We start from the raw sequence: 115,343 nt of genomic DNA, 5'->3' as shown, positions 1-115,343 counted from the left end.
AATTCTTTTCTCTTTAATTTTTGTTAATAAAAAAATTCCTTTTTTATAGTATTTCATTTTTATTATCCACATTTTAGTTAATTGGTAGAATTTAAGATGATACAGGGTTATGTTGATTTTAAGATTAACTTATGAATAAAATTGAAAAGTTTATTAAATATCCTCAACGTCGTGATTTGATTTTTGTACTTGGTGCCGGAGCCTCGCATCCAGATGGAGTTCCTCTTCAAAGAGATATACTACCTCAGATTTTATCTGATGAAAATGAAGAAATAAAAAATTCTGCAATTGGGAAAATTGTAATCGAATTTATTAAAGATAACTTCGAATTTAATAAAGAATTAAATCTGTATCCTCGGCTCGAAGCTGTATTTGGTTTTATTGATTATTTTATTCAGCACAATGAAAGCCTAAACTCAAAATATACAAATTCACTTTTAAGAGATATTAAGGAATATTTGATAAAGCTTGTTCATTACATAGTTAATTTGAATACTGATAAAAATAGTCACTATTATCATCTTTTCTGGAAAATACTTGCGGAGAATGTTCCTAATTCATCAATTATTACATTAAATTATGATACATTGCTTGAGCAGTCTTTTGATTTTTTATTTAAACAAAATTATTTCCTTGATTATTGCATTCAATTAATGAATTATGAAAAAATTCCTCAATTAAGAAATTATAATTTCTGGATTAATCCTCGTGAACCAGTTTTAGTTGACGAAAATGTATCTCCAATTCCAATAAAAATTATAAAACTTCACGGCAGTTTGAATTGGAAATATTGCAATTGCTGCAATTTGACTTTGCTTACTCCATGGGATAGAAAAATTGATTTAAACAGAGGAAAATTTCTTGGCTACACTTATCCAGATAAAGAAGAATATGAATTTAAATGTCCAATAGATGAAACAGAGTTTGAAACATTAATAATGCCACCATCTTATTTAAAGACTTTGCATCATCCAGTCATTTCTCAATTGCTTGTTGAAGCATCGCGTGAGATTCGTTCGACAAGAAAGATAATTTTTATTGGGTATTCAATGTCGGAAGCTGATTTACATATAATTGCATTATTTAAAAAGCATATTCAACCAGGGACAGAAGTAATAGTAATTAATCCCAAAAAGAAAGAATCACTCGAGCTCAGTTACAAATCAATATCAAAAGAAGCAAAATTTATAAATGCATCTTTTGAAGAATTGCTAAATAATAATTTATTGAAGGAAATAATTAGTTAAATATTATCTGTTTTTCATCAAATACTCTTTCAAATCATCATACTGTGAACTTAATTCTACTGTTCTTTTTTCTTTATTCAAGCAGACTGCTAATCTTTCCGGGATTTCAACTTCTATTTTTAATTCTTCTTCAATTACATCCTTGAATTTTGCTGGATGAGCTGTCTCTAAAACAACACCATTAAATTGTTGATCAAATTTTATGTAATCTCTCAATGCCAGATATCCAACTGAACCATGCGGGTCGATTATATATTTGTAATTTTCATAAACTTCTTTAATTCCTTTTCGAGTTTGAATATCGTCATAAGATTCTGTATGAATGTCATTTCGCATTTCTTTCAAAATGTTTGAATAAATTTCTATTATTCTAATTAAATTACTCGGATTCCCAACATCCATAGCATTTGAAAGTGTTTGAATTGAAGGACGAGGCTTAAATATTCCTGTTTGTAAATATTCTGCAAATACTTTATTGCTGTTTAATGCACCAATAAATTTTGATATTGGTAATCCAATTTTTTTTGCAATTAATCCAGCAGTAAGATTTCCTAAGTTTCCTGAAGGAACAGAGAAAATTGAATGAAGTTTTTTATTATGAATTTGTTTGTAAGCTTCAAAATAATAGAATGCCTGAGGAAGCAATCGTGCAATGTTAATTGAGTTTGCTGAGGTTAGATTTAACTTTTTGTTTAACTCTTTATCAACAAATGCTGTTTTGACTAATCTTTGACAGTCATCGAATGTTCCATTAATTTCTAAAGCAGTAATATTTTTATCAAGTGTTGTTAATTGTTTTTCTTGAATTAAACTTACTTTTCCTTTTGGATATAAAATAAAAACATTGATGCCCGGTGTATCATAAAAACCATGTGCAACAGCACTGCCAGTATCTCCGGAAGTTGCTACAAGAATATTTAGATTTATATTTCTCTTTGCAACAAAGTATCCCATTGTTTTTGCCATGAATCTTGCACCAAAATCTTTGAATGCAAGTGTAGGACCATGGAACAGTTCCAGCACATATAAGTTCTTTCCAATAGAGACTAATGGAGCAGGGAATGTAATTGAGTTTGATATAATTTCCTGCAGATTGCTATCTGAGATTTCGTTGGCAATAAATTTTTTAGCAATTCTGAATGCGATTTCCTGAAAGGAAAATTTTTCGAGTGAATCGATAAAATCTTTTTCCATTTTAGGAAATTCTGCTGGCATGAAAAGTCCACCATCTTCTGCCAGTCCATGCATAACAGCAGTTTCAAAGTTTACAATTAGATTTTTGTTATTTGTGCTATAATATTTCATTCTAAAACTATAGGTCCTTTTCCATTAATTTTTGAAACATATTTTTTTCCGTTCAATCCAGATTGAATTACAGCTTTAAACATAGCATCTGCAATACGTTCCGCATCTTTAGCAGATGTTGAAAAAGCAAACATAGATGGGCCTGAGCCTGTTATATTGCAATTTAATGCGCCATTATCAAGAGCAGCTTTTCTAACTCTATTGTAACAAGGAATTAATTTTGCGCGTTTTGGTTCTGCTATTAAATCAATAATTGAACGACTGATTAATTCATAATTTTTAGTCATAAGTCCAATAATTAAACCGGAAGCATTTCCAGCTTGAGCAATAGCTGTTTTCAACTTAACAGTTTTGCTCAGAATTTTTCTTGCTTCTTTAGTTTTAATTACAATGTCTGGATAAACAATACTGCAGTATAAATTTTTTGGATAATCAATTTGAATAATGTCGAGTGGGTTATAACTTCTTATCAAAACAAAACCGCCAAATAAGCATGGTGCAACATTGTCAGCATGAATGCTTCCGCTTGCAACAAATTCACCAGCCATTGCGTGAACAAGCAAATCAATTTTTGAAAGTTTTAAGTTGAGCAATTCATTAACCGCAAAAACACCTGCAACTGCACTGGCGGCACTGGAGCCAAGTCCACTTCCGATTCCCATTTTTTTATGTATTGAAACATCAAGTCCTACATTCAAATCATATTTTTCAAGAAGTGATTTTATTGCAACGGTTGTAGTGTTCTTATCTACTTCTTTTGGAAGATTCCCATTATCACCCTCAATATTTACGATTCTTAATTCATTTGAATTGTTTTTTTTAATAATTATTTCATCACCGGGTTCATGAAGAGCAAATCCCATCATATCGAAACCAGGGCCAACATTTGATACAGATGCAGGTGCAAATACTCTTATGCTTTTTGAACTCATTGGATATATCCTTTTGCTTTCATTAATTCTGCAATTAAAATTGTGCCTCCTGCAGCACCACGAATTGTATTGTGAGATAATATCACAAACTTAAAATCAAATAATGGACATTCTCGAAGTCTACCAATAGAAATTGCCATTCCTTTCTCAATATTTCTATGTATTTTAGGCTGAGGATACTTTTCTTCATAAAAATAAACAATTGGATTCTGGGGTGCAGCTGGTAAACCAAGTTCTTGTGGCAGTGACTTAAATTCTTTCCACACTTTTATTATTTCATTAATAGTTGTTTTATTTTTCAATTTTACTTGAACACATTCAGTATGACCATCAATTACAGCAACACGATTGCATTGTGCACTAATTTTAATGTCAGCAAGTTCAATTTTATTTGTATTGAACTTTCCCAGAATTTTTAATGGTTCTGTTTCCATTTTCTTTTCTTCGCCGCCAATAAATGGAATAACATTATCAATAATGTCCATACTTGGAAGTCCAGGATAACCAGCTCCAGATACAGCCTGCATTGTAACCACATTTACAGCTTCAATCCCAAAATTATCCTGAAGCGGCTTTAATGCTAATGCCAAACCAATTGTAGAACAATTTGGATTAGTAACAATTCCACCCTTATATTTTTGTGATTTTAATAACTCAAGATGTTCGGGATTTACTTCTGGAATCATTAAAGGAACATCATCATCAAATCGATGATTTCTTGCATTTGAAATTACATAATAACCTGCCTCGGCAAATGCAGTTTCAATTTCGCCGGCAACAGAAGCATCAAGACCTGAAAATACAACTTTTGCATTTAGATTAGGTTCACATTTTTTTACAGTCATGTTTGCAAATTTTTCTGGTAATGGAGTTTGCATAATCCAGTTTGTAGCCTCAGAATATTTTTTCCCTGCAGATTTTTCTGATGCTGCAAGTTCAACTACTTCGAACCACGGATGATTTGAAAGAAGTTCGAGGAATCTTTGTCCAACACTTCCGGTTGCTCCCAAAATTGCAACTGGTATTTTTTGTGTATTCATAATTTACCTCTTTATTTCAATAATTCTTTGTGTAAAATGTTTAATGCATCTGTAAGATTGTTTTTACTAATTACGAGAGAAATATTTAATTCTGATGAACCCTGTGCAATTGCAATTATGTTAATGTTATTTTTTCCCAGTGAACCAAATACTTTTCCTGCAATTCCTGGGGTATGACGCATATTTTCTCCAACGACGGCAATAATTGATAGGTTTTTTTCTACTTCCACTTTACCAATTTTACCGTCCATTATTTCAATTCGAAATTCTTCTTCGATAATCTTTTTTGCTATATTGCCATGTTTTGGTAAAACGGCAAAACAAATACTGTGTTCTGATGATGCCTGAGATATAAGAATTATATTAATATTGTGCTTTGCAAGAGCTCCAAATAATCTGGCAGCAATTCCGCTTACTCCAATCATTCCACCACCTTGAACCTGAACCAGTGCAATATCATCAATTGAAGAAATTCCTTTAATAGTAAACTTTGGTGATTTTTCTTTTTCAACAATCATTGTTCCCGGGAATTCTGGATTAAATGTGTTCTTAATTACTATTTTAATTTTTTTGTGAAGAGCGGGCAGCAATGTGGGAGGATAAATTACCTTGGCTCCAAAGTGAGATAATTCCATTGCTTCTTCATAAGTAACAGATTCAAGCGGAAATGCATCTTTAACTTTGCGAGGATCGGCAGTTAAAATACCATCTACATCTGTCCATATTTCAATTAAAAAAGCATTTAATGCTGCTCCAAAGATTGATGCAGTATAATCTGAACCGCCTCTTCCCAGTGTTGTAATTTCATTATTGGAAGTTGATGAAATAAATCCAGTTATTACCTGTATCTTTTTATGTCTTTGAAAATAACTTACAATATTTTTATTTGTTTTTTTGAAATCGACGCGAGCTGAACCAAAATTATCGTCTGTTTTAATTAGTTTATCTGCAAATAAAATTTCGCAGTCAATCCCACGATTAATCATAGTTTCGCCAATAATTGTACAGGATAGTTTTTCACCAAAACTTACAATGTAATCGAGTGTTCTTGGTGTTAATTCTTTTACAAGATAGACACCATCAACAACTTCTTTTAATTCGGTAAAAAGCTTATCTACTTTTTTGATTAACTGGTTAATGTTGTTCTTCTGATTTAATTGATTTACAATTTTATTATGATGCTCAATTAATGCGTTCAATTCAGCTGTATATTGAGTATTTCTTTTGTAAGCAAGATTTCCGATTTCAATAAGTTTATCTGTTACTCCCTGAAATGCAGAAAAGACAACAGAAAATTTTAATTTTTTTGAGATGTAATATTTTTGTAGAATTTCAATTACATTGTTAATTCTTTCTGCATTTCCTACACTTGAACCACCAAATTTTAATATTCTCATTTGTTCATTGCACCTTTTTTTAATTTTAGTTAAAGAAGAGATATTTAAGGAAAGTGCGTTCGTATTAACGCGTCGTCGTGAACGTGTATGTTGTGATGGATAACTCTGAATTGAACAGAGCCTTAATGGTTGAAGGCAAATTGCAATATTTTTTATCTAATCTATTCACTTTGGTAAAAATTGAAAATTCAATTGTGATTATAAGAATCATAAATTATAGATTCAATAGGCAGAATAAAATTTTTTAATAATTATGAATAAAAATGAATAATTATAATTCTATATTTTTTAATACTTCATCAAAATTATTTGTAGGTAAACTGCATGAATAATTCTCGCATAAATAAAAAGTTGTATGATTGTTAACTATTTTGTAGTTGATTGTCCATGGAGCAATTTTGGTTAATGTTTCTTTATTTTCTGGTGTAATTAGAATTGTATGTAAATTTTCATACGAAGACAATTTATGAATAATTTCTTTATCTAAACGCTTTTGAGTCATTATTAAAAGTTCTCTGCTTTCTTGTTTAAGCGACAGATATGAATTCAAAAAATATGAATAGCCAAACGATGCACTGTTAACCTGATGTGAAAATGCTTTCAGTTGTTTGTTTATTAATTCTGAAAACTCAGAATCTCCAGTTAAATGATATAGCCTTATTAAATTTGAAAGCTGAACAGAATTTCCTGATGGGATAGCACCATCATAGAGTAATTTTGTGCGTACAATGTTTTCAGTATTTGAAGAAGTAAAAAAGTATCCGCCATTATTTTTATCCCAGAATTCTTCTTTCAAAATGGAATTAAGCTGGATTGATTTAATTAAATATTTTTCGTCGAGTGTAGCTTTGTAAAGGTCTAATGAAGCTCTAATTAAAAATGAATAATCATCAAGAAAACCTTCTGCTAATTTGTTGCCATTTTTATATGCATGTAATAACCTTTTTCCGTCATATAAATTATTTATAATAAACTCATAACAATTTACAGCTGATTTTAGAAAATTTTCATCATTAAATACAATGTATGATTTAACGAGTGATGAAATTAAAAGACTGTTCCAGTCTGTTAAGATTTTGTCATCCTTAAGTACTGGAATTCTTTTATTTCTATGATTTAAGAGAACACTTCTTATTTTCTCATATTCTTCAAAACTAATGTTTAATTTTTCAAGAACATTGTTTAATCTGTCTGATAGATACAAAATATTTTTACCGGTTAATTTTCTTGTTATTTCGTTGTGAAAGTTTCCTTCGTCAGATAGATTGAATAATTTTTTTATGGTTTCATAATTATCAGGAAAAATTTCTTTAATTTCATTTGTTGTCCATAAATAAAATTTTCCTTCTTCTCCTTCGCTATCGGCATCCTGAGCTGAAAAAAATACACCTTCTTTAGAAAGCATTTCTCTTTTCAAGTAAGTGTAAATTTCATAAATAACATTTTTATAAAATTCATCTAAAGTTATTTTATATGCGTTTGAATAAGCTTCAATTAATAATGCCTGATCATAAAGCATTTTTTCAAAATGTGGCACCAGCCAATTTTCGTCGGTTGAATATCGATGAAAACCATAACCAATTTGGTCATAAATTCCACCATTGCGCATTTCGACAAGTGTCTTTAATGCCATTTTTAAGGCATTTTCTTCTCCGTAGTTTAAGTAATAATTAAATAGAAAAATTAGATTATGCGGTGATGGGAATTTGGGTGCTGTTCCAAATCCGCCGTGTATTTCATCAAAATTATTTTTGAGCGAAATAAAAGTTCTTTTCAAAATGTCTTGATGCAAATCTTCTTCTTCAGAGGATTGGAATTGCAATTCTAAATATCTTGTTATTTCATCTGTGCTTCTCAATAATTCATCTTTTCTTGTTTTCCAGAGTTCAATGATATGGTTTAATAAATCTACAAATCCAATTCTTCCAGCATAAGAATATTTTGGGAAATAAGTGCCTGCGTAGAATGGCTTTTTGTCGGCTGTCATAAAAATTGATAATGGCCAACCTCCTCTTCCAGTTATTATTTGACATACTAGCATGTAAATATTGTCTATATCAGGACGTTCTTCTCTGTCTACTTTTATTGAAACAAAATTTTTATTCAGGATTTCTGCAACTTTTTCATCTTCAAAAGATTCATGAGCCATTACATGGCACCAGTGGCATGTCGAATATCCAATTGAAAGAAATATCGGTTTGTCTTCCCTTCTTGCTTTTTCAAATGCTTCATCACACCAGGGGAACCAATCAACTAAGTTATTCGCATGTTGAAGCAAATAAGGTGATTGTTCTTTTGCTAATCTATTTTTCATAAACTTTTTATTAAGTTAACTTTATAAAATGCAATTTAGTTCAATTGTGACCGAAGTGTTTTTACTGGGAAATACTAATTGCTTATAGATATAAATAAAAAATCCATGAGTTTTTCAATAGATTACTCGAAGAAAAAATTATTAGCATAGACTATGATGAAATTAAAAAGGATGGCAAAAGTAAAGAGAATGATGCTCAATATAATGAGGAAATGAGTGTTACAGGGACTTCTCCGGCTATTGCATACCCTTTGTATGAAAAACAATTAATTGATAAACAAGATTTTAGAAAAGTAGATGCAATTACTGGTGCAACTTATTCCCTCTTCAGGTTCCGTTATGCTCTTTCAATTGCACTAATGAAAGCAAGATTGGCAAATCAATAAACAGCTGTAATTTTTTACTTCAGGATTACATTTTAATTCTGCATATTAAACTTGATCCTTATAAGTAACAGGTTTATTAATAACATAATCTTTGTTTTTCATAGTTTTTTTATCAGTCTTAAATACAAAAAAACTGTTAAATTTATGAAGAAATTTTTAAGGAGTAACTCTAAAATTAATACCAGAAATGAAACTGCAATACCAATGCATTATTGTTTTTGTTTGGATTTTCAAGGTTAATTCTATACTGAGGCCGCAATTCAATAAAACTAAATGGAAAGAACTCAAATCCGATTACTAAATGTGCATGTTCATCTTTTTCTTTTGAAGTATTGATATCAAAATTATCATAACGAACAACGGCATCGAGCCCAACCATTAATTGATAAGTTGCTTCTATCATCATTGCTGATGAATTAGTATTTTTCTCGATGTAATCTTTTGCAATGTCAAATTCTCCCATTAACGAAAAATATTTTGTTCCAATCCCTAAAAATCCTCCATAAAGCAGAGTGTTTAATGTTGCACCAAAATTTTTTGTTTTTGTAGAAGCAAAAGAGCCGCCAAAAAGCAAATTAATTTTTTCTAAAGAAGGAGTTATTTCAAATCTTGAAGTAATAGTTGGGTCAGTTGTTAATGTTGTATTAAATTTACTTTTACCAATACTAAAAGTTAGATGAGTAATATCGGTTAAGTTTGCACCTAGTTCAATGCCTGTTTCGATATAAAAGGGATTATAAATTAATCCTTGAATGGAGCCAATAGAAAACAGAAGTCCAAAGTCGCCGCCGCGGGTATAAGAAGTGTGGTCATCTAATCGAATTCCAAAATAAGGAGTGAACGAACCAATCTTTATGTAACTTTCATTTGGTAAAATTCTCGCTATTGCAAAAGCTTCCCAAATTGATTGAACGAAATCATATCTGGCAGCAACATCAATTTTTTTAGATATTCCTGCATTTAAATAAATTGAGCCAGTCATATCCTGGAAATCTGCTCTGTTCTTTTCTTGTGAATAAAGGAATTGAGAACGATAATCGAAACCAAATGAAACATTTTCTGTAAATTTTTGAGAAAGACTAAAGTCTTTTTCTCTTGGTGAAATCATGCTTAAAACATTTTTGCCAAAGAAAAATCCATTTTCATTTCTTATCATTCCACCGGTTGGATTGATATGGCAATCGCTGCATTTATCGCCTAAACGCATCGAAAAGCGCGGAAGTGAATATAATTCTATGATTGCAATAAAAAATAAAAGTGATGTTATTTTTGTCTTCATAACAAGGTTATCTTAAAAGAATCATTCTATTTGCTTTGCTAAAATGTCCTGCATTAAGCTGATAGAGATAAATTCCTGTCGAAACATCTTCCCCCTTTTCATTTTTTCCGTTCCAAACTTTTTCATATCTGCCAGCAGATAAATTTTGACTGACTAAAGTTTTAATTAGCTCACCATTGATATCGAAAATTTTCAATGTAACAAATTCTGTTTGAGGTATTTCAAAAATAATGTTAGTAGATGGATTAAAAGGATTTGGATAATTGTTAAGCAGTTTATATGTGAAAATGTTCTCAGAAAGTTCAACTGAATTTATATTAGGTTTGCTGTTTGGGTCGCCTGGATTTGAAACCAAATTAGAATTGCCAGGATTAGGTTGACCGGGTCTCCACGTTCCATTTGGGTCTTGAAGTTCAACTCCGTTTGAAAAGCCATCGCCGTCTGAATCTAAAGATGCTAATTGTGAATCCCAAAAATCTTGAAATCCATTTGGTGTAACTCTTGCTTCTACTGCTTTGCCAAAACTATTTCGAGCACCACCGCCATCGGGATTTGTATGGCAATTACCACACATAAATTTGTTCCCATTTGGAATTTTATCTACGCGAAAACTTCGGGATATCAAAACTGCTGATGCAAAAAATATAGTTATAATAATGAATGTAGAAATTATTTTCATTGCTCTCCCTCCTCGGGTTTCTCAAGCTTAACTAATATTTAAAGAAAATAGTTCAATTAGAATGTTGTTAAAATGAACTGATTAATATTAACGAAAACACTCTCAGAAAAAATATTATCTCATTAATTAAAATGTTGTCTTCAGGAAAAGAAAGACATTTATATAATTCTTTAGTATTTTAGAATAAGTAGCAAAATAATTTTATCATTAATTTGGGATTATAATTTGATTCCCTTAAAAGATGATATTCCATCAAAAAGTTTTCCAATAGTTAATATTACACTGATAATTATAAACATCATTGCATTCATTTTTGAACTCATGTTGGGTTCAGATTTACAGAGTTTTATTGAGCAATTTGGTGTAATTCCCGCGAAATATTTTTATCAGGGCATGCAACTGTATACAGGCGAGGTAATTTATTTTTCTGATTATAATCGAGTATTACCTTTGTTTACATCAATGTTTTTACATGGTGGCTGGCTTCATCTTATTGGCAATATGCTTTATTTATGGATTTTTGGTGATAATGTTGAAGATAGAATGGGTCACCTTAGATATTTGATTTTTTATTTGCTTTGTGGACTTTCAGCAAGTTTTTCTCATATTATGATGAATCCTGATTCTACTGTTCCAGCAATTGGAGCCAGTGGTGCAATAGCCGGTATTCTTGGGGCATATTTGTTTTTATATCCCTATGCAAAAGTTGTTGTATTACTTCCAATTTTTATTTTCTTTGATATAATTCAATTGCCGGCGTTATTTGTACTTGGTTTCTGGTTTGTAATGCAGTTGTTTCAAGGGACACTGGCACTATCAATTGAAAGTAGTGCAACAGGCGGGGTTGCATGGTGGGCTCATATTGGTGGATTTGTTTTTGGTGCAATTGTTGTCCATATCTTTAAGAAGAAAAGCCGAAAGCCAGTATATCGTGATGAGTGGTGGCTCAGTTATAGAAATTTCTGAATTACTCTAATTTTTTCATTATCATTTTCTCTCGCAATAAGTTGTTCTGTTTTGATGAAGCTTGTTTATTTTTTCATATAAAATCATTCAAATCGAATTCATTAAAAATCTGAAACTGATGAAGAATGAATTTTAATTCTTTGAGCTAAAATTTCAAATTGGTTATTTTTATAAAATAATTTAATGTAGAATAAGAACAAATGGAATTCATAACAATAGGTTCGTGGAAACGAGCAGTTATTAAGGTTGGCAGCGGATTGATAGCACCTGGCGGATTAAAATGCAGTACAAAATACACTCTGCCTATAGCAGGATTTATCACGGAATGCATCAATCGTGGAAAAGAAATAATTCTTGTTTCTTCAGGTGCTGTTGCAGCTGGTTTGTCAACTCAACCACAATTACTAAAAAAGAATCATCGTTCTATACCGGAAAAACAGGCACTCGCAGCAATTGGTCAAACTCTTCTTATGCAAAGCTGGAGCCGATTCTTTGATTTTCCATGCTCTCAAATTTTATTGACATACGACGATATTCACAACAGAAAGAGATTTGTTAATGCAAAAAATACTTTGAAAAAATTGCTCGAACTTGGAACACTCCCAATTGTTAATGAAAATGATACGGTCGCTACTGAAGAATTAAAAGTTGGAGATAATGATAATCTCGCAGCTTATGTAGCAATGTTAGCTGAAGCAGATTTGCTAATTATCTGTACAGATATTGATGGTTTATATGATACTGACCCAAAGAAAAATAAAAATGCTAAATTGATTCGAGTAGTTGAAAAAATTGATTCTTCTATTTTTGAATTAGCAGGCGGTTCTAAAAGTAATATTTCAACTGGTGGAATGAAAACAAAAATTGAAGCAGCACAAAAAGCTACTATTCTTGGAATAGATACTATAATAATTAATGCAACTAAAAGTGAAGTGTTTGATTATTTACTGAATGGGAAACTTATAGGCACAATTTTTAAGAAGAACCCAAATCCAATAGCTGCAAAAAAATTGTGGATGCTATATGCACTTCCAGCAAGCGGAAAAATTTTTATTGACTCAGGAGCAGCAAAAGCAATTCAGAAAAAGGGTGCTTCATTGCTTCCTTCTGGAATTATTGGTATTGAGGGTGATTTTAATCAGGGGGATGCTGTGGAAATTTATGTTAGAGATGAAAGCAATTTGAAATTAATTGCAAAAGGTATAAGTCAATATAATTCAAGTGATTTGAAAAAAATTCAAGGCAAAAAGAGCAATCAAATAAGAAATATACTTGGATATTTAACTACCGAAGAAATTGTTCATAGAGATGAATTAGTTCTAATTGAAGTGGAACAATAATTTTAAGGAGAAAAATGGAAAACAAATTAATTGAATTAGCAAAAAGAAGTAAAGCAGCTGCATATAAACTTTCACTTTTAAGTACAAATCAAAAAAATCAAATTCTTCAGTCAATGGCTGATGAATTATTAGCAAATCAAAATTTTATTCTTGAAGCAAACAGCAAGGATATTCAAGCAGGAAAAGAAAAAGGTTTATCTGATGCAATGTTAGACCGACTTCTTTTAACATCGGAAAGATTAACTTCGATGGCTAATGCAATTCGGGAGATTATACAATTACCCGACCCAGTAGGAGAAATATCAAATATTAGAATTCGTCCGAATGGAATTCAGGTAGGAATGATGAGAATTCCACTTGGAGTAATAGGAATTATTTATGAAGCAAGACCAAATGTAACTTCGGATGCAGCTGCTTTGTGCATTAAAAGCGGAAATGCTGTAATTCTAAGAGGTGGTTCAGAAGCATTTAATTCTAATTTTGCAATTGTTAATGCTCTTCATAAAGGTATTGAAAAATGCGGTGTCGATTCTTCAATTATAACATTTGTACCTACAACCGATAGAGAAGCAATTTTAGAGTTATTAAAGCTGGATGAATATATTGATTTGATTATTCCTCGTGGTGGCGAAGGTTTGATTAGATTTGTTGCTGAAAACAGTCGTATTCCTGTTATCAAGCATTACAAAGGTGTTTGTCATCTTTATGTTGATAAAGATGCTGATTTTGATATGGCAATTAAATTATTAATAGATGGAAAAACTTCCAGACCAGCAGTGTGCAATGCACTGGAGACAATGTTAATTCATAAAGATATTGCAGAAAAGTTTCTGCCATTAGCTGAAGAAGCTCTTAAGAAAAAGAAAGTAGAAATACGCGGCTGTCCATTGACCTGTAAAATTCTTCCTGATTCTAAGCAGGCAACAGAAGAAGATTTTTATACTGAATACCTTGCATTAATTATTTCAGTTAAAGTAGTCGAAAGTTATGAAGAAGCTGTTGAACACATTGAAAAGTATGGTTCAAATCATACTGAGGTGATTGTTACTAACAATTTGCAAACTGCACAAAGATTTTTGAGAGATGTTGATTCGTCATCTGTAATGGTAAATGCATCGTCGCGGTTTGCCGATGGTGGTGAAATGGGATTGGGAGCGGAAATAGGAATTTCAACTTCGAAACTTCATGCTTATGGTCCAATGGGACTTGAAGCATTGACAACAAAAAAATTTATTGTGATTGGTAATGGTCAAACTCGTCATAAAGTAGATTTGAATTAAATGATATTATTGCCAAGATTATTTAGAATTGTAAAACGAAACATAGCTTCGTGAGGACAAGACAAAAATTAAAACAAAAAAATTTTGATAAGGAAATAACATAATATCAGTCATACTGAGTCCGCTGCAGGCAGACGAAGTATCTTAACAAAAAAGAATAATACAGTCATTCTGAATGGAGTGAAGCGGAATGAAGAATCTCATAAAAACAAAAAATGGGATTAGATTCTTCGTCATCCACCTTTCGGTGGGATTCCTCAGAATGACAGGAAGAGAATAACGGCGGATTCCTCAGAATAACAGGGAAAGTGGTATTGTCATTCTGACTCGCCGAAGGCGAGGAAGAATCTTGCAAAAATGTTTTGAGAATGTTAAAAATAATTTTGAAAGTATAAATAAGCATAAGAATTAATTTTGTTTTGTCATGGAACAATATTATGTCTATATAATGACGAATAATAGTAGAACACTTTATACAGGAGTGACTAATAATTTGCGAAGAAGAATTTATGAGCATAAAAATAAATTAATACCTGGATTTACAAATAAGTATAACATTACAAAGTTAGTTTACTACGAAGAGTTTAAGGATATAAAAATAGCGATAGCAAGAGAAAAACAAATAAAAGGATGGTTAAGAAAAAAGAAAATAGATTTAATAGAAAAAGTAAATCCTAATTGGGAAGATTTGAGTAAGGATTGGTTTTAAGATTCTTCGTCGTCCACCTAACGGTGGACTCCTCAGAATGACAAGAGGGAGTAATACGGTCATTCTGAATGGAACGAAGTGGAATGAAGAATCTCTAAAAAATGTAAAATTGATTTTTAGATTCTTCGTCCGCCAAAAATGGCGGACTCAGAATGACAGGGAAGTATATTAATTATAGAGTCATTCTAAATGCTGAAAGAAAATTACAGAAAATATTCATAACGAAAAGATTGTGGTAGACTAAAAGTCCCTCTCTTTTTAAGAGAGGGAATTAGGGCGAGTTTTCTACAGTAAACAAATTAAGGCATAGTCATGAAAGAAAAAATTTCGAAATGTAAATTTGTTTTTAGATTCTTCGTCGACCGCATTTAGCTGTATCCTCAGAATGACAAGAGGGAGTAATACGGTCATTCTGAATGGAACGAAGTGGAATGAAGAATCTCATAAAAACAAAAAATGGGATTAGATTCTTCGTCATCCACCTTTCGGTGGGATTCCTCAGAATGACAGGAAGAATTAAGTAATACAGACACGAATTACAAAAATATTCATGTATAAAAAAATTTAATGGGGTTGTCCAAAAAATAAGGAACAATAAATTTAAAAGTTGATTTTATGTTAATGACGAGAATTTTTTAGTTATTTAATACTGAAAGAGATTCTCGAATTAAATCTTCTATAGAAATATCTGGATATTTATCTGTTACAGTTCGAACAGCTCGTTCTGCAGTTTTTTGGTTATAGCCAAGATTTATTAGTGCTGCAATAGCATCATTTTTAATTGAAGAGATACTCTTCGAAATCTCACTGCTGATTTCTGAAACGACCTCAATTTTATCTTTTAGTTCTACAATCATTCTTTCAGCAGTTTTTCTGCCGATTCCTGGAGCAGAAGTTAAACGATGGATATTTCCCGATTTAATTGCATTTTTCAAATCTTCAATTTGAATTCCTGACAAAATACTTTGTGCAGTTTTTGGGCCAATTCCACTTACACTTATTAATAATTCGAACATTTCTTTTTCTGCTAAAGAATAAAACCCAAATAAATCAAGAGAATCTTCTTTAACGCTCAAATATGTATAAAGTGAAGCTTCTTCTTTGTCAGCAATTTTTTCAAAAGTGTTTACTGAAATATTAATTAAATAACCCACTCCATTAACATCAATTATAATTTTAGTGGGCTTTTTCGATATGATTTTTCCTTTAATGTATCCAATCATGATAATTAATAATGAATAATTCTTTCGGGATTTGATTCAATAAATTCTTTCCAATTCTTACTTCTTTTATGATTGTAGTTTGATTTTATTTTAAAAGCATGACATACAGCAACTGCTATAGCATCACTTTCATCGAACTTCATTTTTGATTTTTTTATCGAGCAAATTTTTTTAATCATATATTGAACCTGCTCTTTTGAAGAAGAACCTTTTCCGACTATTGACTTTTTTATTTCTCTTGGAGAATATTCATTAATATGAAGTTTATTATGAACCGCAGCAAGAAGTGATACACCGCGGGCATAACCAATCTTTAATGCAGATTGAACATTTTTGCCGTAAAACGCTGTTTCAAGAGCAAATTCTGTTGGTTTATACTTTTTAATAATTTTATAAAGTTCGTCATAAATTTTTTCAAGACGTGGGCCAAAATCTTTAGTTATGGGAATTTGGATAGTCCCGGAAGCAATATAAACAATTTCGTTTTTGTCGAAATCGATTATTCCATAACCTGTTGTTATTGTTCCGGGATCTACACCTAATATTCTCATTATAAAGAGTTATTAATTGATAATAAATTTTAGTCAAATGATTTTTGAAATAGAAATTTTACATATCAATAAAATCTGCATTTGAATAAACATTTTGTACATCATCACAGTCTTCGAGGGAGTCAATCAGCTTCATTAATTTTTCAGCATCTTCACCTTTTACCGAAATGTGATTTTTAGCCACCCACTGTAACGAAGCATTTTCGATATTCAAATTTTTTTCTGCAAGTGCTTTTCGAACTTTATCAAATGATTCAAGTGAAGTTGTTACTTCAAAGAATTCTTCTTCTGTTTGTAAATCATCTGCCCCGGCTTCAAGAATAATTTCAAGCATTTCATCTTCTGATTTTCCTTCGCGTTTTACAGTAATTATGCCTTTACGTTCAAACATCCATGCAACAGAATTTGATTCGCCAAGGCTACCGCCATTGCGCGAGAAAATATGTCGAATTTCTGCTACAGTTCTGTTTTTATTGTCAGTTGCAGCTTCGACCATTAAAGCAACACCACCTGGACCATAACCTTCGTAGATAACTTCATAATATGTAGCACCTTCAAGTTCACCTGTAGCTTTTTTAATTGCTCTTTCGATATTTTCAGCAGGCATGTTAGCAGCTTTGGCATTGTCAATTGCAAGTCGAAGTCTTGGGTTGCCTTCTGGGTCACCACCTCCGTGACGAGCAGCGATAGTAATTTCTTTAATTAACTTTGTAAATATTTTCCCTTTTTTTGCATCAAGTGCTGCTTTTTTTCTTTTAATTGTTGCCCATTTTGAATGTCCCGACATAAAATATCTCCTTTATATCTTTTACATTTTCTTTTTATTAATAATGATTATTTACACGAATATCTTTGATTCTTAATTGTGGAAAAATTTTTCCTTCTTTATTAACTGTTTCAATTGTGTATACAATATCTACTAAATCTTTATCTTTATCAATATGGTCGGCGTAATAACCAAGATTAAAACCAATTGCATCAAAAACTTTGTCGTTCCCATTTTGTTTGAAAGTTGTAACAAGATGATTATTACCAACAATTCTTGGAGGATTGGTTAAAGAGACTTTTTCGCTCAAGAAAATTGGTCTCATGTTCCCTGGTCCAAATGGTGCAAATTGGTCAAGTATTCGAATAAACTTAGGTGAAATTTCAGAAAAAGAAATTTTTGCATCAATAAGAATTTCAGGAGAAATATCTTCTTCGTTAATGCATTGTCTTAATATTTCATTAAATCTTTTTCTGAACATTTCGATTTTGTCTAATTCAACTGCAAGACCGGCTGCAGCTTCGTGTCCTCCAAATTGAAGTAATAAATCTTCACAACTTTGAAGTGCTTCATAAATATTGAAGCCGGGAATGCTTCTTGCCGAACCTTTAGCAATTCCATCTATAGTTGTAAGCATTATTGTTGGTCTATGAAATTTTTCCACAAGACGTGATGCAACAATTCCAATTACACCGGGATGCCAGTCATTATCGTGAAGCACAATTCCATATTCATTGTTCAGGTCAATGGAAGATTCAACAAGATTAACGGCATGAGAAAATGTTGCCTCATCAATTGAGCGGCGTTTTTGATTTTCATCTTCAAGAATTTGTGCAAGTTCCATAGCTTTAACAGGGTCGTCAGTTGTAAATAATTCTACTGCTCTATTGGCATCTCCTAATCTTCCAACAGCATTAATACGCGGTGCAATTGTAAATACTATTTGACCAGCAGTTAAATTACCAGGTTCAATTCTTGAGCATTTTATTAATGCAGCAATACCAGGACGAGGATTATTGTTTATAATTTGTAGACCTTCTTTAACAAGGATTCTATTTTCATCTACAAGTGGAACTATATCTGCAGCTCCTGCCAGTGCAACAAGGTCAAGATATTTTAAAGCCATATCTTTTTTCCCAATTTTATAACCAATTGCTGTAGCAAGTTTAAATGCAACCCCTGCACCAGACAGATGCTTGAACGGATATTGGTCCCCAGGTTTTAATGGATCTAAGATTGCAAGAGCATCGGGTAGTTTATCTTTTGGTTGATGATGGTCGCATATAATTGTATCAATGTTTAATGACTTTGCATATTCTACTTCTTCAACAGCAGTAATTCCACAATCGACACTAATTATAAGATTTACTCCTTGTTCATTTAAGTAATCGATGCTTTGAATTGAAATTCCGTAACCCTCTGATAATCTGTTTGGTATATAAGTTTGAACATCTGCTCCAAGTTCTTTAAGAAAAAGATACATTAAAGAAGCTGAACATGTACCATCGACATCATAGTCTCCATAAACACAGATTTTTTGGTTGTTAGTAATAGCTTTAATAACTCTTTTTGATGCTGCCTGCATTCCATCCATAAGAAATGGGTCGTAGAGAGAATCTAAAGATGGACGGAAATATAATTTTGCTTCATGGAAAGAAGTAATTCCTCTTTGAATAAGAAGTAATGCTAGTGAATTTGAAATATTTAGACTGTCGGCTAATGATAGTATTAATTTTTCATCTGGAGAATTTTTTAATTTCCATTTTTTGTTTTGCATATTTTGATATGGAAGAACAGTGATGAACCATGTCTATAAGCCGAATTCTGTAACTCGCCATAGGCGAGCGGCAGTTATTTATCTAGCCACGATATTACTATCGTGGTCTAGCGGTCTACCCGAAGGAACTGAAAGGCGAACAACCTTTTCCCGCCGTAGCGGGAGTCCTTCTGCTTGACCTTGCACCAGGTGGGGTTTGCCGTGTCCTGCATTTCTGCAGGATCTCGTTCATCACGAGACCTCCGATATTACTATCGGAGCGGTGAGCTCTTACCTCGCCTTTTCACCCTTACCCCGCCAGCAGCAGGGCGGTATTTTTTCTGTGGCACTTTCCGTAGCTTGAGACTTTCGTCTTCAAGCCCCCGGGCGTTACCCGGCACCTTGTTCTGTGGTGTTCGGACTTTCCTCCCCCTGAATTTTTAATTTCAGAGAGCAACTGCCCAACATGATTCATCAACTGTTCTTCTACTTCCATTTATTATACATATTTTTTCAACTGCAACAAATATAATAAATTATAAACCAGTCTGCATTAGTAAATTTTATATCCGTTGGTTTATCCTAAACTACCGAACGAGAACCTTCAAAAAATAAATTTCGAACCAACTGTTATTTTTGCTGCCATAAGCATTCTGATGGAAGAAAGCAGAATTCTACTTAATAATTAATGGATTCCTTTTTATACAGGAATGATATGTTGAAATTTTCTGAAGTCTCGAGCAAATTATTAATTAGTCCTTTATCAATTCAATGTATGCAATGAAATATTAAGTGAGAAAATTTTTGCTTTAAATGATAATTTGAATAATCATGTTCCAATAGAAAAATTTTTACACTTGAATTAGTATATCAACTTTTTTATTAATATATCGATTATTAATCAGAACAGATAAATCCTTCTATGGAGGTGATATGGAAAATTTAACAATTGATGTTTTTATTTCATCTGCTGAAGATGCTGAATTATCTGAATACAAAGTTCTTGCAGCATTGAAAAATTATAGAGAACAATTGCATAAAAATAAATTGTATCCAATATTCGGTGAATTGATAGAACTGAGCAATGAGCTTAATAATCTTTTAAATCAGAGAGAAAATTATAGAGGCTTGCTATCTAAAAAAATTGTTGGAATAGATCTGGAAAGCCAATCTCTAATCTATGAATACAATACAGAACAAATTAGCGACGATAAGCTTTCAAAAATATTTGATTTTATTGAATGGGCTCTTCCCAAGATTAAAGAAGTTATTGAAGAAGGAACTGCAATCTACGATTTTGTTGAATCAAACATGGATATAAAAGAAATTGGAATTTTACCTCTTTATAAAGATGAGGGATATTTCTTTGTGCCTTCGCATGCAGAAAGAGCAACTTATATTTATAAATTTTTATTGTCCAATATTGTTACATCAAGTGTTCCTTTTAAGTCATTGAAAACACATTTGCTGGAATTTATTAAAGAAGAAACAACAGTAATTCCTCCAGAAACAATTAAGCTAAATTTGATTAAAAAATATCCCGAACTGCCAAATCCAGCAACTTATAATCTGGAGACCGATATAGATTTTCCTTTTAATGAAACTGTTCTTCCAATTGCAAAAAGAAAATTGATGAGATATTTAGCTGCATAATTTTTTGATTATTCTATATAAACTCTCGGAACACGTGTATTGATATTAGTTAATATCTCGTAAGGAATGGTGCCAGCCCAGTCTGCCATTTCTTCAACGGTGATTTTACTGTTTCCATCTGAACCAATTAGAATTACTTCGTCACCATTATATGCAGTATCATTTTCAATGTTAACAACAATCTGGTCCATTGAGATTGTACCAATAACAGGATATCTCTTTCCTCTAATTATTACCTCTGCTTTATTGCTCATGCTTCTCATATAACCATCACCATAACCAACAGGAATTGTTACAGAACGAATGTTATGGTCTGTTTGCCATGTTGAACCATAACCAACGGGATGATTTGGTTTTATAACTTTGAAATAAACTACAATAGATTTCCATGTTAAAGCTGATTTTACTTCAACTGTTTTTTTTACTTCATTCGAAGGATAAACTCCATATAACATAATTCCAGGACGAACCATATCAAGATTTGCCTCTGGCATCTGAAGAATTGCACCAGAATTTGAAATGTGAAAAATGAGTTTTTCTTGAAAAATTTTTTCTGCGTACCAAATTACTTCTTGAAATCTTTCAAGTTGAAGTTTGGTATAGCTTAAATCCCCCTTTTCAGAATTTGCAAAGTGAGAATAAATTCCTTCTATGATTACATTTTTTGTTTTAACAGCAGCATTCAGAAAATTTTTTGCGTTGTAATAATGCACGCCAATCCTTTCCATTCCTGTATCAATTTTCAAATGTACTTTAGCTTTTATGTTCATTTTGCCAGCAATCTCATCAATCTGATTTAATTTTTCAATTGAAGATGCAGTCATTGTCAAATTGTGTTTCAAGAAAATTGGAATTTGATTTCCCCATATTCCTCCAAGCACAAGTATAGGAAGTTTAATCCCGGTTTCTCTCAATAAAATTCCTTCTTCAAGAACTGCAACTCCAATATAATCAGCATTAAGTTCCTGCATTAATTGCGCAATTCGCACGAGCCCATGTCCATATGCATTTGCTTTTAAGATTGGCATTACCCGTGCAGGTTTTACATGTTGTTTTATTTTGTTGAAATTTTCTTTAAGTACTTTTAAATCAATTATTAATTGAGTCGGTCTTATAATATCATCCAGGCTGATTACTGGATAGTTGTTATAATTGTTCATCTGCAAAATTCATTTTTTTGTATTACTAAAATAAGATTTTATTCAGGAATCGTTAATCATTTTTGTAAATTGAATTTAGTAAAAAATATTTTATAGAATTTTTCTATTATCAAAATACTATTGCTAAAGTCATAGGAACTTAAATATGCAATACAATATTAACTTAGTTGAAATAATTGGTTATTTAGCTTCTGTTCTTGTTGCAATATCATTGATGATGAGCTCAATTGTAAAGCTAAGGATAATTAATCTAATTGGTTCATTAATTTTTACATTTTATGGAATAATTATTTCAGCTTATCCAGTTGCTCTTGTCAATGGATTTATTGTAATTGTTAATATTTATTATCTTATTGAAATTTTTTCTGCCGAAGTATACTTTGATACCCTTGAAGTTGAACCCAATTCCGAATATTTAAAATATTTTCTTTCTTTTCATCAAAAAGAAATAAAAAAATTTGTCCCAAATTTTTTGTTTGATTTAGATGAAAATACCAGAGTAATTTTTGTGCTTAGAAATTCTGTCCCTGCTGGACTTGTCTGTGCAAAAAATATTGATATCAATTCGGTTTTTGTAAATCTTGATTATGTTATACCAGGTTATCGCGATTTCAAAATAGGGAAATATGTTTATCAGAAATTTTTTAAGGAAAATAACATTAGAAAAATTTTTACTTATCCGGGAAATAACACTCATAATAAATATTTAAAAAAAATGGGTTTTGTAAAAACAGTCTTTAATTCACAAGAAGCTTTTTTACTTGAATTAAGTTAAATAAAATATGCGATTAAAAATTTTGTATGAAGATGATAAAATTATTGCAGTAGATAAGCCGGAAGGAATTTCTTCAATTAAAGAAAATGATAAATCAGCAGAAACTGTTCATTCAATTTTGCAAAAAGAATATAATGGAAAATTATTTATTGTTCATCGGCTTGATAAAGATGTGAGCGGTGTTATGTTATTTGCAAAAAATTCATTGATGCATAAATTTTTGAATAAACAGTTTGAAAATCATCTGATAGAAAAAAAATATATTGCTCTTGTTCATGGAATTTTAAGTGAAAATACTGGATTAATAAATAAAAAGATTCGTCAGTTTGGTTCGGGGAGAATGGGAGTAGATGAAGTGAAAGGCAAAAAAAGCAGAACCAAATATGATGTTCTTGAAAGATTTAATTCATTTACACTTTTAAAATTAACTCCCGAGACAGGAAGACGTCATCAATTACGAGTTCATCTTTATAGTATTGGTCATCCTATAGTTGGCGATTTACATTATGGTGAAAAATCTTTGCAAAAAAATTTCTCCCGCTTAATGCTTCATGCAGAAGAAATCGAATTTTTTATTGAAGATGAAAAAAAGATGAAAATAAAATCTCCTCTACCCGAATCTTTTCTGAATGTAATAAACGAGATTGGAAAGCTTTAATTGTTTCAATCAAAAATCACAAAAAGAAAAATAATTTTGATGTATTCGTAATTATTAATTTGTTTCATTTTGCTCAACTGATTATGAAAATTTTCAAGTAAGCTATAAATATTTAGATGCAATTCGATAAAAGAATCTTACTTATATTTTGATTAAGAAATTTTTTAAGCATCGTAAACAGGAATTAAAACATGAACGAAAAAGAGATTGCAGTAAACTGGATTGAAAAGATTAGAAAAGAATTAAAAAGTTTTCCGGAAGATTTTAATTTGTCAACAGAAAATAAAATTGTAGAACTTCCCGGCAAAAATTTGTTTCTTGCTCCCCCACTGTTTGACAGCTATGAAATTGTAGATAATGAAGGGAATATCGTTTTTCACTTCAAAAGTTATTATGTAGCAAAATATATCATTTATGCAAATAGAAATAAGCCGTCAAAGATTCTTATTCCAGAAAATGAAGAAGATATTAGAACAGCTGTTAAATCATATGAAGATTATCTTGATAACATTTTAAGAAGCATCGAAAAAGATTGTAAAGAAAAATTTCCTGAAGTATCATCTCACGTATTCAAATCATTAAATCTGATAAGGCTTTAAAAATGATTTTACTCAGTGATAATATTTCTAATTATATTAAAAAAAATTTTGGCGAAGAATATTTTCAAAAGTATAAAGAGTTTTATGACAGTAATTATAAAAGTTGCATACGATTTTCAAGGAAAGTGAATCCAGATTTACTTATAAAAAATTTGAAAGATTATGGAATTGAATTAAAAAAAATAGAATCTCTTGAAAATTCATATCAGGTAATCGAAGGGGAAGATTTAATAGGAAAGACTATTTATTACATACTTGGTCATTATTACATTCAAAGCTTTTCTTCGATGATTCCAGCCAATGTATTAAATCCTTCTGAAAACGATAAGGTGCTTGATTTGTGTGCAGCTCCCGGCTCCAAAACAACACAGTTATCAGATTTGATGAACAACAAAGGAACATTAATTGCAAATGATATTTCACTTGATAGGTTAAAAGTATTAATGTTTAATCTGGATAAAATGAATATACTCAATACTGGGGTTCTTAATAAAAAAGGAGAACTATTAAGTAAATATTTTGAAAATTACTTTGATAAAATTCTTGTTGATGCACCTTGCAGTGCACTTGGAATTGTTCAGAAACGAGGAGAAGTAAGCAACTGGTGGAACATTAATAAAATTGGCAGTATTGCAGAAGTTCAATACAAATTACTTTTAAGTGCAATTAAGATGTTGAAAACTGGAGGTGCTCTAATATATTCAACATGTACACTAACACTTGAAGAAAATGAGTTGGTGTTAAATAAAATATTAAAAAAGTATCCTGTAGAATTAGAAGAAATAAATTTATCTATAAAAAATCAGCCGGCATTTACCAAGTATGAAAATGAAGAACTTGACAATTCATTATCAAAAGCAAGAAGAATTCTTCCATGGGAAGTTAATTCGGAGGGATTTTTTGTTGCTAAATTGAAAAAGTTGGATGAACTAAAAGATAATTCTGAAAAAGTACTATCGACAGAGAAAATAGAACTCTGCAGTTTTTCTAATAAAAAAGTTAAAGATTTTTTACTTAGAGTTGCTGATTACTATGGAATTGAAAAAAGTATTTTTGAAAATTATAAATATATTGTAAGAAGCAAGGATTTGTATTTTGTTAATGAAGATTGGGATTCAATTAATTCAGGAATGTTTAATAGAATAGGTTCAAAGTTTGGCTCGATTGATAAAAACAAAATTGTCCAAATACATACAATCGCTGCTCAAATACTTGGAAATTATTTTAATCAAAATGTTGCTGAGCTTGAAGATAAGAAAGAACTCGAATTGTATTTGAAAGGCGGAACTATTAAAAGAAATTTTGGGAATGAAGGACAGAAAATTGTGAAATACAATAATCATATACTTGGCACAGCTGTTTTATCCGGTGAAGGATTGAAAAGCCAATTCCCAAGAGCTTTACGAACTCAGGAGATTGTTATTGTATAAATAATGATGACAATTTACCTCTGTTAAAATCTAAGGTTACAGATTAAACTAAGTTGCCAGTTTTGAACAGGTTATTTAATTGGGAAATTGTTTTTAGTTAATCCCAAGCCAATTTGATTTTCTTCCTAATTAAGAAAGGTGAAAAATTATTCTTATGATTCAAGTTAACAAAATATTTATCTTAGCATTTGAAAATAAAAAGTCATTATGAAACGATTTGTTATTATTCTTTTAATTTTTATAAATGCAATATCTGCACAGAATCAAATTGGGTTTAAGATAGCAAGATTAAAATATAACGGCGGTGGTGACTGGTATAACGACCCATCAGCTGAAGTAAATCTTTTGAAATTTATTGCTGAGAATACAAATATTAAAACAAATCCAGTTTATGAATATGTCGACTTAACAAGTGGAAATATTTTTGCCTATCCATTTTTGTTTATGACAGGTCATGGTAATATTGTTTTTTCAGAGTCCGAAGCAAAGAAACTTCGAACTTATCTTGAAAATGGCGGTTTTCTTTATGTTGATGATGATTATGGTCTGGATAAAGCATTTAGAAGAGAAATAAAAAAAGTTTTTCCCGATAAAGATTTGGTAGAACTTCCCTTTAATCACGGAATTTATCATTGTGTTTATGATTTTAGTTATGGTCCACCTAAAATACATGAACATGATAATAAACCTCCGCAAGGATTTGGAATCTTTGTAAATGGAAGATTGTGTGTATACTATACTTATGAAAGTAATCCGAGTGATGGATGGGCAGACCCAGAAGTTCACAAAGACCCGCAGGAAAAACGATTAGAAGCATTAAAGTTTGGAACTAATATTGTTGTATGGGCATTAATGAATTAAAAAATAATTAAGATGAAATCGAGCAGAGACGAAATAAAACAAAGACTGAAAAATTTTTTAATACTCGAAAAGAGAAAAGAAGAATTAAATATTGCTCTTTTGCTAATTTCTTTTTTGTCTTTTCTTTTTTTGTTGATTGTTGTGATTGAAGCTGCCGGTAATTTTAATTCGTCAGTTAGAACAATTTTATTTTATTTTTTTATTGCAGCAGTTCTGTTTTCTTTTTTGATATTCATTAATTCTTTTATAAAAAATTTTATATTAATAAAGAAAATAAATTATTCTGAGATAGCACGAAGAATTGGAAATTATTTTGAGAATATTAAAGATGAACTTGTAAATGCAATTCAACTCACAGAAGAAAAAAGTAATAATTACTCACAACAGTTAATTGATGCAGCATTTGAAAATGTCTATAGAAAAACAAAAGAACTCAATTTTAATTCTGTAGTTGATTTTAAATCTACAAAAAAATTACTTAGAGTAGCCTTTGCAATAATTCTAATCACATTGCTTTCTTCTTATTTTGTTCCTCAGTTTAATTCTGCTGCTTATCGTTTAATAAATCATAATAAAAATTTTTCTTCACCACCAGAATTTTATTTTGAAATATCACCGAAGAACAAAGAAGTTACAAAAGGAGAAAGTCTCACAATAAACATCAAAATTGTTGGTAAACATCCTAAAGAAATCTATTTAGCATTGAAATCAGAAGATGAAACTGAATTTGTTAATAAGAAATTATTTTTAGATTCAGCAAGTAGCAGCAAATATGAAATTTTATCAGTAAAGAATTCTTTTGAATATTATGCTTTTTCAGAAGGAATAAAAAGCGATATATACAGAATTGTAGCAGTCAATAGACCGTTAATTAAGGGCATGGAATTAACCATAATCTCTCCTGCTTATTCAAAAATACCTGCTGCTGTTCAAAAAGATAATGGAAATATATCTGCATTGAAAGGAAGCAAAATTAAATTGGCGGTTAATACATCACAAAATTTATCCAAAGCCGAAATTGTGTTTGATGATTCAACTGTAAAGCAGATGTCAGTAAGTAAAAATAATGCATTTCTCGAATTCAATATTTGGAAAGATTCACAATACAAAATCATGATTTATGATGAAAAAGGTATTTCGAATAACAATCCCATTATTTATTCAATAAAAGTAATTAATGATGAACCACCATCGATTGAAATGATTTCCCCAGAAGATAATCTCAAAATTAATAATGATAAAATTTCTCTCGTTTCAAGAATTAAAGATGATTATGGTCTTACAAAATTGAATCTTAATTATCGAATATCTTTTTCAAAATACAGGCAGCCAGAAGAAAATTATTCATCTATTGCAATTCCAATAAACAAAGACAAAAAGGAAGATGAAATTTATTATACATGGAATTTATCTCCGCTTGTGTTAACAGAAGGAGATGTTGTTTCTTACTATCTGGAAATATTTGATAATGATAATGTGAGCGGACCGAAATCTGCGCGAACAAAAGTATTGACAATTCAAATACCTTCAATAGATGAATTATTTGCCGAAGCAGAACGCTCACAGCAAAATGCAGTTGACGAATTAAACAAAACACTCAAAGAAGCTGAACAACTTAAAGAAGAAATGCAAAAAATTGTTAGTGACTTAAAACAGAACAAAAAAGATATTACATGGGAAGAAAAAGAAAGAATTGAAAAGGCAGCAGAAAAACTTAAAAACTTAATGCAGAAAGCGGAAGATATTTCTCAAAAACTTTCTGAAATGCAGAATAATCTTTTACAGAACAATTTACTTTCAGAAGAAACATTACAAAAGTATAATGAACTTCAAAAAATACTCGATGAGATGACAAGCGAAGAGATGAAAGAAGCATTTAAGAGACTTCAGGAAACTTTACAAAGCATGATGAGAGATAATGTTCAAATGTCTTTTGAAGAACTGAAAGCAAATGAAGAATATTTTAAAAAGAGCATTGAAAGAACTATTAACTTGTTAAAAAGAATTCAAGTTGAACAAAAAATTGATGAACTGGTAAAACGCACAGAAGAATTAACCAAGGAAATTGAAGAACTGAAAAACAAAACAGAGCAAAGCAATTTGTCGAATAACATGACAAGAGATGAATTATCAAAACGACAGGAAAATGTAACTGATAAATTGAATAATCTTGAAGAAGAAATGAAAAAATTAAAAGAAAAAATGGAGGAGCTTAAAGATATTCCACTTGACCAGTTACAGAAAGCAATGGAAAAATTTGATGAACAGAATAATCAGGAATTATCTAAAGATGCAATGAAAGAATTGCAAAAAATGCAAAAGCTGAAAGCAATTGAAAATCAAAATCAGCTTTCTTCGAATATGTCAATTATGAAAAATGAATTCAAGAATTTGCAATCTGCAATGCAGCAGATGAATCAATTAAAAACTTATTATGAAATGATGAAGATACTTGATGATTTGTTAACGCTTTCTGATATGCAAGAAAATTTGAGAAATGAAACTTCGAAACTAAATTATAATTCATCAGAATTTACAAAAAATTCAAGAAGACAGAATGAACTTCAAAATAATTTGAATAAAATACTCAACAAGATGACAGAACTTTCTCAAAAAACATTTGCAATAACGCCTGAAATGGGAAAGGCACTTGGCAAATCATATTCTGAAATGCAAAAATCAATTGGGGCACTACAAAATAGAAATGGTGCAGTTGCCTCACAATATCAGAGCAGAGCAATGGAATTTTTGAATGAAGCAGCAAGTTTATTAAAAGGCGGAATGGAACAGATGATGAATGGAGGACAAGGCGGCGGAATGATGTCACTGTTTCAACAATTACAGCAAATTACTCAACAACAGATGAACATTAATCAATTAACACAAATGCTCAATCAAGGAAAATTAACTCAGGAAATGATGGCGCAATTACAGAGACTTGCAGCTGAACAGGAAATGGTCAGAAAATCGTTAGAACAATTAAATAAAGAAGCACAGGAATCAGGAAAGTCTAAAAGTCTTGCGGCGAATCTTCAAAAAATCCTCGAAGAAATGAGAGAAGTGGTTACAAATTTAGAAACAGAAAAATTAAATGATGAACTAATTAAACAGCAAGAAAGAATTCTATCTCGTTTGCTCGATGCACAGCGTTCAATAAATGAAAGAGATTATGAAAAGGAAAGAAAATCAACAACAGGTAAAAATGTGAATAGAAGTTCGCCGCCAGATTTAATTTTATCCAATGAAGAAAGAAAAAATAAAATTCGTGATGAATTGCAAAAAGCAATGAATGAAGGCTACAAAAAAGATTATGAAGATTTAATTAGAAAATATTTTGAAGCACTTGAAAAAGAAAAATAGGGGCTAACTAAAAAGTAATTTTAAATCTGTGAAAATCCTATAAAATCAGTGTCATCTGTGTTCCATTTTTTTAATAATCTTACTTTTTAGTCAACCACCTATCTTTAAGAAAAAGTTAGTCTTCAATAACCGGCACTCTTCCAAGAATATCTTCTACACTAAGATTTTTTAATTCACCAAGATTAAGCTCTTTAATTCCATTTTCAATTTTAGACTTATCGCCAACAACAACAACAATCATTTCTTCAGGCACAATATATTTTATTGCTGCTGTATTGACTTCGTCGCTTTTTACATTTAAAATATTTTTTACATAGTCATTAAAGAAATTCTCTGGCAGATTATATTCAATTAGTTCTTCAATTTGTAATGCAATCTCTTCAACGGATTGAAAATTTTGTGGATAGCTTAAAGCGACAAGATTTTTTGCTCTATTTAATTCCTCATCAGGAATTGGTTTTCTTATTCCATTTAATTCTTTGAAAAATTCAGTGATTGCTTTGTCAGTAACTTCAGTTTGAACTGATGAATAAGCTAAAAAACTTCCGGCCACGGATCTAAAAATAAATCTTGAACCAGCACCATAAGTGTAACCATGCTCTTCTCTCAAATTATTATTTAACCTTGATGTAAAAGAACCTCCTAAAATTGTGTTCATAACAAGTATTGAGTTATAATCCTCTGTTAATCTTTTTGGTCCAACCCTTCCAATGTAAATTACAGATTGTGCAGAATTAGGTTTGTCGATTAAATAGACAATTCTTTTTTCAACCTGTTTGGGTTCGGATATTTTTGTTTCTTTAATTTCTCCTTTTTTCCAGTTTCCAAAAATCTTTTCAAGTTTATTTTTGAGCTCGTCTTTTTTAATATCGCCAACTGCAATTATAAAAGCATTATTGGCGTTAAAATATTTTGAGTAAAATTTTTTCAAATCATCTGTTGAAAAATTTTTAATTGAATTTTCATTCCCAATTAAGGGTTTTCCGTATGTATGATTATCCCCAAATAATAATTTGTTGAATGCAATATTTGCAATTGCAGTTGGCTGGTCGTGCCATTGAGAAATTGTTGTTAAATATTCTTTCTTCTTTCTCTTAAGTTCGCTTTCCGGAAAATCCGGTTTAAGAATTATGTCTCCCATTATTTTGAGAGCCTCATCAAATTTTGAAACCGGTGTATGAAGATAAATTCCAGAGAAATGCTGACCGGCTCTTGTAGTGATTCTTGCTCCAAGAAAATCAATTGCATCTGCTATTTCAAGAGAAGTTTTGCCTGCATTTCCTTCGTCGAGCATATCTAATGTGATATTAGCTAATCCATCTTTTTGCTGCGGGTCGTCAATTGTTCCGGCTTTAATAATTACATTTAGTTGAATTAATGGAACATTGTGTTTTTCCATTAAAATTACTTTTAAGCCATTTGAAAGTTCAAATCTTTCAAGCTGAGGAAGTTTTAATGATTTTGGCGGAGGTAATGTTGGTGGTTTTGTTCTGTCAACTTCTTGTGAATTAACTATAGACGAGATGAGAATGAAAGAAATTAATAATAAAAGTTTATTAAAAAATTTCATTTTATTTTTCCTCCGCATTTGGTTTTACAGCTAAATCAGTTTTTCCTTTTGGAACAATGCTAAGAACTACTCTCGCATTATCTAATAAATATGTTTGTACAGCCGAGCGAATATCATCTGGACTTATAGCTTTGTAGCGTGCTAAATCTTCATTTGCATAATCAGGATTTTTAGCATAATAGAAATATGAATTTAATAAATCTGCTTTGCCATTAAATCCTCCGACTTTTTCAATGTTATCGAGGAAAGAAGCTTCAATTTGATTTACTGCTCTTTGAAGCTCTCTTTCTTTTGGAGGTTCTTTTTTTAATTTGTTAATCTCTTCCTGAATAACATTTTTAATTTCTGTTAAATTATGTCCAGCTCTTGCTGTAGCAATTATAAAAAATTGAGAAGATAGTTTATTTGAGTTTTGAAAAGCATTTACATCCTGAGCAATTTGTAATTCATAAACTAATCTTTGATATAGTCTTGAATTTTTACCCCCACTTAAAATGTTTGCAAGAATATCCATTTCAGCATCGCCGGGTGCAAATTTAGGTGGAGTTATCCATGTTATATAAATTCTTGGCAGTTGAACTTTATCTTCTAAGACAACAATTTTTTCTTCATATAAATTTGCTGCAGCAGTATTTTGTGGAGGAACAGGTTTGCCAGCAGGAATATTTCCATACCATTTTTCAACAAGTTTAATAGTTTCTTCTAAATTAATATCACCAGCAATAACAAGTGAAGCATTATTTGGTACATAATAAGTTTTATAAAATTCAACAACATCTTCATAAGTTGCAGAATTTAAGTCTTCCATTGAACCGATAACAGGCCAGCTGTAAGGATGACCGGCAGGATATAAATTTTTGTAAATTGTTTCCCATGCTAATCCATATGGACGATTTTCATAACTCTGGCGTCTTTCATTTTTAACAACCTCGCGCTGACCATCTACTTTTTCGGGCGTCATTGCATCAAGCAAAAATCCCATTCTATCAGAATCAAGATATAAGGCAAGTTCAAGTGCATTTGAAGGAACATCTTCAAAATAATTTGTTCTGTCTTCTGTGGTAGAGCCGTTATTTTCTCCGCCTGCAGCTTCAAGTAATCTGTCGAATTCACCTTCAGGTACATGCTTTGAACCTTCAAACATCAAGTGTTCAAAAAGATGTGCAAAGCCAGTTCTGCCGGGTTTTTCATGACCAGAACCAACATGATACCATGTGTTCACAGATACTGTTGGAGTTGTATGGTCTTCATGCAATATTACATTTAAGCCATTTGGTAATACATATCTTTCATATGGAATTTTTATTTGAGCAGAAATCATTATAGAAAAAAAGAAAATTAGTAATACTGTTTTCTTCATAATATCTCCCGAATTATTTTCTATGAAAAATAAAATTTCTTTTTGTTAATGTCTAAGAATTTGATATCGTGTAATAAATTCCTGTTTGAAAATTATTTTTAAAAAATTTAGGATATTAAATTAATTATGCCTATGTTTGTTTTAGAAAGGCAGCAGTTTTAGAAGTAGATGTAGAAGTAAACCTTCCAACAATTTTTAAAGCCCTGTCAATTTACAAATCAATTAAAAAGGAGCATCTGTCATGGCAGAGCGAAGACAAGGATCTGTTAAATGGTTTAACAGTTCAAAAGGTTATGGATTTATTCAACAAGCAAATGGAGAAGATGTATTTGTTCATTTCCAATCAATTATTGGAGATGGATACAGGTCATTATCCGAAAACGACAAAGTTGAATTTACAATTACAAAAGGTCAGAAAGGTTTGCAAGCCTCTGAAGTGAAAGTAATTAAGTAATAAATCATTAACTTTGAACCCCCGCATCGACGGGGGTTTTTTATTTAAAGAATTAGAATAAGAGCATTCACTCTTTGCAATTAATTTATTGATTTGAAATCTTTATCAACATCTTCCGGATATTCAATCCAATCCGCAACAAATACATTTGTATCTCTTGTAAATTTTCTTTCTTTATTCCGATTCGAACAGAAAACTAATTTTTTGCCGTCATAAGAGAACATCGGAAATGCATCAAAATTTCCTGAATTTGTAATTTGTTTTAATCCAGTTCCATCGATATTAATCATGAAGATGTCGAAGCGTCTGCCTCCCTCTTTTAAAGAATGATGATTTGAACAAAATAGAATTTTCTTACCATTGGGATGAAAAAATGGGGCCCAATTTGCTCCAGGCAGATTTGTTACCTTACGGACATTTTTACCATCAATATCGGCAATGAAAATATTTAATTAAACCAACATCATTATAATAAAATAAATCCCTAATGCGGCATAGATCAATCCAAAGATCCAGGGAATCAAAAGTTCAATATGCGAAAAAGGATAATATTTTGATTTATCCTCTCCTCTGCCTAAAATTTCCCATTCATACCTATATAATGCAAGAGGCAAAACTCTTTCAATCTCATGAATAACTTTAAACTTGCCTGTATTAAGCTGCTTATAAGCACGAATGAGAAACCAGAAAACAACACAAATAATTATTCCCACTATTGCAAGTAAAGTTTTTATCCAAATAGCATTTTCAAAAATTTTGAATTGGAATGATAAACCAATAAGAGAAATCAAAGCTGTATTTATTGCCAAGAAGTAATTATTAGATTGTTGTCTTCTATCACTTGTTTTCTCTATGCTTTCTATATAAAGCTTATATTGTTCGAAAAGATGCTCTTTATAACTAGTGCCATAATCTTCTTCCTTTTTCGAAAATAATTCTTCTGTCATAAGTTATCTTTCGCCATTTAATAGCCGCTTTAGATTATCCCAGGTCCATTTATAAATTTTATCACTCTCTTTCGCAGTTCTTGGTTTAACACAGGTTTTATCACTTCTACCCCACAGCAAGAAATAAGGTTTACCCTCCTCTTGCGTAATTTTAACTTCAGCAGCTACACCATTTGCGGTATTTGTATATTCTCCGCATATTACAATAACTTGATCTACCTTTCTAATTCTCTGTCGCACCTTTTCTTTCCAATCACCAACAAGTTCTTCTTTTACTGACATATCAATTATTTCAAAAGGGCTGTCTTCATTTTTTGCTTGACCAACAAGTAAGTTTTTCAGATCCACATCGTGATCATAATCAAAACTAATAAATACCTTTACCTTAGGGTTTGATTTGTAAAAATAGTTATAGTAGCTCATAATAGCATAATTTGAAAGTTATTAACCTTTGCTTCTACTCGCAAAAGTTTTAAAATTTCCTTTTGCGAAGAAGAAAGTTGATTTTCATTAAAATGATTTTCGACCGTTAACTTTAACACGGCTATTGACTTATACTTTTCTCCGTCCGCTTTTACACCCTCAAGATTAGTAAATAGAATCATTTTTAATAAGCCATCTTTTATGTCTTCCAATGACGGCAAGGAATTCGTTTTGCTGTGTTTCCCTTCAATCAAGAAAACGTTATTTCCTCTAATTTCTACCTCATCGGCAGTAAAGTAATAAAATCCACCCAAATAATTCTGTATTGTAATAATAGCTTTTGTTCCAGAGAGATTTTCTTTCGGTTGAACAGTCAATCGTTCTCTTCTTTGCGCTTTTTCTGCTAAAGCTCGTGAGAGATTCATAAATTCTTCTTTGCCTCTCAATAGTTCATTTATTCTTTTTTCTGCACTTTGTCGTGAATGCATCTCCACTTTTAATTTCTTTGAAATTTTATCATACGCCTCTAAAGCTTTTTGCCCAATTTGTCCTGCATTATCTATATGAGCAATATTCCAGTGTAAAGCATCTGATTGATAAGAAAGAATGTTTTTAATCTGCTCTTTAAGATAGTTAGCATCAAAACGTTGGTTTGTAATTTTGTTTTTGTATCTTTTGCTGGGTTCTGCTTCGTTATAATAAGCGATGATTACATAAATTCCTAATAAACTCATCAATGAAACAGTATCCCATTGTAAAAAATCCCTATCTCCTTCTTTGCCCTCATCTTTCATAATCGGAATGATTGTTATCTTTTTTCCAGAAAACCCTAAAGTATCATAAACTCTTGCGTAGGGATAAGAACGAGTGCGTTTAGCTGAAACCCACCAACTTATTGCAACTTTATTTTCTTTATTGATTTGTAAAATAAAAGAGGCAGAAGAAGCAAGTGCTTTTTCCAATTCGCTAAATTCAAAAACCTCTAAATCTCTACAAAGAAGTGGCTTATATTTTATACCTTTTATTTTAGCTGATAGGTCCATATTTACCTGGTTTTCTATAAATAATTTCTAACTTATCATTTTTATCTGAAAGAAAATCGCTTTGTTCTCCGGCGAAACCCAGTTTTTCTTTAATAATCGGGACTAACGATTTTTTAATTTCAATACCGATGCTGTTCCTCCCTAAATCTCTTGCAGCTTTCATAGTTGTTCCGCTACCAACAAAAGGATCTAATACTGTTTCCCCCTTATAAGAAAATAGTTTGATAATACGATAGGGCAACTCATAAGGGAAAGCCGCAATATCCTTTTCCAAAGGAGAGCCGGGTAAAACATTATTCATTTCCCAAAGCGTCATATACCATTTTTTATTGGAAAATTCTTTTGTATCAATTTTTGAAACATCCCGAACTTCTTTTGAGATAGAACGATAATTAAATTTTCCTTTTTGAAAAATGATAATACTTTCTAAAAGATTATCAGGGTAAAAATACATTGGATAAGGATTTTGAAGAATGACACCGCTTCTGCGACTAATTCTTAAATAGCCGTCTGGTTTCTTCCAAATAATTCTATCTCTATATCTAAAACCGGCTTCTTGAAAAATTTTTATTGCATCCGCAACTATCGGAAATTTCTCGCCGTTTATTAACATGTCATCAATATTTAAAACTGCTATTCTGCCTTCTTGCAGAACGCGAAAGGTCTCCGTTGCAAACCGTCGCAATACTCCAAGATATTGATCATAATTTTTAAATAAACCCTTATAATCAAAAGGGGCATTAAAATATGGCGGTGATGTAACCATTAAATGAACAGTCCCATCAGGTATCTCTTCCATAACCATACAATTTCCAATTATAAGTTTGTGAATTGTTGACATAAGTTTTAATCCTTAAATAAATCAGCGACGGAGACGCCAAGAGCCTTGGCGATTTTTTCTAAAGTTTCTACGGTAGGATTTGGATTTTCGCCGGTTTCAATTTTAACAATAGTATTTAAAGCCAAATCTGCTTCCTTGGAAAGGCGATCTTGAGATATACCCTTTTTCTGTCTTAATTTACGAATATTATCACTAATTTTGCTTGCCATATTCTTTCCTTGTCTTTCACAAACTATTTTAATACACTAATTATAGTAAACAAACTTATTATTACCTATTAAAGTATAGGTAATTTTTTAAACAAAGTCAATAAAAATCAAGGGGGTAACGGAAAAGAATTTTTTGACCGCTTGCCGTTTCAAGGATGTAGGTGGGAGAGTGTTACTGATGGCGATGCATAAATCGGTTATTGTTTTGTTCAAAATAGGTTGCACTTCTTTTATTAATTATTAAACATTATGCTTAGAATCCCTCGAAAAAAATGCACCACCGTCGTATCCAAGTGTTTTTGTAAGTTGCAATAATTTGCCTGTCGAAATTTCATACCGCCATAGTTCAAGGTCGCCGGATCTTGTTGAAGTAAATACAATATATTTCCCATCAGGTGAAACTGTAGCTTCTGCATCGTAGCCATCACCTCCAATTAAAATTTTTGGTTCCGAACCATCTGAATTTGCAATATAAATATCATAAGTCTTGTAAAGTGGCCATACATATCTCCCATTTGAAAACATTTTTGATTCAGGACATTTTTCATCTGCAGCATGTGTTGAAGAATAAATTATTCTGCCATCAGGTAAAAAGAAGCTGCAGGTTGTTCTCCCCTTTCCTGTAGAAACTAATTTATATTTGTTTTGATTTTCTAATGGACTTCCGTCAGAATTCATTATAAAAATCTGGTCACAACCCAGAGAATTAATTTTATACCAATCACTTTGAAATATTAACTTTCTGTTATCAAAGCTCCAGTAAGCTTCTGCATTATTTCCACCAAAAGTAAGTTGACGAATATTTCTTAAATGAATCTCCCCTTCGTATCTTAAAGAATCTTTCGTTGGGTCATAATTTCCATTACTATTTATTTTTTGAATACTAAATTCAATTGATAGAATAAAGACTAATGATATTGCTGTAAAAAATAATTTATTATTCATGAGATTTCTTTCTGGTTGTTATTTGATTACAATGGATTTTTTGTCTTTACGAAATAAAAGATAAAAACCTGCAATGATGAATGGAATACTTAAAAGTTGTCCCATATTAAGTGGAAGGTATTGTTCGAAGTAAGTTTGGTCTTCTTTTATGAATTCAACAAAGAATCTAAATGTGAAAACAAGAATAAGGAATATTCCTAATAAAAAGCCATTTTTAAATTTGGCATTCGAACGGTAATAGTAAGTCAGGAGAAAAATAAATATTAATAAATATGCAATTGATTCAAAAAGTTGTGCAGGATAGCGCGGGACATTATCGACGGCTGTAAAAATAAATCCCCACGAAGCATTTGTTGGTTTACCAATAATTTCGGAATTGAAAAGATTTCCAAGTCGAATAAATGAACCTCCGAGTGCTGCTGGGATTGCAATTCTATCAAGCAGCCATAAATATGAATATTGATTTTTCTTTTTTACGAAGTAATAAATTGCGATTAGAATTCCAATTGCACCGCCGTGACTTGCTAATCCACCTTTCCAGACCTGCAGAATTTCTAATGGGTTAGATAAGTAATAAGCTGGATTATAAAATAAACAATGTCCTAATCTTGCACCTATAACAGTTCCTAAAATCATATACCAGAGCAAATCATTTAAATCAGCTTCTTTTCTATTTTCTCTTTTGAAAATGAATGACATAATTTGATAGCCTACAAGAAATCCAAGCGCAAATAGTAAGCCATACCACCTGATTGTAAATGGTCCAAGTTTCAAAATTTCGGGATTAACATCCCAGTAAATCAATCTTATCCTCAATTAGTCTTATCTTGTTACAAACAAATTTAGCAATCATAAGGTTATAAAACAAAAATATGATTCATTATGATTTCTAAAACTAATAATCTCTTTTTATTTGAACAGATACGATTTGAAATTAGATTCTTAATTTTAGATTAGATTAACACCACTTTAATTTTTATTTTTGAACAGAGAATGACTTCAAAAAGGAATTTAATTATGACACTAAAAAAAGCAGCAAAACATTGTGAACTAAAAGTTGATGAATTAAAGTGGACATGCGACCCAAAGATTTTCGAATTTGAAAGCACGGAAAAATTAGAACCAATTGAAGGAATTGTTGGCCAAGAACGAGCATTAAAAGCATTAAAAATTGGCGTTGAGCTGAAAAGTCATGGATATAATATTTTTGTTACAGGATTATCAGGCACAGGTAAATTAACTTCAATAAAAAAAATGCTTGAGTCAATTGCACCAAATTGTGAGAATCAACTTTATGATTATGCATATGTAAATAATTTTAAGGATGAAGATAGACCGCTATTGCTTCAATTTCCTGCTGGAATGGCAAAAAAGTTTAAGAGAGATTTAAATCGAGCAATTAAATTTTTGCAGGAAAGAATTCCTCAAGTTTTATCAACTGAACCTTTTGTAAGCAAGAAAAAACAAATTTTATCTGATTACACCAAACAGCAAAGAGCAATAATGCTCGGTTTTGAGGATAAACTCAGAAAAGATAATTTCACACTCGGCGAAGTTAAAATGGGTGAAATGGTTCGTCCAGAAATTTTAGCTGTGATTGACAATCAACCATTTTTTGTAACTCAACTTCAGGATTTAGTAAATGAAAATAGATTATCGCCTGACCAGGCTCAGGAAATTTTTAATAAGTACACTTCTTATCAGGAAGAACTACAGCAGGTTTTTAAGGACAGCTTAAAACTCACACAAGATTTTCAGGAAAAAATTATTCAGCTTGAAACAGAAGCAGTAAGAGTAATAGTTCAGGTAACAATAGATGATTTAAAGAAAAAATATAAATTCAAAAAAGTAAGATATTATCTTGATCAGGTAAGTGAAAATATAATTTTGAACCTTGATATTTTCAAAGGACAAAAACCCATTCGAGAAGAAACTGAAAGTGGAATTATTGTAGATTACTTAAAAGAATATGAAGTAAACATAATTCTTGATAATTCACATACAAAAGAATGTCCTGTAATAATTGAGACAAGTCCAACTTATACAAATCTTTTTGGAACAATAGAAAGAATTAGCGATGGACATGGCGGATGGTATGCAGATTTTACAAGAATTAAAGCTGGTTCACTTCTTAGAGCAAATGGAGGCTTTCTTGTAATTAATGCTCTCGATGCATTAAGTGAACCAGGAGTGTGGCGGTCTCTCAAACGAGTTCTGCTTTATGGAAAATTAGAAATTCAAGACCTTGCGAATCTTTATCAAATTGCCCCAAGTATTTTAAAACCCGAACCAATTCAAATTGACACAAAAATAATCCTTATTGGAAATAATTATATTTATTCCATCTTATCAGCATACGAAGACGACTTTAATAAAATTTTCAAAATAAAAGCAGATTTTGATTATGAAATGGTTCGAACTGACAAAGCATTAACCGAATATGCAAGAGTAATTAAAAAATTAATTCAAACAGAAAAACTACTAGAGTTCGATAAATCAGCAATCGCAAAAATTATTGAATATGGAGCAAGATACGCTGGTGAAAAAAATAAATTAACCACAAGATTTGCATACATTGCAGATTTAGTTCGAGAAGCAAACTTCTGGGCACGTGATAATGGCGATAAAATGGTAGCAGATTATCATGTTGTTCAGGCTTACGAAGCTTCGAAAGAAAGACACGGACTTTATGAATCTAAACTTTCACAAATGATTCATGAAGGAACAATTTTAATTGATACGGAAGGTGAACGTGTTGGAACAATTAATGCACTGGTAGTTTATCAAAGCGGTTCTTATTCATTTGGCAGACCATCAAGAATTACAGCTGCTGTTTCACTTGGCAGTGGTAATATAATCAATGTTGAACGCGAAGCTGGTTTAAGCGGTAATACACATAACAAAGGAGTGTTAATTATTTCAGGTTACTTCAGAGAAAAATTTGGCAAAAGAATTCCTCTATCGTTTAATGCAAATCTTGTATTCGAACAGGGTTATGGATTTATTGACGGCGATAGCGCATCAATTACAGAAATTTGTGCCCTGCTTTCTGCTTTATCTGGTATCCCAATTAAACAATCAATTGCAATTACGGGCTCTGTAAATCAAAAAGGAGAAATTCAGCCAATTGGTGGGGTTAATGAAAAAATCGAAGGTTTCTTTGATGTATGTAAAAAGAAAGGATTGAATGGAAAACATGGTGTTATAATTCCAGTTCAGAATGTAAAAGACCTTATGTTGAAAGATGAAGTTATAAATGCAGTTAAAGAAGGAAAGTTTCATATTTATCCAGTTTCAACTGTTGATGAAGCAATTGAAATCTTAACCGGCATAAAGGCAGGCAGAATGTTAAAAAATGGCAAGCATGAACCGAATACCGTTTTTGGTCTTGTTGAAAAAGAATTAATTGCTATGAAAAAAAGATTGAAACCAGAACCCGCAAAAAAAACGAATTCAAATCAAAAAGAAAATAATTCCAAATCAAGTGAAGGGAAAAAGAAAAAGTGAAAAATCAATTTGCTAAAACAAAAATTCTTGTTACAATTGGTCCAGCTTCTGATACAAAAGAAAAATTAGAAGCATTAATTGATGCTGGAGCTGATGGATTTCGTCTTAATTTTTCACACGGAAATTATGAATATTTTGAACATGTATTTCATCTTATTAATGAAATTTGTGTTGAAAAATCTTTACCCATCCCGATACTAATAGACCTTCAGGGACCAAAAATTAGAATAGGAGAGTTATCGCAGCCGGAGATAAAAGTTAAATCAGGTGATTTACTTGAAATTACAACTCAAAATATCATTGGTACAAAAGAAAAAATTTCTACAAGTTATGTGCAGTTAATTGAAGATGCTCAAATTGGAGAGACAATTTTAATTGATGATGGTTTAATAAAATTAGTGGTGGAAGAAAAAAATAAAGATTCTTTAATGTGCAGGATAATTGAAGGCGGAATCCTGAAACCTAAAAAAGGGATGAATTTACCTGGCATGAAATTAAGCACACCTTCAGTTACAGAAAAAGATTTTAAAGATTTAGAGTTTGCACTCAAACATCGTGTTGATTTTATTGCATTATCTTTTGTAAGAAAACAGGAAGACATAATAAATTTAAGAACGTGGCTCGAAGAAAAAGGGATTAAAATTCCATTGATTGCAAAAATTGAAAAAGAAGAAGCTGTAAAGGATTTTGAAAAAATTCTTGAAGTCTCGGATGGAATTATGATAGCTCGAGGAGATTTAGGTGTGGAAATTGGAGTTCAACAGGTGCCGGTTATTCAGAAAAAAATTATAAGAAGATGCAATGAAGTTGGTAAACTTGTAATTACCGCAACACAAATGCTTGAATCAATGATTAAAAATCCAGTTCCAACACGAGCAGAAGTTTCTGACATTGCTAATGCTGTCTGGGATGGAACTGATGTGGTTATGTTAAGTGGAGAAACATCAGTAGGAAATTTTCCAGTTGAAGCAGTAAAAGTAATGAATCAAATATTGCTTACAACAGAAGCCGAAGCCGGGCATAGAAGAGATGTTAATTATCATATTCCTGATAATATTTTTGAAAACATGATTGATGCAAGTGGAGCAGCTGTGGTAAAAGCAGCCGAACAAATGAATGCTTCTGCAATTGTAATCTTCACACATCTTGGAATTAAAGCAAGTATTGTATCAAAATTCAGACCCGATGCTTCTTTGTTTGCAATCTCTGATAAATTTGAAACACTAAACACATTGAATCTTCATTGGGGAATTAAACCATTCTTTCTTGATAAAATTTATGATGAAGAAATTGCAATAACAAATTCAACAAAATTGTTGAAAGAAAAAAAATTGATTAAAGATGGCGATGTAATTATTTTTACAGCAGGTCAACCAATGGCAGATAAAGGCAGAAGAACCTGGATGAGATTTATTGTTGTTTGATTTTTATAAATAAAAGATTTGTTAAAATGACAGATAGCATTGATAAGGAAGGGGAAGATATGATTGAAAAATTAGAAAAGAAGAATTTGAAATTAGCAAAGTGGTGGCAATTAACTAAAAATAATAAAATCCTTTGCACATTATGTCCCCGCTACTGCACTATCGGAGAAGGTCAGGCAGGCTTTTGTTTCATAAGACAAAATATTGGTGGGAAATTATATTCAATTGGTTATGGCAGACCAACAGGATTTGCAATTGACCCGATTGAGAAAAAACCCCTTAACCATTTTTATCCGGGTACACAAATCTTAAGTTTTGGAACTGCAGGGTGTAATCTCGGTTGCAAGTTTTGTCAAAATTGGTCTATAAGCAAAGCAAAATTGGATAACACAAATTCACTTGAGGCTTCACCTGAAGATGTTGTTGCACTTGCAAAAAAATATCATGTCCCTTCAATTGCATTTACATACAATGACCCTGTAATTTTTGGTGAATATGTAATTGATATTTCTAAACTCGCAAGACAAGAAGGTATTAAAACTGTTATGGTTACTGCTGGATACATAGATAAAGAAGCAAGAAAAGAAGTTTATCAATTTATTGATGCTGCTAATGTTGACTTAAAAGCATTTACAGAAACATTTTATCACAAATTAACTTTTTCACATCTTGAACCTGTGCTCGATACATTAAAGTGGCTTAAGAATGAAACCGATGTTTGGTTTGAAATTACTACTTTGCTAATTCCACAGGAAAATGATTCTCCAGATGAAATTAAAAGTATGTGTGAATGGATATTGAAGAATCTTGGTGATAGCGTGCCTTTACATTTCACCGCATTTCATCCTGATTTTAAGATGAGAGACAAAGAAAGAACCCCACCTTCTACTTTGAGAATGGCAAGAAATATTGCTCTTAGTGAAGGCATAAAATATTGTTACACAGGAAATATTCACGATATTGATGGACAAACAACTTACTGTTCCAACTGTAAAAAAGAATTAATTGTTCGTGATTGGCATTCAATATTGAAATACAAAATGAAAGACGGCAAGTGCATTTATTGCGGTAATATTATTGAAGGAAGATTTGTTTGAAATGTCAGAAGAGTAATAACATTCACAGAAGGGCAAAAATAATTTTAAAAATTTTAGTGTATTTTTTCTTGATTATAAATATATTAATAAAAACTTTTCCTCTCTTTTGTTACTTATTTATTAACATAATAAAATGGGGGTATGTATGAAAAAAGTAATAGGTTCCTGCCTTTTAGTTTTAATGGTTGCGTTGATTTTTTCATCAACAGCATCAGCACAAAATAAGCAATTAAGAATTGGCAAAATCTTTGCAAAAGAAGAAGCCAATCAATTGTTCGGTAAACCTGTATTTTCAATTGCTGTGAAAAAAGATTTACTTAAAGCAGCTGTGGCAAAAGCTGATAAATACATTCTGCTTTCCATTAAAGGCAAATATCCAGTAATTCTTAGTGGTAAACGATTGCCATTGTTATTGGAAAATAATGTATCATTGCAACCCAATGAAAAAGCTTTTGTGTTCAGTAAAGAAGTAGTTGAAGAATTCCTGAACAGCAGTGACGACCCAGTAATTTATTTTGAACTGAGAGGGCTCTATTACAATTCGAACAACATGAAAACTCCAAGCTTAGAATCAGGTTCTACTTTATTTACTGTAAGTAATTCAAGTAATACTTTAGAAATGGCAACAACCTGTCCACCATTTTGTGATGATTAATGAATATAGTTGAACTATCAAAAATATTATTTTACACAAGTATAATAGTTTGGTTATTTCCACCTATTAGAAATTATAAAAGAAAGTATTTTCTTTACTTTGTCTTTTTGGCAATAAGTGATCCTGTTTCATTGTTATTAAGAAAAGTAGGACTTAACTCAAAGTATATTTCTTTTATTTTTATAATTTTTTGCTTTTGCTATTTATTATCAATTTTAGATAAAAGCGAAGTTAGACGTTATAAAAATCTATTAATATTCATTGTATTATTTACATTATTCTTAAATTATATTGTTAATAGACAGGATGTAATATTACTTACTTTCATAATTATTCATTGGATTATTTTCTTAATATTTTTCAAGCGGTTCTCAATTTTTTTAATAAATGAAAGAATTATTAATGCTTTCTATATAGTTTTATTGTTTTATGAATTAACACTAATAACTAAATTTTTAATTATCTTATTTAATACTGAAGATGCTACAGCTTATTTTATTATTACAACTATCTTCCAAATCACCTTTGGACTCTTCTTTTCAATCTTTAGAGAAGATAAAACCAGTATCGCTCTTAAGCGTGGATAATCCGGTTTTACTTGCTCTAATATTGATAGTTGTAGTCCTTTCGATTTCTTATGTTTTTTGGCGGTATATTATTGTTCCTATGCAGAGGAGACATATTGAAGAACAGGAAAGATTGAAACTTCAGCAGACAGAGCTTATGGCTCTGTTTGCTGAACTTGCACCTGACCCGATTATTCGTTTTGATAACAAAGGTAAGATTGTTTTGGCTAATAATTCTGCACATAAAATTATTCCACATAGAATGCTTCTTGGCGAACAAATTGATACTGTTCTTACTTTTATGAAAGATTATGATATTGAAGATATTATAAAAAATGATAAAACTGTTACATGCACATCTGCAATAGCAGGTAATCAATATCAATTTTTAATTGCTGGAATTTCCAGATTAAATGTTTGCCAGGTTTATGGAAGAGATATTTCGGAACTGAAGAAAACAGAGCATGAATTAAAAATTGCTCTCGAAAGAGCTGATGAATCACGCAAGTTAAAAGAATATTTTCTTTCTCAAATATCGCACGAGATTCGTTCGCCTCTGAATGTTATAATTGGCTATGCAGATTTATTTGTTCATGATAAAGATATTGATGATGAAAAAAAACATGCTTATTTAGCTATGATAAACAACAGCAAAAGATTATATCGAACTTTCGATTTGTTAATAAACATGTCGCAGCTTCAAACTCATCAATATCACCCGCGATATGAGAGAGTAGATTTAAATGCTGTTTTAAAGACAATTAAAAACGAATTTGAAAGTCATGCTGAAGAGAAGAAATTAAAATTTATTATTACGAGCAATGTAAATGATGCAATAATAACTGCTGACCATTATTCAGTAACTCAAGCATTAATAAATCTTGTGGATAATGCTATTAAATACACTGAATATGGAAAGGTTGAAGTTGCTCTGGATAGAAGAGGCCACAATTTAGTAATAGAAGTTTCTGATACAGGCATTGGTATTGAAAAAGATTATTTAGAAAAATTATTTACTCCTTTTACTCAAGCCAGTATGTCATATACAAGGCTATATGAAGGAACAGGTTTGGGACTTGCTTTAGTCAAACATTTTCTTGATATAAATAGAGCTGATATAACAGTAAAGAGCGAGCCCAAAAGAGGTTCGGTTTTTACAATTATTTTTAAGGAGGGGTTAAGATGGAAATCTTAGAAAATGCAAAACCAAAAATTTTAATAACAGAAGGGGATGAAGATAATCGCAAATTCTTAAAAAAATTTTTGGGCAAATTTTTTCTGATTGTAACATGCGATTCGGCTGAATTGGCTTACTCATACTTACAAAAAGAAAAGTTCGATTTAATAATATTAGAAATTGCTTTGCGCGGAAAGAAAAATGGATTGGAATTAGCAAAAGAGCTTAAAAACAATCCAGCTTATGCACATATTCCAATTCTTTGTTACACTGGTTATGCTTACCATCAGGATAGAATAAATGCACTCGAAGCAGGTTGTGATATGTATCTCAGCAAACCGTCTGATATTAGAATTTTGGTTAATTCACTTTTTAAATTATTGAATAAAAAGGATGAATCATTTAACGAAAAAGAAATAGGAAATATTTCATTTTCAGGAGCTTAGGAAAAATAAGGGTTGATTAAAAAGTAATTTTCAATTGCAAAATCTATGTTTTCTGTATGCTGTTCTTAAAAAAGCGTTACTTTTTAGTCAACCCTGGAAAAAATTATGTTCCTGCACTATAATCGTTAATATATTTTATTTGTTCTTTAGTAAGCTTATCTATTTTATATCCCATCGTTTTCAATTTAATCTCTGCAATTTCCTGGTCTTGTTCTTCGGGAATTTCAAGAACTTGAGGTTCTAATTTAATTCCTTTTTGTTGGTATTGAACTAATCTTAATTGAGACATAAATTGATTTGCAAAGGACATATCCATTACTTCAGATGGATGGCCTTCTGCAGCTGCGAGATTTACAAGTCTTCCCTTTGCCAGCAAATAAATTCTTCTTCCATCTTTTAAAATATACTCTTCATTATTTGGTCTAACAGTTCTTTTTGATTTACTTAATTGTTCAAGGTGAGGAATATTTATTTCACAGTCGTAATGGCCTGTATTGCAGACAATTGCACCATCTTTCATAACTTTGAAGTGTTTTGATGTAATAACATCTTTAACGCCTGTTGCAGTAATAAAAATATCACCAATTTTTGCAGCCTCATCCATAGGCATAACACGATGTCCGTCAAGTGCAGCTTTAAGAGCAGCTGTTGGTTTTACTTCTGTTATGATTACATTTGCTCCCATACCGGCAGCCCGCATTGCAACTCCGCGTCCACAATGACCATAACCCGCAACTACAAAATTTTTACCTGCAAGTAAAACAGAAGTAGCTCTTAAAATGCCATCTATTGATGATTGACCTGTTCCATAAACATTATCAAAATCCCATTTGGTTTCTGCATCATTTACAGCAATGACGGCATATAGTAATTTATTTGCTGCTGCCATTGCGCGTAGTCTATGAACACCGGTAGTAGTTTCTTCAGTTCCACCAATTATATTTTTTGCAAGATCAGGATATTTATTATGAACAGTAAAAATTAAATCGGCTCCATCATCTAAGGTTAGGTTTGGTTTTATTCGAAGTGTTTGTTCGATAGACCAATAGAACTCCTTAACATTTTGACCATGCCATGCATAAATTTCAATTCCATTTTTTGCCAGAGCCGCAGCAATTTCATCCTGAGTAGAAAGCGGGTTGCAGCCGCTCCAGCTAACCTGTGCACCAGCAGCTTTTAATGTTTCAATTAAAACAGCAGTTTCTTTTGTAACATGAAGACATCCGGCAATTTTATAGCCTTTAAGAGGTTTAGTTTTAGAATATTTTTCTCTTAATGCCATTAAAACAGGCATGCGTGATTCTGCCCATTCTATTTTCTTTCTTCCTTCTGATGCTAATTTTAAATCTCTTACTTTGTATTTGCCTTCTTTGAAATCCATAATGGTAATACTCCTTTAACGAATTATTTTTTTGAATGTTGAAACGAGGTCTAATTTTTCCCAAGTAAAATCTTTATCATTTCTGCCAAAGTGACCATATGCAGAAGTTTTATGATAAATTGGTCTGCGTAGTTTTAATCTTTCAATAATACCACGTGGAGTTAAATCAATTTCTTTTTTGATAATCTTTGCAAGTTCAATATCAGGAATAACACCTGTTCCTTTTGTATTTATAAAAACAGAAACAGGTTGTGCTACTCCAATTGCATAAGCAAGCTGAACGAGACATTCTTTAGCAAGACCTGCAGCTACAATGTTTTTTGCGATATGACGCGCAGCATAAGTTGCACTTCTATCAACTTTAGAAGGGTCTTTGCCAGAAAATGCACCGCCACCGTGAGGAGCCCAGCCCCCATATGTATCAACTATAATTTTTCTCCCTGTTAAACCGCTATCACCATGTGGACCACCAATTTCAAATCTTCCCGTTGGATTAACAAAAAATTTTGTTTTCTTGTCAAGAAAATTTTCGGGTATTACTTTTTTAATTACATTTTCTATAACATCTTCCTTAATTCTTTTTTGACTTACATTTGGGTCGTGTTGTGTTGAGACCACGATAGCATCAACACGAATTGGATTATTATCGTCATCAAATTCAATTGTTACCTGAGATTTTGCATCAGGTCTAAGATAAGGCATCTCGTCTGGTGAATTTTTTCTGATATCGGCAAGTCTTTTAACAAGTTTATGAGCAAAGATTATTGGCATTGGCATAAACTCTGGAGTCTGGTCGCAAGCATAACCGAACATTAAACCTTGGTCGCCTGCACCACCTTTATCAACACCCATAGCAATATCAGGTGATTGAGCATGAATTGAATTAATTACACCGCAGGATTCCGCGTCAAATTTATATTCTGCTTTTGTATAACCAATATTTCTTATAGTAGTTCTTACAATATGTTCTATATCCAGGTAAGCATTTGTAGAAATTTCTCCACCTACAACAACGAGTCCAGTTGTAACAAATGTTTCGCATGCTACTCTGCCTTCAGGGTCTTGTTTTAATACTGAATCTAAAACAGCATCCGAAATAGCATCACAAATTTTATCTGGATGTCCTTCTGATACAGATTCTGATGTAAATAAGTATGGCATTTATAACCTCAACTATTTTATTAGAAAAATTCTATTTCTGACGAATCACCAGCATTTAATTTTTTGAAATTCCCTTTGATAATTGCATTGCTTCCAATAATTGAATTTTCCAGCATAGCTTTATCAATCTTCGCACCTGAACTTATAATCGAATTTTTAATAATAGAATCAGTAATTATACAATCTTCTGAAATTGTTGTGAATGGACCAATAACAGAATTTTTTATTAATGCACTTTCGGAAATAAATACTGGATGATTTATCACAACATCATTGTAGGTTTTAGTAAAATGATTTTTTGTTAGTAAAAATTGATTTGTTGATAATAATGTTTCTGGTTTACCACAGTCATACCATCCTTCAACATGAAATGTTGTAATTACCTCGCCGCGTTCAATCATTAACTGTAAAGCATCTGTTAATTGATATTCGCCTCGTGTTCTAATATCTTTTTTGATTATTTCATCTAAACATTCTTTCAACAACTTTGAATTAGCAATGTAGTAAAGTCCAACAAGTGCAAGATTGGAAACGGGCGTTTGCGGCTTTTCGATTAACTTAATAATTCTATTATTTTCACAAACAGCAACACCAAATCTGGAAGGGTCGTCAACAACTTTAACACCAAGTGATGTTACTTTTTGCAATAAAACATTTTTTAAGTTAACATCAAAAATTGTATCGCCAAGAATTATAAAAATATCATCATCATCAAAAGTTGGAGATGCCATATAAATTGCATGACCAAGGCCAAGAAGTTCTTCCTGTACGACGAACTTTGCTTCTAATTGTTTATAATTTTTATTTATATACTCAATAATTTTTTCTCCCATGTAACCAATAATAAAAGTGGCTTTGGTAATGTTCTCAGAGATAATCTTATCGACAATATGACCCAGAATTGGTTTACCACCAACATTTAACAAAACTTTTGGGAGTGAATAAGTGTGTGGTTTTAATCTTGTACCAAATCCAGCTGCAGGTATTACCGCTCTCAATAACTACTTCCTTTTTTTTACATTCTCAATTTAATTAATAAGGTATCGTTTATCAAATAAGTGATTGTGCATCATAGAAAATCTAAAATTATTTTATGATATTGAAGAAGTAAAACTCATATTCTTGCCAAAAATTTTTTAAGGTATATAAAAAGGAGATTAAATTTATGAATAACTCTGAAAATACATTAAAATATGTATATACATTTGTCTTTAATGATGGAAGAGAAAAGAAATTTGAGATACTGCTTGACAGAAAAACATTGAACATAATATCAAAGGAACAAAAAGAAATTGTTCAATGGGCAAAGCGCGAGCAATTTAAATGTGCGAATGATTTATGCAATTCTATGCACAATGAATATTGTCCAATTGCAGTAAATATTGACAACATAATTAAATTTTTTAGTGATACTAATTCATACGAAACAGTTAAGATTTATGCAGAAGTTGATGAAAGAACTTATTATAAAGAAACATCAGTTCAAAAAGGAATAAGCAGTTTAATTGGAATTATAATGCCTACAAGTGGATGCCCTGTTCTTGCAAAATTAAAACCACTCACAAGATTTCATCTTCCATTTGCTTCAATCGAAGAGACGGAATTTCGAGTTATTGGAATGTATTTATTTGTGCAGTATATGATTATGCAAAGAGGAGGTGAACCTGATTGGGAAATGAAAAAATTGAAACAGATTTATGAAGATATTCTTAAAATTAATAGAACGCTTTCTGAAAAAGTAGCCAACCTTGAAAACAAGGATGCAAGTATAAATGCCATTGTTGCACTCGATAATTTTGCACAATTCATAACAAGCAGTCTTGAATATAATGACCTAACAGATTTCGAAGATATTTTTAAAGAGTGGCTTGAATAATTTATATCAAAATTTTTTTAAATACCTTTGAATATTAGACTAAAACGGGGAGCAAATGAGTATAGATAGAAAATTATACATTTATGAATTAAATTGTGATAATATCACAGTTCATTAAATAAAATAATTGTATTAATTTTATTGCAGCATTTTATTATTAAAAATATGTATAGTATAGAAGTAATAAATCTTACAAAGAAATTTGATTCGTTTACTGCAGTAGATAATATTTCATTTAATGTTAAAGAGGGAGAGATATTTGGATTTCTTGGTGCTAATGGTGCGGGAAAGTCAACCACAATTAGAATGTTATGTGGAATTCTTGAACCGACATCTGGCGATGCAATTGTTGGAGGCTGCAGTGTAGTTGAAAATCCTGATAGAGTAAAATTAAATATTGGTTATATGTCTCAAAAATTTTCTCTTTATAATGATTTAACAGTTGAAGAAAACATAGAATTTTTTGGCGGCATTTATGGATTGCATGGAAAAATTTTGAGAGAGAAAAAAGATTGGGTATTAAAAATTTCTTATTTGAAAGGAAATGAAAAATTATTAACAGGTTCACTGCCGGCAGGAATTAAACAGCGACTTGCTCTTGGTATTGCGGTAATTCATAATCCGAAAATTGTTTTTCTTGATGAACCAACCAGCGGAGTTGACCCAATTTACAGAAGAAACTTCTGGGACTTAATTAATGAACTTTCGAATGAAGGAACTACTGTCCTTGTTACAACTCATTATCTTGAAGAAGCTGAATATTGCAACGATATTATTTTAATAGACTCAGGAAAAATTATTGCACAGGGCAATCCAAAGCAACTGAAAACTAATTACATTGAAAATCCGATTTTCGAAATAGAAAGTAATAATACAATTGAAGCACTTGAAATTCTTGAGAAGCAAAATTTTGTAAGTGAAGTATCAATATTTGGAAATAATCTTCATGTGATTACAAATAATAAATTTCAAAATGTAAATCAGATTAATTCATTGTTGGTAGAAAAAAATATAATTCCTAAAAGAATTAACTCAATAATTCCTACACTTGAAGATGTATTTATTCATCTTTTAGAAAAAAGAAAGGATAATGAAAAAGTTTCATCTTAAGGAAAGTTTTATCAGAATAAAAGCGATATCGAAAAAAGAAATTCGACAGCTACTTCGAGATGTTCGAATGCTGGGAGTTATTTTTTTGTTTCCAATATTTCTTCTGATAGTTTTTGGTTATGCAATTAATTTTGATGTTAGACATGTTAAAATAGCAGTATATGATTTAGATAAATCAACTCTAAGCAGATCTTACATTCAATCTCTAATAAGCAGCGAATATTTTGATTTAGCAGGTTATATAGAAAAAGATAGTCATATTAAAAGAATACTTGATGAAAACTTAGCACAATGTGTAATAGTAATTCCAGAAAATTTTTCAGAAGAAATTAATTCAAATCGAACTGCAAAAATTCAATATTTGATTGATGGTGTTCAGGGAAATACCGCAACTTTAATAATGAATTATGTTAACATAGCAACAGCGGATTTATCAAAAAAAATTACAGTGGAATTTTTAGAAAGAAAGGGAACAAAATTATTTATCCCAATTCAATTAGAACCAAGATTCTGGTTTAATCCTGAATTAAATTCAACTCGATTTTTATTGCCAGGCTTGATAGGGATGATATTAATTCTGGTTGCAGTAGTTACAATTTCTCTTTCAATTGTCAGAGAAAAAGAAAAAGGAACAATTGAACAGCTGAATGTTTCCTCTCTTTCAGTAAATGAACTTCTTCTTGGTAAAATTATTCCATATGTCATTATTGCATTTATTAATGCAGGGATAGTGCTTTTAGCAGGATATTTATTTTTTGATATTACAATTAAAGGAAGTTTTATCTGGTTAACGATATGCACATTTATTTTTCTAACAGCATCTTTAGGAATGGGTATAATTGTATCTGTGATTGCAGATTCACTGCAGGTTGCTTTTCAAATAGGCACATTAATTTCTTTATTACCTTCGTTGTTGTTGTCTGGATTTATATTCCCGATTGAAAGCATGCCGGTTATTATTCAAATAATTACAAATATTACTCCAACTAAATTTTATATAGCATGTCTTAGAGCAATTTTATTGAAAGGAGCGGGAGTGGAAAATTACTGGCAGCAATTACTTTATATGATTTTATTTTCAATCATAAGTGTATCCATTGCAGCAAAAGCTTATTTAAAAAAAAATTAGTTAAACAATAAATATAGATGCAAACTTTAATTTATTTTATTAAAAAAGAACTTCAGCAATTAAAGCGTGACCCGAAAATGTTTTTAATTGTTTTAATTGCTCCTGTTTTACAAACTTTACTTTTAGGATATGCAGCAACATTCGATGTAAATAACATTGATATTATTGTTTTTAATCAGGATAAATCTTACTTAAGCAAAAAGTACTTAGAAAAACTTATTAACTCCGGCTATTTTACATTAAAACAATCCACAAACGAATACAAAGAAATTGAAGAATATATTCTTAGTGGTAAAGCCAATGTTGGGATTGTAATTCCTGTGAATTTTGAAAAAAATATTTACAGCGGGTTAACTTCAAAAATTCAGCTGTTAATTGATGGTTCTGATGGTACTAAAGGTTCAATTTCAATTGGTTATATTCAAGCAATAACTTCAGAATTTTCTCAGGACATAATTAAAGATTTTGCTGCAAAGAGAGGTATAACTATTGTTACAAGGTCAATTCAGCCAGCTGTAAGAATCTGGTATAATCCGGAATTAAAAACAAGAGTGTTCATGGTTCCTGCAATTACAGCATTGCTTTTAATGATAATGACAATGCTTTTAACATCACTTGCAATAGTAAAAGAAAAAGAGGTGGGAACTTTAGAACAGTTAATTGTAACACCAATTAAACCATGGCAGCTTATACTTGGTAAAATTTTGCCATTTGTTATAATAAGTTTTGTAATCATTTTACTAATAAATTCTGTAATGGTCTTCTGGTTTGGAATTTCAATTAGAGGAAATATTTTTTTATTCTTTTTAGCATCTTTAGTTTTTACACTTACAACACTTGGTCTGGGATTGTTTGTATCAACAATATCAAAAACTCAACAGCAAGCTATGATGGTAACAGTTTTTGGTGTTATGTTACCAATGATTTATTTTTCTGGTTTTGTATTCCCTATTGAAAACATGCCGCAAATAATACAATTTATTACTTACATAATTCCATTAAAATATTTTTTAATTATTATAAGAGGAGTAATTCTAAAGGGAAATGGTCTTTATGAATTATGGAAAGAATTAGTTGTTCTTTTTCTAATGGGATTGGTAATTCTCTTTTTAAGTTCGCGAAGATTTCATAAAAAGCTGGGTTGATTATTATTTTCCTTTTGTAACCCCATTATCAGATTTAAATCACATTTAATGTAAACAAGTTTTTTCTTCATGAATTATTGTATAAATTAACTTGTGAATAATAGAGTATTATTTCTTCTGTTTTCTTAGTTCATTGAAAAATTATATGTAAGCTCAAAATGTAACCCTCCTTACAAATTGCCAAATTTCTAATTCATCAAGAGGTAGCCATGAAAAAATCATTCTTATTATTATTCCTCCTTTTTCTGAACATTAAAATTACTGCTGAGAGTGAACCAAATAATAACTATCAGCAAGCATCTCCGCTTACTCTTAACTCCAGTGATAGTGGAACACTTTTTTACACCGATGCACAAAATCACGATGACGAAGATTGGTGGTATGTTATACTTCCAGAGGATGGAAGTCTTTATGTAGAAGTAAACAGCACGAATAATTTAGATATTGATTTATATATTTATGATGTTGATGGGACAACATCAATCGCTTCTTATGATATATCAACTGGTCAACGAGAATCAACACATCATAATGCCTTAAAGGCTGGGAAATATTATATCAAAGCTGTAAGATACAGCGGCTCCGGAAGTTATACTATATTTAATCGATTTACCCCTGCTCCTTATTCAAATGATTTGGAACCAAATGATTCATTTGAACAGGCATTACTGTTGAATCTTAATTCTGAATCTACAGGTCATATCGGCTATTATCAAGCTAATGTTATAGACAATGTTGATTGGTGGAAGGTTGTTATTCCTTACGACGGCAGCTTAAAAATTAGAACAGAGTCAGATTCCGCAGATATTGATTTATATATTTATGATGTTGATGGAACAACATCAATCGCTTCTTATGATATTTCTACAGGTTTAATTGAAGAGACACATTTTAATAATCTTATGCCTGGAACTTACTATGTTAAGGTATCTCGTTACAACAAGCACGGTGGATACAGAATTATTAGTACTTATGTTCAAACATCTATCGAAGGGATTACTACAAATGATATTGAAAATAATGACACTTATGAAAAATCACAGAATTTAGGTGCATTTTCTTTAAGTGGTAATACAGTTAATTATGGTCATTTAGGTTATTATTCAAATAAGTATATAGATGAAGTTGATTGGTGGAATATTGATGTTCAAACAGATGGAGCATTGATTGTTAAGACATTGTCAAACGAAACTCTTGAAATAGATTTATTCTTATACGATGTAGATGGCAAAACTCAAATTGCAAGTTATGATATCAGCACAGGTATTAATGAACAAACACATTTTAATAATTTGAGACCTGGTAAATATTTTGTTAAAGCTGTCAAATACAGTGGATATGGTTCATATAAAATTACAGCAGAATTTAAGAAAGCAACACTTACTAATGATATTGAACCAAATGATAATCTGGCTTTAGCATTTTTAATTAATCCTGAGGTGGTTTATCCGGGTCATCTTGGTTATTATTCAAATGGAATAAATGATGAAAATGATTATTATAAATTAATCTTGTCATCAAATTGGGATTCACTTTATGTTAGAACTGATTCTGATTCTACACTTGATATTGACCTCGCTTTATATGATGCTAATGGTAATCAAATTTCCTCATCAGGAACTGGAGGAACTAAGGAAATAATGTCATATAAAAATGCACTGGCGGGTACTTATTATATAAAAGTATTTAAATATTCAGGTTACGGAAGTTATGCAATGAAAATTACAAATAAATATCCTGGACAACCATTAACTGATGTTAAAGATGAAGAAGTAAAGTTAATTCCTTTATCTTATGTTTTATATCAAAATTATCCTAACCCATTTAATCCTGCAACAACAATAAAATATGAAATTCCTGAAAATGCACATGTTACGCTGAAAGTTTATGATATTCTTGGCAATGAAGTAGCAGTAATTGTTGATGAATATCAAAATGCAGGAATTTATACAGTGAGCTTTTCTGCTGAAAGTTCATCTAGTTCATCCGGGAGAATTTCTTCTGGTGTTTATTTTTATCGATTAGAAGCAAATAATTTTATTCAAACTAAGAAATTTATTTTGATGAAGTAAACATTAGTTAAATATAATCTCAAATTTTATGAAGAGGCTATTTCAAAAGATTTTAAATATAGAAATGTTATTCATATGAAAGTTGGATTTGAATATTTAAAGATTCTGAATTCCCATTACCATAGAAATGGAAAAAATTAAAATGATGAAACAGCCTCTTCTTTTACTTAACAATTTCATTTTACCTACAGTTTATATTTTAATCTGCACAAATAAAAATCTTATTCTATATATAATTTTTCATCTTCATTAAATATTGAATTCATATTCAAGTATAGATTTAGTTTTTATATTTTTTTTGTAGCCAATTTTATTCAAATCAAGATTATTCAATATCATAAAAGGTTGATGCTTATAATCGACCTATTTTTATTGATGGATTTTATATTGATTTTTTGTATTAAATCTTTATTAATAATGAATATTTAGTTAAAATATTTTTTCCATTAAGAAATGATTTTATTACATTTTTATTGTAAAAAATTGATTTATGTAGTCTCTGCCATTATTAAATAAGCTTCATTATTTCGTAATAAGAAAAAAATTAGTCTTTCTAAAATAAATTGAGGGGAACTATGGCAGATTCAATTCTTAACCATCGTGAATTATATCGATTACCATGGACACTTCCAGACAATGCAATTTCCTGGCTTGAACCAACTGCAATGTGTAATCTTGCATGTGATGGTTGTTATCGAGAGAACGAAAAAAACTCTCATAAACCTCTTGATGTAATCAAACATGAACTGGATGTATTTCAGCAAAAAAGAAATTCTGATTGTATTTCGATAGCAGGTGGAGACCCGCTATTACATCCTCAAATAGTTGAAATTGTTGCTGAGATTAAAAAAAGAGGGTTAAAACCAATAGTAAATACTAATGGAGCTGCATTAACAAAAGATTTATTAAAAGATTTGAAAAAGGCAGGAGTTTTTGGATTTACATTTCATGTTGACAGCAAGCAAGGCCGTGGAGGGAAATGGAGAGGGAAAAATGAAGTCGAATTGAACGAACTCCGTTATCAATATGCGAAGATGCTTGCTGATGTAGGTGGTATTGCCTGCTCATTCAATTCGACAGTTTATGAAGATACATTACAATATACTCCTGAATTAATAAAATGGGCTGCAGAGAATATTGATATTGTTCACACAATGGTATTTATATGTTTTCGTCATGTTGTACCATCATTGCCATTTGATTGGTATGCCGGTGGGCAAAAGATCGACTGGCAGAACATTTCTTATCATTCAGATATTGACAGAAAAGTTGATATACTTTCTATAGATGTTTTGAAAGTTGTTAGAGAATATTATCCTGAATTTACCCCTTGTGCTTATTTGAATGGAACAGAGAAAGTTGAGTCTTTCAAATGGTTATTGACAGAAAGAATCGGAACGAAGAAAAAAATCTATGGCTATACTGGTCCAAAATTTTTAGAACTCGTAATGATAGCACATCATTTATTCAAAGGCACATATCTTTCTTATGCCTCTCCAAAAACAACTCGAAGGGGAAGAACTGCAATGCTTCTTTTATGGCCTTTTGACAAAGGATTGAGAAAAGCGATGGTAAACATGTTAAAGAATCCTTTTAGAATTTTTAAGAAAGCACACATGCAAACTATAATGTTTATTCAGCCAGTTGACTTTATGCAGGATGGCCGACAGAGCATGTGCGATGGTTGTCCCGACATTACAGTATGGAATGACGACCTTGTCTGGTCCTGCCGTCTTGAAGAACAAAAAATGTTTGGGACATTTTTGAGATCAGTTCCCAAATTATAAATAATGACTTGAGAACCACTAAGAATATTTTTAATACTTATATTTTTCTTAGTGGTTCTTAAAACCATCTTAAATTTCATTTTAAAATCATACCAGTTATAATACGAAATGTAATACGCATCACTTAGTTCGTTTTGTTAAGATTATTTTTTTAGATAAACAAATTATAATAAAGTTTATTATATACTCAAGCTGCCATGTATTGAGATAAAGTAATATTGTTATGAACAAAATATAACTTTCAAAAATATATTCTTCTGATGCATTGAATGATTTAACTTATCTTTATATTATTGCACATACCAAACGGTCGGTATTTATATGAATACAAAAGATCATATACTTAGAACAGCTTTTAAATTATTTCTTCAGAAAAATTATAAAGAAGTTACACTGAGAGATATTGTAAGGGAAACTGGCTTATCAAAAGGAGGGTTTTACCACTACTTTTCAAGTAAAGAACAATTGTTTATGGAAGTAATCAACACCTATTATTTCGAAAAAATGCAGATAGATTACTCTAAACTTTCACACGATTCATTGCGGGATTTTTATCACGATTATGTAAAACAAGTAAAAAGAACAATGACAACACTAAGAAAAGAATTATTTAAATCTAATACCCCAGTTAACATAAACTATATTACTATTTTGTTTGATGCTATGAAATTATTCCCTGATTTTCAGAATAAAATTAAAAAAGCATTGCGAGAAGAATTAAATGAATGGACTAACATTGTAAAATCTGCAAGAAGAAAAAAAGAATTTTCATCTCCAATGACTGATGAACAAATTGCCCGTATGTTTATTTATTCAAATGATGGTATTGCATTGCGTCTTTTGCTCGAAGGTAATTTGAAAAACATAGATAAAGAAATGCTGAAATTGTGGAATAATTTTTATAAAGAAGTTAAAGATTGACATATTATTCAACCGGTTTGATATTAAACTTAAACTATGGGGTATTGTAGTATAAAAATTAAAAAGTCACAACTTTTTAAGTAAAAGTTCGTCTATTGTATCAAGTTTTTTAAAAATAATTTTAAATGGAACTATAAGGATATCAATTATGCTTCGAAGTAAATTATTTATAGTGATTTTTCTTTTTTCTTTTATCTTATATGGTCAAACGGATAAAAGAATAATTTATTTATCCTGGAAAAATGTTGTTGATATTTCTTTGAAAGAAAATCTTTCACTTAAAGCAAAATCGCTCGATTATGATGTTCAGAATTTAGAAACATGGAAATCACTTTCATACTTTCTGCCAACTTTATCATATCAGGGGATTGCACAAAAAAATATTGAACTTCCAGTTTTTGTTTTTATGGGTCAAAGATTTGTGGTAGGAACCCCATACAATTTCCAGCACTCATTTAATCTTACACTTCCAATTTTTACAGGTGGAAGCAGATGGTATAATTACAATATTCAAAAAAGCATTAGAAAATCTCTAAAAGAAGAACTCGAGGGAAAAGAAGAAGAAACAGTTTTAGGTTCAATGCAGGCTTATTATGCAATTATCCTTGCAGATGAAATCTGCAAAACTGCAGAAGAAGCAGTCAAAGTTGCAAAACAGAATTTGGAACAGGTTGAAAAATTTTATAATGCAGGAACTGCAACAGAATTAGATTTGCAGCGAGCAAAAGCTCAATATTCATCAACACTTCCAGTTTATGAATCCGCACTTTCAAATAAAAAAATGGCTCTTCAAAGATTGAAAAGCCTGTTAAATATCCCGCTTACTGATTCTTTAATTGTGGTTGATACTCTCGATAAAAAAGATTTTCTGAAAGATTATGAAAATATTTCGCTTGAAGAATTAAAAGTCATCTCAAAGGAAAATAGAAACGACGTCAAATCACTGTTATATCAGAAAGATGCAGCAAAAGAGGGAGAAAAAATTGCACTTGGTAATTTTATGCCTACTGTAGCATTGACAGCAAGTGTAGACCATGCGGCACCAATGGAAAATTCAAAAGTTACATGGAGTGACTACATCAGGTCAAAGTCGTTAACTCTTGCTGTATCATGGAATTTATTTGAAGGAGGGAAAAAAATTCTTGATTATCAAATTGCAAAAATTAAATCAGAGCAGATGAATTTATATTTATCACAAATGCAGTATGCAGTTGATTTAGATGTTGAACAGTGTTATTACAGTTTTAAAGAAGCTTCTAAAAATTTGCAGAGTCTTAAAGATGCACTTGAACAATACAAAGAAAGTCTTCGTATATCAAATTTGCTTTATTCCCAGGGAATGGTCAATCAGCTTGATGTATTAAATGCTCAATTGCTCTATACAAAAAGTAAAAGTGATTATCTTCAGGGAATTTATAATTACAATATAAGTCAACTTAATTTATTAAAATCAATCGGTTTATTAGACAAAATCTGGAAATAATTTGAGGATAAAATGAACAAGAAAATAATTCTATTAATTTTATTAACAATTATAATTGGTTGCTCAAAAAAGGAAGATAATAATGTTGATAAACCTGTTCCTGTAAAAATTTATAAAGTGAGATTAGAATCAATATCGAAATATGTTCATACAACAGGAACTATCTCTGCTGAAGAGGATGTGATTGTTTACAGTAAAGCAGCAGAAAGGGTAGAAAAGATATTTGTTAAACCTGGAATGTCTGTTTCAAAAGATCAAATCATTGCACAATTGAAAAATGATGTTCAAAAGCAGGGATTGGAAATTGCAAATTCTGCATTGAAGACTGCAGAAGTTCAGGCAAAATTGGCAATGCAGGATTTCGAAAGAATGCAAAAATTGTTTTCTGAGAAAGCAATAAGTCAACAGCAGTTTGATCAAATTAAAGCAGCAAAAGAATCCGCAGAAAATTCACTCAATCAGGCAAAAGCAGCTTACGAACAGGCAAAAGAACAATTTGAGAATACTTTTATAAAAGCTCCTTTTGATGGTTATGTTGCAGCACTTTATGTTGAAGAGAATCAAATGATAAATATGGGACAGCCAGTTGCTCAGGTTATTTCTCCTTCAAAAATGAAATCGAAAGTTTATATAACAGGGAAGGATATTCAGTTAATAAAAACAGGTCAAAATGTTCGTATAAAATTTCCGTCAATTATGAATACAGAATTCGATGGTAAAGTAGTGAAGATGAATACTTCCATTGACCAGTTGTCAAAAGCTCTGGAAGTTGAAATTTCTATTTTGTCGAATGATAGCAGATTAAAATCAGGAATGTTTGGTGAATTTTTAATTGAAGTAGAAAGTCATCCGAACACAATTGTAGTTCCAGAATTTGCTTTGTTAACACAAACAGAAGTAAAGATTGACAGAGAAACAGGCTTGCAAACTCCAGTAAAAAAATATTTTTTATTTGTAATTAATAACGGCAAAGCAAAATTAAAAGAAGTAAAAACAGGAATTTTGAATGATGGTCAAATCGAAATAACAGATGGTTTGAATGTTGGAGATACAGTTATAGTTGTTGGTCAAAATATTGTAAAAGAAGATCAAAAAGTTAAAGTAATTGAATAAGGGAACATTTTGCCATGATACTAACAAAATTTTCTTTAAGAAGGCAGATAACTCTTTTAATGATTTATGGAGTTATAATTTTATTCAGCATTTTTTCTTTTTCACAATTGAAGATTGACTTTTTTCCAGATATTACATTTCCAATTGCTGGGGTTGTAACAAACTATCCTGGTGTTGGTCCTGAAGATATTGAAAACTTAATAACAAGACCAGTAGAAGAAGCAGTTTCTTCAGTTAAAAATATTGAAAAAGTTTCATCGCAATCATTTAAAGGTTCCTCAATTGTTACACTTGAATTTAAATATGGAACCGACATGCAGAAGGCTGAAAATGATATTCGTAAGAACCTTGATTACATAAGAGACTATCTTCCAGCAGATGCATCTGAACCAATTGTTTTTGTTTTTGACCCATCAATGATGCCAATAAGCTATATCAGCATAAGTTCACCATATCTTGGTCCCGCTGAACTAAGAAAATTATCTGAAGAAAAAATTGAACCATTGCTCGAAAGAGTTGAAGGAGTAGCTTCTGTTCAAACTATGGGCGGATTACAAAGACAAATTAATGTGAACATAAATCCAGTTTTGCTTGCATCTTATGATTTATCTCCAAACGATATATCACAGGCTATTCAATACGGCAGTGGTTTATTGCCTTCAGGAACAATTGAAACAACAAATAAAAGCTATAATCTAAGAGTCTTCAGTGAATATACTTCTCTTGAACAAATCAAGAAAACGATTATAACTTATAGAAATGGTATTCCTGTTTATGTGAAAGATGTGGCAGATGTTGAAGATGGATATAAAGAAAACGCAAATGAGGTAAGAGCCGATTTTGGTGAAGGTGTAATGATAATGATTATGAAACAGTCAGATGCAAATACTGTAATTACAAGCCGCAGAGTTAAAGAAGCAATTCCTGATATAATTTCAAGATTGCCTCAGGGAACTAAATTTAGTGTTATCTGGGATCAAGCTGATTTTATAATGAGGTCAATTACAAATTTGCGTAACTCTGCTTTGATTGCATTTGTTTTGGCATTTGTTGTTATTTATTTCTTCCTGAGAAATTTACGTGGCAGTATTATTATGGGAATTTCAATTCCCTTGTCTATTATTACCACATTTGCAGTAATGTACTTAGCCAATGTAACATTAAATATTATATCAATGGCTGGGCTTGCACTTGCAGTTGGAATGCTTGTTGACAATTCAATTGTTGTTCTGGAAAATATTTATCGACATAGAGAACTTGGTGAAAACAAATTTGATGCATCTGATATTGGTACAACAGAAGTGGGAATGGCAATTACTGCTTCAACTTTAACTACAATAAGTGTTTTTGTTCCTGTTCTGTTTGTTCCAAATATAACAGGTCAATTATTTAAGGATATGGTTCTTACTATTACTTTCAGTCTTGCCGTATCTTTACTAGTTGCGCTAACAATTGTTCCAATGATGTCAGCTAACTTATTGAAATTTGATTCAACTAAGAAAAACAGCAAATTGTCAAAATTGAAAGATAAATTTGGCAACTGGATTATTAAACTAACAGCAAGATACAGTAAAATTCTGCATTGGTCTTTGTATCATAAAAAAGTTGTGTTATTAACAGTTACTATATTATTTATACTTTCAATAATTTTGGCAGCTTTTCTTGGAGGCGAATTTTTACCAAAAACAGACCAGGCACTTATTAATGTATTATTAGAATCTCCTGCTGGAACTCCAATTGAGAAAACAAGACTTTATGCTTACAAAATTGAAGATATTGTGAAAGAAGTTGTTGAACCAAAAGATTTGGAATCAATCTCAATTTTTTATGGGACACGAGAGGGTATTGGCGCATATGGAACAACTTCAAGCACAATTGAATTGTTTGTAAAATTAACCCCTCGTGAACAAAGAAAAGTTACACAGTTCGAGATTCAGGATAGATTAAGAAAAAAATTTGATGAAATCCCCGGAATAACATATACATTTCAGGAAGGAGGTTCTTTTACTACAGAGAAGGATATAGAAGTTAAAGTTATTGGTTTTGACATTAATGGAGCAAAAGCAATTGCTAATGAATTAAAATCGAAAATGGAAAAAATAAATGGTCTGGTAGATATTTCACTTAATACAAAAGAAACAACTCCAGAAATTCAGGTTCATTTAAATAAAGATATGTTGAACCATTACAATTTATCAACACTTCAGGTAGCAATGAACATTTCAACAGCAATTCAGGGAAGAGTTGCTTCGCAGTATCGTGAAAAAGGTGATGAGTATGATATTTATGTTCAATTTGCAAGAGAATACAGAAAATCTAAAGCTGCACTTGAAGAACTTGATATTGCATTGCCAACCGGAGGAAGAATTAAATTAAAAGATGTTGCAGAAATTAGTGAAGAACAATCGACTCCAACAATTTTTAGAGAAAATCAAAGCAGATTTGTTTCTGTAGGTTGCGGTTTATCAGGGATTGATTTATCAACAGCTGTGAATCAAATCAAAAAAATAATTTCTGAAACTCCAATTCCATCTGATTATCAAGTTATAATTGGCGGAACAGCAGAAGACCAGCAGGAAGCTTTCTTTTATCTTACTTTAGCATTTATAGCTGCTGTTCTTTTAGTTTATATGATAATGGCATCTCAGTTTGAATCTCTAATAGACCCATTGATAATAATGTTTACAGTTCCTCTTTCAATTATTGGAGTATTCTTCTTCCTTGCATTAACTGGAACTCCATTAAGTGTTATGGCATTAGTTGGAGTTGTTATGTTAGTTGGAATAGCGGTTAATAATGGAATTGTGCTGGTAGATTATATCAATCAACAAAGAAGAAAAGGAATGGAATTATATGAAGCAGTAGAATTCAGCTGCAAAGCAAGAATGAGGCCGGTCTTAATGACCGCATTAACAACAATTCTTGGAATGGTTCCTCTTGCAATTGAATTAGGTTCTGGTTCTGAAACATGGTCCCCATTAGCAAAAGCAGTAATTGGCGGCTTGATTGCAACTACACTGCTTACACTTATTGTAATTCCAACTCTTTATGTTGTTTTTGAACATGCAGGCGAAAATGTTAAAAATTATTTCAGGAAAAGAAGATTGGCAAGAGAACAGGTTTTATAAACCAAAAGTATAGAAAATTGTTTTTCCCCTGAAGCAGGAATTTACTATTAAGTCTAAATTCCTGTTTCTCAGGGGAATCATATTTTGAATTGTAAGCAATCTTTTATGAAAATATTTTTTGGCTTAATGATACTTTAATATACTTCCCCCAATAAATTCTCGAAGAACTGAATCACCAGGTATTGGTGAATCATCATCAACGGGTTCAACAGATTCAAGCATTTTTCTTACACGTGAGGCTCGTTCGTATGCATCTTCTCTCAATGGGTCGCCTTCGTATTTCTTTTCCCATTCTCTAAAATGTTCTAATAATTTTGGACGATAAAGCGGAACTTCATAAGGCATTGCTGTATTAATAATGTAATCTGCAGTATTACAGTAAGGTAAAATATTTCTTTTTTCAGAAGAACGGACATAATGCCAGTGTAATAAAGTTTGCTCGGGGTTGTATGCACGATGGACTGAATCTCTTAACATTCTGCGGATTAATCGTAAATCTGTCCACCTGATATATTTTCCATCTGGCATTTTCATCTGAAGAAGTGGTTCGAGATAAAGTTTGAATTTTTGTTCTAATGGGATTTCTTTACTGAATTCAGGAAATAATCCGTGCAAGCTGTCAATTAGTAATACTTCGTCTTTTCCTATTTTCAAGGGAGTTCTGTCTAAATATCTTTTCCCTTCTTTGAAATCATAGTAAGGAATTTTTACTTCTTCTCCGTTAGCTAATTTTTTTAAGTGTTCATTTATCAGTTCAAGGTCTAATGCTTGAGGGGTTTCGAAATCATAATCACCAAATTCATCTTTGGGATGTAGTTCTAAATCGAAGAAGTAATTATCAACAATTAATGGGACAAACTTCATCCCCATTTTATTTAATCTTTGCTCAAGTTTTAATGTTGTAGTAGTTTTACCAGAAGAAGATGGACCGCTTACCATAACCATTTTTAATTCTTTGCTGCGTTCTTTAATTAATTCTGCAGCAGTATCAAGCTGAGTTTCATAAGCAGATTCTGATTCATGAACAATTTGTGGAAATTCTCCTTTTCTGATTCTTTCATTGAGAGCTTCAATTGTGTGAAGATTGTGAGATACAGCCCAGTCAAGTGAATTCCATACTTTAGCCCATGGAATAAATTCAGAAGGTTTTGATAAATGCCGTGATTCTGCTCTTCTTCTTCGAGCTGCTTCTTCTCTATATAATATAAATTCTTTTGCTACCTTGGCATGACCATTTTCAATCAATACTTTTTCAACCATATCCTGAATTTCTTCAACATGTGGTTTATAACCCTCTTCATATTTTTCTTCCATTAAAGCAATAACCTGTTTTGCTAATTCTTCTGCACGTTCTCTGTCGCGTCCACCCACAGCAACTGCTGCTCTGTAAATTACATTTACAATTCTTTCGGGATTGAATGGCACTATTGCTCCACTTCGCTTAATAACATATTTGAACTTCCCCATTTTATAACTCTTTTTTGTTTACAAAAATAATCAACGGAATATGTGTTCTAAAGTAAATGCTTTTTTTATTTTATTGTTTTTTATGATAGCCAACTGTTTGTGCTAAAATTATTTTTTGATTTGAATTCAGTTTCAATGCTTCAGGAAGTTTTTCTTTGTTTACCATTCCTCTTACTACACAAGCTAATCCTTCAGATGCACAATATAAATAAACATTTTGAGCAATGAATCCACAATCTGCTGCTACAAATAATAATTTATCTTCTTCGCTTACACGAGAAACTCTTGAAAAGTCTGCAACATAAACTAAATTGAGTGGAGCAGTTTTAACAAAATCCTGAACTCCACAATATTCTCTTATATCTCCTTTGGTTATAAGTTTTAATTCATTTTCTTTTGCATTGTAAAGATAAGCACCACTTTGAAGCACAACATAAATATCATATTCCTGCCAATTCATTGCAGAGGGAACAGTTCTTTTACCACTTTCAGGACGATTAATACCATAAGCGGCCCACAGCAAATTTGATAAATCTTGAAGTGGTATTTCTTTTGTATCAAAACTTCTTGTAGAGGAACGAAGTTTTAGAGTCTGCATTAATGGTTTACCAATTTCTGTTTGAGGTGTCGGAAGTTTAATTATATCGCTTTCCTGAGCTCTTAAAAATGAAAAACATATAAATAGAATAATTATTGAGATTAAAATTCTTTTCATAATTACCCCCTTAATTTTATTGTTATTCATAAATATTTATAAGTGTTTTTTTAGAGGCAATCATTTTTTTAACTCTGAAGCTTTCAAACCAGTCAATTGCACCTACGATGGATGGAATTGCTGAACTTAAATGAGTCCCGTTTTTGATAGTAATAAGTTCAACATTTGCACCATGTGAGTTAAAATAATTTTGTGCAATTAGTGAATTTTCGTAAGGCACAAATTCATCTGCATCGCCGTGAAATAATTTTGTTGGAGATACAGGAACAAAGTTTATCAAACTATTTTCTTTCAATGCAGCTGTAAAATCTTTTTCACTTCCATTGAGAAATGAATTTAAGAATTTTTGATTGAATAATTTTGATAAATCATTTGTAAGTTCAGCATTAATTTCAGAAGCAGTTTTTGTCCCATCGAATAATAATGGAATTTTTTCTGCATAAGGAGAATTGAATATTGAATCAATTTTATTCCATCCATAAATGTCGTTGTAAGCTACAATTAAGAAGGCAAGAAAAGAAGGTTGTTCGTAAAATTTGTTTTTTAAAATTAGCTGTGAAGTTAAATAGAGGTCATAAGCACCAGCCATTGGAGCAGACGCAGTAATGTTAATTTCATTTCTATAGTTTTTTTCAATTTCTCTTTGAGCAGCAAGAGTTACATATCCACCTTCGGAATAACCAATTAAAAAAACCTGACCATTTAACTTGATACCAAGATTTTGTGCGGTTAGTCTTGATACTCTAATAAAATCAATAACTGCATCTGCAGAAGATTTTGCGTGATGATAAGGATGAATCATATTTGATTCGCCAAGTCCAAGGTAATCAGGAACAATTGTAAAATAACCGGCCGATGCACCTGCAAATCCTTCAATTACATAATACGGATTTACTGAACCCACATTATTTCTTTTTGTTTGAGTTCCATGATGAACACTTAAAAGTGATAAATTATCAATTCCCTTTGGAATAAAAACTGCGCCAGAAGCTTTTACAATTATGCCCTGTGGATTTAATGTGGTATAAACGATTTTATAAACATCAACATCATAAATAAATTTGTTTTTTAATGATTCATCAATATTAAATTCTTTAATGAGTGATTTCAGATGGTCTGCTTTTACACTGCTTAAAAATTCGTAACTGATTAAATCAGCTCGTTGATTGAAAACAGGTTCAACAGGGGAATCATATTCACATGAAATTAAAAAGATAAGAAGCAAAAAGAAGAGAATTAAATTTTTCAAATAATTTATCATGGCTTTACTTTTCATTAAAATGTGACATAAGAAATTCATATAAACCTGATGGCATGCATCCAATCAATCTTGATGAAATTACAGTAGGGAAAGGAAATTGAATAATTCGTTTTTCTTTTTTAATGCCATTTAGAATAATATCAGCAGCTTTTTCTGCAGACATTAAAAATGGCATCTTAAATTCATTCTTGTCTGTCATTGGTGTTTTAACAAAACCGGGCTTGATTGTTATAACCTTTATTCCATAGGGTTTTAATTCTACTCTTAAACCTTCAAGAAAAATTGTAGCAGCTGCTTTGCTTGCGCAGTAAAAACTACTTTTAGAATATCCTCGATTGTCAGCAAGGCTCGAAACCCCTGCAATAACTCCTTTCCCTCTTTTTAAAAAATCTGGGATTAAATTTTCAATCCAATAAACCAAACCAAAGAAATTTACTCCAAAAGTTTCCTTAGCATATTCTGAATTAAAATTTTCAATATTCATTCTATAGCCCACACCGGCATTTAGTATTGCTAAGTCAATATTTCCAATATCATTTTTAATTTTTTTATAAGTGTTTTCAACTTCTTCTTTATTGCTAACATCGCACTTAAATGAAAATATCTCTGCATAATGGTTTTGTTCTTCTTTGAATTTTTCGAGTATGTCCAATCTTCTTGCACATAGAATTAACTTGCATTTTTCTTTTGATAACTTTTCGGTTAATGCTTTTCCTATTCCGGAAGAAGCTCCTGTTAAAAGAATTGTTGAACCTGTAAATTCCATAAGCCGGAAATTTTTAATGTAAATTTATCTTTTAGTTTTGAATTACACTAATAAGTAGTTGCATCGAGAATACGATTTTTTCTATATTTTTTTAAAGAGAGAACAAAAATTCGTATCTTTTGAAAAACTAATAAAGAAATATGGATATAGATTTTATAGAAGTAGAAAATGTTATGGTAAACTCAGAAATCTGGGAAACCAATTTTGAGTGCGATTTATCTAAATGCAAAGGTGCATGCTGCACTATGGAAAGCCGCTATGGTGCACCATTAAAAGAAGAAGAAGTAGAAATAATTAATAAATTACTTCCAATCATTAAAGAATATTTACCCAATGAACATAAAAAAGAAATTGAAAAGAATGGTTTCTGGTTCAAAGTTCATGATGAAATAATGACAAGAAGCGTTAACGACCGTGCCTGTGTGTTTGTAACTTATGAAGGCGATATTGCAAAGTGTGCAATTGAAAAAGCTTATAATGATAGAAAGATTGATTTTATAAAACCTATTTCCTGTCATTTATTTCCTATAAGAGTTTCAAATTTTGGAGGGCATGTTTTAAGGTTTGAAAAGTATTCTGAATGCCAGAGTGCACTTGAAAAAGGAAATAAAACATCAACAACAATTTTTAATTTTTGTAGAAATGCACTTGAACGGGCATTCGGAAAAGATTGGGTTTTGAAAACAAAAAAGGTAATTGGGTAAACTATGTTATCGTTACAACAAAAAATAGCATTACAACAAAAACTTTCACCACAGCAAATTCAATATCAAAAATTACTTCAATTAAATACATTAGCATTAGAACAGAGGATTAAAACTGAACTCGAGTTGAACCCGATACTCGAAGAAACAATGGAAGAAGAAATATCGCTGGAGCAACTCGAAGAAGAAACAGATGAGCAGGATGAAGTTACAATTGATGAAGAAGAGGAAGAAACTTATAGCAGCAAAGAAGATGAATTTGATTTAGAAGATTTTATGAACGATGCTGAATATGAGTATGAATTTGACAGATTGAACAGAAGTCAGGAAGAAGAAAAATTTTATCCAGTAGCACCGCAAAGGAAATCATTAAGGGATAGTTTAATTGACCAGCTTCACATGCTCGATTTAACTGAAGAGGAAATGATACTTGGAGAAAATATTATTGGTGCACTTGATAAAGATGGTTACTTCAAAGAAGATCTTGAGAAATTTGTTAATGATTTAAAATTATTTGAAGGGATTGATGTTGATGTTAAAAAAGCAGAAAAGATCTTAAGCTTAATTCAAACACTTGACCCCCCAGGACTTGGGGCAAGGAACCTTCAGGAATGTCTCTTAGTTCAAATAAGAAATTCATCTTTTGACCCGTATTATTCATATATCGCAGAAAAAATTCTTGAAAAACATTTTGATGATTTTGTAAATAAAAGATTTGATAATATTCAAAAAAATCTTAATCTGTCAAAAGAAACTCTTAAAACTGCAATTAGCATTATTCAAAAATTAAATCCCAAACCAGGCGAAGGAAATATTGATGCAGAAGAAGTAAATCAAATTACTCCTGATTTTATTATTGAAAAAGTTGATGATAATTATATAGTTACACTCAACGATAAAAGTGTGCCTTCAGTTACGATTAGTAAAACTTACCTAGAAATGCTTGAATCTAACAAAAGAAAAAGAAAAATTTCTGAAAGAGAGAAAGAAACTCACAAATTTTTACGCGAGAAATTTGAATCTGCTAAATGGTTTATTGCATCATTGCAGCAGAGAAGGCATACACTCTTGAAAATCATGCAAACAATTCTTGAAAAACAATATGAATTTTTTGAAAATGGTCCCAAGTATTTGAAACCAATGATTTATAAAGATATTGCAGATGAGATTGGAATGGATATTTCTACAATAAGCCGCGTTGTAAATGGAAAGTATGTTCAAAGTCCTCAAGGAATTCATGAGTTAAAATATTTCTTCAGCGAAGGACTTGCTACTGACAGCGGAGATGAAATTTCAAATAAGCATATAAAAGAACTGATTAAAGAAATATGCGAAAATGAACCAAAGGATAATCCATACAGTGATGATAAGATTGCAAGTATACTTCAGGAGAAAGGAATTCATATTGCAAGGAGAACAGTTGCAAAATATCGTGAACAATTGAAAATTCCTATTGCCCGTCTGCGTAGAAAATTATGATTATCGACATTATCTTAATTGTTCTTTTATTTTCAACTTTTGCTTTTTCTCATTCTTTTCTTGCTTCGAGGAAGGTTAAGAATAAGCTAATTAACAACATAGGAGAAAAAATTGCATTCTATCGATTATTCTACAATTTTACTTCTGTAATTTTGTTTCTTGTTTTCTATATCCTTTCTCCTAAACCCGACATATTAATTTATGACTTACATTATCCTTATGATATTGTTACTTTTACAGCTCAGATAATTTCTTTTGGAGGATTAATATGGTCATTAAAAGGAATTGATTTGAAAGAATTTGCGGGAATTTCGCAAATTGTAAGATTTATGAAAGGTCAATATCAAATCGAAGATGCAGATGCAAGAGAAACTTTCAGGATTAGAGGAGCAGGTAAATATGTTCGTCATCCAGTTTATTTTTTTTCAATTTTGTTTTTAGGATTAAGACCATCAATGGATTTATTTTATTTTGTTACTTTCATTTGCATTGTAATTTATTTTTATATTGGTTCAAATTATGAAGAAAAGAAATTAGTGGAAAAATATGGAATAACTTACCTGAAATATCAAAAGCAGGTTCCGAGACTTTTTCCATATAAGATATTTTTCAAAAAATAATGAATGAAAATTAAAAATTTTCGGGAGACATAAATGAAAGTTCGTTCAACAACAATAATTGGAGTAATAAAAGATGGTAAAGCTGCACTAGGAGGAGATGGTCAGGTAACACTTGGCAATACAGTAATGAAACATAATTCTGTAAAGATTAGAAAATTATTGAATGGTAAAGTATTATGCGGTTTTGCCGGTTCTACTGCCGATGCATTTACACTTCTCGAAAGATTCGAAGAAAAACTCGAAGCCTACAGCGGAAATGTTAACAGAGCAGTAGTTGAATTAGCAAAAGATTGGAGAACTGATAAATATTTAAGAAGACTTGAAGCAATGCTTGCAGTTTTATCTCAAGAAAAAGCATTTATTGTTTCAGGCACTGGAGATGTAATTGAACCTGAAGATAATATTGTTGCAATTGGCAGCGGCGGAATGTATGCGCTTGCAGCTGCAAAAATGTTAAAAAAGTATAGCAACTTATCTGCAAAGGAAATTGTAGAAGAGGCACTTAAAACAGCAGCAGAAATTTGTATTTATACAAACGACAGAATTACTATCGAAGTTATTGAATAAAAAGTTCCGGAGAAATTTTATGAACAACAACTTAATGAAACAACTTACACCATCACAAATAGTTAAAGAACTGGATAAATATATTATTGGACAGGATGAAGCTAAAAGAGCTGTTGCAATTGCATTGAGGAACAGATGGCGTCGTCAAAGAGTTGAGGAAAGCATTAAAGAAGAAATAATGCCAAATAATATTATTTTGATTGGACCTACAGGGGTTGGAAAAACAGAAATTGCAAGAAGACTTGCAAAATTAGCAGGTGCACCGTTCGTAAAAGTTGAAGCTTCAAAATATACAGAAGTTGGTTATGTTGGACGGGATGTTGAATCAATGATTCGTGATTTAACAGAAATTGCAGTTAATATGGTTCGTTCGGAAAAAACTCTCGAAGTTAAGGAAAAAGCAGAGAGGATGGCAGAAGAAAAAATTCTCGATTATTTAATTCCACCTGTAAGAAAGTCTGTTAAAGTAGAAGATGAAAATGTAGAAAGCGAAGAAGTACGGAATGAAAGAACAAGAGAGTGGATGAGAGAAAAGTTGCGCAATGGAGAACTTGATGAAAGAATGATAGAATTTGATGTTTCAACTCCAGCTTTTGGAATGCAGGTTCTTGGTCCAATGGGGATGGATGATATTACAATGAATCTTCAGGATATGTTGAGCAGCATGATTCCAAAAAAGAAAAAGAAAAGAAAAACTACAATAAAAGAAGCACGACAAATTCTTGCACAGGAAGAAGCAGAAAAATTAATTGATATGGAAGCAGTTCAGAGAGAAGCAATTCAACGAGTTCAGGAATCCGGAATTGTATTCATTGATGAAATAGATAAAATTGCAGGAAGCAAAAGTACCCAGGGGCCCGATGTTTCCCGCGAAGGTGTTCAAAGAGATTTGCTACCAATTGTTGAAGGTTCCACTGTAAATACTAAATATGGACCTGTAAGAACAGAACACATATTGTTCATTGCATCAGGAGCTTTTCATGTATCCAAACCATCAGATTTAATTCCAGAACTTCAAGGCAGATTTCCAATTCGAGTTGAACTGAAAAGTTTAACAGAAGAAGATTTTGTTAAAATTCTTACATTGCCGGAAAATGCTCTTCTAAAGCAATATGCTGCATTGCTTCAAACAGAAGGAGTTCAAATTGAATTTACAGATGAAGCTATAAAAGAAATTGCAAGAACTGCAGCACTTGTGAACGAACAGGTTGAAAATATCGGGGCAAGAAGACTGCATACAATTTTAACAACATTATTGGAAGATATTTTATTTGATGTGCCAGACAAAATGCCAGAGTCAACTATTAAAATAACTGGAGAAATGGTTAAACAGAAATTAGATAAAATTGTAAAGAACAGAGACCTTAGTAAGTATATCCTTTAATTCTTTTTATAAGAGGATGAATATGCAAATAAATAAATTGGTTCATCTACCACTCATTTTATTTTTATTTATTTCCTGTAATTCATCTGACCCTGCAATAAAAATTGTTAATCTTGATGCCGCCAAAAATGCTGTTCAAAATTATTATGAATCGGGACTTTATGATTATGAATGTTCTAAAATAATTGATAAGGCTATAAATTATATAAATAAAATCAGGATAAATGAAAATTCTGCGGTTGTCTTTGATATTGATGAAACGGCACTTTCTAATTATGAACATACAAAATCACTCGGTTTTGGATTTGTAATGAATTTATGGAACAACTGGATTAAAGAAGCAAAAGCAAAAGCAATTAAAGAAACAAAAAGATTTTATGATTATCTAATTTCAAAAAATGTTCATGTAATTTTTATTTCCGGCAGATACGAAGAAGTAAGAGATGCTACAATAAAAAATCTAATTGAACAGGGTTATACAAAATTTGATACAGTCATAACAAGAACAAAAGAAGAACATAATATTCCAGCTGCAGAATTTAAAGCAAAGAAAAGGGAAGAACTTGTTAAAAAAGGGTATCAAATTATTGCAAATATTGGTGACCAATGGAGTGATTTAGTTGGAGGGAATTCAGGTTACAAAATTAAGCTGCCAAATTATTTGTATTTAATTGATTGACTTCAATTAAATTTTGTTTAATACCATCGACAGAAATTTTAGTTAATAAAACTAAATTTTATCGTGATTGTCACTTCATTGATAATTTATCTAATGATAGTTTTTGTAATAAGTTTTTTGATGAAATAGAAATAAGAGAATGAATCTTGATGCAAATGGTGATTATTTAATTAATTTTTTGAGTTTTTCAATTTCATCTCTTAAATAGGCAGCTCTTTCGAATTCGAGATCGCGTGCGGCTGCATACATTTCTTCTGTCATCTGTTCAATTAGTTCCTGTCGTTGTTCGTTTGACATGTATTTTATTACTGGTTCAACAACTTTCAACATTGTTGCTTCTTCTCTTTCATAATCTTTTCTTCTTACATCTGCAATAGAAGTTGACGAAAGAATTTCTTCAACACTTTTGTAAATTGTTTTTGGGGTAATTCCATGCATTTCGTTGTATTCTTGTTGAAGTTTTCTTCTTCTGTTTGTTTCTTCTATTGTTTTACGCATCGATTCAGTAATTGTATCGGCATACATAATAACTTTGCCATTAACATTTCGAGCAGTTCTTCCTGCTGTTTGCATAAGTGAACGTTCGCTTCTTAAAAATCCTTCTTTATCTGCATCAAGGATTGCAACAAGAGAAACTTCTGGCAAATCCAGACCTTCACGAAGTAAGTTTACTCCAACCAATACATCAAAATCCCCCATTCGTAAATCACGAATTATCTCAACTCTTTCAAGTGCATCAATATCGCTGTGAATATAACGCACTTTTATATTCAATTTATCAAGGTAGTCAGTTAAATCTTCTGCCATTTTTTTTGTTAATGTTGTAACAAGAACTCTTTCATTTTGTGCAACTCTTTTTCTTATTTCACCTATTAAATCATCAATTTGGCCTTTAACGGGACGTACTTCAATTTCCGGATCAATTAATCCAGTTGGACGAATAATTTGCTCAACATAAGAGCCGCCGCTTTTTTCGAGTTCATAATCTCCTGGTGTTGCACTTACATAAATTACCTGATTAATCATTTCTTCAAATTCTTCGAATTTAAGTGGACGATTATCAAGTGCTGAAGGTAAACGAAATCCATATTCAACGAGAGTTTCTTTTCGAGACCTATCTCCGTTGTACATTCCTCTAATTTGTGGAATTGTCACATGAGATTCATCGATAATCAGAAGATAATCTTTTGGGAAATAATCAAACAAGCAGTATGGACGAGAACCCGGTGGTCTGCCATCGAGATGTCGCGAATAATTTTCAATTCCTGAACAGTAACCAATTTCTCTCATCATCTCAATATCAAATTTCGTTCGTTGTTCGAGTCTTTGTGCTTCGACATACTTTTCTTGAGACCAAAAATATTTTAATCTTTCTTTGAGTTCTTCTTCAATTGATTGAATGGCACGGTTAATTTGGTCTTTAGTAGTAACAAAATATTTTGCGGGATAAATTGGTACGGATTCAACTTCTTTAATTACTTTTCCTGTTAACGAATCAATAATTGATAGTCTTTCAATTTCATCTCCCCAGAATTCGACACGCACAGCTTCTTCATATTGATATGCTGGAATAATTTCAATTACATCTCCGCGTGCTCTAAATGAACCTCTCGAAAATTCAGCATCATTTCTTGTGTAGTAAATATCGATTAAGTCCCTCATTAATTTTTTTCGTTCAATAGTTTGCCCTTTTCTAAGGAATAAAATCTGTCGTGCATATTCGTCAGGTGCTCCTATCCCATAAATGCAGGAAACGCTTGCTACAATTATAACATCTCTTCTTCCTTCAATTAGTGCCGTAGTGGCTTTTAGTCTTAATCTATCTATTTCTTCATTTATTGAGAAATCTTTTTCAATATATAAATCTCTTTTAACAACATAGGCTTCTGGCTGATAATAATCATAGTAACTAATAAAAAATTCAACAGCATTGTTTGGGAAGAAAGATTTGAATTCTGAATACAACTGTGCAGCAAGAGTTTTATTGTGAGAAATTACAAGTGTTGGCTTATTAATTTCTTTGATTACATGAGACATAGTGAAAGTTTTTCCACTGCCGGTTACACCAAGCAGAACCTGATGTTTTAACCCTTTTCTCAATCCTTCTACAAGTTCTTTAATTGCTTTAGGCTGATCACCTGCTGGCTGATAGTTGGAGATTAGTTCAAAGTTTTTCATATTATATTTTTTATAAAAGTGTAAATATTAATATAGAAAATCATAACGAAACATTTGAAAAATCGAAAGTGAAAAATTTTGGACATAACATTTAATAAGAAATCTATTTTTTCAAATTAATTGTAGATTTACTTTTTTTCTTCGTTTTTAGAAAGAATATCAATTTCTCTGTCATAATTTTCTTTGTATTTTACAATTGCATTAAATATTGCTTTTGCAATTTCATTTTGACCTGTATGACTTTTCAAGTAAGCTTCATCTTTTGGATTTGAAAGATAACCTGTTTCGATTAATACCGATGGCATTGATGCCCCTACAAGCACATAGAAACCAGCTTGCTTAATTCCATTTGTGGGAATTTTTACGGTGTTTTTCCATTCTCGATTTAATAAATCCGAAAACATTTCTGAATATCTCATGTATTGCGAATGAGCCATTGTAACAAGAATAAAATTTTCATCTGTTAATTGCTGATATCTCTGTGGATTGTCTTCGTATTTTATTACACTGTTTTCAAACTCAGCAATTTCAATTGCTTCTTTTGTTCTGCCTGGTCTCAAAAGATAAACTTCAAAACCTCTGTTCGAAATATTTTTTTGCGGAGTAGAATTGCAATGAATTGAAATAAAAAGTTTTCCCCCGGCTTCATTGGCAATTTTTCCGCGTTTATATAATTCAATAAATTCATCTGACTTTCTTGTGTAAATTACTTTTACAGAGGGCAAATTTTTTTCAAGTAGTTTACCAAGTTTAAGGGCAATTTGAAGATTTATATCTTTTTCTTTTACTCCTGTTATTCCTATCGCTCCAGGGTCTTTTCCGCCGTGTCCCGCATCAATTACGACTGCATCAAACTGCCATTTTGTTTTGTTGTTGTTTTTTATTCTCTCAATGAAATTTTTATTATGAATTGTAAGAATAATATCATTTGATTCATTATCTTGAAGAATTTCTGTTGTAGAGTAGCCTTCGTTTAACAAAAATTCAAACTGACTATTTTGTGCAGAAGTTATTGTTAATTTGCATTCTTTTATAAGTCCAGCTGGAGCTGCATTTTTAATAATCTCTGGGTTTATATTTGCATTTATAAAAAAAACATACAATACATTGTTATGAATGGAATAACGAGGTAAAATAATTTTCTTTTTTGTCTTGAATCGAATTAATGTTCCATTAATTTTTTCTTCAATAAAAATTTCATTGATGTCATAATTCGAATTTTGTTCCGCATTTCTCCTTAAATCTGTTTGAGGTTGATTATTGTTGGTTCCATCATGAATTAACAATGTTCTTGTGCTAAAGTCAAAAATAAAATTTTTGCCGCTTACAACAGTTAAATATTCTGTCATAAAGTTTATTGGAATGAAAACATCATTATTAATTAAGAGAGTAGATAATGGAAGCTGATAAACTGATTGAGAGTTATTTTCTTTTTTGATTAAAACAATAAAATTACTTTTTGCAGTTAATCTGAGTATATAGTCCTGGAATTTTAATTCTATTTTGTGAGTTTCTGAATTGTAATAAAAATTAACTGATAAGATTTCTGCTAATTCCTTAGAAGAAACAAAGATGTTTCCATTTTTTGAAATATATGAAAGAGATGATTTTTCATTATTAATTTCAACAGAAATTTTTAAAAGTCTTTGAGAATAAATTCCGCAATAAGAAATCAACAAAAAAAAGAATATAAACTTGAACAACTTCATAAAATTTTATCCAATAAATGGAATGAAAAAGCCGCTTTGTTTTTTGTAATTAATAAACTCATCTTTAAAATATTTTTCAAGTAATTTTTCTTCGTAACGAGCTCGCAAAACAAAAAGGGGCAGTTCAACTAATACAACAATTGGAACAATTAAGTAATTAAACAATGCTATTCCTGCTCCAAGGTCACTTAATATTTGACAGAGATATTGGGGATGTCTAATAAGTTTATATAAACCACTTTTGATTAGTTTGTGTTCTTTAAGTATAACTATATCCTGAGTATAATAATTTCCGAGAGATTTGAAAGCAGATACTTGAAGCCACGAAAAAATAATGAATACTATTAATCCAGCAATTCGAATCATTTGAAATTTTTCATCATTTTTAATGGATAGATTTCCTATACCAAAAATTCCAAGAATAATAAGAATTAAAATTAAAGCAGAAATATTTGGCGGTAATTTCTGGAGATATGTGTGAGGTCTTTCAATAACTTTTGTTACAGAGGTTTTTAATCCTTTTTTTGCCCCGCTCCAATTTGCACTTATTGAGGCAATAAGATTTACGATTATTAATAAATTAATTGGGTCCATAATGAAATCAGTTTTTAATTTGAGAAATAAATACCAGTTAAAATTACTTATAAATTATAAATTTCTTTTCGTTTTGAAGAAAATCACATTAAATCGTAATAGCATAATATTTGTATAGCAATAATAGTGTATTTTATTTAATTTTTATATGAGTCAATAGGTGTTGTTATGAATACTGGTCAAATGTTATTAACGATTGGAGCAATATTTCTTTTAAGCACAGTCATACTTACTGTAAACAGAGGATTTTTAACTACTAATACAACAATGATTACAAATCGTTATGGAATTATGGCAACTTCATTAGCCACATCAATGATTGAGAGAGCAATAAGTAAAGCCTTTGATGAAAATACAGATACTACTGAAGTATCAAATGTAAGTCAATTAACTCTGCCACAGAATTTAGGTCTTGATACTGGTGAATCCAGAAATGACCCGAATTTATTAGATGACTTTGACGATTATAATTGTTACAGGAATGTTGCTCATATCGATTCAATACAAATTGACCCGTTAGATCCATCGAAAAAACTTTATTTTAATACATACTGTAGAGTCGATTATGTTAGCGATAGCAATCCTAATAATGTTAGTGCGGTTAGAACATGGCATAAAAAATTACAGGTTATTGTAACAAGTTCTGCAATGGAAGATACAATCAGAATGACAACAATTTATAGTTACTGGAATTTTAAATAATGGGATTTAGTACATTATTAGACATACTTGGTTCAACAATTATTGGTGGTTTGCTGCTGATGATTTTGCTCAGAATGAATGATACAGCGGTGGAGAATAATTATTTATTCAGTGGTGAAAGAATTGTTCAGCAAAATCTTGTTGATCTCGTGCAAATTATTGAATATGATTTTAGAAAGATTGGTTATTGTGCTAATTGGACGAGAATACCTGACCCAGCTAAAGCAATATTAAGTGCAACAGATACAAGTATTACATTTTTAACAGATGTTGCTATAAGCCAATCAAATTTAGAAGGTGATGGAAATCCAGATACATTGAAATATTTTTTAGGAAGTAAATCAGAATTAAATTCAACTCCAAATCCAAACGATAGAATTTTATACAGAGTCGTAAATAATCAACCAGTAAAAGGTTCAAATCTTGGGGTGACACAATTTAAGTTGACTTATTATGACGCTATGGGAGACACAATAAAACCAAGTGAAATACCTTCGCAGCCTCCTTTAGGCATTTGCACAATTCAAATAGATGTAGCTGTAGAAAATCCTGCCGCATATGGTAATGATTATTCTGCTGAAAGAAAAGTAATCTGGCGGCAAATTCGATTAGCAGCAAGAAATTTAAAGACAAGGTAAAGGAGAATTTATGGGAGGTAAAGGTGCATTGCTTTTAGTTCTCGGGTTCAGTTTAATTTTTATGGTAGCGGGAAGGAACTTTAATAATATGGCAACTAGTACGATAGAGAATTTTTCTAGCTATTATTACTCGTCTAAAGCGCATAGTTATGCTGCTGCAGGTGTAAATATTGTTGCTAATAAATTATTCTTAAATAATTCAATGGGGGATAACACTTTCAATTACAGGTTATATGATACTCCAAATGATTTTGGTGATATTCAGGTTACACTTACTACATTAGATGCTTTTAGAAAAATTAGGCAAATTGTATCAACTGCAAATTATGGAGGAACTACATACACAATAAAAGTTTTATTTCAACCAAGTTCTTTTGCAAAATATGCATATTTCTCTGATTCTGAAGGCTCTACAATATGGTGGACTACTCGAGATACTGTATGGGGACCTTTCCATACAAATGGACAGCTAAGAGTTGCAGATGAACCTGTTTTTTATGGAAAAGTAACCATAGACGGGAGCGTTGTTAAATACAGCAATTCGGCAAAACCAAAATTTTATGGTGGACTGGAAACAGGAGTTCATCAGGATATTCCGCTAAATGGGGTCTCAAATGTTGCTAATGCAGCTTCCGCAGGAGGAAAAGTAATAACAGGTAAAAATCTTGTTTACATGGAATTTCGAGGGGATAGTATTCGTTATCGATATAGTCCCACAGGTTCTTGGACATATGTTCTTGCTTCTACTTTTGCACCTAATGGTGTAATATATATTGATAATGCAGAAGTTCACATAAAAGGAACGGTCAAGGGACAATATACAATTGCTGCATCAGGTACAGGTGGTAACCGTGGCAAAATATACTTGGATGATAATATTGTATGCTATAACAATCCGCAAATTGACCCCAATTCAACTGATATGATTGGAATTGTTGCAGAAAGAGATGTTGTTGTTACAGATAATACGCCGAATCGTTCAGATATTGTTATTCAAGCAGCAATTTATGCTCAGCGTGGTTCATTTACTGCTGAAAATTATAACACCAGACCACCAAGTGGAAACATTTACTTATACGGCGGTATTACACAATACATGAGAGGTCCAGTAGGTCAATTTCAGGAATCGCATGGTGTAATAACAATTGTAAATGGATTTAGTAAAAGATACCGTTATGATAGCAGGTTTATGCTTGGAAGTCCGCCAGCATTTCCAGGCACAGGTAATCTCGAAATTGTTTCATGGTTTGAATAATTTTTTATGTAATGAAATTATTACTCTTCAACAAATTTATTAATGCTTTCTCAATATCATCATATTTGAATTGATAACCATATTCAATTGTTAATTTAGGATAAACTTTAGCTCCTTCCAGTAATACATTTGCTGCTTCACCTAAGATAATTTTTAATAATATTACTGGTATTCTAAAAAAGCATGGTTTCTTAAGAACTTTTGCAAGAATTTTCGAAAATTCTTTTTGTGTTATCAGATTGGGAGATACTGCATTTAATATTCCATTTATTCTATTATTTAATGCAAATAAGAAAATCCCTGCTGCATCATCAATATGAATCCATGGAAACCATTGGTTTCCATTTCCTAAAGTTCCACCTAAGAATAATTTGAATTGATTAACTAATTTTGGCAGAGCTCCGCCATTCATTGAAAGAACAGTTCCCAATCTTATGTTTACTACTCGGACATTATATTTTTCAAGAACTTTTGATTCGCTTTCCCAGTCATTTACAAGATTTGCTAAAAAACCATTTCCTTTTTCAGAGTATTCATTAACCTCTTCGTTTCTGTTCCCATAATAACCAACAGCAGAAGCTGAAATAAAAGATTCGGGTTTATTGCTAATTTCCTTTACTGCATTTACTAAAGAACGTGTAGTAATTATTCTGCTATTATAAATTCTTTGTTTTGTTTTTTTATTCCAGCGATTTGATATTATTGATTCACCCGCAAGATTTATAATTGCATCGGAACCTTCAAGAAAATTTTTCCATTCAGAAGACTTTTCATAATCCCAGAGAACATATTCAGATGCATTTTTAATTATTTCTTTTGCAATTTCTGGCCTTCTTGAAAAGATAATTACATAATTGTTATTTTCAATCAAAATTTCGGAAATCTTTCTTCCTATTAATCCCGTTGCTCCTGTTATTATAATTTTTCTTTGCATAACTTTATAAAAGAAATAATTAATTTTCTTTTTTTGTAATATACTTACTTTACAACAAAAGCAGAAGGTTTTATGTTAAAAGTGGCTGTAAATTTTTTTGTAATATTTTTTCTTCTGTTTAATGTTATAATCTATTCTCAGTTATTCTCAATTAAAGGAATTGTTAAAGATAAACTAACAAATGAAAAATTAAGTTATGCTAATGTTCGTGTAAGTGGAACTGCAACTGGAACTGCAGCAAATTCAGAAGGTGAGTTCGAGTTAAAATTGAGCCATGGAAATTATACTTTAATTGTTTCTTATATTGGTTATAAATCAGACACAGTTAAAATAAATTTAATAGAACATAAAAATGTTAAAATATTATTGGAGCCTATTTCCATTAAATTATCTGAAATAACTGTGTTACCTAAAATTAATCCTGCCAATAATTTGATAAAGGAAGCAATCAGATTAAAAAGAGAAAGAGAACAAAAATTAAATTCCTGTATTTTCAATGCTTATACAAAGTTTTTGATTAAAACCACAAAAGATATTATTGCGAGCGATAGAAGCGTTGGTGTTTCATTGGGTGAAAAAGACACAGGCAAGCTAAAAATTACAGGTATTATTGAAAACGAAAGTAGAGGGTATTTTAAAAAAACTAATCGTTATAAAGAAGAAATCATTGCCAGAAAACAAGCAGCTAATCTGCCGCCTTCAGTAAATATTTTAACAGGCGGAAGATTACTACAAAATTTTTATTCGAATGATATTAGATTTTACAACAGGCAGCTGTTAAGTCCACTCGCAGATGATGCGCTTGAATTCTATTATTATTTAATTAAAGATACTCTTGCAATTGATAATCATAAAGTCTACAAAATATATTTTGAACCGATTGATAGTACTAATCCCGGATTTTATGGAGATATTTATTTGATTGATAGTTTATATTCTCCCATTAAAATTGATGTATTTTTAAATGATGCTGCCAATGCCACCAAGCTTTTTGATAAAATAAATATCTTACAACAATTTTCCACTTTCGAAAATCAAATTTCTATGCCAATTGATTACAGACTATTTGTAGAAGGAAATCTATTGGGACTTCTTAAATTTGGTTTTGAGATTAATTCTATATTTTATGATTATCAGTTCAATACTGAAATTGATGACAAAATTTTTGACATGGCTATTATAAAAGTTCTTTCAGATGCTGACAAAAAAGATTCCTCTTACTGGAAAACAATTCAAACAATTCCGAACACGGAAGAAGAAATTGCTGCATACAAAAGAATCGATAGTCTTGAACATATTCCTCGAAGTTTCTGGGATAATAATTCTATCTTTAATAACAGATGGTATTTTTCTGATAATTATTCAATAACAGCGCCTCTAGGTGTTTATAGTTTCAATAGGGTTACAGGTCATCAACTAAACTTTGGATTCTATATTGATGAAGAACTTGATAAAAGATTTAATTCATATTTCGAAATTGGTTATGGTTTTTCTGACAAAAATTTTAAAACAGATTTATCAATTAAATATTTATTGGGAGAATATCGGACTGGAGAAATATCATTGAACATTTATAACAAGCTTGCTGATTTATTCGGTGAAAATATTTCTTACAGTAAATTCACCTCCACATTTTTAAGCCTTTTTAATAAATATGATTTTAGAGATTATTATTACACTAAAGGCTGGGAGTTAAAAGTATTTAAAGAGATTTTTCCTGTGCTAGGCCTGGGATTTGGATTTATTAACAGAACAGACAACAACGCATTCAATAATTCTGATTTTTCTTTTTTCTTTAAATCAAGAAGATACAGAGAGAACAAATTAATCTACGAGAACAAAATAAATGCTATTACCGCTCGGATTTTAATAGATATAAGAAGTTATATTGAAAATGGCTATACACGTCAAAGAGTAAACAGAAGAGAAATATTTTCTAAATTTAATGGCAATGTGATAATAAGCAGCAAATCATTATTGAAAAGTCAGAGTGAATTCAAACTTTATCAGATTAATTTGTTTGGGAATATCCGTTCATTTAAATCAACATCTTTTTTATATAACATAGAAAATATTTTTTCAGAAGGAGCAGTACCTTTTCAAATGATGTATGCTCTTTCAGGTAATATCGATAATCTTGGAAAATATTTAACATTTCGAACAATAAGATTGGGAGAGATATTTGGAGATAGCGGATTTATCCTGAACACACAATACAATTTTAATGATGAAATTTTCAGAATGCTGAAAATTCCACTGCTAAAGGATTCTCAATTAACATTGTCCTGCCATTTTAATGCTGCATTAATCAACATTTCAGAAAAAAGTAAAAATATTTTAATGCACTCATACAAAGAATTCAAGCATCCATTTTATGAACTGGGATTTGGAATTGGTCATATTCTTTTCCCCTTATCAATCGAATTTACATGGAAGTTAAATTATAGAGATAATAATAATTTTGTTTTTGGTGTAAATGCTATTTTATTTTAATTGAAAATCATTTTTAATTTTTGTAGGACGTATAATTATTGCTTGCAGAAAAATTTCTATTTAGTTCTCCATCTTTTAATCCTCATATAATAAAAGTAATACAAAGCCTAATTAAATTATTTATCAAAATTAACATTATCGCGCAATCTTGTTTTTTATTTTTATACTTTGCTTTTTTACAGATTATTAAAATTATTTTTAGATTTTATTAAAACATGAACTCGAACACTTATAAAACTGCTCTAAAACCATTAACGTCTGTTGTAATATGGGGCGGGTCTTTTATAGCCACAAAATTTTTGTTAGAATACCTCGAACCGCTTCTAATAGTTTTAGTAAGACAGATTCTTGCAGTTTTATTTTTAACAATAATTGCTCTTAAACAAAAGAAAAGTTTTGCAATTAATCTTCATGACCATACTTATATTTTTATACTCGCACTAATTGCTGCATTTCATCTATGGATTCAGTTAAATGGATTAAAACATACAACCGCATCAAATACAGGCTGGATAATTGGTATTACCCCAGTTTTTATGACAATGCTTGGAATAATTTTCTTCAAAGAGAAAATAACATTTACTCAGTTGATTGGCATCTTTATTTCTTTTGTTGGATTAATTTTGTTGATTAGCAAAGGAGATATATCATCAATCGACTTTATTTCGAACAAGGGAGATTTTCTAATTCTTGCAAGTTCATTTACTTGGAGTATTTATTCTTTTGTTAATAAAAAAATTTCTGTTCATTACTCCGCATTGATGACAATTCTTTATCTATTTTTAATGATGTCTATAATACTTTTGCCTTTTACAATTAATTCGAAAAATATTGATTCACTTTTTCATCTTTCTATGTCGGGCTGGTATGCATTAATCTTTTTAGGGATTTTCTGTTCGGGTTTAGCTTATGTACTTTGGGCACAAGCAATGAGTGAGATGGAATCTTCAAAGGTGGGCGCCTTCCTTTACATTGAACCTTTTGTTACTGTATTTACTGCATGGATTTTTCTAAAAGAAGAAATTACTTTTCTTACAATGTTTAGCGGAATAATTATTATTATAGGAGTAATTCTTGTAAACAGAAAATAACTAAACCATATTTTAGTTACATAAAAAAGCAGGGGGCATGAATTATTTCCTTTATTAAAAATTTATAGAGGGAGTAATTGAAAATGAAAAAGAAAATCTCAAATGAATCACTAATTCCGATTGAAAGTGTAATCAGTAAAATTCTCGTCATCCGAAATCAAAAAGTAATTCTGGATAGAGACCTTGCAGTTTTATACGGAGTAGAGACACGCGCATTAAAGCAGGCTGTTCGAAGAAACATTAAAAGATTTCCAGAAGATTTTATGTTTATACTTACACAAAAAGAAATAGACCTTATGGTATCACATTTTGTGATACCATCTAAAAGATATTTTGGTGGGGCAAAACCTATGGCTTTTACAGAACAAGGAGTAGCAATGCTTTCATCTGTGTTGAAAAGTGAAAGAGCAATTGAAGTAAACATTTTAATAATGCGTGCATTTGTTAAACTAAGAGAAATAATTTCTTCTCATAAAAAAGTTGAAGAGAAGTTAAAAGAACTTGAAAGCAAACTTAAAGAACACGATGAACAGATAATACAGATCATTCAGGTTATTAATCAATTAATTTCCCCTGCTGAGCATTCAAAAAGAAAAATTGGGTTTTAGTTGACTGAATTTTTATAAGAAACTTCTGCAAAATTGTTCATTTTTTTGTGAACTGTATAAAAAATAATTTTTCAATTTTAAACCTGCTCTACGTACAAATTACTTTGGGATGCAGGTCTGTTAAGTCTGTGTTGCCTGCCTGTGCAGGCAGGCCAGTGTTCTATTTTATATGAAGATTTACTTTTAATATAGCTCATATAGAATTTCAAAGTTTTAGTTAAAAGGATAAATTCTTCGTCGCTTCGCTATTCAGAATGACTTTTATTCGGTATTTTAGAAGTTACCAGGTTAATATTTTATTTAACAATATCAAAAAATGATTTAACATGAGATTAAAAATGAAACCAAAAAAATTTATCTTGCTTCTGATAATTATCATTCTACCGTTTTTATTAATTAAATGCATGAAAAAAGATATGAATAATGCTGCAGATTTAGTTTTACTCAATGGCAATGTTGTAACTATGGATGATTCAAATATGTATGCAGAAGCAGTCGCAATTAAAGGAAATAAAATTTTATCTGTCGGTTCCGCAGAAGAAGTTGAAAAGTTAATTGGAGATTCAACGGAAGTAATAGATTTAGATGGAAAGTTTGTAATGCCGGGTTTTATTGAAAGTCATGCTCATTTAATTGGCTTAGGTGAATCATTAGTAAATATTGATTTGAAAAATGCAAGAAATTGGGATGATATAATAAAACTAATTGCAGATGCAGCAAAGAATACTAAGCCCGGCGAATGGATAATTGGCAGAGGCTGGCATCAAGAAAAATTTAATTCTAAACCGCAACCCAATGTAAATGGTTATCCTGTTCATGATAAATTGAGCGAAGTAACACCGAATAATCCAGTAATTTTATTTCATGCAAGTGGTCATGCAATTTTTGCTAATGCGAAAGCAATGCAGATTGCCCATGTTGACAAGAATACAAAAAATCCAAATGGCGGAACCATTGTTCGTGATAAACTTGGTAATCCAGTCGGTGTTTTTGAAGAAAATGCTGAACAGTTAATTACAAAATTTTATGAAGAGTATCTTGAGAAAAGAACTGCAGAACAAATTTATTCTGATTATAAAAGAAAAATTCAATTAGCTGTAGATGAATGCATAAAAAAAGGAGTAACATCTTTTCATGATGCAGGAGAGACTTTTGAAATTATTGAAATTATCAAACAACTCGTTGATTCATCTAAAATTCCAATTCGGCTTTATGTTATGATAAATGAACCTGTTCATAAATTACAAGATTATATATTGAAAGATTATAAATTAACTGGCTATGGAAATAATCATCTGACAGTTCGGTCAATAAAACAATATATTGATGGAGCTCTTGGTTCTCGTGGAGCCTGGCTGCTCGAACCGTATTCAGATTTGCCAAATCATTTTGGTTCTAATGTTACTCCAATTCAAGATTTAGAAAAAATTTGTGAACTTGCAATCAAAAATGATTTTCAAATGTGTATTCATGCTATTGGGGATAAGGGTAATCGAGAAGTTCTAAATCTATACGAAAAGATATTTAAAAAATTTCCTGATAAAAAAGATTTGCGCTGGAGAATTGAACATGCACAGCATTTATCTTCTCAAGATATTAATCGATTTTCTAAATTAGGAATTATTGCTGCAATGCAAGGCATACACTGCACTTCCGATGCTGCTTTTGTTATCGAAAGATTAGGTGAAAAAAGAGCAAGAGAAGGAGCCTATGCATGGAAAAAATTAATTGATAACGGTACAATAATCTGTAATGGAACCGATGCACCTGTAGAAGATGTAGACCCAATAAAAAATTTTTATACAACAGTTACAAGAAAAACTTCAATTGGTTCTTATTTCTATCCAGAGCAAAAAATGACGAGACTCGAAGCACTGAAATCATATACAATCAATGGCGCATATGCTTCATTCCAGGAAAATCTAATTGGTTCTATTTCAATTGGTAAACTTGCAGATATTGTAGTTCTTTCAAACGATTTGTTAAATTGTAGCGATGAAGAAATTCTATCGACTAAAGTTTTATATACAATTGTTGACGGGAAAATTTTATACAGAACAAAATAAACTCTGAAAAATTTCAAGGGGATAAAATCATGAAATTTTTTATCAAATTAATTTTTGTCATTATTATTTATTTTTCTTTAATCCAGTTGAATAATGCTCAAACAATAATTCAAAATCGTGATCAAAAAGTTTATGAAATGATAAATGAAATTTCTTCTCAAAATTTAGAAAAATATGTAAGAACTTTAGTTGGATTTAAAACTCGTCATTCATTAAGCACACAAAGCAGTGATAATGTAGGCATTGGTGCTGCAGCTAAGTGGATTAAATCTCAATTCGATGAATTTGCAAAATATTCTAATGGGAGATTATTAACAGAAATTGACTATTTTACAGTTGAACCAGATGGCAGAAGAATTGATAGAAAAGTTAATTTAATGAATGTAATGGCAATTTTGAAAGGAACTGATACAAATGATAATCGAGTTTTAATTGTTGGTGCTCACTTCGATTCAAGAGCAGAAAATGTTATGGACAGCACTATTGATGCACCAGGAGCCAATGATGATTTATCAGGTGTCGCTGCAGTTATGGAATTAGCAAGAGTTATGTCTAAAAGAGAATTTCCTGTTTCAATTATATTTGTTGCATTTTCTGGAGAAGAACAGGGACTCTTAGGTTCAACACATCTTGCAAAAAAAATAAAAGAAAATAAATTAAGTATGTTGAATAACTGTAATTTAATTGCTATGCTCAATAATGATATGATTGGAAATACTTTTTCTAATGAAACATTTTTAAATGATAATGTAAATGTTCGTGTATTTAGTGAAAATATTCCTGTTAACGAATCAAAAGAAGAAGAAAGTTTAAGAAAATTGACTGGTTCTGAATATGATGGTAAATCAAGACAGCTTGCAAGATACATCAAAGAAATTGGTGAAAGATATGTTGACCAGATAAATGTAAAATTAATTTTTAGAAGCGATAGATTTTTAAGAGGCGGAGACCATACCCCATTTAATCGTCTTGGTTATGCAGCTGTTCGATTTTGTGAAATGAATGAAAATTATGACCATCAACATCAAAATGTGAGAATTGAAAATGGCAAACAATATGGTGATTTACCAGAATTTATCGATTTCGAATATGTTCGTAAAATTACTGCTGTTAATTGTGCAGTGCTTGCTAATTTAGCTTTAGCACCTGCATCACCTGAAAATGTTTTTATTGATGTAAGAGAGTTAACAAATAAAACCAGTCTTCGATGGTCATCTCCTTCAATAGGCAAAAATCCTTCAGGCTATTATGTCTTAGTGAGAGAAACATTTCAACCATACTGGGAGAAAAAAATTTTTGTAAAAAATACAAGTGTTGTTCTGCCATATTCAAAAGATAATTATTTTTTTGCTGTTCAATCTGTTGATGAAGAAGGACACGAAAGTTTGCCTGTATTTCCTATTCCACAAAGATGAGAATATTTTATAAAAATATAACGAGTTTTTATTAGATATTAATTATTATTTTTAAGTGAAAAGTTTTAGAACTAATAATTACTCATAATCGTTTTATTTGTAAGCTCTTATCAACAAGAACAAATAGCAGAAAATTTACGAGGTGTAAAATGAAGAAAAATTTATTGTTTACATTTTTTTTATTGATTACAATGACATTATTTGCCCAGATTGATTTACCGCGGTTGAGTCCTAAAGCTTCTGTTTCACAAATTATTGGATACACAACAATCACCATTGAATATTCACGTCCAGGAGTTAAAGGAAGAAAAATCTGGGGGAGTCTTGTCCCTTATAATAAAGTGTGGCGAACAGGCGCCAATGAATCAACTCGAATTCAATTTACCAGTGATGTAATTATTGAAGGAAATAAAATTCCTGCGGGTATTTATTCTTTATATACGATTCCTGATGAAAATGAATGGACAGTAATAATTAACAAAGCTTTGACATGGGGTTCGAATTATTATCCTGAGGAAGACATTTTACGATTTAAAGTGAAACCACAAAAAGGACCATTTACTGAGAGACTTTTATTTACTATCCCGGAATTAACTGATTCTTCATGTTATATTTTTATGAACTGGGAAAACATTCAGATTTCATTTAAAGTAGAAGTTAATCTTACGGAACAAGTTTATAAAAAAATAAAGGATGCATTAAGTAATGTTAAAGAAGATCAGTGGCAAATTTATGTAGTCGCAGCAAACTATGCCGCTGAAAATGAAGTATTTATGGACGAAGCATTTCAATGGATTGATAAAGCCCTTACAATCTCGAAGAACTATAATTGCTATCTCGTAAAGGCAAAACTATTTTTTAAAAAGAAAAATTATCAGGAAGCATTGAAAACAATAGAAAGATGCAGAGAAGCAGGCAGAAATGATGAAGATTATCAAAATCGAATTTATGAAATTGATTTGTTAGAAAAACAAATTAAAGAGAAGTTGTAATGAGCAGTCGAATCAGTTAAAATATTTTGATATCGTATGAAAAAGTTTGATATTCCTAAATATTACAGAAGTCCTGTAATAACAAGATTAAAAGAAATCAGAAAAAAAGTAGACAGACTAAAAAAAGATTTTTCTCCCGCACATCTAAATTTTGGTCCTGTAGAATTTTTAATTGCACGGCATTTTGGATTTTGCTATGGTGTAGAAAATGCAATTGAAATTGCATATAGAATTGTGGAAGAAAATCCTCACAGAAGAATTTTTCTTTTGAGTGAGATGATACATAATCCTCATGTTAATGAAGATTTGCGCAAGCGTGGTATTCAATTCATAATGGATAATTATGGGAACCATTTCATTGAATGGGATGAAATTAATTCTGATGATATTGTTATAATCCCTGCTTTTGGAACTACAATTGAAATCGAAAATCTTCTTAAAGAAAAAGGTATTGATATAGTAAGCTATAATACAACCTGTCCTTTCGTAGAAAAAGTATGGAATCGTGCTGAGGTTCTTGGTAAACAGAATTATACTATTGTAATTCATGGTAAGGCAAAACATGAAGAAACAAGAGCAACTTTTTCACATACAATACAGAATTCTCCTTCTGTAATAATTAGAGATATCGAAGAAGCAAAATTTTTATCAGATGTAATTTTAGGGTCTATACCCGAACAAGAATTTTATTCTTTCTTCGAAGGGAAATATTCTGCTAATTTTAATGTAGAGAAAGATTTAATTCGGATTGGAGTTGTAAATCAAACTACAATGCTTGCGGGTGAAACTCAAGCTATAGCCGATTTATTAAAAGCAACAATGATAAAAAAATATGGAGAAGAAAATATAAAAGAACATTTTGCTGATACAAGGGATACTTTATGTTATGCAACAAATGACAATCAAACTGCTACAATTGCATTGACAAAAGAAGAAGCTGATTTTGCAATTGTTGTTGGTGGATACAATAGTTCAAACACATCTCATCTTGCAGAACTGCTTGAACAAAAGTTTAAGACATATTTCATTTCTGATGCATCAAAAATATTATCCCACAATAGAATTTATCATTACGATATTCATCTCAAAAAAGAAATTGTAACAGATAATTTTATTCCACAAAAAGAAAAAGTAAAAATTGCGATTACAAGCGGTGCTTCTTGTCCTGATGCTATTGTAGATGAAGTGTTGAATAAGTTGCTGTCTTTTTTTGAAGGAACAGAAAGTTTAGAAAATGTTTTGTCTACTTTATAGTTTTCTGTGAATTTATATTAAAAAAATATCCCTCATGCATCTACTTAAGTCAACATTGTTCGAAAACGATATAATAATTTCAATCATTATGAGCTTTATTGAATACTGAGAGGATAAACTCATTTATGGTGCAATTGTAGTTCATACTAAGCTAAATCAGCAAGAGAACTGTAATCCGGGTCAAATAATCTTCTGTAAATTCTCATTGCATAAGAATCTGTAGCTCCGGAAATATAGTCGCATACAAGTCGTGCGCGAACATTTTTACTTTTTTGCTGACGAATTAATTTATCATTAAAATCTGGCAATAATTTTATCGGATTAACATTATTGATATAATTTTCTTCGAGAAGCTTAAATATCTTTTCAATCATATTATTGCCTTTAAATTCAATTTGATGAAGAGAAGAAGAACGAAAAACTAAATCGACAGAAATTTGTTTGTATAATTTTGCTTTTTGAACAATTTCTTCGGGAATTTTTAGAATATACTTGTAACGATTTGTAAGTGAATCCATAAAAGTTTTTCTTTCTTTTAATTTGCATGAACGAACAAATTCACCAATTTGTGCACCAAAATTTCTTTTGTAATTTCCATCTTTTATCCATTTTATCATTTCTTCAATTATTGAATTTTGGTGGTCGTTGGTATTATTTGTCGATTGCCATTTTGATAATTTTTCAATAGTAATAAATCCTCCTGAAATACTGTCCACAATATCATTAATTGCATAAGCAGTATCATCTGCCCAGTCCATTATCTGACATTCAATGCTTTGAAAATTATTAAGCTTATCAGGCTTGGATAAATCTTTAGGTATTTTATTTCCGTTGAATACAAATTCAATATACTTTTTTTGTTCATCATAAATAAAATGATTTTCAGGATTTTTGAACATAGAAAATAAAGCTTTGTATTTAAGTATTCCATCAATAAAAGCTCTTGTTGGATTCATTCCGCGATATTGTTCATTTTCACGATAGAAAATTTCTGTAACAAGTCTTAAAGTTTGTGCATTGCCTTCAAATCCGCCGTACTTCATCATTAATTGATTTAATACCCGTTCGCCAGCATGACCGAATGGAGGATGACCTAAATCGTGAGCCAGACAAATTGCTTCAACTAAATCAGGGTCGATATAATATTCCTCATTTAAAAATTCTTTTTGAGAAGACAATAAAAAGTTGCATATAGACCTACCAATTTGAGCAACTTCAATTGAGTGAGTCAAACGAGTTCTATAAAAATCATACTCGCCTGGCAGAAAAACCTGAGTCTTTCCTTGCAGTCTTCTAAATTCCGATGAATGAATTATTCTATCTCTATCAATTTGAAAAGGTGTGCGGTAATCATTGGAACGTTCACTCTTTTTTATGCGTTCTATATCGTAGTCAGTATAAAATTTGTTTTTCATTTTCACTATTCTAAATTTTGTAATGACAAATTAAGAAAAAATAAAATTGGCACATAATCATTCACATACTAACGGAGAAATATTTTCTTCTACAAAAGGGAGATTAATATTTACAATTTTTTTAAATCTTGTAATAACAATTGCAGAAATTATAGGTGGAATAATTTCCGGCAGTTTATCACTCATATCCGATGCACTTCACAATTTTTCTGATAGCATTTCAATTGTAATCAGTTATATTGCTCTTAAACTAAAACTTAAAAGTAATTCACTCAAACATACTTTCGGATTAAAAAGAGCAGAAATTTTAGCAGCAGTTATAAATTCATCAGCATTAATAGTGATATGTGTATATCTTTTTTATGAAGCTATAGAAAGATTTTTGAATCCTGAAATTATTGATGCAAAAGTAATGAGTATTGTTGCATTGATTGGTTTAATTGCTAACTTGATAGCAGCTGTTCTTTTAAGACGAGATTCAAAAAAAAGTTTAAATATTCGTTCTGCCTACATGCATCTTATCAGCGATACTATTTCTTCTGTGGCTGTTATTTTAGGTGGAATTGCAATTTATTTTTGGAATATTTACTGGTTAGATTCTGCATTAACTGTTTTAATTGGATTATATATAATTCGTGAAAGTTATTTCATACTGCAGGAAGCAATTCATGTATTAATGGAGGGAGCTCCATTGAATATTTCAATTGAAGAAATTCAAATAGAAGTAGAAAAGTTTAGTGAAGTTCAGAATATTCATCATATTCATATGTGGATGGTGGGAGAAAATGATGTGCATCTTGAAGCTCATGTTAATGTTAATGATATGACAATAAGCCAGTGTGATGTATTAAGAAAAAATATTGAAAAGTCTCTTCAATCAAAATTTGGAATAAATCACATAACACTACAGTTTGAATGTAATCAATGTCCTGAATCTGGTTTAATTGAACAACATATTTAATTATTTATATTGATATTCTTAGCTGCAAGAGTTTTGAAAGCAAGTGCATACATTTGAATTTGCTTCATCATTGCAGCCAACCCATTTTTGCGTGTTGGGGATAGATGTTTATCTATTCCAATTTTTGATAGGAAATCAGGTGGATTTGATAAAATTTCTTCGGGGGTATGGCCAGAATAAACCTCTAGTAAAATTGCAATCAACCCTTTAACAATTGCAGCATCGCTGTCTGCTTCAAAAAATATTTTCCCATCTTCAAATTTTGCTTTTATCCATACCTGAGATTGGCAACCTTCTAACTTGTATTTATCAGTTTTATATTGCTCGTCAATGGGCTTTAATCTTCTGCCGAGTTCAATCACATATTTATATCTGTCTTCCCATTCGGTAAATTGTTCAAAATCTTTTATCAATTTTTCTTGTTTTTCTTTTATAGTCATTTCTAAAAATTACTTATTGATTGTAATTCAATTAAAGCTTCTTTAATAAAATGCTTTTAATTATAATACTAAAAGGAAAAATATTATGAAGCAATATAAATAATTATCTCTAATAATTTTGATAACTTATAAATTTTATGCAGTATTCTATTTAAATAATAATTTGACATTTTACAGGGTTCAATATTTGATTTATTAAAAGTGCAGACAAAAACCATATAGACCATTAAGAAAAATATTAAAGTATCAGTACGCGTTTTAGAATCATTAATAATTAAAATTACTACACATTTATTAGAATAAAAGCAGGGGAAATAGTATTACAAAAAGCGATCAAAAATAAAATGATATTGATTGCAAAATTCTCATTGAAATATGATTGTCTTTTTTCCGTATTTAAGTACTCTATTGCTAACATGTAAATTCAGAGCTCGTGCAAGGACCAATCTTTCCAGGTCTTTACCTTTTCGAATTAAATCATTGAGAGAATCTTTATGGGTAATTCGTATAACATCTTGTTCAATAATAGGGCCTTCGTCGAGTTCTTCTGTTACATAATGACTTGTAGCTCCAATTAATTTAACTCCTCTTTCGTATGCTTTTTTGTATGGATTAGCTCCAACAAAAGCCGGTAAAAAAGAATGGTGTATATTTATAATGTTATTTGGATACTTTTCTATAAAAATTGGAGACAATATTTGCATGTATCTTGCAAGAACAATAGTGTCAATTTTATTTTCTTCAAGTAATTCTATTTCTTTTAATTCCTGTTCTGCTTTGTTCTCTTTTGTAATCGGAAAATAATAAAACGGAATACCATAACTCTTTGCTATATCTTCAAGCACTGTGTGGTTAGAAATAATTAAAATTATTTCCGCATCAAGTTCTTTATTCTTGTAACGCCATAAAATTTCTTGCAGACAATGGTCATACTTAGAAACGAAGATAGCAACTCTATGTTTGTTATAGCTGTATTTTATTTCCCATTTTGCATTTATTTCATCAGCAAGAATATGAAATTCTTTTTCAAATTGTTCACTTGAAATATTTAGTTCACTTAAATCCCATTCTACTCTAATAAAAAACATTTTTTCCTCAGGGTCAACATGTTCATCGAGGTCAACAATATTTCCACCTCTTTGAAAAATAAATTGTGATATACGAGCCACAAGCCCTTTCTGGTCACTGCATGATAAGATTAATGTTGCTGTATTCTTTTCCAATTTGTTCTCCATTTTATAAGTATATTAACTTTTATAAACATCACTTAATTTTTTCTTTAAATATTCAAAATATTCTTTTGTAAAAGTAACCTGCTTGTAAATATCAATTATATCTTCTTTATTAATTTTATTGAAATCTTCTTCTCTTACTGTAATTAAAATGCCTCCAAGGTCAACTGCTGCTGGGCTTATTAATAATTTTTTGCTTCCTTCAAGAAAATATTGTTTGGGTCTGTGATTTAATCTTGGAAAGATAAATAATCTCCACTTTTCATCTTGATAAGAAGAAATTAAATTAATCATGGGTTCTTCTTTTGGTACGGAAATTTTTTTAATTGCATTAAAAAACACTTTAAATGCATAAAGCAGTTCACCTTTATTCTTAGATTCGAACGAAATAAATTTTCTTAAGTAATTTTCGAAGAAAAATATTTTTATCTTTTCATTTTCAAGGCAGATAGAATTTCTTTTAATTAATTCGTTATCTTTTTCCAACGGGATTATGTTTTTTTCGATAGCTTGAAAATGCATATGGTCAGGAGCTGATGCACCACACTTTGGTCCATTATAAATAATAGTAAAATCATGACTCAAATCTTCTGTTAAATCAAGCAAATCATGAAAGTGGCTTATAATTGTTTGAGGTGTATGCTTTTTCTTTGTAATTGTTAAATGTTTGTTGAAAATTGGATAAGGATTAAGCAGAATGACAAAGTGTTTGTTGTAAACAATACCATTTTGTTCTTCTGGCAAATTCTCTATACACAAAAAACATTTTCTCTTTAGAATTGCCTCTGAACTGACATCAGCTGCTGTTGATTTTATTCTTACTGGATTATATTGGACTATGACTTTGAATTTTATTGATGTAATTGAATCATCAAATTCAAATTCTCTTACTTTTATATTTTTTAGATTATCATAATTATTTTTAAGCAATTCCCAGTTTAATTTTTGTTCTTCGAACAATTGTAAAATTCTTGTTGACCAGAATTCCTTTGATTGATTCTTTGGAATTTTTTCTTCAATTATCATTGCTTCTGTTTTGATTTATCCTAATAAGAATTTCTTTCGAACGTAATAAATCTTTATAAAAATTGTTTTCGTTAATTTTTTGAACACCTAAAGAAGAATCAGTATTCCCTTCCCATCTTCTGCAAATATAAATTGGTTCATAAATTCTTGAGATTTTATAATCACGAGATATTGTGATACCAAGATAATAATCTTCGCCGTAGCTTACATTTGGAATTTCAATATTTCTTAAAACAGGTGTAAAAAAAGCTCTTGGTGCACCAAGTCCGTTTATTCTTAATGCATTGTTGGGACCATTTTCATTTGTCCATTCTCTGTGGTCTATAATTCCTGGTGGAATTTCATTAAGGTTGAAGTCAGTTAACAAATATGAACCAATTACCATTGCAGATTTTTCTTCATAAAATTTGTTAACAATTTTCTGTAAAGTTGATTCATCTTTATATAAATCATCGCTGTCAAGTTGAACGGAAAATTTTCCACACCTGGGATGATGAACAGCTAAATTCCAACAACCTCCAATAAGCAAATCTTTTCTTTCCGGAATTATATGAATTAGATTTTCATAATTTGCTGAAAGTTCTTTCAGTATTTCTGTTGTTCCATCAGTTGAGAAATTATCCACAACAATTATATTGAATTTAAAATTGGTTTTTTGATTTAGTGCAGATTCAACAGCCGTTGAAATAGTTTTAGCTCTGTTTTTTACTGGAATAATTACTGAAGCTTCATAATCGAATTTTTCTAAATTCAGTGCAATCTCTTTGAAAGGTGGTTTTATGAATGCTCCAATTGATTTAAGATGTTCCGTAGCTGCATTTTCCATCTCAATTTGAACAGAACGATTTTTGGGGTCAACATAAGTAAATTGTTTTTCATAATTCAATTGAGCAGAATATTTTTCAATTGAGTATAAAAATTCTTTTATGTGATGAATATTTTTAACAGAGTAATCTTGAGAATTAATTTTTTCTTCTTCTGTAATTTTTAATCGTAAGTCATAAAAACCTGCATAGTTATAGTATTCTTTTGCCAATTGAACAGCTCTTTTGAAAGATGGAGTATTTATCATTAAAATGTATCCAAAATCAAAATCATCACGAATGCTACCAATTTGATAATCAATTAATGGATGCTCTAATTTTTTATTGTTTATAATTTCATAATAATCTGAATAAATAATTTTAGAATTTTTTTTAATTGCTGCAGCAAGAAATTTTTCAACTGTGAGTCTTTCAAAAAAAATATTTTGCTCATTAAATAAAAAAAGAATGTATTCAGATTTTATCTTATCACTTAATAATTTTAAAGTTGAGGTTTGGTATACATTGTTCTCATTTATTATTTGAACATTCGGGAAAGAATTATTAGACACATCTTTGCCAAGTAAAAAAATCTCGTCGATTAAATCTGAATTTTGCAATTCAGTTATAAGATTTTTTGTAGTTTCGTTAGTTGATGAAATTACAGCAGTGATTTTATTCATTGAGTTCTCATCAAAATTGAATCAAAAATTATAAAAAACGATTATCACTTTAAATTGGTTACTAAAAATGTAATAACAAACTATTGAAACTCTATTAGACTAAAATAAAAATTGATTAAAGTAGCTTTTATTTAAATTTGTCGCATGCTTTTATCATAGGTTTATTATTTCTATATTTGTGCCGCAAAATGAGTAAGAAAATAGTAACATACAGTATTATTGGTTCTTTACTGATTTTTACGGGTATCAAATCAGCAAGCAATCAATTTAATCAATTCAAAGAGAACCATACATCAAAAATTGAAAAGATTCACACATACAATCACATAATTTTAATTGATGATAAAATAAGTTTCAATTCAATTCTTAATTATAATCAACATAGTGAAACCTTCTTTTTTAATATATTCAATCACAATTACCCAAATTTTCTTTTAGAGCAAATCTCTCAAAAGTCTAATCTGTTGAGAAGATTTACTTATAAAAAGAATTCAAACCGAACCATAACAGGGTTCATATCAAATCTGAAAATATAGCAAATTAAAATTTCCACCTGAATTTTCTCTTTATTCTTGAAGGTATGTTAAACAAAAAGCGAGGTATTTATTGCGTGTAATAAAATTAATTCTAATGGTATTAATAATTGTAATAACAGTTGGAGTTATAAATTTTGGTGATTCAACTGCAAGAGAAACAAGCATTTTAGATAGAGTAAGAATAAGCAAAGATTCAAGTCCAGAAATTGTTCCCGTAAATTTCAATGAGCTTGGAATAATGAAAGCATCCTGGTATGGTCCAGGGTTTCACGGGAAGATGACAGCTAATGGAGAGATTTATAATCAAATGGCTCTTACAGCTGCTCATAAGGAGCTGCCGTTTGGTACATATCTTAGAATAACAAATTTAAAAAACGGTAAAAGTGTAATTGTTAGAATAAATGATAGAGGCCCTTATATAGACGGAAGAGATTTAGATTTATCAAAAGGAACTGCACTTGCACTTGGAATGATGAAAAGCGGAGTAATAAAAGTAAAAGTAGAAGAAATTGTTGTTAATGATATTAGTCCAATAACAATTTTGAATTAATTTGAATAACTATAAGAATAACCACACGAAATAATTTACAGAAGTTGGGATTAAAGCCGACTTTTTTAAATATATTTTGACAGTAATATTATCAAAGTGGAATTTTTATATAATTGGTTAAATAATTTGTTTTTATAAATCTAGTATTCTTAAAAATTCTATTTGCCAAAGATTATTTTTATTTATAAAAAAATCCTTCTTATACTCAGGTATCTAAACGTATTTAAAACTTGTAAAGTGCATAAGAAGACGTATTCTTCAATTTGAAATGTCATAAGTTATGAAATGAGAAAACAGTGAAATGCAAAATCGTTTATTTTGATGTTACAAAGATTTTAAAGTGCTGCTTTAAAATTTATTTCATCTTAGTGGTAATTCTGTAATAAATTCAATATAGTTTGGAAATTTTTCAGCTTTAACTTCGCCCGAATGTAAATTTACAATTGATTTAACAACTGATAATCCAAGACCTACTCCGCCCGTTCTCCTTGTTCGGGATGAATCAACCCTATAGAAACGATCAAAAATTTTTTCTATGGCTTTCTGAGAAATATCATCACACCAATTTTTTACAGTGATATTAAATTTATCATTACCTATTTTTTTTGAAGATATAATTACTGAATATCCATCTGTGCCATATTTAATTGCATTATCAATAAGATTCGTAACAGCTTGTTTAATCAAATCTGGGTCGAAGTATGCAGAAAAGTCTTCATTTATTTCAAGTTTAAGTTCAGTATTTTTTTCATTAGCTAAAACAGATGCATTTTTTATTATGGTGTTTAGAAATTCTTTTACATTTACTTCAATCTTATTAAGCTGTATTAAATTGTTTTCACTCTTCGATATAAAAAACAAATTATCTACAATTTTTATTAAACGCAGAGTTTCTTCATAATTGCTCTTAAGTATTTCTATATACTCAGCTGGAGATTTTTCAGATTTAAGTGCTATTTCAATTTCACCTCTTAAAATTGTAAGCGGGGTTTTTAATTCATGAGCTGCGGAAATAGAAAACTGATTCATGTAATCAATCGAAGTTTTAATCCTTTGAATCATCTCATTCATCTTTTTAACCAATCTTCCAAATTCATCATTATGTTCTTCGCCGGGAATGATTTCGCTGAGATTATGTGCGGTTATTTCTTCTGTTTTTTTAATGATTTTATCAATTCTTGATAAAGATCTTTGGGAAATAAGAGCTCCTCCAAGTAATGAAATTAAAAAGAATGCAGGAGCTATAATTATGTATATGTCAGTCAAGCTGTTTATTGTTTGAAAAATATGTTCTTTTGGATAAGCAACAATTACTTTATAATTGCCATCATTAATTTGAATAGCTCTTATCTCATCTTTTGATATTCTTGGATCAGTAAAATCAAAAGTTTTCGCATAAGACTTAATTTGAGGAAACTCCAACTTGACTTTAACAAGATTTGCAGATTGATAAATTACTTTTGAGCCAGAAGATATTTGGATATAAGTATTTCGTTCATTAAAAACTACTACATCATAAATTATATCCCAAATTAAATCTTCTTCGCTTGCATAAATATCACTTGGTTGAAATGTTTCAAGGTCAATATGTTTTGATTTTAGGATATGTAGAATAGCATTAGCTTGTGCTGAAAGAGAAAGGTCAAGTCTTTTGATTGAATTTGTATAAAGGTAATAATAAATAATTATACCGAGGATAATTTCGAGAATCAAAAAGAGAAGTGCATACCAGATTGTCATCTTAAATCGTGTAGATAAAACATATGCTTTTATTCTGTTCTTCATAAATTTTTTCAATCTTCTTTAATTATATAACCCACACCTCGAATTGTATGAATTAACTTTTTATCGAACCCCTGGTCAATTTTGTTGCGAAGTTTATTGATATAAACATCAATTACATTTGTATTGGTATCGAAGTGATAATCATAAACATGTTCAATTAATTTAGTTCGGGATACAATTTTGTTTTTATTTCTGATAAGATATTCAAGAATAGAAAATTCTTTTGGAGTTAAAATTATCTCTTTTTCATTTCTATAAACAGTATGAGTAATCAAGTCTAATTTAAGGTCTGCTGCAGAAAGAATATTTGATGTTAACTTTTCTCCACGTCTTAATAATGCGCGAACCCTCGCTGTTAATTCTTCAAATGCAAATGGTTTTGTTAAATAATCATCAGCACCTGCATCCAAACCTTCAACTTTATCATTTACAGAATCTTTTACTGTAAGCAATAAAATTGGTGTAATAATTTTTCTTTTTCTTAATTCTTTGGTTAAAGTTATCCCATCTATGAAAGGAATCATTATATCTAAAATTATAAGGTCATATTCTTCTGTTGAGGCAAGATCCAGTCCCTCTTTCCCGTTATATGCAACATCAACAGTAAAGAATTCTTCTTCTAAACCTTTTTTAATAAAAGAAGCTACTTTTCTTTCGTCTTCTACAACTAAGATTCTCATGGCTTAAATTTATTAAAAAGGAGAGTAATAAACTCTCCTTAGATAATTTTCCCTTAAAAAAATTATATAGAAAAGAAAACTATTGCTTCTTTTCTTCTTTAGGTTTAGCTGTCTCTGTTTTCTTATGCATTTTTTTATGAGTCTTTTCAGCTTTTATTGTATCCTTTTTTAATTCTTTTTTGGTTTCGGATACAGGTTTAGGCTTCTCTGCTTTTTGTTCGGCAGGAGTTGTAGTAGATACTTTTGTTTCTACTTTGTGAGTTTTAGCTTTTTCAGCATTCTTTTCTTGTGTTTGTGCAAAAACACTGCTGCTTAAAAATACAACAGCAACCAATACTGCAAGGATTGATGAGAAGATTTTTGATTTCATGATTTTACTCCTTTTGTTGTTAAACAAATTGTTGTGAATATTTTAATTGACAGATGAAACATATTAGATAAGGATTAATTCTACCTTAAAGAAAGATTAAAATTTTTTAATGAACTATAAATAAACAAATGGATAATTATGCATAAGTATTAAAAAAATTAAACTGCCCTCTAAACATTATTTACAATAATACGATAATTAACCAGAATCGTTTATCAATTTACACAGAGGATTGGTAAACGATATTAATTAAATGTTAAATTCACAGAGAGGTGCAACATGAGAAAGCTAGTAATAGCACTAGCAATACTACCATTCTACTTTATAGCTGCAACAAGCTATGCACAAAGTGCAAATGTTCCGGTCACTGCCAATATTCTTGCTGCATTATCAATTCAACATATCAGTGGTGACTTGAACTTTGGGAACATTGTTGTAACAGGCAACCCTCAAACACCACAAAAAACCCCCGAAAATGGAGCCGTATTTGAAGTAACTGGTAATAATAGCACACCAATAACAGTTACATTTACTAATGTTACTCTCAACAATAGTGGTTCCGGTAGTATGACATTTACACCAAGTGTTGAACATACTACTGCAAATACTTATAGCGGTGCTTCAGCAGTTAGCAGTGGTGGGTCGATTACACTTACAAGTGGTGGAAAAGCATGGTTATGGGTTGGTGGTTCTTTAGCAGTAGCTGCTAATCAAGAACCCGGCTCTTATTCGGGTACTTTTACAATTTCCGTGGCCTATTAAATAAGGGGGTTGCCAAAATTTGAAGACACTGCCAGATAAAGGGCGGTGTCTTCAACATTTTGTTCTTTTGTTGCTATTTGCATCTTTATTAATTATAATAAAGATGTATGAATAAAACTATACATATATTTTTATTACTGACATCACTATGCTTTGCACAGTCAGGAAGTGCAAATGCATCAGTTACTGCTAATGTAATGACACCAATTACTATAATTACAACTGGAAGTATAGATTTTGGTGATGTTATAGTTATGCCAAATCCTTATCAGGTGACGAAGTCACCCGACAGTGGGAGTAGACACGAAGTACAAGGAAATCCAAATAGTAGTGTAACAATATCATTTAACTCGGTTACTCTTGATAACTTTAGCTGGGTAGCACAAAATGGAGGAACTACTGGTACAATGACTTTTATTCCGGAAGTTAAACATACAGGAACTAATCCAAATTATGTTAATCCGTCTCCTGTAACAAGTGGCGGAGTTTATCAATTGACAGATGTAAGTGGAATTGGTAAACTTTATTTATGGGTAGGCGGTTCTATAACTGTAAATGCTAATCAACCAGTAGGTTATTACACAGGGGTATTTGTAATTAATGTTTCTTATTAGTAAAGATGAACTTAAAGTTACTGCATAGTAAATATTTATTTTTGATATTTCTTTATCTTTTAATGAATGAAAGATTATCAGCCCAGTTAATAGTCAGTAAACTCAACGATTTATCTTTCGGTACTGTATTTAAAGGTTATTCTTCATCTGTAAATCATATTGATATTAATGCAGCAAAGTTTTATTTCAATACAGGAAATCTGCAGAATGTAAATATACTTGTTCAATTTGTATTACCTCAGTATTTAACAAATAATGTTAATAATCTTCCTATTACATTCAGCACACAACAATCGGCATGGTCTAATAAAGATTTAACTACAGGAAGAACAAATTTTAACCCATACCAGCCATTAACATTTAATAGGCTAAAAAAGAACACCAGTATTTATATATGGATAGGGGCAACAATAAGTATCCCAACATCTATTGCAAGTGGATTATATAATGGGACTATAATTATGAATGTCGAAAGAATATAATGTTAATCTATTTAATAGGAATACAACCATGAAAAATTTTTATTTTCTCTTTTTGCTAATACCAAATTTAATTTTTTCTCAAATTATTATATCTCCTTATGTGGTTTATTTAGATAATAAAAATCAGTTCGCAAATATGATTGTTCAAAATGAGTCCGACGAACCTTATGAAATTAGCATTTCATTTAAGTTTGGATTTCCTGTTTCTGATTCTCTTGGTAATCTGACAATGAAATATATTGACGAGCCAACATCAGAGTATCCTTCTATTTTAAATTATGTTAGAGCTTTTCCCAAAAAATTTGTTTTAAACCCAAGACAAAAACAATTAATAGGATTATCTATTAAGCCACCTCAAAATCTTGAAGACGGAACTTATTGGGTAAGAATTGTAACATCTTCTACTAAACAAAAAACACAACCATTACTTGATACAAATAATCAAAATTTAAATGCACAGATTAACTTTGTGTTGAACCAGATAACAACAATGCTTTACAGAACAGAAAATGCAAGCACAGGTATAGAAATTATTGATGCAAAATATTATAAAAGTCCAGACAAACTTGATATTGTCACATCTTTAAAAAGATTAGGCAACTCACCATTTTTTGGTGATGTAAATGTGATGTTATACGATGCAAATAATAATCTTATTAAAACTGATACCCAGCATGTAAAAGTATTTTATGATTTATTTGTAAAGAATAGTTTTGATCTTTCTGGGCTTCCAAAAGGTAAATACCGTGCAGAAATCAAAGTTAACCATAATGAAAAAGAAGATATTCAAAAAGTTGTACCGATTAAGTTAATTAAAGATAATGTTAAAAATACTGTAGAAATATTAATTGATTAAAAAACATTTAATGTAATTTTGATAATAATCTATGTTATTCTGATATCTATCAGTATTTTCTTTGTTTCACCCGGTTCACTGCTGGGTAACGGAAGTCTTTTTTATAATAAAAATTGTTTTGATCCCATATGCGTAAGTGATGTAATTTATAAAAATAGATTAGCCCATACCTATTTTGAAAATGATACTATAGTTACAAATAAAGAGAGGAATAGTTCTTTTATAATTAATATTTCAGAACCTGATATTGAGGAAGCATATTTCTTTTTTGTTTATAAAGATGTATTGAGAAGTAGAATTATTATAATAAATTACAATAATTCCTTTTACCTCCCGTTAATAGAAATATTCAAATTGCTGGAACTGAACTATAATTTTTCATCAAATCAAAAATTAATTACCGGGTTTTTCGTAGAAGAAGATAACACCTATAGTTTTGATTTTGAAAAATTGGATTACAGAGATAAACAAAAACAAATTTATTTTTCGAATAATGATTTTATTTATACACCACTAGAAATTTATATTAAACCAGAACTGCTTGAAAAATCACTGGGATTATTTTTTGATTTTAATATGAGCGAATTAATAATCAACCTAAAGACCGAAAAAATTTTACCTGTTTATAACAGATTAAAAAGAGAAATAAGTTATAAATACATTAAAAAAGAAATTATAACACCAGATTTTAGTTATCCGATTGAAAAAAAATTTCTTAAAGGATTGTTTCTTGATTATTTTATTTCATCGAACTTTACAAAGGGTTTGCCTGCCTTTTATAATTATAATTTGGGATTGGGTGGCATTTTCTTAGGAGGCGAAATTGAATTCAGCATGAACGGCAGCATAAATCAAAAATTTACTTCAATTAACGATTACATTTACAGATGGAATTATGTTTTTAATCATAAATACTTATCACAGGTATCATTAGGAACTTTTGAATACAGTGGATTGCAGCAAACTACTGTAACTGGAATTTCAATAACCAATGAACCGGTAGAACCAAGAAGAAGTTTTTATACTTATTCTTTTAGTGACCAATGTGGTCCAAACTGGACTGTTGAATTGTATGTCAACAATAAATTAACTGATGTTACTAAGGCAGATGCAAACGGAAATTTTCATTTTGATATTCCATTAAATTATGGAACTTCATTTATTAGTTTGAAATACTATGGTCCTGCTGGAAATTTTTTGAGTGTAAGAAAATTATTTCAGATTCCTGTGAAATTTATTCCACCAAAAGAATTTAACTACACAATTAATTTAGGAAAAGTTAATTACAACAAAGGGTTATTAGCACAGGCTTATGGTACATATGGAATTTCAGAATGGTTGACAAATAGCACAGGAATAGAATTCATTCGGGATGATAATCAAAGAAAAATTTTTATTTACAATGAATTTAATGCAAGAATTAGTTCATCATATATTTTTAATTTGTTATTAGCTCCAAATGCTTACTATAGGATGGGATTTAATGCATTGTATTATTCACAGATGTCAATTAATTTATTTGCAACAAAATTTTTTAGAAATTCTTTTTATAATCCATACAACATAAATGAAGAACTTCAGTTTGATATTTTCTCCCCATTTGATTTTGGGAATTATTCTCTAAACTTTGGTACCAGCATTAAAATTCAAAATTCATCTGAATTAAGAAGTAAATTATTTTCTTTTAATGCCGGGGCAAGAACTGAATATGTAAATCCATCTATTTCATATAAAATTTATTACAATGAATACAACAAATTTTTATTTAAGCAAGCTTATTTAACTTATGGCTTGATATTTCCATTAAGAACTATTGATAAGTGGTCTAAATTGCTTAAAGCAAATTTGTTAAGTGTTCAATTCAATTATGATGTTACAAAAAGAAAACTTGTTCAATATAATATGATTTATTCTGCTGATATATCTTCTGAAAGCAGATTGGAAATTGAATATAATAAAGTTGTTAATTTCTACAGCTCAATTAAATTGGGACTGGTTGTTAATTTACCATTTTTAAAAGCCTGGTCAACTTTAAGTGGCAATAGTGTATTTACTAATGTTTATGGTGCAGTTACCTACGATATGGATGTTAATAATTATTCGTTTTATAATCGTTCGCAAATAAGGAAGTCTGTGGTTCTATGTAGACTTTTTGTAGATAAAAATGGTAATAACAAGTTCGATGAAGGAGAAATAATGGTTGATGATGCAAGTATATCTTTAGAAACTGTATGTTCAATGGAAAAAATTAGCAGCGGATTAATTAAAATTCGTGAACTAAATCCATATACTACTTATGTGTTAAAAGTTAACGAAGATATTAAAAATCCTTTTTTATTTCCCGTGTATAAAACATTAGCTTTTCAAACCGCTCCCAATTCTTCAAGAATTATTGATATACCATTTTACGAAGGAACTGAAGTTTATGGAAGTGTTATATTAATGTTAAAAGATAATTCTAAAAAATTATTAAATGGAATTAATGTTATTTTTGAAAATCTATCTGATAATTCAAAATTAAGAACTACAACTTTTTCTGATGGAACTTTTTACATATTGGGGTTAAAGCCAGCTAAATATAAAATTTACATAGAATCAGAACAATTGAATTTGTTAAATTGCTTATCACAACCAGAATTTTTTATTTATGATTTTAGTAATTATGATAATTCTGAAAAAGATTTTCATTTCGAATTAAAGATTAAAAATTAATTTAACAACAGGATTTATAATATGAATGAATTTCTAAAACAAAAATATTTTGATAACACAATTCAAGAATATCTTTTAGCACTTGGAATTCTTATTGTTACTTTTTTTATTATTAATTTCTTAAAAAAATATTTCTTAAACAGGATTAAAAAGAAAATTGAAGAGAGTGGCTACAATAAATTTCATTATATAGAAAAAATAACAAATCGCTTGTTAGTACCCGTTTTATATCTCGGAGCTGTTTATATAGCATTGGAATATTTGAGTTTTGGAAAAGAAGCAGATAAAATAATTAGCATTATCTACCAAATTATTTTAGCTTATTTCATCATCCGATTTAGTATTGCATTAATTCGATTCCTTTTAGATAGGTACTTTCATAAAAATAGAGGTGAAGAGGAATTAAAAAGAATTCAACCTCTCTACGGAATAATTAATTTATTAATCTGGGTTATAGGTTTAATTTTCCTTTTAGATAATCTTGGCTTCCAGGTTTCAACTATTGTTGCCGGTTTAGGAATTACAGGTATTGCAGTTGCATTAGCAGCACAAGCTTTACTCGGTGATTTATTCAGTTACTTTGTAATTTTTTTAGATAAACCTTTTGAAATTGGAGATTTTATTTCTTTTGATGGTAATTCCGGCAACATCGAAAAAATTGGAATTAAAACAACAAAAATCAGGTCACTTTCTGGTGAACAGTTAATCGTTGCAAATTCAAAATTGACAAATACAATATTACATAATTTTAAACGCTTGGAAAGAAGAAGAGTAGTTTTAAAACTCGGTGTAACTTATCAAACACCATTGCAAAAATTAGAAGCTATTCCCGAAATTGTGAAAAGCATTATCACAAAAAATGAATTAGTCGAATTTGACAGAGGGCATTTTGCTAATTACGGCGACTTCAGTCTGAACTTCGAGTTTGTTTACTTTATTCTTTCTTCTGATTATAAAACATATATGGATATTCAACAAAAAATTAATTTTGATATTTACCGCGAATTTGAAAAAGAAAAAATTGAATTTGCATATCCTACTCAAACTATCTTTATCAACAAAAGTTGATTGATAAAAATTTAGAACCTATTTTTGATTTGAAAAATCCGGTAAATAAGATGACTGTTTTTTTCTCAAAAGCATGCGAACTCGGCTTACAAGCTGTTCTTTTCCTATCTATTAAAAAAGAAAAAGTTATTTTTAATGCTGAAGAAATATCAAAGGAATTAAAAGTACCAAAAGAATTTGTATCGAAAGTTCTACAGAAACTTACATATCACGGCTTAGTAGGTTCTAAAAAAGGAAAAAGCGGGGGGTTTTATTTAGCAAAAAATCCTAGTCTCATTCGATTAATTGATATCATCGAAGCAATTGATGGATTGGATGTGTTTAAAAGCTGCGTTTTAGGTTTTCCAGGTTGTTCAAATGATAATCCATGCCCCGTTCATGATAAGTGGGGCAAACTTCGAGATGAGGCATACAAAATGTTTAGTGAAGAAACTCTCTCGCAATTAAAGGAAAAGACCATACAAAAAATTTTGAACCTGTAAAATGAAAAAGAATAAAGTTAATCAAAAACGATAATTTATTATTATGAGGAGAACACAGATGACACAGATAGTACAGATAACCACAAGTAAAATCAATGGAAATCATGTCTTATTGGTGTCATCTGTGTTCTTAAACAATATTTATTCCTTCTTTTTGTTTAATCTCATCTGATGAGCCAATTCTTTTATTTCCGTTAAATCTCTTTGCATTTCGCTCCATCCATACCATAAAGCATAATCAGGATTATTATGAAAAGTACCTTGGAATGTTCTCATCCTGTGTTCAAGAAACATTACAAATAATTTTTGTTCAATGGCTGTTGGTGCATCATGAAATGTCAATAACATTGGATATGCATAGGGATAATTATCGGGTTTTTTAATTATACCATCTTTGTAAAGATCAGCTACCGTTTTTATTGCTTCAGCCATTAATCTATCTGCATTTTTTATCATATCATCTCCTTTTTGCAATTCTGCTTTCACATAATTTTCAGAATGGCATTGAGTGCAAACCTTAATCATTTTATCTCTTTCTCTTTGCCAATCTTCCTGTGACAACCGAGCTACATCTGCAGCTTTTACAACATCAACTAATTTTGTAGGCTTACCCTCGGGGTCTAAAACACCTAATGCTTTAAGAATTGTAGCCCTGTCTTCTGCCCATTGTTTATCATCTGGCATAGGTAGTCTAACTGCTAAGAATCCCCATGCAGTTCTTACTTCATGATTGCCTTCGGGCATATGACATGTTTGACATGTTGGTGCAGAAGTATCTGATGAAAGAATACCATTTTGTTTTAATAAATATCTTACACCATGTTTTGAACCAGAATACATTTCCCACTGAGGATGGTCAAAACCTTGATGACATGTTTGACATGCTTGTGGCTGCTGTGCTTCTTTTTTGCTGAATGTATGTCTTGTATGACAAACATCGCAAGAAGCATGTCCAAATACTGACCCTTCACTCTTTAATTTTTTTATCTCATCTTCAGTTTTTGATCCTACTTTATGACAACCACCACAACCTTTTAATCCTTCCATTAAAGCCATCGGCTGCATATGTGCCGTTGGCATTGCTTTCATTGCTGCCCATGCAATTGAATGTTTCCCTTTTTTGAATTGTGTAACTTGTGTCTCATGGCATGTTTCACACGTTTCTAATGTTGGCAATTTTACCTTTGATACGTCCATTGCTGAAGTATGTTCATCACCATGACAAACAGAACAATTAACATCATTTTCAGCATGTTTACTAATTTGCCAGTCACTTACAATATTTGGAGTTTTTGAATAGTGGCACTCAACACATTTGTTGGTTTGTGCACTTATACTGTTAATAAATATTAGCAAGATTATTGATAAGTGAATGATAATTTGCCTCATTGTTCCTCCAAATTAAAGGATAAAACGTAATTAGCTTTTTTATATATAAACAAAATTTCTTCTATTATTTCTGTAAAAACTTAGAATCTTTCCCGATATTATTTTTTTTCAGTTATGCAAATTTCCCTCCAGCAGATTTATTTCTCTTAGTATCTTGCCTTCTATACTTATTACAATTGTTTTAATTGGAATTTCTTTGTTTGATAATTGCATTGCCTGATAAGCTAAATTTGCAAGACCACTGCAGCAGGGCACTTCCATAATTAGGACAGTAATTGATTTAATGTTCGATTCATTTATTAGTGTAATTAATTTTTCTAAATAAACTTGTTTGTTTGAATCAAGTTTTGGACAAGCAATAGCTATAGTTTTCCCTTTTAGAAGATCTTTATGAAAATCAGGATAAGCAAAACCGCAGCAATCAGCAGATAGTAATAAATTTGAGTCTCTAAAATATTGTGCAAAAGGTGATATAAGATGTAATTGGATGGGCCATTGTCTAAGATGAGAAATTCTATTGCCATTTTCTTCTATTTCGTGATTATTTAATTCTAGATTTCTTTCAAGAGAACCAGGACAACCACATGGCAAAATTTTTTCTTCAGTCTCTTCACTAAAATTTGGGATTGGAATTTTATTTTCATTTAAGACTTCGATTGCTTCGGTCAATAAATCAAATTCATTATGCTCTTTAAGATGCAACAAATGAGCTTTTATAACATTCTTGCCGCCCTTTATAATATATTCCATTACTTTCTTTTCATTGTAAGGTTCTGCTTCTCTTTGTTCAATGGATAAAGCACCAGTAGGACAAAATCCGATGCAGGCACCAAGTCCATCACAAAATAAATCGCTTATTAATCTTGCTTTTCCATCTATAATTTGTAATGCTCCTTCTTTACATTCAGGAACACAATTGCCGCAGCCATCACAAAGTTCTTCATTAATTTTAATAATTTGTCTAAGCATTAAAACTCCTATAAACAGATTAAATGTTCTGTTTTAAAGATAGAAATATTTTTTTCTAAACTCAACTAAGCATTAAAAATCTTTCTTAGTAAATTTTTTAAGACCGGCAATAAGCGGGATTAAAAACCACAATGTCAATGCGATTAATGAAATAAAAATCCCAAAAGAATTACTAAAGAATTTCTGGAATACTGCCCCAGTGTAACCCATCAAAGCTGAAATATCGAGTTTGAGAATTAGAAGTACTCTTGCAAGATCTATGGGATTTAGAAATGTGAGCAGCAATGAAATTTTTTCGAGCGGGTAATCTTGAAAATTATTAAGTAGCAGCAAAATTATTCCATCATAAATTGCTGCAAAGAAGAGCCAGAAAAAAATTGAAACTCCTAAACCGAGTAATTTATTTTCATTTATTGTTGTTATATAAAAAGCTAAAGATGAAAAAATCAATGATTGTAAAATTCCAGAAGCAATCAATAAAAACAGAATAGAATTGTCAATAGTAAATTTATTTATGAAAATTAAAAATGGAATTCCAACCCCAAATAAAAAACTTAATATCAAAGGAGTAGTCATACCAAAGTATAATCCTAAATACAAAGTTTCTCTTTTGATTGGCTGAGACAGCATAAATACAATGTATTCTTTATTGTTATACAAATAAATCGTTCCGAAAATAATTGATACAAGTGGAATAAAAAGAATCAATACATTCATAAGACTGATTACAATTTTTGTGAAATTATCACTAAATGAATTAATTGAGTAACTGACTCCTAAAAAGAAAATTGTATAAATCAAAATCCATTTGCTTCTAATGATGTCATGTATTTGATATTTAATTATTTTGATTAATGTGTTCACCATTAATTCCTTTCATAAAAGTAATAATCACATCTTCTATATTTGATTTCTGCATTTCTTCCTTCTTTTTTGAAAACACAATTTTACCATCAAGAAGAAAAACAAAGTTAGTTGCAAGTTCTTCAAGTTCGCTTAAAATATGAGATGTAAAAATTATAGTTTTTCCGTTTTGGTTCTCTCTTTTAATTTTTTCTTTTAATATGCTGCAGCTCAATGGGTCAAGTCCAGCTGTTGGTTCATCAAGAATCAATATTTCGGGATTAAACATAAAAGCAATCGAGGCATTTAGCTTTTGCCGCGTGCCGCCAGAAAGATTTTTTATTTGTTTATCAAATTCTTTTTCCAATCCAAATTTCTCAATTAATTCTTCATCTAAATCGGAATTATTATTTCGTAATTCTTTCAGCATATTAAAAATTTCTTTTACAATAAGATTATCCGGAAAATTTGCTACTTGAGGCATGTAGCCAATTATTTCTCTGTATTTATAATCTCCATTTAGTGTAATTCCATTTACAATAATTTCTCCTTTCGTTGGTTTTATAAGTCCAAGTATAAGTTTAATTAGTGTTGTTTTTCCCGATGCATTTGGTCCAATTAAATATGTGATACTTCCTTTTTCAATTTCGAGCGAAACATTTTGAAGTGCATCAACAGAACCATAGTTTTTATGCAAATCTTTAATTCTTATCATAATATTTTTTTCATTAGTGGTTCTGAATCAATTAAGTCTGAAGGTGTAATAGTTGGAATTATTTTTTCTGCAAAATCGAGTATATCAATAAAAAAACTTCGTAATAAAATTAAAGCCGGGGGATTACTGACAACGATAAATGAAAATAACTTAACTGGTCTGTAGGGCACATCACCAATATTATCTTTATTCAAATCATAACCGTCATATTTAGACCAGAAATTATTTTTGAAAGAATTATAATTATGTGTGCTGTTTGTAGAAATATCAAAAGTATTTTCAATGAAATTATTATTCTTGAAAATATTATCCATTGAGTTTGCCATTAACTTAATTGCCCAGCCATTTTCAATAAAATTATTTTTTTGAACTGCTATGCGATTGCAAGCTTCAAAATAAATTCCACACGAATTTTTTTTAAATGTATTATTCAAAATTATACTGTCATAAATTTCTTTCAGCAAAATTCCATAAGATGCGCTTCCCCAATTGTTCATAAATATGTTATTTTCCATTAATACATTTTTTGTAAACATTACAGCTACACCTGATTTGTTTCTTTCAAAATAATTTTCTTTATAAAAACAACTGTCTGAAAACATAAAATGTAGTCCATATCGTAAATTATTTTTGCTAATGTTTTTTATTATCTGGCTGTGCTTTACAAATTCCAAATAAATTCCATCACGATGTCCTTCAATTCTGTTACCTTGAATTAATATATCTCTGCAATTCCACAAGTGAATTCCATTGCCTGATAAAGTTTGTTTTGTGCTGTTTGACTTAATTTGATTGTTTATAATTTTACAACGGCTGGATTTGGACAGATATACAGCAAAAAAATTGTTTATGAATTTATTATTCTCAATTATGCAGTTGGAAACGCTATCAATTTTTATTGCTGAATTATCTGATAGAAAACTTACACCGGCATTCTTAAATATAAAACCCGTTATTTTTACATTTGATGATTTTACTATTATAATTTGATTTTTACCTTCTCCGTTCAGAACAGGAAAATTATCACCGATTAAAGTAAGTTGTTTATCAATTATTAATGTCCCTTCTGAATAATTGTTTTGTTTTATTATAATTGTATCGAAATTTTTAGATGCATTTAATGCGGATTTAATAGTTTTATATAAAGAAATTTTATCAACTATAATTGTTTTCCCCTCGGTATCAATTAAATTAAAAAATAATATTGCTGTGAAAATAAAAATGTAATTAATAATATTTTTCGATATTTCATTAATGCATTTCATGTTTAGCAAATTTTAATAATTCATTCCATTTTAAAATTATTCCATCGTGTTTTTGTTTTACTTCGTTTAGTTCGTTCATATTTTCAAATGCACTTACATTTAATCCCATTGGACTTTGTAATTTATCAGATTTAAGATAAAAGGCTTTTTCGGCATTGATTAAATTACCTGGTTTGCTAAAATCTGTAACCCATAATGAATGGATTTCTTCTTTATTAAAATTGTTCATGTATGATATTAAGCATTCGATAGAATCAAATTTATAGGTTTTACCTTTTTGAGTAATTAACTCTGTTCCATATTTATTATCCGAGATTGTCATCTGGCAATTTGCACAATCTTCGTTGTAATAATTAATCGGCTGGGGATTTTTTTCACAGGACATAAATAGCAATAGAAAAACAATTACAAAGAAAAATTTATTTAACATCACTTTTATTCCTCTTTTTATCTAATACTAAGATAGAGGCACTAAATAAAACAGATGTTCCAATTAAG

103 protein-coding genes, 1 other RNA gene and 1 pseudogene (2 of these 105 cut by a window edge) are annotated in these 115,343 nt (G+C 30.6%); 56 read left to right on the top strand and 49 right to left on the bottom strand.

The window, feature by feature from the left end:
• Positions 1-2: a 2-nt sliver of a 16S rRNA (guanine(527)-N(7))-methyltransferase RsmG gene (gene rsmG / locus VJY32_RS05800; RefSeq protein WP_353676952.1), read on the top strand. Its footprint begins 643 nt before the window's first position; just 2 of its 645 coding nucleotides fall inside the window; its start codon lies beyond the left edge, outside the window; only part of the stop codon is in view: it crosses the left edge, with 2 bases visible at positions 1-2.
• 129 nt (positions 3-131) lie between these two features.
• Complete coding sequence (locus VJY32_RS05795; RefSeq protein WP_353676951.1) at positions 132-1,247, top strand: SIR2 family protein; 1,116 nt, start codon at positions 132-134, stop codon at positions 1,245-1,247.
• Between the two features lie 3 nt (positions 1,248-1,250).
• On the opposite strand, the gene thrC is transcribed toward VJY32_RS05795, so the two are convergent.
• From thrC to VJY32_RS05770, 5 genes are all read right to left on the bottom strand, one after another.
• Positions 1,251-2,552, bottom strand: coding sequence for a threonine synthase (gene thrC, locus VJY32_RS05790; RefSeq protein WP_353676950.1), 1,302 nt, complete (start codon positions 2,550-2,552; stop codon positions 1,251-1,253).
• On the bottom strand, positions 2,549-3,484 hold the full coding sequence (locus VJY32_RS05785) for a homoserine kinase (RefSeq protein ID WP_353676949.1): 936 nt from the start codon (positions 3,482-3,484) through the stop codon (positions 2,549-2,551). Before VJY32_RS05785 ends, thrC begins: the two co-directional genes overlap by 4 nt.
• Entirely contained in the window at positions 3,481-4,524 is a 1,044-nt protein-coding gene (gene asd / locus VJY32_RS05780) for an aspartate-semialdehyde dehydrogenase (protein ID WP_353676948.1), read from the bottom strand. The genes VJY32_RS05785 and asd overlap by 4 nt, the downstream gene beginning before the upstream one ends.
• Positions 4,525-4,535: 11 nt before the next feature.
• Positions 4,536-5,921 (bottom strand): aspartate kinase, encoded by a 1,386-nt coding sequence (locus VJY32_RS05775; RefSeq protein ID WP_353676947.1) that lies wholly within the window; start codon positions 5,919-5,921, stop codon positions 4,536-4,538.
• A gap of 271 nt (positions 5,922-6,192) precedes the next feature.
• Complete coding sequence (locus VJY32_RS05770) at positions 6,193-8,235, bottom strand: thioredoxin domain-containing protein (protein ID WP_353676946.1); 2,043 nt, start codon at positions 8,233-8,235, stop codon at positions 6,193-6,195.
• Positions 8,236-8,447: 212 nt separating this feature from the next.
• On the opposite strand from VJY32_RS05770, the gene VJY32_RS05765 reads away from it, so the two are divergent.
• Positions 8,448-8,621 (top strand): hypothetical protein, encoded by a 174-nt coding sequence (locus VJY32_RS05765; RefSeq protein ID WP_353676945.1) that lies wholly within the window; start codon positions 8,448-8,450, stop codon positions 8,619-8,621.
• A gap of 175 nt (positions 8,622-8,796) precedes the next feature.
• Here the strand turns inward: VJY32_RS05765 and VJY32_RS05760 are convergent, their stop codons facing one another.
• Complete coding sequence (locus VJY32_RS05760; RefSeq protein WP_353676944.1) at positions 8,797-9,900, bottom strand: hypothetical protein; 1,104 nt, start codon at positions 9,898-9,900, stop codon at positions 8,797-8,799.
• Positions 9,901-9,907: 7 nt separating this feature from the next.
• Positions 9,908-10,579, bottom strand: a complete 672-nt coding sequence (locus tag VJY32_RS05755; RefSeq protein ID WP_353676943.1) for a thrombospondin type 3 repeat-containing protein — start codon at positions 10,577-10,579, stop codon at positions 9,908-9,910.
• A gap of 225 nt (positions 10,580-10,804) precedes the next feature.
• On the opposite strand from VJY32_RS05755, the gene VJY32_RS05750 reads away from it, so the two are divergent.
• The 4 genes from VJY32_RS05750 to VJY32_RS05735 all read left to right on the top strand — a co-directional run bounded on the left by VJY32_RS05750 (position 10,805) and on the right by VJY32_RS05735 (position 14,874).
• Entirely contained in the window at positions 10,805-11,545 is a 741-nt protein-coding gene (locus VJY32_RS05750; RefSeq protein WP_353676942.1) for a rhomboid family intramembrane serine protease, read from the top strand.
• Positions 11,546-11,745: 200 nt separating this feature from the next.
• Complete coding sequence (gene proB, locus VJY32_RS05745) at positions 11,746-12,885, top strand: glutamate 5-kinase (RefSeq protein ID WP_434968528.1); 1,140 nt, start codon at positions 11,746-11,748, stop codon at positions 12,883-12,885.
• Between the two features lie 14 nt (positions 12,886-12,899).
• The gene (locus tag VJY32_RS05740) at positions 12,900-14,165 is read left to right on the top strand and encodes a glutamate-5-semialdehyde dehydrogenase (RefSeq protein WP_353676941.1); all 1,266 of its coding nucleotides are present in this window, start codon (positions 12,900-12,902) and stop codon (positions 14,163-14,165) included.
• 424 nt (positions 14,166-14,589) lie between these two features.
• Positions 14,590-14,874: a GIY-YIG nuclease family protein gene (locus VJY32_RS05735; RefSeq protein WP_353676940.1), complete on the top strand. Its 285-nt coding sequence runs from the start codon at positions 14,590-14,592 to the stop codon at positions 14,872-14,874.
• 635 nt (positions 14,875-15,509) lie between these two features.
• Here the strand turns inward: VJY32_RS05735 and ruvA are convergent.
• The 5 genes from ruvA to rnpB form a co-directional block, all read right to left on the bottom strand.
• Positions 15,510-16,097 (bottom strand): Holliday junction branch migration protein RuvA, encoded by a 588-nt coding sequence (ruvA, locus tag VJY32_RS05730; RefSeq protein ID WP_353676939.1) that lies wholly within the window; start codon positions 16,095-16,097, stop codon positions 15,510-15,512.
• A 5-nt stretch (positions 16,098-16,102) separates the two neighbouring features.
• Positions 16,103-16,648 carry a crossover junction endodeoxyribonuclease RuvC gene (gene ruvC / locus VJY32_RS05725; RefSeq protein WP_353676938.1) on the bottom strand — a complete coding sequence of 182 codons (546 nt, stop codon included), beginning with the start codon at positions 16,646-16,648 and terminating at the stop codon, positions 16,103-16,105.
• 58 nt (positions 16,649-16,706) lie between these two features.
• The gene (locus tag VJY32_RS05720; RefSeq protein WP_353676937.1) at positions 16,707-17,435 is read right to left on the bottom strand and encodes a YebC/PmpR family DNA-binding transcriptional regulator; all 729 of its coding nucleotides are present in this window, start codon (positions 17,433-17,435) and stop codon (positions 16,707-16,709) included.
• A 37-nt stretch (positions 17,436-17,472) separates the two neighbouring features.
• Positions 17,473-19,191 (bottom strand): single-stranded-DNA-specific exonuclease RecJ, encoded by a 1,719-nt coding sequence (gene recJ, locus VJY32_RS05715; RefSeq protein WP_353676936.1) that lies wholly within the window; start codon positions 19,189-19,191, stop codon positions 17,473-17,475.
• 20 nt (positions 19,192-19,211) lie between these two features.
• Positions 19,212-19,643, bottom strand: an RNA gene (rnpB, locus tag VJY32_RS05710) — RNase P RNA component class A.
• Positions 19,644-20,103: 460 nt separating this feature from the next.
• On the opposite strand from rnpB, the gene VJY32_RS05705 reads away from it, so the two are divergent.
• The gene (locus tag VJY32_RS05705; RefSeq protein ID WP_353676935.1) at positions 20,104-20,823 is read left to right on the top strand and encodes a hypothetical protein; all 720 of its coding nucleotides are present in this window, start codon (positions 20,104-20,106) and stop codon (positions 20,821-20,823) included.
• 8 nt (positions 20,824-20,831) lie between these two features.
• Here the strand turns inward: VJY32_RS05705 and alr are convergent, their stop codons facing one another.
• Positions 20,832-21,983, bottom strand: a complete 1,152-nt coding sequence (gene alr / locus VJY32_RS05700) for an alanine racemase (protein ID WP_353676934.1) — start codon at positions 21,981-21,983, stop codon at positions 20,832-20,834.
• A gap of 145 nt (positions 21,984-22,128) precedes the next feature.
• Here alr and VJY32_RS05695 point away from each other — a divergent pair, with 145 nt between their 5' ends.
• The 6 genes from VJY32_RS05695 to VJY32_RS05670 all read left to right on the top strand — a co-directional run bounded on the left by VJY32_RS05695 (position 22,129) and on the right by VJY32_RS05670 (position 29,666).
• Complete coding sequence (locus tag VJY32_RS05695) at positions 22,129-22,758, top strand: hypothetical protein (RefSeq protein WP_353676933.1); 630 nt, start codon at positions 22,129-22,131, stop codon at positions 22,756-22,758.
• Positions 22,759-22,765: 7 nt separating this feature from the next.
• Positions 22,766-23,416, top strand: coding sequence for an RluA family pseudouridine synthase (locus VJY32_RS05690; protein ID WP_353676932.1), 651 nt, complete (start codon positions 22,766-22,768; stop codon positions 23,414-23,416).
• A 191-nt stretch (positions 23,417-23,607) separates the two neighbouring features.
• Positions 23,608-24,015 (top strand): hypothetical protein, encoded by a 408-nt coding sequence (locus tag VJY32_RS05685; RefSeq protein WP_353676931.1) that lies wholly within the window; start codon positions 23,608-23,610, stop codon positions 24,013-24,015.
• Between the two features lie 2 nt (positions 24,016-24,017).
• Positions 24,018-25,445 carry an NOL1/NOP2/sun family putative RNA methylase gene (locus VJY32_RS05680; RefSeq protein WP_353676930.1) on the top strand — a complete coding sequence of 476 codons (1,428 nt, stop codon included), beginning with the start codon at positions 24,018-24,020 and terminating at the stop codon, positions 25,443-25,445.
• Between the two features lie 207 nt (positions 25,446-25,652).
• A complete protein-coding gene (locus tag VJY32_RS05675) occupies positions 25,653-26,306 on the top strand; it encodes a DUF4159 domain-containing protein (RefSeq protein WP_353676929.1) in 654 nt (217 codons plus the stop codon).
• A 12-nt stretch (positions 26,307-26,318) separates the two neighbouring features.
• Entirely contained in the window at positions 26,319-29,666 is a 3,348-nt protein-coding gene (locus VJY32_RS05670; RefSeq protein WP_353676928.1) for a DUF4175 family protein, read from the top strand.
• A gap of 115 nt (positions 29,667-29,781) precedes the next feature.
• On the opposite strand, the gene VJY32_RS05665 is transcribed toward VJY32_RS05670, so the two are convergent.
• Together VJY32_RS05665 and VJY32_RS05660 are read right to left on the bottom strand one after the other, a co-directional pair.
• Positions 29,782-31,236 (bottom strand): M16 family metallopeptidase, encoded by a 1,455-nt coding sequence (locus VJY32_RS05665; protein ID WP_353676927.1) that lies wholly within the window; start codon positions 31,234-31,236, stop codon positions 29,782-29,784.
• Between the two features lies 1 nt (position 31,237).
• On the bottom strand, positions 31,238-32,596 hold the full coding sequence (locus VJY32_RS05660) for a M16 family metallopeptidase (RefSeq protein ID WP_353676926.1): 1,359 nt from the start codon (positions 32,594-32,596) through the stop codon (positions 31,238-31,240).
• A 241-nt stretch (positions 32,597-32,837) separates the two neighbouring features.
• Between VJY32_RS05660 and VJY32_RS05655 the strand changes: the two genes are divergently transcribed.
• Entirely contained in the window at positions 32,838-33,050 is a 213-nt protein-coding gene (locus VJY32_RS05655) for a cold-shock protein (RefSeq protein ID WP_353676925.1), read from the top strand.
• Between the two features lie 80 nt (positions 33,051-33,130).
• On the opposite strand, the gene VJY32_RS05650 is transcribed toward VJY32_RS05655, so the two are convergent.
• The 8 genes from VJY32_RS05650 to lgt all read right to left on the bottom strand — a co-directional run bounded on the left by VJY32_RS05650 (position 33,131) and on the right by lgt (position 38,262).
• Positions 33,131-33,340 carry a TolB family protein gene (locus VJY32_RS05650; RefSeq protein ID WP_353676924.1) on the bottom strand — a complete coding sequence of 70 codons (210 nt, stop codon included), beginning with the start codon at positions 33,338-33,340 and terminating at the stop codon, positions 33,131-33,133.
• Between the two features lie 162 nt (positions 33,341-33,502).
• Positions 33,503-33,997 carry a RipA family octameric membrane protein gene (locus VJY32_RS05645; protein WP_353676923.1) on the bottom strand — a complete coding sequence of 165 codons (495 nt, stop codon included), beginning with the start codon at positions 33,995-33,997 and terminating at the stop codon, positions 33,503-33,505.
• 3 nt (positions 33,998-34,000) lie between these two features.
• The gene (locus VJY32_RS05640; RefSeq protein WP_353676922.1) at positions 34,001-34,420 is read right to left on the bottom strand and encodes a TIR domain-containing protein; all 420 of its coding nucleotides are present in this window, start codon (positions 34,418-34,420) and stop codon (positions 34,001-34,003) included.
• A complete protein-coding gene (locus tag VJY32_RS05635) occupies positions 34,417-35,463 on the bottom strand; it encodes a hypothetical protein (protein ID WP_353676921.1) in 1,047 nt (348 codons plus the stop codon). The genes VJY32_RS05640 and VJY32_RS05635 overlap by 4 nt, the downstream gene beginning before the upstream one ends.
• The gene (locus VJY32_RS05630) at positions 35,447-36,304 is read right to left on the bottom strand and encodes a DNA-methyltransferase (RefSeq protein WP_353676920.1); all 858 of its coding nucleotides are present in this window, start codon (positions 36,302-36,304) and stop codon (positions 35,447-35,449) included. Before VJY32_RS05630 ends, VJY32_RS05635 begins: the two co-directional genes overlap by 17 nt.
• 5 nt (positions 36,305-36,309) lie before the next feature.
• Positions 36,310-36,513: a helix-turn-helix domain-containing protein gene (locus VJY32_RS05625; protein ID WP_353676919.1), complete on the bottom strand. Its 204-nt coding sequence runs from the start codon at positions 36,511-36,513 to the stop codon at positions 36,310-36,312.
• A gap of 240 nt (positions 36,514-36,753) precedes the next feature.
• Entirely contained in the window at positions 36,754-37,458 is a 705-nt protein-coding gene (locus tag VJY32_RS05620; protein ID WP_353676918.1) for a TolB family protein, read from the bottom strand.
• An 18-nt stretch (positions 37,459-37,476) separates the two neighbouring features.
• A complete protein-coding gene (lgt, locus tag VJY32_RS05615) occupies positions 37,477-38,262 on the bottom strand; it encodes a prolipoprotein diacylglyceryl transferase (RefSeq protein ID WP_353676917.1) in 786 nt (261 codons plus the stop codon).
• A gap of 213 nt (positions 38,263-38,475) precedes the next feature.
• Here lgt and VJY32_RS05610 point away from each other — a divergent pair, with 213 nt between their 5' ends.
• The 6 genes from VJY32_RS05610 (at position 38,476) to VJY32_RS05585 (ending at position 46,330) form a co-directional block, all read left to right on the top strand.
• Complete coding sequence (locus tag VJY32_RS05610; RefSeq protein ID WP_353676916.1) at positions 38,476-40,965, top strand: Lon protease family protein; 2,490 nt, start codon at positions 38,476-38,478, stop codon at positions 40,963-40,965.
• Positions 40,962-42,389 (top strand): pyruvate kinase, encoded by a 1,428-nt coding sequence (pyk, locus tag VJY32_RS05605; RefSeq protein WP_353676915.1) that lies wholly within the window; start codon positions 40,962-40,964, stop codon positions 42,387-42,389. The genes VJY32_RS05610 and pyk overlap by 4 nt, the downstream gene beginning before the upstream one ends.
• 59 nt (positions 42,390-42,448) lie before the next feature.
• Positions 42,449-43,486 carry an AmmeMemoRadiSam system radical SAM enzyme gene (gene amrS / locus VJY32_RS05600; RefSeq protein WP_434968530.1) on the top strand — a complete coding sequence of 346 codons (1,038 nt, stop codon included), beginning with the start codon at positions 42,449-42,451 and terminating at the stop codon, positions 43,484-43,486.
• 145 nt (positions 43,487-43,631) lie between these two features.
• The gene (locus tag VJY32_RS05595) at positions 43,632-44,141 is read left to right on the top strand and encodes a hypothetical protein (RefSeq protein WP_353676913.1); all 510 of its coding nucleotides are present in this window, start codon (positions 43,632-43,634) and stop codon (positions 44,139-44,141) included.
• Positions 44,142-44,807: 666 nt separating this feature from the next.
• A complete protein-coding gene (locus VJY32_RS05590) occupies positions 44,808-45,902 on the top strand; it encodes a sensor histidine kinase (protein ID WP_353676912.1) in 1,095 nt (364 codons plus the stop codon).
• Positions 45,890-46,330: a response regulator gene (locus VJY32_RS05585; RefSeq protein ID WP_353676911.1), complete on the top strand. Its 441-nt coding sequence runs from the start codon at positions 45,890-45,892 to the stop codon at positions 46,328-46,330. Before VJY32_RS05590 ends, VJY32_RS05585 begins: the two co-directional genes overlap by 13 nt.
• A gap of 103 nt (positions 46,331-46,433) precedes the next feature.
• Here VJY32_RS05585 and VJY32_RS05580 read toward each other — a convergent pair whose 3' ends face one another.
• From VJY32_RS05580 to VJY32_RS05570, 3 genes are read right to left on the bottom strand one after another with little or no spacing between them, the layout of a single operon-like run.
• Positions 46,434-47,711, bottom strand: coding sequence for an adenosylhomocysteinase (locus VJY32_RS05580; protein ID WP_353676910.1), 1,278 nt, complete (start codon positions 47,709-47,711; stop codon positions 46,434-46,436).
• A gap of 15 nt (positions 47,712-47,726) precedes the next feature.
• Positions 47,727-48,872 (bottom strand): methionine adenosyltransferase, encoded by a 1,146-nt coding sequence (gene metK / locus VJY32_RS05575; RefSeq protein WP_353676909.1) that lies wholly within the window; start codon positions 48,870-48,872, stop codon positions 47,727-47,729.
• 20 nt (positions 48,873-48,892) lie between these two features.
• Complete coding sequence (locus VJY32_RS05570; RefSeq protein WP_353676908.1) at positions 48,893-49,870, bottom strand: sugar phosphate nucleotidyltransferase; 978 nt, start codon at positions 49,868-49,870, stop codon at positions 48,893-48,895.
• A 167-nt stretch (positions 49,871-50,037) separates the two neighbouring features.
• On the opposite strand from VJY32_RS05570, the gene VJY32_RS05565 reads away from it, so the two are divergent.
• From VJY32_RS05565 to VJY32_RS05520, 10 genes are all read left to right on the top strand, one after another.
• Positions 50,038-50,748, top strand: coding sequence for a DUF6901 family protein (locus VJY32_RS05565; protein ID WP_353676907.1), 711 nt, complete (start codon positions 50,038-50,040; stop codon positions 50,746-50,748).
• Positions 50,749-50,913: 165 nt separating this feature from the next.
• The gene (locus VJY32_RS05560; protein WP_353676906.1) at positions 50,914-51,858 is read left to right on the top strand and encodes an ABC transporter ATP-binding protein; all 945 of its coding nucleotides are present in this window, start codon (positions 50,914-50,916) and stop codon (positions 51,856-51,858) included.
• Positions 51,839-52,987, top strand: a complete 1,149-nt coding sequence (locus VJY32_RS05555) for an ABC transporter permease (RefSeq protein ID WP_353676905.1) — start codon at positions 51,839-51,841, stop codon at positions 52,985-52,987. The genes VJY32_RS05560 and VJY32_RS05555 overlap by 20 nt, the downstream gene beginning before the upstream one ends.
• 17 nt (positions 52,988-53,004) lie before the next feature.
• Positions 53,005-54,132, top strand: coding sequence for an ABC transporter permease (locus VJY32_RS05550; RefSeq protein WP_353676904.1), 1,128 nt, complete (start codon positions 53,005-53,007; stop codon positions 54,130-54,132).
• Between the two features lie 209 nt (positions 54,133-54,341).
• Complete coding sequence (locus VJY32_RS05545) at positions 54,342-56,204, top strand: T9SS type A sorting domain-containing protein (RefSeq protein ID WP_353676903.1); 1,863 nt, start codon at positions 54,342-54,344, stop codon at positions 56,202-56,204.
• 575 nt (positions 56,205-56,779) lie between these two features.
• Entirely contained in the window at positions 56,780-57,991 is a 1,212-nt protein-coding gene (locus VJY32_RS05540; RefSeq protein ID WP_353676902.1) for a radical SAM protein, read from the top strand.
• 321 nt (positions 57,992-58,312) lie between these two features.
• Positions 58,313-58,912 (top strand): TetR/AcrR family transcriptional regulator, encoded by a 600-nt coding sequence (locus tag VJY32_RS05535; protein WP_353676901.1) that lies wholly within the window; start codon positions 58,313-58,315, stop codon positions 58,910-58,912.
• Between the two features lie 148 nt (positions 58,913-59,060).
• Positions 59,061-60,395: a TolC family protein gene (locus VJY32_RS05530; protein WP_353676900.1), complete on the top strand. Its 1,335-nt coding sequence runs from the start codon at positions 59,061-59,063 to the stop codon at positions 60,393-60,395.
• A gap of 12 nt (positions 60,396-60,407) precedes the next feature.
• Positions 60,408-61,508, top strand: coding sequence for an efflux RND transporter periplasmic adaptor subunit (locus tag VJY32_RS05525; protein WP_353676899.1), 1,101 nt, complete (start codon positions 60,408-60,410; stop codon positions 61,506-61,508).
• Positions 61,509-61,522: 14 nt separating this feature from the next.
• On the top strand, positions 61,523-64,636 hold the full coding sequence (locus tag VJY32_RS05520; protein WP_353676898.1) for an efflux RND transporter permease subunit: 3,114 nt from the start codon (positions 61,523-61,525) through the stop codon (positions 64,634-64,636).
• Between the two features lie 123 nt (positions 64,637-64,759).
• On the opposite strand, the gene VJY32_RS05515 is transcribed toward VJY32_RS05520, so the two are convergent.
• The 4 genes from VJY32_RS05515 to VJY32_RS05500 all read right to left on the bottom strand — a co-directional run bounded on the left by VJY32_RS05515 (position 64,760) and on the right by VJY32_RS05500 (position 68,845).
• Entirely contained in the window at positions 64,760-66,103 is a 1,344-nt protein-coding gene (locus VJY32_RS05515; RefSeq protein WP_353676897.1) for a uridine kinase family protein, read from the bottom strand.
• Positions 66,104-66,173: 70 nt separating this feature from the next.
• A complete protein-coding gene (locus VJY32_RS05510) occupies positions 66,174-66,818 on the bottom strand; it encodes a SagB/ThcOx family dehydrogenase (protein ID WP_353676896.1) in 645 nt (214 codons plus the stop codon).
• Positions 66,819-66,840: 22 nt separating this feature from the next.
• Positions 66,841-68,067, bottom strand: coding sequence for a lipase family protein (locus tag VJY32_RS05505; RefSeq protein ID WP_353676895.1), 1,227 nt, complete (start codon positions 68,065-68,067; stop codon positions 66,841-66,843).
• Positions 68,068-68,083: 16 nt separating this feature from the next.
• Positions 68,084-68,845 (bottom strand): SDR family NAD(P)-dependent oxidoreductase, encoded by a 762-nt coding sequence (locus VJY32_RS05500; protein WP_353676894.1) that lies wholly within the window; start codon positions 68,843-68,845, stop codon positions 68,084-68,086.
• A gap of 140 nt (positions 68,846-68,985) precedes the next feature.
• Here VJY32_RS05500 and VJY32_RS05495 point away from each other — a divergent pair, with 140 nt between their 5' ends.
• From VJY32_RS05495 to VJY32_RS05470, 6 genes are read left to right on the top strand one after another with little or no spacing between them, the layout of a single operon-like run.
• Positions 68,986-69,549, top strand: coding sequence for a DUF3109 family protein (locus tag VJY32_RS05495; RefSeq protein ID WP_353676893.1), 564 nt, complete (start codon positions 68,986-68,988; stop codon positions 69,547-69,549).
• Positions 69,550-69,552: 3 nt separating this feature from the next.
• Complete coding sequence (gene rpoN / locus VJY32_RS05490; RefSeq protein WP_353676892.1) at positions 69,553-71,028, top strand: RNA polymerase factor sigma-54; 1,476 nt, start codon at positions 69,553-69,555, stop codon at positions 71,026-71,028.
• Positions 71,025-71,648 (top strand): methyltransferase family protein, encoded by a 624-nt coding sequence (locus tag VJY32_RS05485; protein WP_353676891.1) that lies wholly within the window; start codon positions 71,025-71,027, stop codon positions 71,646-71,648. Before rpoN ends, VJY32_RS05485 begins: the two co-directional genes overlap by 4 nt.
• 33 nt (positions 71,649-71,681) lie before the next feature.
• On the top strand, positions 71,682-72,215 hold the full coding sequence (gene hslV, locus VJY32_RS05480) for an ATP-dependent protease subunit HslV (protein ID WP_353676890.1): 534 nt from the start codon (positions 71,682-71,684) through the stop codon (positions 72,213-72,215).
• 19 nt (positions 72,216-72,234) lie between these two features.
• Positions 72,235-73,599, top strand: a complete 1,365-nt coding sequence (gene hslU / locus VJY32_RS05475; RefSeq protein ID WP_353676889.1) for an ATP-dependent protease ATPase subunit HslU — start codon at positions 72,235-72,237, stop codon at positions 73,597-73,599.
• A gap of 22 nt (positions 73,600-73,621) precedes the next feature.
• Positions 73,622-74,278 carry an HAD family acid phosphatase gene (locus tag VJY32_RS05470; RefSeq protein ID WP_353676888.1) on the top strand — a complete coding sequence of 219 codons (657 nt, stop codon included), beginning with the start codon at positions 73,622-73,624 and terminating at the stop codon, positions 74,276-74,278.
• Between the two features lie 162 nt (positions 74,279-74,440).
• Here VJY32_RS05470 and uvrB read toward each other — a convergent pair whose 3' ends face one another.
• From uvrB to VJY32_RS05455, 3 genes are all read right to left on the bottom strand, one after another.
• On the bottom strand, positions 74,441-76,456 hold the full coding sequence (gene uvrB, locus VJY32_RS05465) for an excinuclease ABC subunit UvrB (RefSeq protein ID WP_353676887.1): 2,016 nt from the start codon (positions 76,454-76,456) through the stop codon (positions 74,441-74,443).
• A gap of 128 nt (positions 76,457-76,584) precedes the next feature.
• Entirely contained in the window at positions 76,585-78,165 is a 1,581-nt protein-coding gene (locus VJY32_RS05460) for an N-acetylmuramoyl-L-alanine amidase (RefSeq protein ID WP_353676886.1), read from the bottom strand.
• 6 nt (positions 78,166-78,171) lie between these two features.
• Positions 78,172-78,759 carry a methyltransferase family protein gene (locus VJY32_RS05455; RefSeq protein WP_353676885.1) on the bottom strand — a complete coding sequence of 196 codons (588 nt, stop codon included), beginning with the start codon at positions 78,757-78,759 and terminating at the stop codon, positions 78,172-78,174.
• Positions 78,760-78,927: 168 nt separating this feature from the next.
• On the opposite strand from VJY32_RS05455, the gene VJY32_RS05450 reads away from it, so the two are divergent.
• Genes VJY32_RS05450 through VJY32_RS05440 form a run of 3 tightly spaced genes read left to right on the top strand, consistent with a single transcriptional unit; the run spans position 78,928 to position 81,354 of the window.
• Positions 78,928-79,461: a hypothetical protein gene (locus tag VJY32_RS05450; RefSeq protein ID WP_353676884.1), complete on the top strand. Its 534-nt coding sequence runs from the start codon at positions 78,928-78,930 to the stop codon at positions 79,459-79,461.
• A complete protein-coding gene (locus VJY32_RS05445) occupies positions 79,461-80,099 on the top strand; it encodes a hypothetical protein (RefSeq protein WP_353676883.1) in 639 nt (212 codons plus the stop codon). The genes VJY32_RS05450 and VJY32_RS05445 overlap by 1 nt, the downstream gene beginning before the upstream one ends.
• Before the next feature lie 10 nt (positions 80,100-80,109).
• Positions 80,110-81,354, top strand: a complete 1,245-nt coding sequence (locus VJY32_RS05440; protein WP_353676882.1) for a DUF4900 domain-containing protein — start codon at positions 80,110-80,112, stop codon at positions 81,352-81,354.
• Positions 81,355-81,358: 4 nt separating this feature from the next.
• On the opposite strand, the gene VJY32_RS05435 is transcribed toward VJY32_RS05440, so the two are convergent.
• Entirely contained in the window at positions 81,359-82,288 is a 930-nt protein-coding gene (locus VJY32_RS05435) for a TIGR01777 family oxidoreductase (RefSeq protein ID WP_353676881.1), read from the bottom strand.
• A gap of 72 nt (positions 82,289-82,360) precedes the next feature.
• On the opposite strand from VJY32_RS05435, the gene VJY32_RS05430 reads away from it, so the two are divergent.
• The 7 genes from VJY32_RS05430 (at position 82,361) to VJY32_RS05400 (ending at position 92,207) form a co-directional block, all read left to right on the top strand.
• Positions 82,361-84,781 (top strand): DUF5686 and carboxypeptidase-like regulatory domain-containing protein, encoded by a 2,421-nt coding sequence (locus VJY32_RS05430; protein WP_353676880.1) that lies wholly within the window; start codon positions 82,361-82,363, stop codon positions 84,779-84,781.
• A gap of 215 nt (positions 84,782-84,996) precedes the next feature.
• Positions 84,997-85,872, top strand: a complete 876-nt coding sequence (locus tag VJY32_RS05425) for a DMT family transporter (RefSeq protein WP_353676879.1) — start codon at positions 84,997-84,999, stop codon at positions 85,870-85,872.
• Positions 85,873-85,955: 83 nt separating this feature from the next.
• A complete protein-coding gene (locus VJY32_RS05420) occupies positions 85,956-86,480 on the top strand; it encodes an ORF6N domain-containing protein (protein ID WP_353676878.1) in 525 nt (174 codons plus the stop codon).
• A 338-nt stretch (positions 86,481-86,818) separates the two neighbouring features.
• Positions 86,819-88,546 (top strand): amidohydrolase, encoded by a 1,728-nt coding sequence (locus VJY32_RS05415; RefSeq protein ID WP_353676877.1) that lies wholly within the window; start codon positions 86,819-86,821, stop codon positions 88,544-88,546.
• A 29-nt stretch (positions 88,547-88,575) separates the two neighbouring features.
• Positions 88,576-89,961: a M28 family peptidase gene (locus VJY32_RS05410; protein ID WP_353676876.1), complete on the top strand. Its 1,386-nt coding sequence runs from the start codon at positions 88,576-88,578 to the stop codon at positions 89,959-89,961.
• 149 nt (positions 89,962-90,110) lie between these two features.
• Positions 90,111-90,953: a DUF2911 domain-containing protein gene (locus VJY32_RS05405; protein ID WP_353676875.1), complete on the top strand. Its 843-nt coding sequence runs from the start codon at positions 90,111-90,113 to the stop codon at positions 90,951-90,953.
• Between the two features lie 36 nt (positions 90,954-90,989).
• Complete coding sequence (locus VJY32_RS05400) at positions 90,990-92,207, top strand: 4-hydroxy-3-methylbut-2-enyl diphosphate reductase (RefSeq protein WP_353676874.1); 1,218 nt, start codon at positions 90,990-90,992, stop codon at positions 92,205-92,207.
• Positions 92,208-92,353: 146 nt separating this feature from the next.
• Here the strand turns inward: VJY32_RS05400 and dgt are convergent, their stop codons facing one another.
• Positions 92,354-93,622: a dGTP triphosphohydrolase gene (gene dgt / locus VJY32_RS05395; RefSeq protein ID WP_353676873.1), complete on the bottom strand. Its 1,269-nt coding sequence runs from the start codon at positions 93,620-93,622 to the stop codon at positions 92,354-92,356.
• A gap of 46 nt (positions 93,623-93,668) precedes the next feature.
• On the opposite strand from dgt, the gene VJY32_RS05390 reads away from it, so the two are divergent.
• Positions 93,669-94,583 (top strand): cation diffusion facilitator family transporter, encoded by a 915-nt coding sequence (locus VJY32_RS05390; RefSeq protein ID WP_353676872.1) that lies wholly within the window; start codon positions 93,669-93,671, stop codon positions 94,581-94,583.
• Here VJY32_RS05390 and VJY32_RS05385 read toward each other — a convergent pair.
• From VJY32_RS05385 to VJY32_RS05370, 4 genes are all read right to left on the bottom strand, one after another.
• Complete coding sequence (locus tag VJY32_RS05385; RefSeq protein WP_353676871.1) at positions 94,580-95,023, bottom strand: SufE family protein; 444 nt, start codon at positions 95,021-95,023, stop codon at positions 94,580-94,582. The genes VJY32_RS05390 and VJY32_RS05385 overlap by 4 nt on opposite strands.
• Before the next feature lie 365 nt (positions 95,024-95,388).
• A complete protein-coding gene (gene purU / locus VJY32_RS05380) occupies positions 95,389-96,258 on the bottom strand; it encodes a formyltetrahydrofolate deformylase (protein WP_434968527.1) in 870 nt (289 codons plus the stop codon).
• Between the two features lie 12 nt (positions 96,259-96,270).
• Positions 96,271-97,281, bottom strand: coding sequence for a DUF4922 domain-containing protein (locus VJY32_RS05375; RefSeq protein ID WP_353676869.1), 1,011 nt, complete (start codon positions 97,279-97,281; stop codon positions 96,271-96,273).
• On the bottom strand, positions 97,271-98,767 hold the full coding sequence (locus VJY32_RS05370) for a glycosyltransferase family 2 protein (RefSeq protein WP_353676868.1): 1,497 nt from the start codon (positions 98,765-98,767) through the stop codon (positions 97,271-97,273). Before VJY32_RS05370 ends, VJY32_RS05375 begins: the two co-directional genes overlap by 11 nt.
• 780 nt (positions 98,768-99,547) lie before the next feature.
• Here VJY32_RS05370 and VJY32_RS05365 point away from each other — a divergent pair.
• Positions 99,548-99,853: pseudogene (locus VJY32_RS05365) on the top strand (septal ring lytic transglycosylase RlpA family protein); the annotation flags it as partial.
• Positions 99,854-100,213: 360 nt separating this feature from the next.
• Here the strand turns inward: VJY32_RS05365 and VJY32_RS05360 are convergent.
• From VJY32_RS05360 to VJY32_RS05350, 3 genes are all read right to left on the bottom strand, one after another.
• On the bottom strand, positions 100,214-101,638 hold the full coding sequence (locus VJY32_RS05360; protein ID WP_353676867.1) for an ATP-binding protein: 1,425 nt from the start codon (positions 101,636-101,638) through the stop codon (positions 100,214-100,216).
• 8 nt (positions 101,639-101,646) lie between these two features.
• The gene (locus VJY32_RS05355; protein ID WP_353676866.1) at positions 101,647-102,318 is read right to left on the bottom strand and encodes a response regulator; all 672 of its coding nucleotides are present in this window, start codon (positions 102,316-102,318) and stop codon (positions 101,647-101,649) included.
• Positions 102,319-102,397: 79 nt separating this feature from the next.
• Positions 102,398-102,688 (bottom strand): hypothetical protein, encoded by a 291-nt coding sequence (locus VJY32_RS05350; RefSeq protein ID WP_353676865.1) that lies wholly within the window; start codon positions 102,686-102,688, stop codon positions 102,398-102,400.
• A gap of 279 nt (positions 102,689-102,967) precedes the next feature.
• Between VJY32_RS05350 and VJY32_RS05345 the strand changes: the two genes are divergently transcribed.
• The 7 genes from VJY32_RS05345 to VJY32_RS05315 all read left to right on the top strand — a co-directional run bounded on the left by VJY32_RS05345 (position 102,968) and on the right by VJY32_RS05315 (position 109,664).
• Positions 102,968-103,450 carry a DUF4402 domain-containing protein gene (locus tag VJY32_RS05345; protein ID WP_353676864.1) on the top strand — a complete coding sequence of 161 codons (483 nt, stop codon included), beginning with the start codon at positions 102,968-102,970 and terminating at the stop codon, positions 103,448-103,450.
• 107 nt (positions 103,451-103,557) lie between these two features.
• Positions 103,558-104,064 carry a DUF4402 domain-containing protein gene (locus VJY32_RS05340; protein ID WP_353676863.1) on the top strand — a complete coding sequence of 169 codons (507 nt, stop codon included), beginning with the start codon at positions 103,558-103,560 and terminating at the stop codon, positions 104,062-104,064.
• Between the two features lie 5 nt (positions 104,065-104,069).
• Positions 104,070-104,546, top strand: coding sequence for a hypothetical protein (locus VJY32_RS05335; protein WP_353676862.1), 477 nt, complete (start codon positions 104,070-104,072; stop codon positions 104,544-104,546).
• 28 nt (positions 104,547-104,574) lie between these two features.
• Positions 104,575-105,402, top strand: coding sequence for a hypothetical protein (locus VJY32_RS05330; protein ID WP_353676861.1), 828 nt, complete (start codon positions 104,575-104,577; stop codon positions 105,400-105,402).
• 18 nt (positions 105,403-105,420) lie between these two features.
• Positions 105,421-108,114 carry a carboxypeptidase-like regulatory domain-containing protein gene (locus tag VJY32_RS05325; protein ID WP_353676860.1) on the top strand — a complete coding sequence of 898 codons (2,694 nt, stop codon included), beginning with the start codon at positions 105,421-105,423 and terminating at the stop codon, positions 108,112-108,114.
• Between the two features lie 21 nt (positions 108,115-108,135).
• On the top strand, positions 108,136-109,182 hold the full coding sequence (locus VJY32_RS05320) for a mechanosensitive ion channel family protein (protein ID WP_353676859.1): 1,047 nt from the start codon (positions 108,136-108,138) through the stop codon (positions 109,180-109,182).
• Between the two features lie 50 nt (positions 109,183-109,232).
• Entirely contained in the window at positions 109,233-109,664 is a 432-nt protein-coding gene (locus VJY32_RS05315; protein WP_353676858.1) for an RrF2 family transcriptional regulator, read from the top strand.
• A 141-nt stretch (positions 109,665-109,805) separates the two neighbouring features.
• Here VJY32_RS05315 and VJY32_RS05310 read toward each other — a convergent pair whose 3' ends face one another.
• The 7 genes from VJY32_RS05310 to VJY32_RS05280 form a co-directional block, all read right to left on the bottom strand.
• On the bottom strand, positions 109,806-111,053 hold the full coding sequence (locus tag VJY32_RS05310) for a multiheme c-type cytochrome (RefSeq protein ID WP_353676857.1): 1,248 nt from the start codon (positions 111,051-111,053) through the stop codon (positions 109,806-109,808).
• Between the two features lie 108 nt (positions 111,054-111,161).
• Positions 111,162-112,022: an ATP-binding protein gene (locus VJY32_RS05305; RefSeq protein WP_353676856.1), complete on the bottom strand. Its 861-nt coding sequence runs from the start codon at positions 112,020-112,022 to the stop codon at positions 111,162-111,164.
• Positions 112,023-112,094: 72 nt separating this feature from the next.
• Positions 112,095-112,889, bottom strand: a complete 795-nt coding sequence (locus tag VJY32_RS05300) for an ABC transporter permease (RefSeq protein WP_353676855.1) — start codon at positions 112,887-112,889, stop codon at positions 112,095-112,097.
• Positions 112,861-113,580, bottom strand: a complete 720-nt coding sequence (locus VJY32_RS05295; protein WP_353676854.1) for an ABC transporter ATP-binding protein — start codon at positions 113,578-113,580, stop codon at positions 112,861-112,863. The genes VJY32_RS05300 and VJY32_RS05295 overlap by 29 nt, the downstream gene beginning before the upstream one ends.
• Positions 113,577-114,845, bottom strand: coding sequence for a nitrous oxide reductase family maturation protein NosD (locus VJY32_RS05290; protein WP_353676853.1), 1,269 nt, complete (start codon positions 114,843-114,845; stop codon positions 113,577-113,579). Before VJY32_RS05290 ends, VJY32_RS05295 begins: the two co-directional genes overlap by 4 nt.
• Complete coding sequence (locus VJY32_RS05285; RefSeq protein WP_353677064.1) at positions 114,832-115,275, bottom strand: nitrous oxide reductase accessory protein NosL; 444 nt, start codon at positions 115,273-115,275, stop codon at positions 114,832-114,834. Before VJY32_RS05285 ends, VJY32_RS05290 begins: the two co-directional genes overlap by 14 nt.
• Positions 115,265-115,343, bottom strand: the end of a protein-coding gene (locus VJY32_RS05280) for a hypothetical protein (protein WP_353676852.1). It continues 512 nt past the right edge of the window; only the last 79 of its 591 coding nucleotides appear in the window; its start codon lies off the right edge, out of view; it ends in the stop codon at positions 115,265-115,267. The genes VJY32_RS05285 and VJY32_RS05280 overlap by 11 nt, the downstream gene beginning before the upstream one ends.

The organism is Rosettibacter primus (assembly GCF_036860675.1).
GTDB lineage: Bacteria > Bacteroidota > Ignavibacteria > Ignavibacteriales > Melioribacteraceae > Rosettibacter > Rosettibacter primus.
Note: the sequence above shows the minus strand (reverse complement) of the source record. Positions and strands in the feature narration are given on the sequence as shown.

Excerpts from the sequence above, each read along its gene's own strand:
- VJY32_RS05420 (WP_353676878.1), top strand. The coding sequence starts at position 85,956 with ATGAAAAAGAAAATCTCAAATGAATCACTAATTCCGATTGAAAGTGTA.
- VJY32_RS05415 (WP_353676877.1), top strand. The coding sequence starts at position 86,819 with ATGAAACCAAAAAAATTTATCTTGCTTCTGATAATTATCATTCTACCG.
- VJY32_RS05640 (WP_353676922.1), bottom strand. The coding sequence starts at position 34,420 with ATGAGCTACTATAACTATTTTTACAAATCAAACCCTAAGGTAAAGGTA.
- VJY32_RS05305 (WP_353676856.1), bottom strand. The coding sequence starts at position 112,022 with ATGCTTAGACAAATTATTAAAATTAATGAAGAACTTTGTGATGGCTGC.
- VJY32_RS05760 (WP_353676944.1), bottom strand. The coding sequence starts at position 9,900 with ATGAAGACAAAAATAACATCACTTTTATTTTTTATTGCAATCATAGAA.
- VJY32_RS05590 (WP_353676912.1), top strand. The coding sequence starts at position 44,808 with ATGCAGAGGAGACATATTGAAGAACAGGAAAGATTGAAACTTCAGCAG.
- VJY32_RS05410 (WP_353676876.1), top strand. The coding sequence starts at position 88,576 with ATGAAATTTTTTATCAAATTAATTTTTGTCATTATTATTTATTTTTCT.
- VJY32_RS05675 (WP_353676929.1), top strand. The coding sequence starts at position 25,653 with ATGAAACGATTTGTTATTATTCTTTTAATTTTTATAAATGCAATATCT.
- asd (WP_353676948.1), bottom strand. The coding sequence starts at position 4,524 with ATGAATACACAAAAAATACCAGTTGCAATTTTGGGAGCAACCGGAAGT.
- VJY32_RS05430 (WP_353676880.1), top strand. The coding sequence starts at position 82,361 with ATGTTAAAAGTGGCTGTAAATTTTTTTGTAATATTTTTTCTTCTGTTT.
- hslU (WP_353676889.1), top strand. The coding sequence starts at position 72,235 with ATGAACAACAACTTAATGAAACAACTTACACCATCACAAATAGTTAAA.
- VJY32_RS05485 (WP_353676891.1), top strand. The coding sequence starts at position 71,025 with ATGATTATCGACATTATCTTAATTGTTCTTTTATTTTCAACTTTTGCT.
- hslV (WP_353676890.1), top strand. The coding sequence starts at position 71,682 with ATGAAAGTTCGTTCAACAACAATAATTGGAGTAATAAAAGATGGTAAA.
- alr (WP_353676934.1), bottom strand. The coding sequence starts at position 21,983 with ATGAACAATTATAACAACTATCCAGTAATCAGCCTGGATGATATTATA.
- thrC (WP_353676950.1), bottom strand. The coding sequence starts at position 2,552 with ATGAAATATTATAGCACAAATAACAAAAATCTAATTGTAAACTTTGAA.
- VJY32_RS05290 (WP_353676853.1), bottom strand. The coding sequence starts at position 114,845 with ATGAAATGCATTAATGAAATATCGAAAAATATTATTAATTACATTTTT.
- VJY32_RS05350 (WP_353676865.1), bottom strand. The coding sequence starts at position 102,688 with ATGAAATCAAAAATCTTCTCATCAATCCTTGCAGTATTGGTTGCTGTT.
- VJY32_RS05540 (WP_353676902.1), top strand. The coding sequence starts at position 56,780 with ATGGCAGATTCAATTCTTAACCATCGTGAATTATATCGATTACCATGG.
- VJY32_RS05695 (WP_353676933.1), top strand. The coding sequence starts at position 22,129 with ATGCAATACAATATTAACTTAGTTGAAATAATTGGTTATTTAGCTTCT.
- VJY32_RS05330 (WP_353676861.1), top strand. The coding sequence starts at position 104,575 with ATGAAAAATTTTTATTTTCTCTTTTTGCTAATACCAAATTTAATTTTT.
- VJY32_RS05310 (WP_353676857.1), bottom strand. The coding sequence starts at position 111,053 with ATGAGGCAAATTATCATTCACTTATCAATAATCTTGCTAATATTTATT.
- VJY32_RS05335 (WP_353676862.1), top strand. The coding sequence starts at position 104,070 with ATGAACTTAAAGTTACTGCATAGTAAATATTTATTTTTGATATTTCTT.
- VJY32_RS05440 (WP_353676882.1), top strand. The coding sequence starts at position 80,110 with ATGGGAGGTAAAGGTGCATTGCTTTTAGTTCTCGGGTTCAGTTTAATT.
- VJY32_RS05545 (WP_353676903.1), top strand. The coding sequence starts at position 54,342 with ATGAAAAAATCATTCTTATTATTATTCCTCCTTTTTCTGAACATTAAA.
- ruvA (WP_353676939.1), bottom strand. The coding sequence starts at position 16,097 with ATGATTGGATACATTAAAGGAAAAATCATATCGAAAAAGCCCACTAAA.
- VJY32_RS05345 (WP_353676864.1), top strand. The coding sequence starts at position 102,968 with ATGAGAAAGCTAGTAATAGCACTAGCAATACTACCATTCTACTTTATA.
- VJY32_RS05595 (WP_353676913.1), top strand. The coding sequence starts at position 43,632 with ATGAAAAAAGTAATAGGTTCCTGCCTTTTAGTTTTAATGGTTGCGTTG.
- VJY32_RS05580 (WP_353676910.1), bottom strand. The coding sequence starts at position 47,711 with ATGGATTTCAAAGAAGGCAAATACAAAGTAAGAGATTTAAAATTAGCA.
- VJY32_RS05495 (WP_353676893.1), top strand. The coding sequence starts at position 68,986 with ATGGATATAGATTTTATAGAAGTAGAAAATGTTATGGTAAACTCAGAA.
- VJY32_RS05635 (WP_353676921.1), bottom strand. The coding sequence starts at position 35,463 with ATGGACCTATCAGCTAAAATAAAAGGTATAAAATATAAGCCACTTCTT.
- purU (WP_434968527.1), bottom strand. The coding sequence starts at position 96,258 with ATGGAGAACAAATTGGAAAAGAATACAGCAACATTAATCTTATCATGC.
- VJY32_RS05355 (WP_353676866.1), bottom strand. The coding sequence starts at position 102,318 with ATGAGAATCTTAGTTGTAGAAGACGAAAGAAAAGTAGCTTCTTTTATT.
- VJY32_RS05585 (WP_353676911.1), top strand. The coding sequence starts at position 45,890 with ATGGAAATCTTAGAAAATGCAAAACCAAAAATTTTAATAACAGAAGGG.
- VJY32_RS05765 (WP_353676945.1), top strand. The coding sequence starts at position 8,448 with ATGAGTGTTACAGGGACTTCTCCGGCTATTGCATACCCTTTGTATGAA.
- VJY32_RS05755 (WP_353676943.1), bottom strand. The coding sequence starts at position 10,579 with ATGAAAATAATTTCTACATTCATTATTATAACTATATTTTTTGCATCA.
- VJY32_RS05705 (WP_353676935.1), top strand. The coding sequence starts at position 20,104 with ATGGAAAATTTAACAATTGATGTTTTTATTTCATCTGCTGAAGATGCT.
- VJY32_RS05610 (WP_353676916.1), top strand. The coding sequence starts at position 38,476 with ATGACACTAAAAAAAGCAGCAAAACATTGTGAACTAAAAGTTGATGAA.
- VJY32_RS05360 (WP_353676867.1), bottom strand. The coding sequence starts at position 101,638 with ATGAAGAACAGAATAAAAGCATATGTTTTATCTACACGATTTAAGATG.
- VJY32_RS05530 (WP_353676900.1), top strand. The coding sequence starts at position 59,061 with ATGCTTCGAAGTAAATTATTTATAGTGATTTTTCTTTTTTCTTTTATC.
- VJY32_RS05295 (WP_353676854.1), bottom strand. The coding sequence starts at position 113,580 with ATGATAAGAATTAAAGATTTGCATAAAAACTATGGTTCTGTTGATGCA.
- VJY32_RS05655 (WP_353676925.1), top strand. The coding sequence starts at position 32,838 with ATGGCAGAGCGAAGACAAGGATCTGTTAAATGGTTTAACAGTTCAAAA.
- VJY32_RS05470 (WP_353676888.1), top strand. The coding sequence starts at position 73,622 with ATGCAAATAAATAAATTGGTTCATCTACCACTCATTTTATTTTTATTT.
- VJY32_RS05445 (WP_353676883.1), top strand. The coding sequence starts at position 79,461 with ATGGGATTTAGTACATTATTAGACATACTTGGTTCAACAATTATTGGT.
- VJY32_RS05720 (WP_353676937.1), bottom strand. The coding sequence starts at position 17,435 with ATGTCGGGACATTCAAAATGGGCAACAATTAAAAGAAAAAAAGCAGCA.
- rpoN (WP_353676892.1), top strand. The coding sequence starts at position 69,553 with ATGTTATCGTTACAACAAAAAATAGCATTACAACAAAAACTTTCACCA.
- VJY32_RS05685 (WP_353676931.1), top strand. The coding sequence starts at position 23,608 with ATGAACGAAAAAGAGATTGCAGTAAACTGGATTGAAAAGATTAGAAAA.
- VJY32_RS05500 (WP_353676894.1), bottom strand. The coding sequence starts at position 68,845 with ATGGAATTTACAGGTTCAACAATTCTTTTAACAGGAGCTTCTTCCGGA.
- VJY32_RS05385 (WP_353676871.1), bottom strand. The coding sequence starts at position 95,023 with ATGACTATAAAAGAAAAACAAGAAAAATTGATAAAAGATTTTGAACAA.
- VJY32_RS05785 (WP_353676949.1), bottom strand. The coding sequence starts at position 3,484 with ATGAGTTCAAAAAGCATAAGAGTATTTGCACCTGCATCTGTATCAAAT.
- VJY32_RS05460 (WP_353676886.1), bottom strand. The coding sequence starts at position 78,165 with ATGAAGTTGTTCAAGTTTATATTCTTTTTTTTGTTGATTTCTTATTGC.
- VJY32_RS05625 (WP_353676919.1), bottom strand. The coding sequence starts at position 36,513 with ATGGCAAGCAAAATTAGTGATAATATTCGTAAATTAAGACAGAAAAAG.
- VJY32_RS05565 (WP_353676907.1), top strand. The coding sequence starts at position 50,038 with ATGAATAACTCTGAAAATACATTAAAATATGTATATACATTTGTCTTT.
- VJY32_RS05340 (WP_353676863.1), top strand. The coding sequence starts at position 103,558 with ATGAATAAAACTATACATATATTTTTATTACTGACATCACTATGCTTT.
- VJY32_RS05770 (WP_353676946.1), bottom strand. The coding sequence starts at position 8,235 with ATGAAAAATAGATTAGCAAAAGAACAATCACCTTATTTGCTTCAACAT.
- VJY32_RS05650 (WP_353676924.1), bottom strand. The coding sequence starts at position 33,340 with ATGATTAATATCGATGGAACTGGATTAAAACAAATTACAAATTCAGGA.
- VJY32_RS05520 (WP_353676898.1), top strand. The coding sequence starts at position 61,523 with ATGATACTAACAAAATTTTCTTTAAGAAGGCAGATAACTCTTTTAATG.
- VJY32_RS05375 (WP_353676869.1), bottom strand. The coding sequence starts at position 97,281 with ATGATAATTGAAGAAAAAATTCCAAAGAATCAATCAAAGGAATTCTGG.
- VJY32_RS05775 (WP_353676947.1), bottom strand. The coding sequence starts at position 5,921 with ATGAGAATATTAAAATTTGGTGGTTCAAGTGTAGGAAATGCAGAAAGA.
- VJY32_RS05670 (WP_353676928.1), top strand. The coding sequence starts at position 26,319 with ATGAAATCGAGCAGAGACGAAATAAAACAAAGACTGAAAAATTTTTTA.
- VJY32_RS05645 (WP_353676923.1), bottom strand. The coding sequence starts at position 33,997 with ATGACAGAAGAATTATTTTCGAAAAAGGAAGAAGATTATGGCACTAGT.
- metK (WP_353676909.1), bottom strand. The coding sequence starts at position 48,872 with ATGCCATACTTATTTACATCAGAATCTGTATCAGAAGGACATCCAGAT.
- VJY32_RS05455 (WP_353676885.1), bottom strand. The coding sequence starts at position 78,759 with ATGGACCCAATTAATTTATTAATAATCGTAAATCTTATTGCCTCAATA.
- VJY32_RS05535 (WP_353676901.1), top strand. The coding sequence starts at position 58,313 with ATGAATACAAAAGATCATATACTTAGAACAGCTTTTAAATTATTTCTT.
- VJY32_RS05320 (WP_353676859.1), top strand. The coding sequence starts at position 108,136 with ATGAATGAATTTCTAAAACAAAAATATTTTGATAACACAATTCAAGAA.
- VJY32_RS05735 (WP_353676940.1), top strand. The coding sequence starts at position 14,590 with ATGGAACAATATTATGTCTATATAATGACGAATAATAGTAGAACACTT.
- dgt (WP_353676873.1), bottom strand. The coding sequence starts at position 93,622 with ATGAAAAACAAATTTTATACTGACTACGATATAGAACGCATAAAAAAG.
- VJY32_RS05660 (WP_353676926.1), bottom strand. The coding sequence starts at position 32,596 with ATGAAGAAAACAGTATTACTAATTTTCTTTTTTTCTATAATGATTTCT.
- recJ (WP_353676936.1), bottom strand. The coding sequence starts at position 19,191 with ATGCAAAACAAAAAATGGAAATTAAAAAATTCTCCAGATGAAAAATTA.
- VJY32_RS05525 (WP_353676899.1), top strand. The coding sequence starts at position 60,408 with ATGAACAAGAAAATAATTCTATTAATTTTATTAACAATTATAATTGGT.
- VJY32_RS05560 (WP_353676906.1), top strand. The coding sequence starts at position 50,914 with ATGTATAGTATAGAAGTAATAAATCTTACAAAGAAATTTGATTCGTTT.
- proB (WP_434968528.1), top strand. The coding sequence starts at position 11,746 with ATGGAATTCATAACAATAGGTTCGTGGAAACGAGCAGTTATTAAGGTT.
- VJY32_RS05740 (WP_353676941.1), top strand. The coding sequence starts at position 12,900 with ATGGAAAACAAATTAATTGAATTAGCAAAAAGAAGTAAAGCAGCTGCA.
- VJY32_RS05450 (WP_353676884.1), top strand. The coding sequence starts at position 78,928 with ATGAATACTGGTCAAATGTTATTAACGATTGGAGCAATATTTCTTTTA.
- uvrB (WP_353676887.1), bottom strand. The coding sequence starts at position 76,456 with ATGAAAAACTTTGAACTAATCTCCAACTATCAGCCAGCAGGTGATCAG.
- VJY32_RS05550 (WP_353676904.1), top strand. The coding sequence starts at position 53,005 with ATGCAAACTTTAATTTATTTTATTAAAAAAGAACTTCAGCAATTAAAG.
- VJY32_RS05285 (WP_353677064.1), bottom strand. The coding sequence starts at position 115,275 with ATGTTAAATAAATTTTTCTTTGTAATTGTTTTTCTATTGCTATTTATG.
- VJY32_RS05405 (WP_353676875.1), top strand. The coding sequence starts at position 90,111 with ATGAAGAAAAATTTATTGTTTACATTTTTTTTATTGATTACAATGACA.
- VJY32_RS05680 (WP_353676930.1), top strand. The coding sequence starts at position 24,018 with ATGATTTTACTCAGTGATAATATTTCTAATTATATTAAAAAAAATTTT.
- VJY32_RS05315 (WP_353676858.1), top strand. The coding sequence starts at position 109,233 with ATGACTGTTTTTTTCTCAAAAGCATGCGAACTCGGCTTACAAGCTGTT.
- VJY32_RS05370 (WP_353676868.1), bottom strand. The coding sequence starts at position 98,767 with ATGAATAAAATCACTGCTGTAATTTCATCAACTAACGAAACTACAAAA.
- VJY32_RS05630 (WP_353676920.1), bottom strand. The coding sequence starts at position 36,304 with ATGTCAACAATTCACAAACTTATAATTGGAAATTGTATGGTTATGGAA.
- VJY32_RS05400 (WP_353676874.1), top strand. The coding sequence starts at position 90,990 with ATGAAAAAGTTTGATATTCCTAAATATTACAGAAGTCCTGTAATAACA.
- VJY32_RS05665 (WP_353676927.1), bottom strand. The coding sequence starts at position 31,236 with ATGAAATTTTTTAATAAACTTTTATTATTAATTTCTTTCATTCTCATC.
- VJY32_RS05515 (WP_353676897.1), bottom strand. The coding sequence starts at position 66,103 with ATGGGGAAGTTCAAATATGTTATTAAGCGAAGTGGAGCAATAGTGCCA.
- amrS (WP_434968530.1), top strand. The coding sequence starts at position 42,449 with ATGATTGAAAAATTAGAAAAGAAGAATTTGAAATTAGCAAAGTGGTGG.
- VJY32_RS05795 (WP_353676951.1), top strand. The coding sequence starts at position 132 with ATGAATAAAATTGAAAAGTTTATTAAATATCCTCAACGTCGTGATTTG.
- VJY32_RS05510 (WP_353676896.1), bottom strand. The coding sequence starts at position 66,818 with ATGAAAAGAATTTTAATCTCAATAATTATTCTATTTATATGTTTTTCA.
- VJY32_RS05555 (WP_353676905.1), top strand. The coding sequence starts at position 51,839 with ATGAAAAAGTTTCATCTTAAGGAAAGTTTTATCAGAATAAAAGCGATA.
- VJY32_RS05300 (WP_353676855.1), bottom strand. The coding sequence starts at position 112,889 with ATGGTGAACACATTAATCAAAATAATTAAATATCAAATACATGACATC.
- VJY32_RS05690 (WP_353676932.1), top strand. The coding sequence starts at position 22,766 with ATGCGATTAAAAATTTTGTATGAAGATGATAAAATTATTGCAGTAGAT.
- VJY32_RS05435 (WP_353676881.1), bottom strand. The coding sequence starts at position 82,288 with ATGCAAAGAAAAATTATAATAACAGGAGCAACGGGATTAATAGGAAGA.
- VJY32_RS05425 (WP_353676879.1), top strand. The coding sequence starts at position 84,997 with ATGAACTCGAACACTTATAAAACTGCTCTAAAACCATTAACGTCTGTT.
- VJY32_RS05620 (WP_353676918.1), bottom strand. The coding sequence starts at position 37,458 with ATGAATAATAAATTATTTTTTACAGCAATATCATTAGTCTTTATTCTA.
- ruvC (WP_353676938.1), bottom strand. The coding sequence starts at position 16,648 with ATGAGAATATTAGGTGTAGATCCCGGAACAATAACAACAGGTTATGGA.